Source organism: Methylocystis sp. MJC1 (genome assembly GCF_026427715.1).
In the GTDB taxonomy this organism is placed as follows: domain Bacteria; phylum Pseudomonadota; class Alphaproteobacteria; order Rhizobiales; family Beijerinckiaceae; genus Methylocystis.
Map to the genome: position 1 here is coordinate 3,286,377 of NZ_CP107558.1, position 111,587 is coordinate 3,397,963.

Sequence of the window (111,587 nt, forward strand, 5' to 3'; positions counted from 1 at the left end):
CGACGCCGCGGATCGGAGTGAGGGGGAGTGCGTCAGCGCGCTTGGCGATGCAATAGCTTCTCTCGCATCGAATGAGGAGAAGCGTCTTGATTTGGCAAATGGCGCAATTCAGCGCTACCAGCGTTATAAGTGGCCCTCTGTTACGGCGGCTATCTACGCCGAGATCGAGAAACGTTTCCCAACCCAGAATCTCGAGAGTCGCACAGTCGAGCGGAGCCTTTCCGTTTGAAGCTGCGGGATATCGTCGAAGCGCGCGCTTCCTAGCGATCATAGCCGGGAACGCGCGCGCGACGACGTCCAACTTTTCTAGAGTGATTTTTATCTGGTCTCGGCGAAATTGGGTGCTGATCGTTGCTGGCGGCTTTTCTTCCCCGACTCCTGCGAAACGCCGATGGCTCTCTCGTAGATCTGCATCAGTGAATTATGATTCGCCTTCTCGGTGAAATTCCCGGCATATGTTTGATAAGCGGCTTGGCGCATATGACTACGCTCGACGTCGTCGGCGACCACGCGCCGCACTTTTTCTGCGAGATCCGACGGATCGCCCGGCCGAAATAACAAGCCGGTTACGCCATTTTCTAGTATCCCTCCGGCGGCGGCCGCCTGGCGTTGATTGCGGTTTTTGAGATAGCTGCCTGACGGGTGGCGCGATGATCGTGTCCACTTCTATTACAAGCGGACACTATCGCCGATGTCGCGCAACGATGACGATCCGCCGGCTCTCCGGCGCCGACGCCGATCCTGGTCTCTCGAAGAGAAGCGCCGGATCGTCGAGGAGAGCCTTGAGGACGGAGCTTCGATCGCCGAGGTTGCGCGACGGCACGACCTCAACACCAACCAGCTCTTCACCTGGCGCCGGCAGTTCGGCGTCGATCTGGCTGCGCCGCAGGACCTCGCGCCGATCCTGCCCGTGACGATCACGCCGGACACAGTGGGGGAGCATTCCGCTCCGGGGCCGACCGGCCAGATGGAGATCGTCCTCGCCGAGGGTGACCGGATCCTCGTGTGGTCCGATGTCGAGGCAGCCGCGCTGTCGCGGGTCGTGAAGGCGCTGCGGCGATGATCCCGTTGCCGGCGGGCTGCCGCGTCTGGATCGCCACCGGCCACACCGACATGCGACGCGGCATGCAGGGCCTCGCCCTTCAGGTGCAGGAGCAGTTGAAGCGCGACCCGCACGCCGGCGATCTCTACATTTTCCGCGGGCGCAGGGGCGACCTCGCAAAAATTCTCTGGCATGATGGCGTCGGACTGTCGCTGTATGCAAAACGCCTCGATCGCGGAAAGTTCATATGGCCCTCGGCGACGGCGGGCGCGGTGTCGATCTCGGCGGCGCAGATGGCCTATATGCTCGAAGGGATAGATTGGCGAAATCCGCAAATGACCTTTCGGCCGCAAAGCGCGGGGTGAATCGCAAAAAATCCAGGGCGGAGGCATTTTGGGGCGCCACAAATCGCAAGATATGTGATTCACTTCGCCTATGGACGCTGCTGCCCAGGCCCTTCTCGACGAAAATGCTGCGCTGAAAGCAGAGTTGGCCGTCGCACGGGCGAAGGCGTCGGAAGACACGGCGCTGATCGCCGCGCAAAAGCTTCAGATCGCCAAGTTGCAGCGGCAGATCTACGGGCAAAAGTCGGAGCGCGCTGCGCGGCTGATCGATCAGTTGTCGCTCGAGCTCGAAGAGCTGGAAGCGAGCGCGACGGAAGATGAGCTCGCGGCGGAGCAGGCGGTCACGAAAACCACGCTGGTCGCGGGCTTCACGCGCAAACGGTCCGAGCGCCACACATTCCCGGAACATCTACCGCGCGAGCGCGTCGTAATCGAGGCGCCGACGAGCTGCGCTTGCTGCGGCGGATCGCGGCTGCGGAAGCTCGGCGAAGACGTGACGCAGACGCTGGAGACGACGCCGCGTCAGTGGAAAGTGATCGAGACCGTGCGAGAGAAATTCTCCTGTCGGGACTGCGAGAAGATCACACAGGCGCCGGCGCCGTTCCATGCCGTTCCGCGCGGCTGGGCGGGGCCAAGCCTTCTGGCGATGATCGCCTTCGAGAAGTTCGGCCAACATCAGCCGCTGAACCGTCAGGCGGAGCGCTATGCGTTGGAAGGCGCGCCGATCTCCTTGTCGACCATGGCCGACGCCGTCGGCTCCATCTGTGCGGCGCTGGATCCGCTGCGGCGTCTCATCGAGGCGCATGTCCTGGCCGCCGAGCGCCTACACGGCGACGACACCACGGTTCCCGTGCTGGCGAAGGGCAAAACCGACACGGGTCGGTGCTGGGTTTATGTCCGCGACGACGCGCCCTTCGGCGGCGCCGGGCCGCCGGCGGCCATCTTTTATTACTCACGCGACCGCAAAGGCGAACATCCGCAGGCGCATCTGGCGGGATATGCTGGCATCCTGCAGGCCGACGCCTATGACGGCTACAACAGGCTCTACCTAGCGGACCGCAAGCCGGGCCCGATCCGCGAGGCGGCGTGCTGGGTCCATGCGCGACGCCCCTTCTTCGCCATGGCTGATCTGGATGAGAACGCGCGACGCAAGGCTGCTGGCAAGAAGGAAATCCCTTTGTCGCCCATCGCGATCGAGGTGGTGCGTCGCATCGACGCGCTGTTCGAAATCGAGCGGTCCATCAATGGAAAGAGCGCGGAAGAACGCCTGTCGGTCCGCCAGATGCTGAGCCGTCCATTGGTCGATGATCTGCGGATCTATATGCGCGAGCAGGCGGCCAGGCTCTCGCGCGGGCACGACCTGGTCAAGGCTATCAGTTACATGCTCAAGCGCTGGGCCGCGTTCACGCTTTTCCTTGAAGACGGACGCGTGTGCTTGTCCAACAACGCTGCAGAACGAGGGCTAAGAGGCATCGCGCTGGGAAGAAAATCGTGGCTGTTCTGCGGGTCCGATCGCGGAGGGCAGCGCGCTGCGGCCATGTATAGTCTCATTGTCACGGCCAAAATGAATGGCGTCGATCCGCAGGCATGGCTCGCAGACGTTTTGTCCTGTATCGCCGCCCATCCCGCACATCGGCTTGAAGAGTTGCTGCCCTGGAACTGGGCGATACAAGGTCCGGTAATCTCCGCTCGTGCAGCTTGATCATGCACGTCAACAAAGTCTCTCACGTCACGACAATCAATCGGGTCGCCTCGGACCTCGGCGAAAACGAGGATTGGCTGTTCGACGTCGCCGCCGAGATGGAGCCCGAGGACGGGCTCATATGGGTGTCGGGGATCGGCGACGACGCCGTGATGGCCTTCACCGACTTCGGCGTCGAGAATTTAATCGAACTAATCAAAATGCATAAAAACGATCCGACGCTCCTCAGGCGCTGAAACAGCCCGACTGCATCGCCTGCGGCCTACGCCGGATGGCTACATTTTCTATGATCTCGCCCATCGGCCCGAGGTCTGGCGCAATGACCGGCGTCCCTTTGCCAAACGCTTCGACGATAACGCGCGGAAAATTCTCATAGCACCGCGACGATACGACAAGCGCTTCTGCGTTTCCGATAAGCTCGTAGACGTTTTCCATATCGACCTGTCCGAGCCATTCGATAGCAGGCTGTTCCTTAGAAGCTTGCTTGACGCGCCCGGCCAGTGGACCGTCGCCGATAATCTTGAGGGGAACCGCGCAACCAAGCGCACGCCACGCTTCGAGTAGAACGTCGATACCTTTTTCGCTCGAAAGGCGCCCAACATAGATAACATAGCCGCCGCGCCCCGAGCCTGGTTGGGCGTCACGGGCGAGGAAGTTTGGCTTCACCAAAATTTTACCGGCTGGGAGGCCGCCGGCTATGAGCTTGCGACGGCCGAACTCGCTTAAGGTGATGTACATATCGAGGGCGTCGCGCCATGTCCCGAGGGCTCGGTGGACGCTGAGCATTGCGGCGACAACCGCGGTCGCAGCATGGCTTTCACGGTAACATTTATTTGCGATCGCGGGCCAAGGGAGTTGTTTGCCGAGGCAATCTTCACATACCGCGCCTTGACGAAAGAAAAGCCCGTTGGGGCAGAGAAGGCGGTAGTTATGCAGCGTCTGAACGACCGCCGCCCCTTCGCTCTTTGCGGCATAATAGGCAGAGGGCGAGATCAGCGGGAGTGTGTTGTGAAAATGTACGACTTGCGGACGCCTGTCACGCACAATCGCGCCTAGATCATTGAATGTTTGCCTGCTCCAGATGGTTTTGGCGGCGAGCGTAAGCGGCGCCATCCCACTGAGAGCATCGTTATGCACAAAATATTCGGTCACGTTGTGGCCATGTGACCTCAGCATTTTCACTTCGTCCTCGACACACTGGTCCTCTCCGCCTCGTAACTGATAAAAGTCATGCGCGACAACGATATCCATCGGAGAGCCCTCATTGGCTTAGGAAGGAAGATGTGCTCGCGTCAGCTCCTCTCTTCTGCGCATAGTTGCCCGTTTGTGAGTGAGTGAGCGCTTTTCGCCAAGTCGCCGAGAAGCGCGAGAATGCATTCCAAGCGATCCCACTGATCGTTGTCCTGAAGCTCCCAAGAATGGCCCCATAGGTGAAATACGCCCCCTCGGGTGGTGGCCTCGCAAGCAAGCGAGCGCGCCAATACCGGCCAATCACGCGATCGGCCGTGGGTGATGAAGCGCCAGATGCCTCTGAGCGCGGCTCTTTTTAGCGTGTTTCTTGCGTATGCCATTGCATCGTGGGAGTGGGCTTGAATAGTTGTCGGCATCAGCATGATGCCGCCCACGCGTTGCGGTAGATCGAGAGACAGGAGCGCGACGCTGCGAAACCCGACATAGCCCGCTTTCTCCGCCATAAGGATATGCTGGCGGCCGTATTTTCCTTGAGGCGGGCAAAACATTCTGCAACTGGCGCCGGTGACATGCTCGACCCAGGATTTCGATCCCAAAATCTCCGCCTCTGCGCGTGCAAGGGGAACCTCGGTCAGAACTTGGTGCCCCAGCGTATGGGCGCCGATCTCGTATGCGGCGCTCAACTCACGAATTTCGCAGTCGGTAAGAGTGGGTTTCTCGTTGGCGCGAGGGATGTAGAACGTGCCGGATAAATCGAATTTCGCGAGAAGGTCCGCGACTCGCAGATCCAGCGGATGTCCGTCGTCCCAACTGGTCGTAATGTAGGTTTTGGAGGCCACGGATTCGGTTCTCCCTGAAAAGTTGCAAAGGCGGCTTTCTAAGCGAGAGAGCGCAGCAAACTCCCAAACGAGCACTAGCGCTCGAGCGCGCATCTTTGAATTGATCAAAGGTAGCGGCGTCCAGGTTGCGCCCTCGAAGTCGTGGTAATCCGCAAGCCCCCACGGGAGACGCGCCGCGTGATGATTTGCGTCCGGATCGGGCGCTTTCCTCAGCCGGGCTGGCTGACCCGGCGATTATGAAGACGGCGTTCCCAATCGAGCGCCTGATGCACGATCAATTCGAGATTGTCGTATCGCGGCGTCCAGCCGAGCTCAGATTTTATGCGTTCGTTCGACGCAATGACGGCTGTGGGGTCGCCCGGCCGTCGCGCCGTGAGCTGCGTCGGGAAATCAACACCAGACGCCTTCTTGACCGTTTCGATCACGTCCAGAACCGAGAAGCCATGCCCATAGCCGCAATTGCAGGTTAGACTTCGCCCGCCGGCGCGCAAATGCTGCAATCCGTCCATATGCGCCCAAACCAGATCGTTGACTTGGATATAGTCACGCAAACAAGTGCCATCCGGCGTGGGGTAATCGGCGCCGAAGATTTGAAGGCGCGGTCGGACGCCGAGAGCCGCCTGAACGGCGGCTTTGATCAGATGTGAAGCGTTCGACGTCGATTGACCGGATCGTCCTCTCGAGTCGGCGCCTGCGACGTTGAAGTAACGAAAAATGACATAAGAAAGACCGTGAGCCTTGGCCGTATCCTCGAGCATCCATTCGACCATTAATTTCGAACGCCCGTAGGGGGAGAGCGGCGTGAGTGTTGCAGTTTCCGCGACGGGGTTGGATTCGGGATCGCCATAAACCGCCGCGGTTGACGAAAAGATGAAGCGCCGGACGCCTCCGGCTACGGCGCAGGCGAGCAGCGTCCGGGCCTTGGCCGTATTGCTGAGATAATAGTCCAGCGGGGCGGCGACAGAATCGGGAACCACGGTCTTAGCCGCAAAATGGATAATCTCGTCAATCTCATAGCGTTCGAGAACGTCTCTCAGCAGCTTCTCGTCGCCAAAGTCTCCGACGACCAGCGGCACGCCCTCGGGAACGGCCCACCGGAATCCTGTCGATAGATCGTCGAGAACAACGACCTTTTCGCCCAAATCTTGAAGCTCGAGAACCATATGGCTGCCGATGAAGCCGGCGCCGCCCGTGACGAGAACTGTCATTATCGCCTCACGTCAATGAATGCCCAAGCTCAGGCATAAGGTGGAAGCTCAGGCATGATGTGGAAGTGATTTATCGTGACGTGAAGAACGATAGAGACGCAGCGCCGCCAACGCCCAGCGAACATGCGGCGTACCTCGGAAGACGCAACCGCTCAGCGCGTTTCTATGCGTACTTGATCTTTGCAATCGGCTCGAACTTAACCGTAGTTTTTGTGGTTAGAATGCAACAGTCTGCAAAATGTGCCGTACGTACGTAAGATTCTCGATTGCGAAGATCGCTATATGCATGAGACTTTCACACGGGACTATCTAAAGCGTAACGCATCTTATCGTCGCGTAGCTCAACGAAAAGGATTATCAAATCCATGCGAGGCTTGATCCCCTTCACGGGCCTGCTGTTGCTGCCGCTCGCCCTCGAGGGATGTTTCACGCCCGGCTCTGGACCGCAGATCGAGGCAGTCTACGCAAATGCGGTAACCCAAGAGGGCGAGGTAATCCGCCCGAATTACGAGCTGATAGAATACTCTAGCCCGATCCTGGAGATCCTGCGGCGCCGGTCCAGCGAGTCCCTCTTTGGCCACTTTGGCGGCGGCCGCCTGGGTCCTTCGCAGGTCACAATCGGCGTCGGCGACGTCATCGGGCTTTCGGTCTACGAAGCCTCCGCGGGAGGGCTTTTCACGCCGGCCGCGACGGATACGATCCGGCAAGGCAATTACGTGAACTTCCCGCAGCAGGTCGTCGAGCAAGACGGAACCGTGAGCGTTCCTTACGCCGGTCGAATCATGGCGAAGGGAAAGACCACCCGGCAGCTCGAGCAGGAAATCGTCAATCAGCTGAAGACCCGGGCCGTCGAGCCGCAAATCGTCGTCAGCCTCATCGATTCGCGTTCGAGCCTCTTTTCGGTTCTCGGCGAAGCGCAGAGGCCTGGCAGCTTCCCCATCAACTGGTCGGGGGAACGGCTGCTGGCGGGCCTCGCTCTCGCGGGCGGCCCGAAATGGGCCGATTACGAGACCTCCATCACGATCAATCGTGGCGGCAAGACTGCGACGGCAATGCTGCAAAATGTCATTGCCAATCCCAGAGAAAATATCTTCCTTCGTCCCGGGGATTCGGTCTTTTTGCGGCGCGAGCCGAGATTCTACACAGCGCTCGGGGCAGCAGGCAAAAGCGGCCATTATCCGATCGATGTGCCCAAGATCACCCTCGCCGAGGCGGTGGGCCGCGCTTCGGGCCTTCTCGATACGCAAGCGGATCCGACAGGCGTGTTCCTGTTGCGCTGGGAGAGAAAACAAGCGCTCGAGAGAGTCGGGCGTCAGGTGGCGAGCTATGTCACGCCGACTGTCCCAACCATTTATCATTTTGATCTGAGAGACCCCAATCACCTGCTGGCTTCCCAGCAGATCGACGTCATCAACAGCGACGTCATCTACATCAGCAATGCGCCAACCGTCGAGCTGCGCAAAACGCTTCAGGTTTTCGCGGACCTCTCCTACATAACGCTGAACGCCGCCCAAACCGGTTTCGCATTGAGCCACTAACTCGATCGCCGATCAGCTTCTGTTTTGCGCGTAGCGGGAATGGCTCCATTTGGCGTGGACTTTTTGCTTGAGCGCACGAATGCGCGCTTCATGCCACGCCCAGAAGCTTTCGGAGCTTCTGACCCGCTTCGGCGATTGCGTCCGGATAAGAGGTTTGCCCGAGAGCAGCGCTCCGACCGAGACATTCAAGGTCGGGGCAATGGCGCTGGATCCGGAATTCGCATTCGACGCGACGCGCGACGCGGCTGCGTCCTCGAGCTTGAAAGGCGAGTTGATCTGCGCAAGATACAGCTTCGCTCGTCGGCAGTAATCGATCGAACGGGCTGTCATGCGCTCCTCTCCAAGGCCGGCCCGGTATTTCATCAATGCGCGGCAGACATCGCCATTCGAGAGACGCCAGGCTTTCGCGAGATAACTGACTCCATAGTAGATATTCGTTCGAGGGATCGAGAGATCGCTCAGGACGCCCTTGAACCCCATCATGGCGGCGGTGCTGGGGAGCACTTGCATCAACCCGATTTCCCCTACTGCGCCCCTCGCTTCAGGGTCATAAGCGCTTTCGATATAAGCGACAGCCTGGGCGAGATCTTCTGGAACGCTCCTTATCTTTGCCTCAGCGCGGACCATGTCGATCAGCAGGACCCGAGATGTCGCATCCGGAGTAACCGAGGGGAGAGGACCATAGGCAACGCGCGCGGCTTGCACGGGCAATTGCTGTCCCACTGTCGTCGCCGCGTCGATCTCGGGAACCGCCTCATGCGCCGACATGGCGGCCTCTGTGACAGCCGGCATTTGTGGTTGATGGCAAATATCCGAAGCGAGTGCGCCCGATAGCAGGCAAATCCCGAAGGACGTGCGCGCCGGACGGAACAACGCCGACAATCGCTGGCTCTCATCACGCTGCATTGGATGCTCGCATGTCAGCACAAGTCTTGTTTATTGGGTCACGGCGCCCTCGGGCGGCTCCGCCCATAGCGCCCCGCGCCGAGCGTTGGTCGGCGTTTCAACGACAGCGCCCGGGCCACCGCTGGTGTCGTGAAACGAGATCCGCTTGATTGGTTTGGCGCCATTCAACTAGCGCCTTTGTGGCTCCGTATTCCTGGTCGGGCTTTCAGCCCGCCGGGGACACCCCCCCCAAGGCGAGCTGTTCAAACGGAAATGGTATGAGACGCAAAAGGCCTAAACCCTTTCCTTTGGCGCCCTGTCTGTTTGCTGAGGCTGGATTTCCGCTTCGCCCTTGGCGCCGTGCGCCGCCAAGACCTCGGCGACACAGCTTGCCAGCTCCTCGGCGTAAGGCGCCGTGATCCTCACATGCGTCGGCAGTGTGAGAATGGAGCGCACGAAGGCGTAGATATTGCTGGAGCGCCCGGGAATGGGCGCGTTGGCGGCAAGTTCGTGCACGTTAGGATACAGCACGAGGCCGATATCATATCCACGCCGCAGCACTTCCCGATAAACGCGCTCCCGGTTCTCTTTTCCGACGACGATCGGATAGCTGAACCAGGACGACGACGCCCGCGCTTCCTCATCCGTTTCCGCAGCCGCCGAAATGTCCCGGAATTTCTTGTCGTAGATCGCGGCGATCATCCGCCGATGCGCGATGATGCGTTCGACATCGCTGGATTTACGATTCCATTCCGCAAAGGCGCTCAAGTACGGGCGCGTCGTGATCGTCTCATCCAGGGTTGGCGTTTCGATCAGAACCCGTGGAATGAGATCGGCGATCTTCCCCTGCTGCACGCTCAGTCTTCGCGCCCGAAAGGCGAAGGGAAACGCCTGCGGACTAGTAAGAAGAGCATAGCGCAGCATCGTCTTCGCCATTCCGAGATATTGTCGCGGGCGCAGGCGCGGCCAGGCCGCCACTTCCCTGGAGAGCGCGTCGAAAAGCTCGGCGTCTCTCGTGGCGATATAGCCGCCCCAGATGAAGTTTTGAATCTTGAAACCCGAAAGGCTGAAGACGCTGGCATCTCCGAAGACGCCTACCGGCTGGCCGTCGAGCGTCGCCCCGAGAGCGACGGCGCAATCCTCGAAGACTTTCACGCCCTGGCGATGGCACAAGGCGACGATTTCCTGCGTCTGGTTCTGGGTGACGCAATAATGTGTGAGCAGAACACAAGCGACGCCGTCGTCGATGAGAGAACGCAAATGGCCGACGTCCACATTTGTGGAATTGGGAAGGCAATCGACGAACACCGGCTCGCCGCCTGCGAACCTCACCATGTTGACGACATCCGCAATCGTCATAGGCGACATCACCACTCGGCGCCGCGCGCCCGTCAGAGCGCTTTTGACGAGAAGGTAAAGCCCCGCCCGCGCGCGACCGAGTGGGATGATATGGGCGCCGCCCAGCCTCTCCGAGCTTTGCGCGATAAAGGTTGTTTCTGATTGCGCGTTCCCGAAAAGCCAGGATGTTAGATACCGCATCGGGTAAACGATCTGCCTCGGCTGGACCATTCGGAAAACTCCCCATTTACTTCAGGCGCGCTGACAGGACCGAACGTGGTCAAGACGCACGAAGCGCGTCATTCGCTGTCGCTGGTTTCGTAGCAATGCCGGCGCTCGAGCCGCGCTCCAGAATGGTCCCGATATGGTCGGCAAGCCGAAGCGCCAGGGCCACAATGGTCGTTGTCGGAAAATCGCCGCCCGCAGTCGGGAAGACCGAGCTGCCGGCGACATACATGTTCGTGGTTTCGTGAATGCGGCAGTTCGCATCGACGACGCCGAGCTTGGGCGACTCATGCATGCGCGTCGTTCCCATGTGGTGCCAGCACCCCTCTTGCGAAAAGCTGTCCGGCCAGCCGTTTTCGACGATCGACGGGTCGAGCGTTACGTCGGCGATTCCAGCACGGCCCAGTTCCGCCGCGATGAGGGAGACCGTGCGGTCAATGGTCCTCTTGGTTTGGTCGCCGAGGCGCCAATCGACTTTCACCCTGTTCAAGCCGAGCTGGTCCCTCGCCATGGAGAGCGTGACGCGGCTATCGGGATTGGGGGCCGGTTCGCAGATGACCTGAAGCCGTGTGTGGTCGATGAGCGACCTCATCTGCAGCGAACCCATCTGCAGATAACGCGCGGCGATGAAGCCCAGCGTATTGAGCGGCTGCGCCGCCAGAGTCAGAAACTCACGCAGCAGCGGGCGCTGCACCTCTTGAACGCCTTCGAGCCGACGCTTGAGGCGGACAAGCGCGTCTTTGACGCCTGTATGTTCGCCGGGGAATATCGGCACGAAAGTGATGTTCGTGTTCAAAAGCCTCTCCCGCTCCCGCGCGCGCGGACTCAAGGAGAGATGCCCGGCGATGCAGGTCCCATGGGCGGCGACCGCATCATTGCGGTAGTGGAACTTGGCGTCATAGAGCATGTTGTCGGACCATCCGTCGCGAAAGCGAACGGTTCCCGTCGTCAGACAGGGGTGATCCATGAAAAAGCGCCCGACCAGATCATGATGATTGCCGAGCCCCTGCGGCCGATCCTTATTGGCCAAGAGAAGCAGGCGGGCGTTCTCTATGCCCCCGGTCGCCAGGATGAAGATCTTCGCCGAGACAGTCGCCGAGCGCCCGTTCAACATTTTCAATCGCGCAGAGCGAACCGACTCTCCGCCTTCCGTCGAGATGTCCGTGACATTCGCATTGAGGAAGACTTTGACGTGTCGAGCTTGCGTCAATTGCGACCGGTAGAGCTGCCCAAATCGAACCGGCGGGCTAAACTGAGAAATGACGTCGACAACATCGTCGCCGACATAGGCGTGCCGCCGAACATTGCGGCGTCCGATCGCATCCACCCAGAAAGCCGCGTCGAAATTGGTCGGCCCAAGCTGCAGAATAGAATGGGTTCGCTCATAATAAGGCTCGAGCTCTGATTTCTCGAAGGGCCAGCCGCTATACGGAACCCAATGACGCGCGACAAAGTCGTCTTCCTCGAAGGGTCGGCACCAGCCGCCCCAGCAATTGCTGCTTCCGCCGAGGTAGCGGCTACGACAGCCGTCAGCGAAACGATAGGGAAGCCCAACGCTCTCGCCACGATAGAGATCACGGTTGGCCTCCGCGCTCAGGAATCCGCCGCTCTCGATAAGACAAGCCTCTATGCCGCGCTTTTCGAACTCGAGCGCGAGGGTGATCCCCGCGACGCCTCCGCCTATGATGCAGATTTCGGATTCTATCTTGTATTCATCGTCCAAACCTAACGCGTCGATGAACATGATCCGTTTTTCCTTGAATAATTTCGGATCAAGCAGACCACGGCAGCAATATTATATCAATAACGAGGAGTGTTGAATTCTGGATATGCTTGGTAGCAAAAGGGCCTAAGCCGAATGGGCTAGCTATGAATTTCTAAAGACTAGCGTAATCAATTGGGCTTTATGTGCTGACGCGCGATTGCATACGAACGGTCGCCCCAGCGGCAAGACGCCTTATCGGAGCCCGGGCGCCGCCGGGTGACGAATACTTAGGCGTCACCGGGGCAGGCCGCTTTTTGCTTCTTCTGAAATTAGTTCTTTGGATAGCCGCATTGGCGGCGATCAGAGATAGGGAATCTCCAGCGTGACGGGCTGGTCGCGAGATAGGCGGCGCGTATTCAAAAGAAGCGCCACAATACAAACCGTCATTGCGAGCGAAGCGAAGCAATCCAGAGCAGCGATGCGGCCCTGGATTGCTTCGTCGCTTACGCTCCTCCCAATGACGGCATCCCTTTGGAGTCCGGTCGCCGGCGTCACGACGGCCAGCCGCTATTAGCGCTAACATCGCAAGGCGGGCATGGCTCGTAAAGGAAAGCGCGCCACCGTCCGGGCGCTCGGCAAGAGCGCGCCTCGGCATCAAAGCGCGACAAAACGCCGGAGTCAGCCGTCTGCTGGCTCCGGCGAAATTCAGGAGACAGGAAGAAGCGGCTGCTGTCAGCCGATCAGCCCCGTGATGTTGTGGAGCACGATAATGAATCCCGCTGCGATTGCGGCGACGACAACGAGGGCCCTGAATAGCTCTTTGCTGTTGTGGGCTGTCTGCATGATTTGTTTCCTCCAGCAGTTCCCTTATCGGGCTTTGCAAGGAAAGGTTAGGACTGGCGCTAAATTATCTCAATGAATATTACATGCGACAAATATACGCATCTGATTTATTTTAATAGTTCTATATTATAATACTTCTAATCTCATCTTTTTCTACAGTCTCTTCCATGCAACACCATTCCAGCTTTCCGTGTGTTGTCGCGCGCGGCCGCCCTGGCGCGAACCAGAGAGTTGTTCATACGGAATTCGCCTGATTGGTTCGTTGTCATTCCCGAGTTCGCGAAGCGACCTATCGGGAATTCAGAGCAAAATCACTGGTTATTTTGGCTTCTGGATTCCGGTCGGTATTTCAGCCCGACGGGAATGACGCGCCCAATGCGAGTTGCACAAACGAAAACGTTATCAGATATCGAAAAAGAGCGCTTCGGCGTTGTTTTTCGCCCGGTCGCCCATTTCTTGAAGAGAACAATTGTCGAGCACGTTCGACAACGCTTCCTGGGCCCGCTGCATGATCCTGCGCACGGCGCAGGTGTTTTCGTCGAAGCAATCTTCACAGCGCCGATAGCGCGTCTTGCTTGCGCAAGGAACGGGCGCCAAAGGCCCGTCGATCGCGCGCACGAGCTCGCCGACGGTAATCTCGCTTGCCGGGCGCGATAAAGCGTAGCCGCCGCCCTTCCCCATCTTCGAATGGACGAATCCCGCGTTTCGCAGCTCGCAAAGGATAGCGTCGAGGAATTTTTTCGGAATTTTTTGCTTTTCGGAAATCTCCAGCACCGGGACCGGGCGGCCGGGCTCCGACTGCGCCAGATGCACCATGGCCTTGAGGCCATATTTTCCTTTTTTCGTCAGCACGCGGCGATAGTCCTGAAAACAGCTTTCCGCTGTTAGCGCCGCGCGGCCATTTAGTCAACTATTTCGATAGATTATAGCGGCTACCGTCGGCGGCGCTCTCCCAAAAAGCGGGGTTTCGCAGCGAGCCCACAGCAAAAAGACTCGGCAAAGGGAGGCCGCCCGCCCGGCGAATGTGGGCGGCGCTCATAGCGCCGTTGAAGCTGCCGCCGATAATGGCGATCGTCGCGTCCGCGGTCCTTCTCCGAGAGCGCGACCGCCAGGGCTCAAAAGCCGCCGCGCCCCGCCTGCAGCTTCAACAGCGCCGCTACAAGCGCATCGACGTCCGCGCAGGTATTGTAGAAGGCGAGCGAAGGCCGCACCGTCGCCTCCAAGCCGAAACGGCGCAGGATGGGCTGGGCGCAATGGTGGCCCGCGCGCACCGCGATGCCTTCCCGGTCGAGCGCCATACCGACCTCCTGCGTGTTGTGGCCGTCGAGCACGAAGGACAGCACGGAGGCCTTTTCAGCCGCTGTGCCAATGAAGGTCAGTCCCGGCACCAGGCGCATTTTCTCGGTCGCATAGACGAGAAGATCATGCTCGTAACGGGCGATGACCTCCATGCCGATGCTCTCGACATAATCGAGCGCGGCGCCGAGACCCACTGCGTCGGCGATATTGCCCGTGCCCGCTTCGAAGCGCTCCGGCGCGCCCTGATAGATCGTCTTCTCGAAAGTGACGTCGGCGATCATATTGCCGCCGCCCTGCCAGGGCGGCATGTTTTCGAGCACCGAGTCCTTGCCGTAGACGACGCCGATGCCGGTCGGCCCGAAAACTTTGTGGCCCGAGAAGATGAAGAAGTCGCAGTCGATCGACTGCACGTCGACCGGCATATGCGAGACGGATTGCGCGCCGTCGATCAGCACGCAGGCCCCGTGGCGATGCGCCATGGCGGTGATCTCGCGCACCGGCGTCACCGTGCCGAGCGCATTGGAGACCTGCGTCACGGCGACGATGCGCGTCTTCGGATTGAGCAGCTTCTCATATTCTTCCAGAATGATCTGGCCACGATCGTCGACCGGCGCGACGCGCAGCCGCGCGCCTTTCTCGGCGCAGAGCATCTGCCAGGGAACGATATTGGCGTGATGCTCCAGCCAGGAGACGACGATCTCGTCGCCCTCGCGCACATTGCGGCGGCCCCATGCCTGGGCGACGAGATTGATGCCCTCCGTCGCCCCGCGCACGAAGATAATGTCCTTGACGTTGGGCGCATTCAGGAAGCGGCGGACTTTCTCGCGCGCGGCCTCATAGGCGTCGGTCGAGCGCGCCGCCAGCGCATGGGCGGCGCGGTGGATGTTGGAGTTTTCATATTCGTAGAAGTGCGCCAGGCGGTCGATGACCGATTGCGGCTTCTGCGTGGTCGCCGCATTGTCGAGCCAGATAAGCGGCTTGCCATGAACCTGCTGCTGCAGGATCGGGAAGTCGCGCTTCACCCGATAGGGATCGAAGACCTGCCGCGTCTCCGAAGAACTGGGCGAGAGCTGCGGCGCGAAGCCCTGCGGCTCAGCGGTGGGCTGCGCCGGTGCGGCGGCGGGATGGCCGCCGGTATGGCTCACGAAGTAAAGCGCGTCGCTTGCGGCGGGGCCGGATTGGCCGGGCGTCGGGAAGCTCTCGAAGCCACTCGAAAATTGCTCGCCGCCGACGGGCGGCGTGACCAACGAAGCGGAATCCGAGAGACGATGCGGATCTGCTTCCGACGGCCCCGAGATGGCGACGCGCTCCGGTGCGGCGGGAGCCCTGGCCTCGGCCTCCGCCGGCGCGCTCGGCGCGGAAACCGGAATGTTCGGCTGTCCGAGCTCGGGCTGCGGCGCGACCGCCGGCGTATGCGGCGGGAGATAGGACGGCGCGGGCGCGGCCGGCGCGCTCGCTGGGACCGCGCGCTCATGCAGGAAATAGAGATTATCGACCCCAGGGCTCGCGCCCATCCCGGCGGGGCCGATAGCTTCCGGCGCGTCGGCATGGCTTTGCGGCACGAGCGACATGTCGGCGGCGAGAAGCCGCGGAATGAGGCTGTAATCGACGTCCGAGGGAATAGCGGAGGGCGTGGAGCTTCCCAGCGATGCGCCGGGTTGCGGAATCTGGTCGAGGCCGAGCGGTCGCGTCGGCGACTGCAGTCCGGTCGGCGCGGCAGGCGCGGGGAAATTCGGCGTGGGGATGACGGAGAGGATTGTCGTTGGCGGCACGTCGGGCGGTCCCATTTGGGCGCGGGCGGGGGCGAGCGGCGCGATCGTCGTCACGACGGAAGGCGCCGGCGCGTCGGGCAGGCTCGGCGTCAGCGCGGGCGGACCGAAGGGCAGCGCGGAATTGGCCAGCGGAACCGGCGGCTGCTGGAAAAAAGCGTTGGCCAACCGCGCGATCATATTCGGGTCGATCGTCGGCGCGGCGTGATGGCCCGCGTCCTGAGCGGGGAGATTGTCGAGCGGCAAATCGGCGGAAGCGGGAATGGCGGGCTTCGCAGGCGACATGAAGGCGGCTTCCTCGGCGTGAAAGAGAGCCGGCGACGCTGGGCCGCCGGCGTTGTTGCGATCAGACGCGCTTGTCGTCGTATTCGTGGAACTTGCTCACATCGACGTCTTCGAGCACGCCGAGGGCGTCATGCGTCAGCACTGCGGCCGAGCAATAGAGCGAGATCAGATAGGAGGCGATCGCCTTGCGGTTGATGCCCATGAAGCGAACCGACAGGCTCGGCGCCACCTCGCCCGGAACGCCGGGCTGGAACAGGCCGATGACGCCTTGTTTCTTCTCGCCGGTGCGCAGCAGAAGAATATTCGTCTTGCCGTTCTCGTCGATGTAGAGCTTGTCGCTCGGCACCAACGGCAGGCCGCGCCAGGTGATGAAGGGCGAGCCGAACAGCGTGACGGTTGGCGGCGGCACGCCGCGGCGGGTGCACTCGCGCCCAAAAGCCGCGATGGCGCGCGGATGCGCCAGGAAGAACGCCGGCTCCTTCCACACCTTGGAGATCAGCTCGTCGAGATCGTCCGGTGTCGGCGCCCCCTTGCGGGTTTTGATCTTCATCGACGGATGCGCATTGGCGAGGAAGCCATATTCCGCATTGTTGATGAGCTCGGCCTCCTGCCTCTCCTTCACCTTCTCGGTGAGGAGACGGACCTGCTCCTGAATCTGATCATAGGGATGGTTGTAGAGATCCGACACGCGGGTCTGAACGTCGAGGATCGTCGTCACCGCATTCATCGAGTATTCGCGCGGCGCGTCTTCGTAATCGACGAAGGTCTCGGGCAGATCCGCGTCGCGATCGCGCGCCGGGCTGCACTGCACGACGGCGTCGCTCAACGCCGACGATTCCTTGACGCGGTTCAGGCGGTAGATGCCGGCTTCGACCGGCACCCAAGGCAGGAAGGACACGAGCCAGCGCGGCGTGATGCCCGACCATTGCGGGCGGGTTTTCGTTGCGTTCGCGAGCTGGCGCGCCGCCGCCTCGCTCAACGTTCGGCGGACTTCGGGTTCTGCGGTCATGCAATCGTCCTAGAAGGGTCGACGGGAACAGACGGGCACCGCGCGGGAGGGCGCACCGTCTTTTCAAATACAAGAGATCGCTAACATGTTGCTTGCGACAGCGCGAACTCTACACGTTATCTCCCTGGATTCAACCGTATTTCAAAGAATAAAAACATTCGTAATTTCTACTATATTTGAAAATATATACAAATACGACCAGCCTTCCGCGTTGCTGGAGGGGGCGGTGTTGATGACAGGGCGCATTTTGCGCCTGTTGCCTTCCCTGTCGATATAGTCTATTATTTTTATCGATTAATTGCGCGCTGCCCGAAGGCCTGTTGATGACGCAAGAATTCGAGACAATCGTGCTGGAATCCGAGACCTTCGACGTCGCGGAAATCGTCAAGGCCCTCGCCGCGTTGCGACGAACGTCACAGACAAACCGCTACGGGACCGGACGGCTTCCCGAATTGCCCTCGCGCGCGGCGATACTCGACACCGTCGAGGACCTGACCGCCGTTCTCTATCCGCGCCACTTCGGCCCTTATGAGCTGACGCCGGAAACAACCGACGTTTTCCTGGCCAGGACTCTCAACCGCGCGCTACGGACGCTGCGGGAGCAAATCCGCCGCGAGCTGAAGCTCTTCGCCCCCGAAGCGGCGGAAGATGCGCTCGCGAGCCGCGCAAGGTTGATCGCGGAAGAATTCGCGCAGGCGCTGCCGGACGTGCGCGCGCTTCTCGATACGGATATCCGCGCGGCCTTCGCGGGCGACCCTGCGGCCAAGAGTCTCGACGAGATCGTCTTCTGCTATCCGGGCGTCTCCGCCGTCATCCGCCATCGTCTCGCGCATCGGCTTTATTTGCTCGGAGCGACGATGATCGCCCGCATCGTCGCCGAGATCGCGCATTCGCAGACCGGCATCGATATTCACCCTGGCGCCACGATCGGCGAAAGCTTCTTCATCGATCACGGGACCGGCGTCGTCATCGGCGAGACCGCGATCATCGGCAAGCGCGTGCGCCTCTATCAGGCCGTCACACTCGGGGCCAAGCGTTTCGACGTCGACGAGAATGGCGCGCTCGAGAAGGGCAAGCCGCGTCATCCGGTCGTCGAGGACGACGTGGTGATCTATGCAGGCGCCACTGTGCTCGGCCGCATCACCATTGGCCGCGGCTCCGCCATCGGCGGCAATGTCTGGCTCACCCAGAGCGTGCCGCCCGGCAGCAATATCTCCCAGGCGAAGGCGCGCGTCGACGTCTTCGACCATGGGGCAGGCATATGATTTTCGACCGGCGGACCCCAGGCGCTTCGAGAGACAGGGAGAGGAAAAGCAGATGACGATTCACAGCGTGAATTTCACCCCGGCGGCGCGTCCAGGACGCGGCCGGATCTACAGCTCGATCACCCAAACCATCGGCGACACGCCGATCGTGCGGCTCGATCGCATCGCGCGCGACAAGGGCGTGAAGGCGAATATTCTCGGCAAGCTCGAATTCTTCAACCCGATCTCCAGCGTGAAGGATCGCATCGGCGTCGCAATGATCGAGACGCTCGAGAAAGAAGGGCGCATCGCGCCAGGCAAGACGGTTTTGATCGAGCCGACATCCGGCAACACCGGAATCGCCCTCGCCTTCGTCGCCGCCGCGCGCGGCTACCGGCTCATTTTGGTAATGCCGGAATCGATGTCGCTCGAACGGCGCAAGATGCTTGCTCTGCTCGGCGCGGAGCTCGTGCTCACCGCCGCCTCGCAAGGAATGAAAGGCGCGCTCGCCAAGGCCAATGAGCTTCTTGCGCAATATCCCGACGCAATCATTCCGCAGCAGTTCGAGAACCCCGCCAATCCCGAAATCCATCGCGCGACGACCGCGGAAGAAATCTGGAACGATACGAACGGCGAGGTCGATTACTTCATTTCAGGCGTCGGCACGGGCGGCACCATCACCGGCGTCGGACAGGTGCTGAAACGGCGCAACCAAAATCTGCGCGTGGTCGCCGTGGAGCCGGAAGATTCAGCCGTGCTCTCCGGTCGTCCGCCGGGACCGCATAAGATCCAGGGCATTGGCGCGGGCTTCGTGCCGCCGATCCTCGACCGCGGCGTGATCGATGAAATCGTCACCATCGGCAATCAAACGGCGCTCGACACGGCGCGTCTCGTCGCACGGACGGAAGGCGTTCCGGTCGGCATTTCCTCTGGCGCCGCGCTCGCGGCGGCTTTGGAGATTGGCGCCCGCCCGGAGGCCGAAGGGAAGAATATTGTCGTGATCGTTCCGTCCTTCGCGGAACGCTACCTCTCCACGGCGCTTTTCGAAGGGTTGTGACTAAGCCTTCCGCCTGTCATCCCCGGCGGGCTGAAAGCCCGACCAGGGATCCAGAGCCTCAACGGCCGGTTTTGCGCTGGATTCCCGATCGCTCGCTTCGCGAGCGTCGGGAATGACACGACGCGAACGCCCGTCGCCTCAGCAATAGGATTTTTCCTCGACCAGCGACGAGCCGCAGAGTTGGTTCAGTCGATATTTCAGCGCGGAGCGCCTGTCGTTCTGAAGATAAACGCTGCGCGCAAGCTCGATAAAGCGCGATCCAAAATCGCCCCTGCGCTCGCATTCGCGGATTTCGTCTTCGATCGCCCAAAGAGCCGCGTTCACCTCCGCCAGCTCGCGCCGCACCGAGGCGAGATCGGACGTCGCCAGGCGAAGCCGGCATTCCGTTTCGCGCAAAAGCTTCAGCTCCTGGCGAACATTTGACAGCTTCTTCACATCAGCGATGTGATGCTCCTTGAGCTCCAATATCGAGATGCGATCGAAAAGCTCTCCGATCGAAGCCGGAAGCATCAAGGGCTCATTGTTCCCAGAGATCGACTGCCTGTTTGTCATAGCTTCGCTCGCAACGCCTCCGTCATATCGGCGAACACGCTGTCCCAGTCGCTGGGCGCCCGCTGACGAAAAAGCCGCGCGGTCGGATACCAGGGGCTATCGTCGCGCTGCAGCAGCCAACGCCACTCGGGCACATATTTGAGGGCGATCCACGTCGGACGACCGAGCGCGCCAGCAAGATGGGCGAGCGAAGTGTCAATCGTTACGACGAGATCCATCGCTTCCATCGCCGCGGCCGTGTCGAGAAAGGCATCCGGCCCGGCGTCGAAATCCGGCCCCAGCTCCTCGACGCGGAACAACGCCTTCGCCCCGGCGATCTCCTGCACGCCCTCGTTCTTCTGCAAGCTGATCAGCCGAACGCCTGGAAGCTCGGCGAGCGGCGCAAAGGCGCCGAGCGGCGCGCTGCGCGTATCGTCCGAGTGGGCGGTCGAGCTGCCGCGCCAGGAGACGCCGATCTTGAACCCCTGGGTCCCGATCCGCTCCCGCCAGAAGTCGCGCCGCCCGGAATCGGCCGCCAAATAATGCCCGGGCGCAGGGATGGCGCCAACGCTCGTCCCCAAGACGAGCGGCAGACTGCAAAGCGGCGTGAACAGGTCGAACGCGTCGGGCCGCACGTCCGTAACCAGCTCGATCGGCGGGTCGAGCGTCTCGATCAGGGCGCGCATGCTTGCGCGACAACCGAAGGCGACTCGGCTCGGTTTCCCGCGCCCAGCAAAAGGCTCCCGTGTCAGCAAGGGAAAATAGCGGCAATATTGGATAACGTCGCCCAAACCGGCTTCGTCCAGCACCAGCAGGCGCTTGCCGGTCAAATCTTCGCCCCGCCATTCAGGCCAGGGCCATTTTGCATCCAGTCGAAGATTCTCGTTATGCGCGCGCCGATATTCGAAGAACGGGAGGCCTTCCGGATAGCGGCCAAGGAGCAACAAAAGCGCGCCCTTGTTGCTTTTCGCGTCGTCATGTTCGGAATCAAGGGCCAACGCCGCATCGAAGTTGCGCATGGCGGCGTCGAAATCGCCGAGCTCTTTTTGGGTGATGGCCTGGCCGCATAGCGCTTCCGCGTCATGGGGGGAAGGGCCGAGCGCATGGACAAAGGCATCCAGCGCCGTCTCATACAGGCCGAGCTTCAAAGCGACATTGCCATAGGCGCGCCATGCCAGCGGCTCCTTGTTATCGCAAGCAAGGGCCTGTTTGGCGCTTTCGAATGCTTCGTCGCGCCGATTGAGCGAGAGAAGCGCCGTGGTCCGGTTAATAAGCAGCTCGACATTACGCGACGCGTGTCGCAGCGCAATGTCATAAACTTTGAGCGCCTCGCCGAAATTCTTCCCCGCGAGCAGCGCATCGGCCTTGAGCCGCAAAACGCGCTGGTTGCGAGGATCCTTCTCGAGCAGGCGATCGCAATAGGTGACCGCCTCGAAAAAGCGCCCGCGCTTGCTCTCCGCGAAAGCCGCAGATTCGGCGGCCGCGGCATAACTGGGATTAATATCCAAAGCGCGGGCGAAAGCGAGAAGCGCGTCGTCGACGGCGTCGAGTCCTAAGAGCGAGACGCCGAAATTGTGCCAGAGATCTTCATCTCGCGGCGCGAGCGCAAGAGCGGCGTCGTAATCGAACAGGGCCTCTTGATCGCGACCCAATTCATGTAATGCAAGCGCGCGCCCTCTCAGCGCGTCGATACAGTCTTTGTTGAATTTGAGCGCCTCCGTATAGGCGGCGTAAGCGGGCGCAGGGCGCCGCGCTAAAAGATCGGTCGCGCCTTTCGCGACGAAATACTCCGCGCCTGCTGGAAGAGCGAGGGAGCGGGGAGCATGTCGAACTGTTTGACGTCGAGACCGAGCCATAAGCAAAGGTGAGCCTGGGAAAGGAAGTCGCCAGCAGAAAGCCTATGAAGACAAGCTTTCCGCAAGCTGACTGCCTCGACCGGTTCAATTTGCGCCAGGTATGCGTACGGTCAGTGCGGCGCCTGCGTAGCCTGCCCCGCAAAGGCGCCGTCGACCCACACGCCTTCCTTCAAAATCTTGCCCGACTTGTCGGTGAGCACGCCGCGCCCACTCGGCTTGTCGTTCTTGAATTCGCCCGACCATTTGTTCCCGTTCCGGCTCGTATAGACGCCTGCGCCCTCGCGGCGGTCATTCACGAAGCCGCCGGTATATTGCTGCCCGTCCGGATAAACGATCGCGCCTGCGCCATGCCTTTTGTCGTCCTTGAAGGCGCCGACATATTTCGACCAATCGTCATAAGTGTAAGCGCCTTCGCAATCGGTCCACACGACCTTTCGGCTCACCGGGCAAGGCGGGAGCTTGCCGGACGCCATGGCCGATTGCGGCGCCGATATCGACAGCGGGAGCAGCGTCAAAAGCAGAAAACGCGACAAGTGACTCCTCCTTGGTTCTCAATGCGCAAGCGGCGATGGGCGAAGCTGGAAATTTACGACAAGCGGAGCCGAATAGGTTTCCGGCGTTTTACCAGGCACGCCCGGCGCGGGCGCGTCGATCGCCTCGATATGGAAGGGCGTGCGATTGCCGGAAGTCGTCCAAAGGCCGCGCCCTTTCCAGCCGGCTGACGGATCATCGATGCGCCCGTCGACGCCCTTTGCATAGAACCCCATCGGATAAGGCACGCGCAACTCCACGATCTGTCCGTTCACCAGCGCATGCAGCGAGTCGGATTGATTGCCGGTGGCGAAGGGCGTGTTGGCGCCGAGCCCAAGAATATCATGCTGATCCACCCAGGCGTAATAGGGCGTCTCCGCCGCGCCCGGCGCGCCGGCGAAACCCGGGCCCGGCAGCGGATAGAAGCTCCATCCCTCGGGGCATTTCTCGCCCTTTTCGGCGCCGGGCCCATTGAGCGGCCCCTTGCATTTGCGGCGGTCGAAGCTCGCCAGATGCCCGCTGCCGAGCGCCGCCCAGAAGACGCCGTTGCGATCCACGTCAGCGCCGCGAACGCCATAGCCCGGCTCCGGCACTTTGTAGATTTCGGTGAGCGCCGTCTCCGGCGGATTGGCGCCGAGCGCGATGCGCACCGCATAGCCGGGGAAAGTCAGATTGGAACCCCACACGGAACCGTCGAGCGGGCTCGAGGCGACGCTATAGAGCCCATAGGGCACGCGCGTGTCTTTCGTCGCATCGATCGGCTTGCCCGGCTGGTTGTAATTCTCCGAGCGCTTGCCGTCGCCATTGGTGTCGACGACGAGCGCCGTCCAGCCCTGCGATTGCGCGCTGTCGCCGGTCTCCCAGAATTTCCGGGTGTTGACCCAGCCGAGGACGGCAAGCTCCCCCTGCCCCACATTGTTGAGGAAGAGCGTGTCGTTCTTGTCCTCGGCAAAATTCAGATGATGCGAGCCGAAGCAGGTGTCGATGAAGGCCCATTTCTTCGTCTTCGGATCATAGACCGAAACCTGGCGCGCATTGCCGACGAAGCCTTCGGGTTTTGCTGGCAAGGGATATAGCTGCGCGGAACGCAGTGGGGAATTCTTCGTGCAATAATCTGGCGTGTTTTTTGGCGCGCGGATTTGCGCGGCGAAATAGATGCGGCCTTGCGAGTCCATCGTCGGCGTATGGGCGTTGAACTTGCTGTTCCACAATGCCTCGCCTCCGAAATAAGGCGAGGGCGCGATCACCGGATTGGCGAGGAGCGAGCTTGGCGCGTCGGCGTCGCGCAATTGCGCGGGAAGAAGCGTTTTCGTGTTCTTGATCGGATCGAGAACGGGAATGTCGTCGCTGCCAAGCTCTGTCGCGCCATAGATCAGGCCATAGGGATTGACGGTCGGCTTGCGCTTGTCGGTCAGAGCGAGGTCATGGAGATAATGCCTGGCGTCGGCATAATCGCGCACGGTGACGACGATGTTGCGCTCGACGCCGGAGGGGCGCGGCGGCGTCTCGTGCGGCAGCTCGCCGGCGGCGATGCGGTCGGTCCAATCGGCGAAAAGCGCCAGCTGCCCGCCATCCGCGGAATCGAGACGGGCAATGCCATTAATCATCGCCGTGCCGCCCTGCCCCGATTGCAGGCGCCGGCGCCAGGCCTCAACCGATGAATCGAAGTGTCCCAGCGAAGCGGGAATGGCGCGGGTCGCCAGATTGCCGAGCTGGTGGCAAGGGCCACAGCCGTTGGTCTTCACAAGATCGAGCCACTGCTCCTGCGATTTGAAATTCTCTGGCACGCCATTGCCGCTCGCGCCCGTGCCGGGAAATTTCTCGCGGCCCGGAATCTTGAGCAGAGAAAGCCAATAGATTGGCGGATAATATTGCGCAGCGGCCGAGAGGCTCGGCGCAACGACCGCCTGCAAATCGATCTTCTGCCCGGGCTCCGCCGCGGCCTTGGGCGAGTCGACGAGTCCATAGCCGCGCACCCAGAGCCGATAATGCCCCTTGGGCAGATCCGGGATCACATAGCGCCCCTCCTCGTCCGTCACGGCGATCTTGGCGAAGCGCGTCCCAAGTTCTGTCGTCTCCGCGATCACCCACACTCCCGCCTCGGGGCCCACGTGGCTCGTCACGAGCCCGCCGATGTCGTCCGCATCGAGCGCAAACGGGGTTTCGGCGGCCGCTCCCGTCGTGGCCGTCAGCAGGAGAGTCACAGCAATGACGATAGGCGATTTCATAAGCGCTTCCTTCGAGGCGACGCCTTCGACGCGGCGGCGGGAGCCATGCCGCAAATTACCATGTAATTACCTATCCACAAGAAGGATATTCTGTTTTGCCGGCGCCAACCAATGCCCCTATATACCAGCACTTGCTTTTATATAACCAAACGCCCCTCGACGCGCCGGAGCGTATTGCATACTAAAACGGTATAGTTATAATCCGCCTCAGTTCCAGGCGATCGAGGGTAAACTCATGGCTCATTCGGCGGTTCGCGCGCTCGTTCAGAACCAACGTCGGAAACAGCGGTTCCTCGCCCTGACGGGCGCCGCTTTCTTTTTCTTCGCAATGCGCGCGGCGCTCCCCGCCCACGCCGAACCAAGCGTCTACCCCACCGGAACGACGATCTACGATCCGGCCAAGGCCTATAATTCCTACGTGCTCTTTCCGGGCGGCGACGACGTTTCCCGCTTGATCGACCTCACCGGGAGGGCCGTGCACGAATGGAAATATACAGGGCAGCCTGTCGCCTTTATCGATCCGGCGCTTGTCGGCGGCGAGCGCGGCCATGTCTTCGTCACGCTGGAAACGGAGGAAGGCAAAGGCACGGATCTCGTGCCGGGCCGCACCCTGACGCGAATCCGCAAGAGCGTCGGCGAGGTTGACTGGAACGGCGCCAAGCTTTGGGAATTCGGCGCCAGCGCGCCCGGCGGCCGCGCTCAGCAACATCACGACATTGCGCGGCTCCCCAATGGCAATACGCTCGTGCTCTCGAATATCGTCTATCCGCTGCCGGGCTTCGCGACGCCGCAAGTTCTCGACGACGTCGCCTATGAAGTGAATTCGGAAGGCGACATCGTCTGGACATGGGCCGCGTCCGACCATCTCGACGAAATCGGATTCACGACGGAGGAGCTGAGGCTCATCAGAAATTCGAAAAACGCCGATTATCTTCACGTCAACAATCTGAAGCCCATCGGCCCCAATCATTGGTTCGACGAAGGCGACCAGCGTTTCGCGCCGGACAATCTCATCTTCGATTCACGTTCAGCAAATTTCATCGCCATCATCGATCGAAAGACGCGCAAGATCGCTTGGACCTTGGGGCCGCATTATTCCCCGGTCTCGGAAGACGGGAGCACGACCTCACGCAAGGTTCCGCGCCCGGTAGATCAGATTTCCGGCCAGCACGACGCGCATATCATCCCCAAAGGCTTGCCCGGCGCGGGCAATCTGCTCGTCTTCGACAATCAGGGCGAGGCCGGCTATCCGCATGCCGCCGTCTCCATCACCGGCGGCTCGCGCGTGCTCGAGATCAATCCGGTGACAAAGGAAATTGTCTGGCAATATACGGGCGCAAGCTCGGGCCAGCAGGGTTGGGCGTTCCGAAGCACGCATATCAGCAATGCGCGCCGGCTGCCGAACGGCAACACCTTCATCGACGAAGGCCAGATCGGCCGCTTCTTCCAGGTGACGCCGGCCGGGGAAATCGTCTGGGAATATATCAATCCCTATCCGCGCCGCGCCAAAGATCCCGAGACCGGCCGCCCAACCATGAGTTACGCGGTCTATCGGGCGCAGCCGGTCCCTTACGAGTGGGCGCCGGAGGGCACGCCGCATAGTGAGGAAAGCGTTACGCCGCCGGAAAACGCCAGCTTTCATATTTCGGCCAAAGCAAAGTAGGCGCGGCGCATCGAGCGAGGCCAGCCATGTTTCACGTCTATTTGATCAAGATCGGCGCCGACCCCGTCGGCGTCGTCGCGGACGCACCCGAGGGCTACCGCTTCTACGCGATCGAAGACTCCTTTCGAGAACTCGAAACCCTTGTGTTCGACCGCGCCGAGGATGCGAGAAGCGCTGCGGTTATATTGTCGGATAATCGGTAAGCCCGCTCGAACAGGGAGCGCAATGGACATGAGTAAATTACTGAACGCGTCGATTGGCGTGGGTCTCGTCATAGGCCTTGCTGGCGCGCTCGAGATCGCACTTCCAAGCCGGGCGGGCGCGGAGAACGGCTTCATCCGCCTTCTGCCCGAGCAGGCGCCGTTCAAATCGCCTCTTGGCGCTGGGCCGTCCCAAGCGATCATCTATGGCGATCCTTCCAAGCCGGGCATTTATGTCGTTCGCAACCGCTTCCCGCCCGGCGCGCATTCCAACCCGCATTTCCATTCGCAGGATCGGCACGCCACGGTCATCAAGGGCGTCTGGTATACGGGCGTTGGCGAGAAGATCGACTTCAACGCCGCCGTGCCCCTGAAGGAAGGCTCCTACATGCTGCATCCGGCCAATGGCGTACATTGGGACGGCGCCGGCGAGGAGGAAGTCGTCGTGCAGATCATCGGCGTCGGACCGGTGACGACGACGCAAGTCGGCGCGACGGACGCGCAAAACAGCAACTGGCCAAAACCGAAGTGAGAAGAGGTTCGCTTTGATTGGCTCGCTGTCATTCCCGACGCTCGCTTTTAAGCGAGCGATCGGGAGTCCAGAGCAGAACCGGCGCTTGTGTGTGGCTCTGGATTCCCGGTCGGGCTTTCAGCCCGCCGGGAATGACAACCCCCAACGCAAGCTGTTCAAGCGATAACTTTTGAGTTAGCGCAAAATCTGCGACTCTCGATTGCCGCGGTTGCGCAGGGATGCGATGCTGGTGCGATCGAGAATGAGCGCGATGGAATCGCGCACGTCCAGCATGATGTCGCGGATCGCGCAGGCGTCTTCGTCGGGGCAGTCGGCGCAGCGCTGATAGGCCGTGCGGCTGGCGCAGGCGATCGGCGCGAGCGGCCCGTCGAGGATCCGGATGATCTGGCCGACGGTGATCTTCTCCGCCGGCCGGGCCAGGTGATAGCCGCCGCCCTTGCCCTTTCGGCTATTGAGGATGCCGGCGTTGCGCAGCTCGACCAGGATCGCGTCCAGGAATTTTCGGGGGATGTTATTGGCTGTCGCTATGTCGCCAGCCAAACATTTATCCTCCGCCTTGGCGAGATGGATGAGCGCCTTAAGCCCGTATTTCGCTTTATTCGAGAGCATTCTTCTTATCGAGGCCGGAAACGGCCTGCCTGCGCGCTTGCGAGGCCCTGATGCGGACCTGCCTAATGAACGCTAGCTATCATATAGGAACATCGGGGGAAAGTAGAAGAAACTAATTTGACGGCGCCTATGGGCCTTCCTGCGCCTGTCAGCCATCTAATGCACTTGAAGAAAAACGACGTCCCGGGCTCGGGGAGAAAGTGGGCGCTTCGAGGACGGCGAAGCGCCTGAAGGACCGAACCCGGGACGTTTCGCGCGCCTATTGCGCCGCCGAAGCGGCTTTGGCGCCCGATGCCCCGCCCTCGGAAACGAGGGCGACCTTCACATAGCCGGCGGCGTTGATCACGCCCATTGCCTCGGCGACCTTGCCATAGGCGACCGCCTTGTCGGCGCGCAGATGGATGCGCCGGTCCTTGTTGTTGTCGCTGTTCTCCTTGAGCACGGCGAGCAGGCCTTCGACGCCGGTCGCCTCTTTCTTGTCGACGAAATAGGAGCCATTGGCGTCGACGCTGATGACGATCGGCGGCTGCTGGTCGTTGAGCTGCTTGGCCGCCGTCTTGGGGAGATCGACAGGCACGCCAGAGGTCATCAGAGGCGCCGCCACCATGAAGACGATGAGCAGCACCAGCATGACGTCGACGAGCGGCGTGACATTGATGTCGGCGATGGGCGGCGTGTCGAATTCCGAATCGTGCTTACGCAACGCGAAGGCCATTGCGCTCTCCTCTCTTTGACAGCTGACGGGATAGTTCGACCTCGAAGACGCCTATGAAGGCAGTCAGACGCTTGCCATAGGCGCTGATGTCGCCGCTGATGCGGTTGTAGAAGATGACGGCGGGAATGGCGGCGACGAGGCCCAGCGCCGTCGCGAAGAGCGCTTCGGCGATGCCGGGCGCCACGACTGCGAGGCTGGTGTTGTTGGACGCTGCGATGCCCTGGAACGAGTTCATGATGCCCCAGACCGTGCCGAAGAGGCCGACGAAGGGCGCCACGGCGCCGATGGTGGCGAGGAACGGCAGCCGCGACTGGAGCTGATCGAGCGCGCTGGAGCTCGCAAGCTGGGCGACGCGGTGAACGCGGTCTTGCAGCGAGTCGCGCTGCGCCTCCGTGTAGACGAGATCGGCCGAGCGCGTCTGCTCATCGACCATCGCCCGATAGACCTGAACGAGCGGATCGCCCTCGGAGGCCTCGGCAAAGCTCTCGGCAACGGCCGCAACCGGCAGGCCGCCCTGAATGCTGGCGATCAGCTTATCGGCGCGCTTATGCAGAATGCGCAGGCGAATGAGCTTTTCCGCAATCACCGCCCAGCCCCAGGCGGAAGCGATAATGAGCAGGATGATGACGCTCTTCACGATGGCGTCGGCTTGCAGGAACAGCTCGATGGGCGTCAGCGTATGCGCCAGCGCCGCCGAGGCCGTGTTGGTGACGGGGTCTGCCATTTATCTGCCTTTCGTTTGCAAGGATCACGGGCTGAAGGTGAAGGAGCCGGAGAGCGACACCGGTTTTCCGGGCGCGGCCGCGGAGCCGCAGCGGCCGCCGAGCCGGTTGGCGACTGCATCGAAGGCGCCGTTGCCGGAGGGCGTGATCGAGAAGGAAGTCATCGATCCTGTGGCGCTGAACGTCGCGCGGTAGCCGATATGCGCGGTGCGCGGCGCCTGCGAATCGGGATAGGCGTTGGCGGCGGCGCGTTGCATGCAAGCATGGAACTGGTTCGCGATCGCCGAGGTCGTGGCGCCGGCCGGCGCCGCGGGCGCGCGTACCGCGGGCGCATCTGTCCTCGCCGCTGCCGGCGCGCGGGGCGTGGTCGGCTTGGCGTTCGTGGCGGGCTTCACTGGAGGCTTTTCGAGCTTGGGCTTCTGGACTGGCTTCTCGATCAGCTTGGGCGGCTCGACCGGCGCAATCGGGTCCATGACCGGCGGGGGCGGCGGCGGCTCATCAGGAAGCACGAGCTCTTCCGGAGGCGGCGGCGTGTCCTCCGGCGGGGGCGGCTCCTCGGCCGGCACAGGCGCCAGCTCGATCACTTGCTGCTCTTCGACAGGCGCCTCCGCCGTTTTGAAAGACAGGGTGACGATCACGCCGAGCAGAAGAGCGTAAAGGGCGGCCGCGCCCAACTGGGCGGGATAGTTCGGCCGTAGTCCGCCGGGCTGAAGCAACCCCTGCACCCCATGCGGATCAGCGAGGAAATCATCGCCGGGGTCGGCGGAATCGAAATTCGGCGCGGCGGCTGTCGCCATCATGTCGCCCTTTCTCATGAAAACCAGACAGGGAGATGACTAGCGTATATTTCCTATAGACGCAATAGAGTTATATTTGCGTTGCACAGTTTTTCGGATTCGGCTTGCCACGGCTGCAAAAACAACGGCCCAATGAAAAGGGCCCGGGACACGCCCCGAGCCCAATCATCCCATCAAATCCACGCGATCTATTTGACGATCGGCGGCGCCGCGAGCGGCCCCGCTGAGAAATGGTAATTTACGCCGGCGCGCACCACATGCCCGGCGCTCGAGACATTGGCGTTGTAGACGCCTCGGTTTGTGTTGTAGGCGACGCCAGTATCCGCGAGCCAAGCGTAGAGATATTCGCCTTTGACCGAAATTTGATCGTTCCAGGCATATTCGAAGCCAGCGCCGGCGGTCCAACCGGGACGCAGCGTCGGCCCCGAGCTCAGCTGCCCATAGGTGAAAGGCGGAAGGCTCGAGAAGTTATTGGAGACGAAGTTCGTTCCAAAAGCGAGACCCGCGCTGATAAAAGCGAGCCAGCGCGGCGCGAAGGCGTAGCCCACTCGGCCGCGGAATGTTCCGAGCACGCCGGAGTTCGTCCTGCCCGGATAGCCCCAACCAGCGCGGCCGGACTGGATGCTCCCGCGATAGCCAAAGTCGGCCTCGGCACCCAGAACGATCTTATCAGTCCACTGCCAATTATAACCAATCGTTCCGCCTCCCACGAAAGCGGAGCCGCGCAAAGGAGTCTGATTGACGAGCGTGAACGTTCCCTCTCCAAGAATCGCGCCCGCGTAAACGCCGGCATAGCCCCCCTGCCAGCTAAAGACCGGTGGCGGCGGCGGAGGCGGCGGCTCCTTGGTTTTCGGAAGGTCGGCCGCCGTCGCCGCCGTTGCGATCACGGAAGCGGTCGCAAGGACCAGATAGGAAGCAATGTTCTTTTTCATCCCAACACTCCTCAATTTGTAGCAGCGCAAAGCCGTTTCTCAATAGAGCTTGATGCGCAGAGTCGCGCCGAAGGTGCGCGGGTTGTAGGCGTCGAAGGTGACGGTGGAGGGCGTCGGCGTGAGGCCCGTAGAAGCGATCGTTTGTGCGACGATGATGCGCTCGTTGAGGAGATTGCGGACCCAGAGATTGAAGCTGTAAACGTCGTCGTCGGTCTTCAGACCGACGCCCGCGTTCCAGACCGCGTAAGCCGGCATGAACAGCGGATAGACGGAAAGCGGATTGGAAAGTTGCGTCCGCGCCCGCCAGGCGGCATTGGAATAGCTGAAGAGCGTCACCGGCCCCGCGTATCCGGCGTCGCGGAAGATCGAGCCAAGCGGATATTCGTGATTGAAGCCGAGGTTGAAGGAGAACGGCGCAACAGGATTGTTGCCCGAAACGCCGCCGGTGATGCTGTGTCCCGAGAGGCTCATATAGGCCGGCGCCGCCACGCCGCCGATATTGCTCGAGACCGGCCACAGGAATTCCGGCGACGGCGACGCCTTGGGGTAATCGACATATTGGGCGTTGGTATAGGCGCCCGAGAAGGTCAACCATAGGCGATCGATCGGGCTCCAGCGGCCGTCGATTTCGAAACCGCGCAGACGCACATGGCCGATGTTGCCGAGATAGTTCTTGCGAATGGGCACGCCGGAGACGTCGGTGTAGTCCGTATTCACGAGCACCGATTGGAAGTTGTAAATATCATTCCAATAGGCGTTAGCGTTGAGGATGAGTCGGTTGTCGAACCAGTTTGTCTTGACGCCGATTTCATAGTCCCATGAGACTTCCGGCTTGGTGATGACGGGCTGCCACGCCTGGAAAACGCCTGTGCTGTTGAGAATCGGCAAGGCCTGGGTGTTGACCGCGCCGGATTTTTCGCCGCGCGCCACCGAGCCATAGGTCATGACGTTTTCGTTGAGGCGATAGGAGGGATTGATGAGTCCCGAGATCGAATTGACGCGTTTCTGCTGTCCGCCCGTGTCAAAGAACGACGTGCCGCCGGTCGCCTGCCTGACTGCGGCGAGCTGCGTCAGGCTGGAAAGACCCTGAATCCAGCCGAAATCAGATCCTTCACGTATCTCGTAAGTGTCGCGCAACCCGGCCGTCAGCGCCCATTTTTCGTCGATGTGCCAAGTGCCTTGGCCGAACGCCGCCGTGCTGAAGGTGCGCGCGACGCCGTCGTTGCGATAGGAGAGGCCCCAGAGATTATAGGGGTTGGCGTTGAAGTTATTTGCAAACCACTGGCTCGCCTGTGAACCGAAGTCGACGTGGTTATACGACCAGACATGTTCGTAGAGATTATAATTGCCGATCGTCCATTCGAATTCCTGGCCCTGCGGCGAAGCGAGTCGCGTTTCATGCGAGAACTGATCGACTTTCACGTCAAAGGCGTTGCTGCTGATGTCGGTCAGATTGTTGCCGGTCGAGTTGTTGGGATGCAGAATGAATTGGCGCCAGGCGGAGACGCCAGTCAGCGTATTCTCGCCAAGGGTGTAGTTGAATTCGTTCGAAACGCCGGTCGTGCGCTGATCGAGCTTGCCCTGTCGCGTGAGATAAGGCTGGTAGGGATTAAACGTGAGGATCGGCGTGTGCAGGCGCGTCCACAGGTTTTGCGCATAGGTCTTCGCCAGAGCGCCGTTCGCCCATAGCGGGAAGGAGTTTCCGGCGACACCACTGTAGTTGTTGTATTCATCGGAGCGCAGCCGATCGAAAATCAGGCGGTCGGTAAAGTTCTCGCCGACATAGAGCAGCTGCCCGCGAATGCCCCAGCGATTGTTGTCCAGGAGCTTCTGGCTGTTGAACTGATTGTTGATCCAGCCGTCGCCCCGATCGTAATAGAGCGTCACGCGATAAGCGAGCTTATCGTCGATGATGGGACCGGTGATATTGAGCTTCTGCGTCACGCGATTATAGGCGCCGATGGTCGTTTCGGACGTCGCCGAGCGCGCGAAGGATGGCAATTGCGTGCGGATGACGACGGCGCCGACCGTGGTGTTTTTGCCGAGCAGAGTGCCTTGCGGGCCGCGCGCAACCTCGAGCGACTGGAGATCGACGAAATCGGCCCATTGGAAGCCGACGTGGGTATAAAAGACATTATCGACGATGAGGCCCACCGCCGACTCGGACCCGTCGGCGCCCCCGGAGATGCCGGAAATGCCGCGAATGGACATGGCCGAAGTGCGCGGATTGTTGATCGAGGGCACGAAATTCGGGACTTTCTGAGCGAAGTCCTGCAAGCGCTCGAGACGCTCTCTCTCCTGCGTCTTGGCGCCCACCACGCTAACGGGCAGCGGCACGTCCTGCGCCTTTTCCTCGCGCTGGCGCGCCGTGACCTTTACCTCCTCGACTTGCGCATCCTCGGCTCGGGCGCCGTCGGCGGGAAGGAGCGCTGCGAAGGCGCCAAGTGACAGCGGCGCCAGCGCGGCGCTGGAGAGAAGCATCTTACGAAACGCTGAGCCGTTACGGCGCATTGTGACACCCACCCGTTTTTAATTAGTATATCTACTAACTAAGTATACTTCTCTGAGGCGGTCAAGCTGACAATCGCTCGCCAGCCGCTTCTCTGCGCCGGCGCGCGGCCAATATCGCTGGATGTTGCAAAACGGCAACAAAGCATTGGCTAAAGCAAATATGGCCGCGATCCTCGAAGGGATCGCGGCCATGTCAGCCACGCAGGAGAACGCGAGAGAACCTGCCTAGCTAATCCCTTGTTTGTGACTGTGGTTAAAGGTCAGAAAGCGGCAACGTCGAGCTGCGCCGAGGGCGCAAAGTGAAGGCCGATCGCGAGCGTCGCGACGATCGCTATGAAAAGGAGAAAGGCGACCGCCCCGCGAGACGATCTCAGCGTTTCCTCGGCCGGAACCAAATGGCTCGGTTTATGTCCCGTCACCATGGCGCGAATAATCGGCTCCCGCATCACGACGACATGCGCGAGGACTGCGGTGACATGCACGATAACCGCTGCGACAAGGACATAGAAAAGCTTGCGATGAAGCGACGTCAGTAGAAGGCTCGCCTCCTTGCTCACAAAAGGCGCGAGCGGACCGGCATTGTATATTTCGTCGTCGCCGAAGAGGCCAAAGGCCGCCTGTGCGCCGAGCGACGCAAGCAGGGCCAGCACCATCAACGCGCCGAGCGGATTATGGCCCACATAACGGGTATGCCGCCCGCTCCCAACCGCGCTCACATAGTGCAACACCGCGCGCGGCCCTTTCAGAAAATTGGCGAAACGCGCATGTCTGGGGCCGATGAAGCCCCAAACAATGCGGAACGTCACCAAGACGATGACGGCGTAGCCAAAAAACAAATGCAGCGAGAAATAATCGGCGCCGAGCTTATTCGACACATAGGCGCCGATGAAGGCGGCGACGAGGCTCCAATGGAAGAACCGTGTCGGCCAGTCCCAAACCTTACGATAAGTTCGCGTCTCGCTATAGGACTCGACAGAAGAGAGACGGTCATTTTCGATGGTGGTCATGTTGGCCTCGTCGCCGCTCGAGTTTTATTTGGCCTTATAGGTCTCGTGGCAGCCCTTGCAGTCTCCCGCGAGCGCCGCAACGGCGGCCTTGAAAGCGTCGGTGGCGCCTTTCTCTTTCGCATTGACTTCAACGAGCGCCTGGGCGTGCGTCTGGAAATCTTTCAGCTTCTTGTCGAAATCGGCGCGATTGCTCCAGACGTCGGCCTTGGCCTTGGATTCCGGCTCGCCAGGGTTCGAGCCTTCGGGAAAACCGTCTTCGACAATCGTCGAGAGGAAAGCGATTCTCGCGGCGCGTTTTGTCGCCTCGGCTTCGTCATAGGCGGCGGCGCCCTTCGAAACAGCCCCGAAATAGCGGAAGTTATTGCCGATCAAGAGGAAGCCGGCCTTGCGGTTCTCGACGGCCTGCTTGCCCGGCGCGGGCGCGTTCTGCGCCTGAGCGCCAGCCACAATGGCGACGCTCACGAGAGCAACGACGCCGGCGATCGTGAGCGGCGCAGCGCGGTGAGATAGACGAGACATATGCAACGAACTCCATTTGCGATGGGAAACAGTGGTGGAAACAGCCGGCTTATGGCTTGTGTTCTTCACGCCATTTGCGAACGAACTCGAGCGTGCTCTCGACATGCCGGCTCGGGTTGGAGTCGGTCAGCGAGAAAGCGACTTTTCCGTCGGGCAGGATCACATAAGAGATTCGATCGGCGACCGTATCTCCCGAGGCGCTCGGCTTGAGGCGCTTGGCGTCATAGGCGTTGATCACCTTGAAGGCCGGGTCCGCCGCAACGGGAAATTTGTCGCGACACTCTTTCGTCGAGAACTCGCGCTGGGTCTCGATCGTGTCGCTCGATACGCCGATGAGAGACGCGCCGGCAGCGGCAAAACTGTCGTAGCTCTCGGCGAATTCATGCGCTTCGATCGTGCAGCCGCGCGTGAATGATTTTGGATAGAAGTAGAGGACGACGGGCCCCTTCTTCAGCGCCTCCGTGAGAGAGAAGTTGAAATCCTTGCCGCCGATCGCCGCTTGCGCGGCGAAGTCCGGCGCCGCGTCGCCAGGCCTTAGCGAGGCGTTGGCCGCGCTGGCCGACAAGGCGAGAAACAGCGAAATGATGACGCTCTTGATGCTCATTTCGACCAGCCTCTTTCCTATTTTGCCTGTTGCGCGGGTGCCGCCGTAGCCGTTTGCGTGGCGCTGGGCGCGGCTGCGCTCTGCGCGGGCGGCGCGATCTTCAAGAGGGAGCCGCCCTCATCTTCGTAATCGCGCACGCCAATGGCGCCGACAACGTGGAACCCATAAGACGAAAGGAGGTCGCCCACAGCGCCGGCGCGATGCGCGCGGTTTGAAACGACGACGATCAAGCGATCGCGGGGAATATAGGCGAGGCTATTCTGCACTTCTTTGGTCTGAATGCTGAGATAGACAGGAAAGCCCCCCACTTTCGTAAGCTCATCGGGCCGGCGCACATCGAGCACAAGAAATTGCTCGGGGCGCGAAGCGAGGGAATCGAATGCCGCGCGGTTGAGGCGTAGCGTCTTATAGGTATAGGCAGGGTCGTTTGCGGGCGTAACAGGCGCAGGGCTCGCTGCTGCGGGTTGCGACGCGGCCGCTGGGGCTGGAGGAGTATCCGCGGCCAAAGCCGTGGTTGCCGCCAACAGTGAAGCAAGAAAAAGCAGTGTCTTCATGACTTGTTTCCTTCGGAAGCTCTGTCAGCCGCGCAGATGGGCGTTGAAGAAATCGATGGTGCGTCCCCAGGCGAGTTTCGCCGCAGCCTCGTCGTAGCGAGGCGTCGTGTCATTGTTGAAGCCGTGCTGCACGCCGGGATAGATGAAGGCCTCATAGGAGATCTTCGCGTCTTTCAGCGCCGCCTCATATGCGGGCCAGCCAGCGTTGATGCGATCGTCATTGCCGGCGTAATGGAGCAGCAGAGGCGCCTTGATGTTCTTGACGTCCTCCGCCTTCGGCTGTCCGCCGTAGAAAGGCACGGCCGCGGCAAGGTAGGGAGTTTTTGTCGCCAGGAAATTGGAGACGCCGCCGCCGTAGCAGAAGCCTACGACGCCGACCTTGCCATTGCCGTCCGGCAGCTCCTTGAGCGCCGAAACCGCTGCAATGAAATCCTTGCGGGTCTTTTCCTGATCGAGTTTTTGGAAGAGCTCACGCGCTTTATCTTCATCGCCGGGGTAGCCGCCGAGCGGCGCGAGCCCGTCGGGCGCAAAGGCGATGAAATTGGCAAGCGCCAGGCGGCGCGCAATATCTTCGATGTGCGGATTAAGCCCGCGGTTCTCGTGCACGACGAGAACAACAGGGAGCTTGCCCGTAGATTTCGCCGGCTTTACGAGATAGCCCTTCACCGTCCCGTTGCCTTCCGGAGAAGGATATTCGACCGTCTGCCCCACGATGCGGGAGTCGTCCTTCTTGACCTGTTCGGCTTCGGCGAAGCGTGGGCTCAAAGCGTCGAGCGTCGCCGCTGCGCCAGCGGCTCCAAGGCCCAGCCTGCCGACGCGGTCGAGGAAACCGCGTCGATCGATGTCGCCGTGGACGTAAAGATCGAATGACTTCAGGACCTCGGGACTGAAGTCCTTTGCCGTCTTGCGAGTCATATTGTTCCCTTTGGCGTTGGGTGAAAATTCAGCGCGCCAGGCGCGGCTTGTAGATATCGTGACAGGATTTGCAGAGATCGGGGGCGCCGCGCGCAGCGGCGGCCGCCGCATCAAAGTCGTTGCCGTCGACGCTCGCGATCACGTCGCTAATCAGCTTCACGCCTTTGCGCGAAATCTCGACCGCATCGGCGGCGTCCTTTTTCTTGAAATAGGACTCGGTATATTTGAAGCCGTCGAGCAGCACCTGCGCGTCTTCTTTCGCCGCATCGGCGTTCTTGGCAGTGATGTCGGGCTCGAAATATTTGACCGTCTTTTCCAGATCGCGCATCAAATCATTGTCGTAATCGCGCAGATCGATTGCCGCGATGACAGGCGCGCTGAAGAGAACAGCGACGCAGGCAATCATAAGGTCGACGCGCAGGGTTTTCAGAAACTCGATCATTTTGCCACCGTGATTTTCCCTCTCATGCCCGAGTGCAGGTCGCAGAAATAAACGGCATCACCCGGGGTCGAGAGCACGACCGCAAAGGTCTCACCCTCGTCGAGCTGTTCCCTGGAACGAAAGGTCTCGCCATTCGGCGCTTCGAGGACAACCGAATGCGGAATCTGGTCGTTGTTGGTGAATTCGATCCGGTCTCCTGCTTTCACGCTGATCGTCGGCGGATCGAATGCATAATGTTCGATAGCGATCTTTGTCGGAGCGCCTTGCGCCCCGGCTGCGGAAGGACTGGCGGCGACCGCCAGTCCCATGATGAGGAAAAAAAATCCGCGACCTGGCAGCATAAAGCGACGCCTAGGTGAGGATGTCTTTGACGACCTTGCCGTAAACGACCGTTGGCCTTTCGGCGCGGCCGGCGCGCAAGTAGATCGTCTTCAGGTGATCGAGACCGAGAAGCTGGAGCACTGTCGCGTGGACGTCATAGGTGTCCACCGGATTCTCAACCGTCTTCAAACCAATCTCGTCGGTCTGGCCATAGGTGAAGCCATGCTTCAGGCCGCCGCCAGCGAGCCATTGCGTATAGCCCCACGGATTATGGTCGCGCCCGTCGCCGCTCTGGCCATAGGAGGTGCGGCCGAATTCCGACGTCCAGATGACGAGCGTCTGATCCAGCAGGCCGCGCGACTCAAGATCGGCCAAGAGCGCGCCGATCGGCTTGTCCACTGCTCTGACATGCAGGCTGTGGTTCTTTTCGAGTTGGCGATGCGCGTCCCAGTTCGAGTCGTCGCCGACGCCCGAGCCTTCGATCGGCCCCGACACAACCTGGATGAAGCGCACGCCGCGCTCGACGAGGCGACGCGCGCGCAGAAGCACGGTGCCATAGTCCTTCGTGGCGTCTTCATTGAGGCCGTAAGCCGCTTTGGTGGCGTCGGTCTCCTTGGAGAGATCCACAGCCTCCGGCGCCGTCGCTTCCATGCGATAAGCGAGATCATAGGAGCGCGTGCGCGCCTCGAGCTCGGTGTCCTCTGGACGCGAGGCCCCGCGCAGATCGTTGAGCTTCTTCAGCAGATCGAGGCTTTCGCGCTGCTGCTGCAAGCCGATGAGATCCGGCGGCGCCTGATGCAGGATGGGTTGCGCGCCGGGACGGAAGGCCGTGCCCTGATAGATCGCCGGAAGGAAGCCGGAACTCCAGTTCACGGAGCCCGCACGCGGCTCGCGCTTGCCGCTGTAAAGCACGACATAGGGCGGAAGATCGGGATTGGCGGAGCCGAGCGCATAGGTGACCCAGGCGCCGAGCGACGGACGGCCCGGCGAGAGATCGCCCGTGTTCAGCTTCAGGATCGAGATGTCATGCGTTGCGCCGACGGTGACGCTGGATTTGATGAAGGTAAGCTTATCGGCATGCTGCGCGATATTGGGGACCCAGTCTGAGAACCAGGCGCCGCTCTGGCCATATTGCTTCCAGCTGCGGTTGGTGGCGAAGAGCTTGCCGACGCCGCCCTGGGTCGAGGTCTTGATGCCCTTGAGGAAGGATTCCGGCACTTCTTGCCCCGCGAGGCGCACGAGCTCCGGCTTGTAGTCGAAGAGATCGAGCGTCGACGGCGCGCCGTCCATGTGAAGCCAGATGACCGATTTCACTTTCGGCTCGAAATGCGGGGCCTTCGGCGCCAGCGGGTCGACGAAACTGGCGGCGTTGGCGTCGGGGACGCCGAACCAGCCGCCGCCCGGCATCATGCCGCTGACGGCGTAGCCACCCAGACCATAAGCGGCGCTGCGCAGCCAGTCGCGACGAGAGGTCTTGATCAACATGACGAAGTTCCTTTCGAAGGATCAGAAACGATAGACAAAATCGTTGGAGTTCATGACCGTGTGCACGAGGTCGACGAAGGCCGAGGCGCGCAACGGATCGGCGGGCTTTTCCTTCGCGCCGATCGGCAGAGCGATGGCGAGCTTTCCGTCTTCCGCCTTTTGCGCGATGGTCTTCTGGTGCTGGTCAAGGAAGGCGTGCAACGCCTCCTTCTCGGAGTCGGTGGCCCTGCGCGAGAAGAGGATCTGATAGAGCCGGTCGATGCGCGCGGTTTCATCGGGACCAGCTTCATTGATCACGCGTCCCGCGAGCGCCTGCGACCATTGGAAGAACTGATCGCTGTTGTAGAGCGTCAGCGCCTGCAACGGCGTCGTCGTCACATCTCGCTTGCTGTGAATCTGCTGCGCATTCGCCATGTCGAAGGTTTCGAGCAGCGGATAGGGCAGACTGCGGCGCGTGAAGATATAGAGGCTGCGACGCGTATGGTCCTTCGGATCTTTCGACGTCGTCCAGGCGGGATCGGCGTTGAAGTTGTTGCCGCCGCTGACATTGGCGGGAAGCGGCGGGAAGACGCTGGGTCCGCCGACCTCCTCATTCAGCCTGCCCGAGGCGACGAGAACCGAGTCGCGAATCTCTTCGGCCTCGAGGCGCTTGCGCGGAAAGGCGGCGAGGAGCTTGTTCTCCGGATCGACCTTGGCGACGTCCTCGCGATAATCGGAGGATTGACGATAAGTCGACGAGAGCAGGATGTCGCGATGGAGTTTTTTGACGCTCCAGCCATCCTTCACGAAACGATCGGCGAGATAGTCCAGCAGCTCCGGATTGGTCGGCTTGTCGCCCGCCTTGCCGAAGTCCGAGACCGTCACGACAATGCCCTTGCCGAAATACTGGTTCCAGATGCGATTGACGAAGACGCGCGCGGTGAGCGGGTTCGTCGCGCTCGTCAGCCAGTTCGCCAGAGCCGTGCGACGGCCGGAGGATGTCTCCGTCGGCTTGATGTCGGGCTTCTCGCCCGTCATCGCCTCGGGGAAAGCGGGCTGTACTTCCTCTAGCGGCCTTTCGTGATTGCCGCCGAAGAAAACATAGGTTGGCGGGGCGTCGGGATGGCCGAGCTCGGTCGCCGTCGTGAAGGTATTGGCGCCGCGCGACGGCTTTTTGTCCACGAATTTTTGAAGCTCGCGCTGGAGTTTCTGATACTCCTCGAACTTCTGCACGGCCTCCGGGCTGTGCTCGGGCGCCGATTTATCCTCGGCGGCGTAACGCAGGAAGGCGGCGAGCTGCGGCTGGTCGGTCACCGCGTTGAGACGGTGATTGACCCAGCGGTCGAGCGCGTTCCATTGATCTTTCGGCTTGAAGATGGAGTCGCGGCTGTCGGTGAGATAACGCTCCTTGTGATATTTGAGCGCAGCGTCATAGACCGTGTCGATGATGGCCTTCTGCCTGGCGCGAATATCCTTCGTCGCCTCATCGTAAATCGCCTGGGCCTTTTCGTATGCGAGCTCCTGCTCGCCCTTCTTGGCGGGGGCCTTCTCTTGGAAGGCCGTATTGGCGAAGAAGGCCTGCAGCGAGAAATAGTCTTTCTGGGTGAACTTGTCGCTCTTGTGATTATGGCAACGGGCGCAGCCGACCGTCGTGCCGAGAACGGCCTGGCCAATCGTGTCGACGATATCCGTGGAGATCTGATACTTGCGTTGGACGAGGTCGCGCGAATTGCTGTTGTCGGGATAGCCGGCAAGAAAACCGGTCGCGACGAGGATGTCCTGATCGTTGGGCGCAATCTCGTCGCCGGCGATCTGCTCCTGAATGAAGCTCGAATAAGGCTTGTCCTCGTTGAACGCCTTGATGACGTAATCGCGGTAGCGGAACAAATTCGGCCGCGTATTGTCATTCTGGAAGCCGGTCGAATCCGCATAACGCGCGAGATCGAGCCAGAGGCGCGCCTGACGCTCGCCGTAGCGCGGCGAGGCGAGAAGACGGTCGACGAGCTTCTCATAGGCGTTGGGCGCGGAATCATTCACAAAGGCGTCGACGTCCTCAGGCGTCGGCACAATGCCCCAGGCGTCGAGCGTGGCGCGCCGGATGAAGGTGGCGCGGTCGGCGTCCTTGGACGGCGAAAGATTCTTGCCTTCGATTTTGGCGAGCACAAAGGCGTCGAGCGGCGAGCGCACCCACTCCTTCTGCTTCACATTAGGAAGGAACTGCGCCTGCACCGGCTGCCACGCCCAATGCGGCTTCGACGACGGGCTTGCGGCCTTCGGGGCGTCGGGCGTCGCCGTGGCGGATTCATTCGGCTTCACCTCGGCGGCGACGGCGAGCGCGCCGATGGATACGCTCATGAGCATCGCAAGGTAGGCTTTTTTTGCTGTCGTCTTCATTTCTTCGGCCTCGATCCAATGGCTCTCTGCGGATTGGCTTTTGGGATGGGCGGTCCCGAATGAAGGAAAGCTATCCCACTTAAACTATGAAGTCTACCTATATTGTATGTTTTAAATCCAGATTCTTCGGCGCGGAGGAGAAGCCGTTTTTCCGGCCTAACTTACGGATTCAGCTAGCACTTCGCGCAGACGCGAAGCTCCGGTACATGAGATCGCGTCCGCTTGAAGGGAGTCGCGTCTCTTTCCGGGCGGGCTGAAAGCCCTACGGGGAAATTAGAGGAAAAATAGCGCTGGTGTTCGCCCGGGATTCCCGATCCTTCGCTTGGCGAGTGTCGGGAATAACGACGCAGCGACCGAGCCCATTCGTGTGAAAGTGCGACCGGAACTTAAACTGGCAGAGTCGCCTCAGACCGCTCCGTCGCAAGGGCAGAATTCATAGGACATCACTAGATAAAGCGTCGCAGGGGCCGCGCCGAGATTTCGATAGAGGTGCGGCACGTCCGCCAGGAAATCGATGGCGTCGCCTTCCTGCAGAATCTGCGGGCTCTCGCGGCCCACGGCGATCTCGATTGTCCCCTTTGCGACCACCAGATTTTCCTTCGTCCCGGGCGCATGCGCCTCGACATGCTGGCAATGATGGGGCGCGAGCACGATCTCGTAGAATTCGGCCATGCGCGCCCCGTCATAGGGAAAGAGAGGCCGCGTGCTGAATTTCCCATCCTGCGACGTGACGCTTTGGCGCGCGTTGTTGCGCAAAACCTGGACGCCGCGGCGCGCCGACGAGGCGACGAGACGGCCGAAGGGCACGCCCAGCGCGTTGGCGATGCGCCAGAGGTGGTTGATCGTCGGCGCCACCGCGCCGGCTTCGATCCGCAGAAGCTCGGAAGGGTCTATGCCGCTCAGCTTTGCGAGCCTCTCGAACGAGCGCCCCTCGAGAGCGATGAGCTGCTTCAGACGATCGGCGACAAGCGCGGCAAGCGTGTTTTCCACGGCGGCGTCGCGCTTCGGGGAATGCTTTTCCATCTCTATAGACCCTATCATCTAAGCATTTATGTCCTTAGACCAGCCGCGGTCAAGGGCGTTTTGGCGGCCTCAATCCCCCATACCGACAAGCGATTTGACGTAGCCTGCGTGATTTTCCTCCGCTGCTTGACGGATTAAAATACATAATCCTAGTATGAATATGCTCGCCGACCCTGTCGGCCTCAGTTTGGAGCTGAATGTATGACGTTCCGTCTTGCCAACCTCGTCGTCGCCGCGACGACCGCCACAACGCTTGGCGCGTCCCTCGCGCAGCCGGCGCACGCCGAGCTTCTCTCGCTCAAGGCGCTTTCGACGCCCATCGCCTTGAGCATTGCCCAGACCGCTTATGATTCTTGCTTGCAGCAGGGCTATCATGTGTCGGTGACCGTCGTCGGTCTCGAAGGCCAGCCGCTGATCTCGCTTCGCGGCGACAGTACCTCGCCTCACACCATCGAGAATAGTCTCCGCAAGGCCTATACCTCGCGCACCTTCCGCATCCCCTCCGGCGAGTTTGCGCAACGCGTGAAGGACAATCCGACATCGGGGCAGGTGCATCTCGCCAATGTTGTCGCCGCCCAGGGCGCCCTGCCGATCAAGACCGGCGATACGGTGATCGGCGCCGTTGGCGTATCGGGCGCCCCGGGAGGGGAGAAGGACGAAGCCTGCGCCAAGGCGGCGATCGACAAGGTTTCGGATCAACTGAAGTAATTTGAGGCCATGCATTATTCTTAAGGAAACGAGGCCGCGCACGCGCGTCCTCTAAAATTAGGCAATTTGCCCGACCTCGAGTCGCGCGGGCCAAAAGCGCGATGCTCATATTGCGTCCGGTCAAATTACTGATCTAATGGGCCCTCTCCCTCGTGCTGCGATCCGAACATGAGCGCTGTGAGAATTCTTCTCGTCGACGACCATCCTGTTGTTCGGGAGGGCTATCGCCGTCTCCTCGAGCGCCACGCAGGCTTCTCGGTGGTCGCGGAAGCGGAGGACGCCATCGCCGCCTATCGCCTCTATCGCGAAACATCGCCCGATGTCGTCATCATGGATCTGTCGCTCCCTGGCGCGGGCGGCATAGAGGCGGTGCGCCATATCCGGCAATGGGACAAGCAGGCGCGCATCCTCGTTTTCACCATGCATAGCGCCGCCGCTTTCGCGCTCAAGGCATTTGAAGCGGGCGCCGCCGGCTATATCACCAAGAGCAGCGACGCCGCCGAGCTGTTGCGGGCCGTGTCGACCGTGGCCCATGGCGGGCGCGCCCTCAGCGACGACATTGCGCGCGAAATCGCCGCCGAGCGCCTCGCCGAAGGCCGCTCGCTCGCAGACGAGCTCGGCCCGCGCGAAACGGAAATCCTGCGTCTCGTGGCGTCGGGACGAACGAGCGAAGAAATTGCCGCGCTGCTCAATCTCAGTTGCAAGACGGTTCAGAATTATCACTATCAGATCAAATCCAAGATCGGCGCCAAGACCGATGCGCATCTCGTCTGGCTGGCGATCGGCGCAGGGCTCGTCGGCGACGCCGACGTGAGGTCTTGAGCCGCAGGAATTTTGCCCGGGCTGCGCCGGGAAGGACGCCGAGGCCGGCGGCAAAGGCCCTCTCCTAGAATAGCGACGCAAACGCAAAGTTTTTGCACCTATTCAGGAGACGCCGATGCGCAGCCGCGCTTTCAAAATGGCCTCGCTGGCCAGAATTTTCGCCTTTGGCTTGTTTCATTGGGCCTTGCTCGCGCCCTCGGTGGGGCGCGCCGAAACCCCGCGCCCGATCAAGCTTGCCGTATTCGATATGGAGCTGGACGATTTCAGCGCCGGCGGCCCGCTCGCGGGCGAAAGTCCCGCGGAGACCGAACGGCTCCAGCGCATGAACCGTTTGGTGCGCGACTTATTGGCCCGCTCCGGCCTGTTCGAGATCATCGACGCAAGCGGCTCGAGTCACCCGATGGCGAAAGACCATTGGCTGCGAAAATGCAACGGATGCGAAGCGGACGCTGCCCGCGAGCTTGGAGCCGACATGTCGTTCATCGGCTTCTTCCGCAAGATCAGCGTCATGGAGCAAAATCTGGAGTTTCGAATTCGCGACGCCAAAACCGGCGCGCTCGTCAATGTCTCGCAAACTGACTTGCGCAACGAAACCGACGAATCCTGGAGCCGGGCGCTGAAATTTCTGATCCGCTACAGTCTCGTGGAACCGGAGCTCGCCAACAGAAAGAACGAGCGCTGACGGCCCCTGATTCAAACGCGCAACGGGAGCAGAATCGCCGCCAGCATTGGTGGCGAACGCCTGTCGTCTTACCGCACGATCCTTGAAGAGATGGTGCCCAGGAGAGGACTCGAACCTCCACGGCTTTCACCACTGGTACCTGAAACCAGCGCGTCTACCAATTCCGCCACCTGGGCACGTGGGACGCTCTCTTAGGGGCGCCGCATGGCGTCTGTCAATGCGGCTCTGTGGGAAAATACGCCACGGAGCGGAAAAAGAGCGTCGCCGGGGCGGCCAACGCCTCGCGGCGCATTTCCTTCCCTTGCGAATTTCGCTAGAGCACGGGCGACGAATTTTCCAGCCGGCGACGCCGGCGCGGCGAACGGAGCAAGAAAGCGATGAGCGGCGTGAACGTTGGCGCGGGACGCGTTGTGACGGTATTTGGCGGTTCGGGCTTCGTCGGGCGCTATGTCGTGCGGGCGCTGGCGCGCGACGGCTGGCGCGTGCGCATCGCCTGCCGCCGCCCCGACCTCGCCTTTCATCTGCAGCCACAGGGCCGCGTCGGCCAGGTGATGGCGGTGCAGGCCAATGTCCGCCATCCCGAATCGGTCGCGGCTGCGCTGCACGGCGCTTCGGCGGTGGTGAATCTCGTCGGCATTCTGGCCGAGAGCGGAGCCCAGAAATTCTCCAAGGTGCAGGCCGAGGGCGCCAAGACCATCGCCGAGGCCGCCAAGGCCGCCGGCATCGACACTCTCGTGCATATTTCGGCGATCGGCGCGGACGCCACTTCGGCCTCGCAATATGCCCGCAGCAAGGCCGCTGGCGAAGCCGCGGTGCATGCCGCGGTTCCGACCGCCGTCATTCTCCGCCCCTCGGTGATCTTCGGCATCGAGGACCAGTTCTTCAACCGCTTCGCCACCATGGCGCGCTATTTCCCGGCGATCCCGGTCGTCGGCGCGGAGACGAGGTTCCAGCCGGTCTATGTCGGCGACGTGGCCGAGGCGGTCGCCGGCGCCATCGCCGGCCGCGCCAAGGCGGGAGCGGTCTATGAGCTCGGCGGCCCGGAGGTGCGGAGCTTCGCTGCGCTGATCGACTTCGTCCTGAAGGTCACCGAGCGCGAGCGGCATGTCGCCAAGCTCTCCTTCGCAACCGGCAAGCTCGTCGCCTCGATCACCAGCCTCTTCACCAAATTGTCGCTCGGGCTGTTCCCGACGCTGCTGCGCATGACCGCCGATCAGGTGGAGCTGCTGCAGCACGACAATGTGGTGAGCGCCGAGGCGATCAAGGAAGGCCGCACGCTGCAGGGGCTCGGCGTCGAACCGCAGTCCTTCGAGGCGATCGCCCCGACCTATCTCTATCGCTACCGCAAGACCGGCCAGTACCAGGCGCAGCGCCTGGAGGCGTAAGGCGCGGGCGCGGTCATCCCCGTTGGGCCAAGGGCCCGGCTGGGACTCCCGAGCGCCCACGTCATTGCGAGGAACAAAGCGACGAGGCAATCCAGAGCCACGTCGCGGCCCTGGATTGCTTCGCTTCGCTCGCAGTGACGGCGCCTTTGGATCCGGCGAGGTTACCGCCCTGCCCAACGCGCCTGCCGCTCCGGCGACAGCATTTTGTGGATGCGCGACATGAAGGCGACGCCGAAGAGCGGCGTCAGCACATTGAGGCCCGGCGTCACGACGAAGGCGGCCATGAAAAGGCCGGCGAGAAAGAGCTGCGGCGCGTAGCGCCGGCGCAGCTCCGTCGCCTCCTCGACCGAGCGGAAGCGCGTCGCCGCGAAGAGGAAATATTCGCGCCCGAGCAGATAGGCGTTGGCGAGCAGAAAGGCCACGGCGTTGACGCCCGGCAGAAGCAGCAGCAGCAGCGCGAGAAAATTCACGCCCGCCGAGACGGCCGCAAATTTCACGCCCATCATGACCGCCTGGGAGACGGGGATGGCCGTACCCCGTTCGCCGGGCGGATAGAGATCGGCCTCAACGACATCGGCGAGATCATCGAGAAAAAGCCCCGTGACCAACACTGATATCGGGCCGATCAGGAAAGCCAGGAAGACAAACAGCCCGACGCCCGTCGCATAGGCGAGCACAACCTGCAGCCAGGAATGGTCGACGGAGATATAGGACAGCGCAAGCTTGTCGAGCCCGACCCACGCCAGCGCCAGCAGCAGGAAGGTCATCCCCAAGCTCTTGAAGAGCACATTGCGGAACGGCGGCGAGAGGATCTCGCGCAGGGAGGCGAGGGCGGCGTCGAACATGAAGGTCATGCGTGGCCTCTTCTTGGAAGCGCGCCTTTGATGAAAACCGGCGATCGTTGTGCGCTCCGGCAGCCGCCCGCGCGGCGACCGCCCAGCAAATGGCGACGGAGCCACACGGACGCAAGGGGGCTTGCATCCAGCGTTTCATTACATGGGCCCGCGGTGGGGGGCGATGCAGCCAAGGCAACCTCTCTCCAGCAAATTCACCGACGCCGAACGCCCCGCCGTCTCTCGACGCGAGTCGTAAGGGAAGTCCGGAACGCCCCGGCCCCGTTCGGCCGAGATGTATTTTGTTTATGCGCACCGGAGCTAAAGCGTCCCGGACACGGTCTTTATACACGCGCACCTTTTCCCGACGGAGTGACCTCGCTCCCGGACACGGCCCCTGACAGGACCGCTTCTTTCCCGCCTGACGCAAAACGCCTGACGGGCGCGCGCTCGAACGCCGCGGGCAATGTCATTCCCGCAGTCTTCCAATGCCGTCTTCCTTGGGGCGCGGGCTCCCTTTTCAGGAGTGGCCGCGGCGCAGCCCGAAAGAATATTGAGGCCCAGCCTTTTGCGCGTGAGCGTTCACGCGCCCCCCGCCAAGGGGAAGCCCGACCGACGACCCGCCCACATCCGCCGAAAGGCCCGGCGGACGCTTGACCGGCCCCGCCGCGCCGCCGACCTTGACGACGCCCCTTAGGTGGCGAGGCGGGGGTAGCGTAAGGGCGAGCGAGGGGGGTGGGGATAGATTTATTTGACGAAGGCCCGCGCGCGCTGCTCTCCCCCCTCTTGGGCAGGGCGGGAGGGTCACATTCGTGAGGGGTTTTGAGAGATAAGTGGCCACACCGCCCACGCGTGTGTGCTGGTGCTGACACCTATGATCTGGAGTCATTCCGGCAGGAGGCTCGCTTGATAAGCTCGGAACAAGAAAAGGAACAGTAAAGCTAGCAGACTCGCCACAAGAGCAAAAATTTGCTGTTTGGCCGCTGCCTGCTGATGACCTTCAACCGCCTCGTCTGGTCTGCTCTCCGGATAGGTCAGTATAACGGCTTCGCCCAGTGCGGGTTGCACACGGCGCATGGTTCGCCGTTGGTAGAGCTTGCCGTCCACTTCATATTCTACCTTACATCGAGTGACCCACCGCGAACCATTATCGTCCTGCTCGAGGAAGGGCTCGACTTCCGAAATCCTTCCCGCGACTTCCCGCCTCGCGCCCAGAAAAAAGCGCAGCTGTCGGCGAATCGAAAATCCAAAAACGACGATCACAATCGCGGCGACAAGAAGAAATTCCCACATAACACACCCTTTTTGGGGCAGCCTTCGGCGCGAAAGCGACCTGCCTCCACTTCGATCAGCCGTGATGATCATCGGGTCGGTCTTCGGCATCTATTGAGACGCATTCTTGAAAACGGCATCTCATAAGGTCTGTAGGTGGCCGTGTTCCCGGTAGGGACGCTCATTGCTGAGCGCCCCCCGGACAGATCCGTACGAGCGGAATTCCCGCATACGGCTCCTACCTCGGGTGTCTGGCGGCGAAGCGCGCGCTCGGCCAGGGATGAAGGATTCTCGGCTTGGGGAGAAATTCGTCGGCCAGTTTCCCCATCCGTTCCCACGGCACGTGCGCCCGCTGGCTGCGGCGCGAAAGCTGCCGACGCCAGAGCGCGGTGACGTGATAGCGGAACGCCGTCAGCGCCAACCCGTTGGTCGGCACGGCGTGATAGGCGAAATAGCCCGAGACGACGCTTGCAAGCCATTTACCCGTTTCCGAGATCGGCCTGTTGGTGCGCCGTCGCAACGCCTCCTTGATGTCTCGAAGCTTCGTCCGCATGCGGTCACCCCGCGACTTCCTTCTGACACGAAAGTCGCCGCGGCGGGTTTGGTCGCATATCAGCACGAAACCCAAGAACTTGAAGGTCTCCGGCTTGGAGCGCCCACGCTTCTTGCAGTTCTGCGCCGCAAAGCGCCCGAACTCGATCAGCCGGGTCTTGTCCGGATGCAGCGATAACGAAAACTCCGCCAACCTGTCGCGCATCGCGTTCCAGAATCTCCGGGCGTCGCTCTCATGCTGGAAGCCGACGACGATGTCGTCGGCATACCGAACCATGATCATGTCGCCCGTAGCCTCGCGCCGTCGCCAGCGTTCGGCCCAAAGATCGAAGACGTAGTGGAGGTAGACGTTGGAGAGCAGCGGCGAAATCACCGAGCCCTGACCCGTCCCCTTTTCCTCAACCGTCACGATCCCATCTTCGAGAACTCCAGCGCGCAGCCATTTCTGGACGAGCCGGATGATGCGCGGATCGCCGATCCGATGCTCCAGGAAGCGGACGACCCATTGCTGGGAAACTTCCGTAAAGAACGATCGGATGTCGGCGTCGAGAATGAAGTTCACCTTCTTGCTGCTGATCCCGACAATCAGCGCGTCCAGCGCATCGTGCTGGCCGCGATCCGGCCGGAATCCATACGAGAACCCGAGGAAGTCTTCCTCGTAAATCTCGCTCAGCACTGCGGCGACGGCTTTCTGTACGATCTTGTCCTCGAGAGCCGCAACTGCAAGCGGGCGCTTGCTCCCGTCGTCCTTCGGAATGTAGCTCCGACGCGACGGCTGCGCCCGATACGCCCCGCCGTGAACCCGCGCATGCAAATCCTCGATCCTGCGATCGAGGTCCTGCTCGTAGGTCCTCCACGTCATGCCGTCCACGCCGGGCGCGGCGGACCGCTTCAGCGCATGAAACGCCGTTTCCAGCATGGCGATGTCAACATGGTGCAGGAGCGCCGTGAACTTCTCCTTCTTCCTTTCCCCTGCGACTTTCCGCACGCGGTCCAGCGCCTGTGACACGCTTCCCCGGTTCTGAGCCCGGCGAGTGCTTTGCTGGTCCGCGTTCCCCTCGGTCTCCGCCCTTGGCTCCGCCGGCTCCGCAGCGGATCGCTCCGCTTTGTTCGCCAGCTTCGCAGCTACTACGGCGGAGTCAGACTTCTCGGGCTCGTCCGTCATCGGCTACGACTCCTCGTCTTCCCGATGCGGGCCTGCGGCGTCCATCCGTAGGCCGAACCCGAGACCTCCCGGTTCCCGTTCAAGGAGCTTCCGCACATGCCAGGTTCTCCGACCACGCCGGGCCGGACGAAGGCTCGCATAACGCCTCCGTTCGTGTCGCCTTCCGTGATTTTGACCACGTCGGCGCCCGGGACTATCAAGCTTTCGCGGCTCCATGGCTGGCCTATGCGCTCCCCTGCCGACGCTTCGCCGAAGCCCTCGCGGACGCCGACGCACGGCTCGGGGCCAATGCGGATTGCTACTCCTTCATTGCAGCGGACTTCCACCGCCTACTCCTTGCCGGTCTCCCGGCGCACCAAATATCAAGACTTTTGCAACGCGGGCGGCCCCCCTTGCTTCTCATGCCTTTCCGACGCGCAGAAGTCTGTCGCGAAACCCGAACTTCCCCTCTCCCCGCGCGCGGGGAGAGGCTGGGTGAGGGGCTTGGGTGATTGGCCGGAATTTTCGACCAAGACCGCAAGAATCGCTTCCGCCACGGCATCCGCATTCTCGTAAAGTTGCTGGTTGGTGAAGCGCATCACCGCGTAACCTTGCGCGTTCAGAAAAGCCGTTCGTCGGGCGTCCGCAGCAAGTTCCTCGTCTGTCGAATGCGTCTCGCCGTCGAGTTCGATAACAAGTTTTCGTTCGCGACAGGCAAAGTCGGCGATGAAAGGGCCGATTGGCTCCTGGCGGACAAATTTGAAACCGCCAAGGCCCCTGTTTCTCATCGAGCCCATAAGGTTTTTTCAGCAGGGGTCGCGTTTCGACGCAATTCACGCGCGCGCCGGGTCTCGATGAAGCGAAGGCCGCGCAATATATGAAAGGCTCCAAATAATCCCCCGGCCCCTCACCCAACCTCTCCCCGCTAGCGGGGAGAGGAGTCAGGCGCGCCCAATTACGCCTTTGCCGGCTCCCGCTGCGCATAGCCGAGCCGGATGTTCAGCTCATGCAGCAGCTTCTCGGCCGCGGCGGGAATATTCGTGCCGGGCGGGAAGATCGCCGCGGCGCCGAAGTCGTAGAGGGCCTGGAAATCATCCGGCGGGATGACGCCGCCGACGACCATCATAATGTCCTGGCGGCCCACTCCCGCCAGCGCGTCGCGCAGCTCGGGGGTCAGCGTCAAATGGCCGGCCGTCATGGTCGACACGCCGACAATATGGACGTCGGCTTCCTTGGCCTTCTGCGCCACTTCGTTCGGCGTCGCGAAGAGATCGCCGATGACGACGTCGAAGCCCATGTCGGCGAAGGCGGAGGCGATGACCTTCTGGCCGCGGTCGTGACCGTCCTGGCCCATCTTCGCGACGAGAATGCGCGGCTTGCGGCCGGTGTTTTCCTCGAAGTCACGGGTCATGCCGACGATGCGGCCGACCTGGGCGCTGTCCTTGCCGGCCTCCTTCGCATAGACGCCCGAAATGACATTGGCCTTGGGCTTGTGACGCGTGAAGACCTTTTCGAGCGCAAAGGAAATCTCGCCGACGCTCGCCTTGGCGCGCGCCGCCTTCACCGCGAGGTCGAGCAGATTGGCTCCCGAGGTCGCGCCCTCGGTCAGCGCATTCAGCGCGGCCTGGGTCGTCGGCTCGTCACGCTCACCGCGCAGGCGCTTCAGCTTGTCGAGCTGCGCGGCGCGCACGGCGGCATTGTCGACCTTGAGCACATTCGGCTTGGCGTCGTTCTCGGGCTGATATTTATTGACGCCCACGACGATCTGCGTCCCGCTGTCGATGCGCGCCTGCGTCTTGGCGGCGGCCTCCTCGATGCGCTGCTTGGGCACGCCCGCCGCAATGGCCTTGGCCATGCCCCCTAACGCCTCGATCTCCTCGATATGCGCCCAGGCCTTTTTGGCGAGCTCCGCCGTGAGGCGCTCGACATAATAGGAGCCGCCCCAGGGGTCGATCACGCGCGTCGTGCCGCTCTCCTGCTGCAACACGATCTGCGTGTTGCGGGCGATGCGGGCGGAGAAGTCGGTGGGGAGCGCCAGCGCCTCGTCCAGCGCATTGGTGTGCAGCGACTGGGTGTGGCCCTGCGTCGCCGCCATGGCCTCGACGCAAGTGCGGATCGAATTGACGTAGACGTCCTGCGCCGTGAGCGACCAGCCGGAGGTCTGGCAGTGCGTGCGCAGCGTCAGGCTCTTCTCGGATTTGGCGCCGAGGTCCTTCATGAGCCGCGCCCAGAGCAGGCGCGCAGCGCGCAGCTTGGCGACCTCCATGAAGAAGTTCATGCCGATGGCGAAGAAGAAGGAGAGACGCGGCGCGAAGGCGTCGATGTCGAGGCCCGCCGCGACGCCGGCGCGCACATATTCCACGCCGTCCGCGAGCGTGTAACCGAGCTCCAGATCGGCCGAGGCGCCGGCCTCCTGCATGTGATAGCCGGAGATCGAGATCGAGTTGAACTTCGGCATGTTCTGCGAGGTATAGGCAAAGATATCCGACACGATCCGCATCGAGGGGTCCGGCGGATAAATGTAAGTGTTGCGGACCATGAACTCTTTGAGAATATCGTTCTGGATGGTGCCGGTGAGCTTGTCGGCCGACACGCCCTGCTCTTCCGCCGCGACAATGAAGAGCGCGAGCACCGGCAGTACCGCGCCGTTCATGGTCATCGACACGGACATCTGATCGAGCGGAATGCCGTCGAAGAGCGTGCGCATGTCGTAGATCGAGTCGATCGCGACGCCCGCCATGCCGACGTCGCCCATGACGCGCGGATGGTCGGAGTCATAGCCGCGGTGGGTCGCGAGGTCGAAGGCGACGGAGAGGCCCTTCTGGCCGGCGGCGAGATTGCGGCGATAGAAGGCGTTGGAATCCTCGGCCGTGGAGAAGCCGGCGTATTGGCGGATCGTCCAGGGCTGGGCGACATACATGGTGGAATAAGGCCCGCGCACGAAAGGCGCGACGCCGGGGAAGCCGTCGATGAAGGAAAGCCCCTCGACATCCCCCGGCCCATAGCCGCTTTTCACCTCTATGCCCTCGGGCGTCAGCCAGCTGCGCGGCGGCGCCTCCTGCGCGACTTTGGTGGCGGCGAAGGGGATTTTGGTGAAATCGGGGATGGCGGACATCGTTTCCTCGGCTGCTTTCGGGGCGTTTTAGACCAGCCCAAGGGGAAGCGCAAAGTCCGCTTGGAAACGCTCGGCGCGGGATTCGAGGCCTATCGCTGGATCGACGCCAGATAAGCCAGCAGCGCCTCGATCTGCTTGGCGTCGAACTGAAACTGCGGCATTTCCGGCCCTTCATGGCCGACGAGTATGCCCTCGCCCAGCGCCTCCTCCAGATTGGAGAGCGGGTATTTGCGGGCAAGGTAACGGAAGGGTGGGGATTTGGGGTTCGCGCTCGCGCCTGTGCGGCCGACGGCATGGCAGCGGCTGCAGTTGGACTTGGCGATGCTGGCCCCAAGCCCCAGAAGCCCCCTCTCCGCCGCGCCGGCGGGCGCCGAGCCGCATGTGGCCGCAATAACGAAAAGGAGGGCGCCGGGGAGCGCGATTCGAACCAAGTTCGTCAATCTAGCCGCCGCTCCGGCGCCCGCCATCCGCGCCTATTGCCGCACCACCAGCACCGAGCATTTGGCGTGGCGCACGATCGTCTTGGCGTTGGAGCCCAGGAGATAGGTCGCCATGGTCGGGCGATGCGAGCCCACGACAATGAGATCGGCGCCCCAGTCTTCAGCCTCTGCGAGAACCTCGGGATAGACAGCGCCGAAACGCACCGTGGACGAGACGCGCCCGGCCGGCAGATCGACCTTGCCGGCGACATCCGACAAATCCTTCTCCGCTGCGACGCGCATCTCTTCGTCGAAATTCGGGGGGATATAGTCGACGAAAGCCACCGGCACGAGCGGCTGGACGTTCACGAGACGCAGCTGCGCCTCGCCGCCGGCCTTTGCCAGAGACAAGGCGGCGTCGAGCGCGATCCTGGTCATGTCGGACTCGCCCAGATCCACGGGCACGAGAATCTTCTTGTACATCGCCGCCTCCCTCTATGGTTTTGTCTCAAATCTTCCAGCCGTAATATAGGGGCTCGGCGATCCGCGCGCGAGCGGGCGGGTCGCCGCATCTCACAAAGATCTCTATTGCTTGCGGGTCAGGCGGCCGACCGCCGCTTTCGTCGCAAGTATGGTCTCGAGCGATTGCGCGCGCTTGGAGGTGGCCTGCGCCACAGCGGCTTTCACGTCCTCGACCGAATAAGGCTTCGGTATCACCAGAACCGGCTCGAGGTCGCCTGTCTGAAGCCATTGGGGAACGGCCGTCACGAAGACCACGGCGGCGTCTATGCTCTTCAGCATCTCGTTCACCGCGACGATTCCCGAGCTTCCATCGGCGAGCCTCACATCGGCGACCACAACCGCCGGCCGGGCTTTGAGGGCGAGCGACAGCGCCTCTTCCTGGGTGCGGGCGGGACCGATCACACGGTGCCCGAGGTCGCTGATGATCAGCTCTATGTCCTTGGCGATGATCGACTCATCCTCGACGACAAGCACGTCGAGGGCGCGTTGCTGGCGTTTCATTCGGGGGCGTGGCGCTGACTCGGGCGCCTGCGCTTCATCCAGGGGCAAATTCACAGCGGAGCCTCTCTCGTCGCAGCAATCCTGCGGTTGCGGACGCCAATCTCCCGAGTAGAAGCGCGTCGAGTAACGACAAGCGCTCGCGCGCGGCTCAAGCAATGGATCGTTAACGCGCGTAAATGCCGAGCGTTCCGAGGCGCTCGCCGCTTTCGCTCAGCGCTCCAGCTTGCGGCATTTTGTCCATTGTTGCGTTATCCGCCCAAAATGGGCGCGGCTTCGTTGAAGCAAGGGAAGCCTCCCAATAGATTTACAAACAGTCAGCTAACCTTCCTGCTGATCTTGCCCTTTTGGGCGTTCTCCCCCGACTTGGGCTGCTGGCGACGGCAGCCCATTTTTCTTGCGGGGTCAGATATAGGGCGCGAGCGCGCGCACCAGCTTCACGAGGCGGCGCATTTCCCGCTGCCAGAACTGCTCATAGTCCGCCCGGATGATCGGCTGCTGGTTGCGCAACGCCACCTGCCATTTGTCCTGCTCCACCTTTTCCAAAAGGCCGCGCTTCTGCAAGGCGAGCAGCTTTCGGCGTACCGTCTCGCGCGGGATTCCAGTAAGCTCCGATATTCGTGAGAGCGTCGGCGGCACGGCGCCAAGAACGTCCTGGTCCTGCTCCTGCTGGCGGCCCCGTTCTTCCCGCAGATAATAGCGGGAGATGAAAATGAAGATCAGCAGCTCGTCCAAATCGCCGTTGAAAATCTTGCGAAAGTCGATCAGCTGGGCGACCAGGAACTCGATGAATTCATGCTGAAACGTCACGTAATTTTCTTGGACGATCGTCTCGGGAAAATTCCTTTCATCGTCTGACATGGAAAGCATCCAGTTTGGCGGATTTGCGCGGAAAACAACGCGAATGGTCGGAGCGGATCGCCCATGCCCGCGAGGCAGACATCCTTATTTCCCCGCCAGGCGCGACGGCAAACGCCAGCGATATTTGTTCGATCATGATAAAAAGCGTCCCTCAAGTGAGGTCGAGGGACGCTCGCTGTTAGTGTCAGACCGCCTGCATCGCTTCGGGCTTGGAGCGACCGCGCTTCACCATCAACTTATTGAGCGCCGAGACATAGGCGCGCGCCGAGGCGACGAGCGTGTCGGGATCGGCGCCGCGGCCAGTGACGGACTTGCCCTCCTCGGAGAGGCGCACCGACACCTCCGCCTGCGCATCCGTCCCCTCGGTGACGGCGTGGACCTGATACAGCTCCAGCGTCGCCTCATGCGGCGCGAGGGCCTTTATGGCGTTGAAGATCGCGTCCACCGGGCCGTTGCCCGTCGCTTGGTGCGTCACCTTGTCGCCGTCGATATCGAGCGTCAGCGCCGCCGACTGCGGACCATGCGTGCCGGCCATGACCATCAAAGCGAGCACCTTGATGTGATCATGCGCCGAAACGATTTCATCGTCGACCAAAGCGACGAGATCTTCGTCGTAGACGAACTTCTTGCGATCGGCGAGATCCTTGAAGCGGTTGAAGGCGTCCTGCAGCGCATTCTCGCCGAGATCGTAGCCCAGCTCTTTCAGCTTTTCGCGGAAGGCGTGGCGGCCGGAATGCTTGCCCATGACGAGCGAGGTCTTGGTGACGCCGACGCTCTCGGGCGTCATGATCTCGTAAGTATGCGCGTTTTTGAGCATGCCATCCTGATGGATGCCGCTCTCATGCGCGAAGGCGTTACGACCGACGATCGCCTTGTTGTATTGCACCGGGAATGACGTCACCGCCGAGACGAGCTTGGAGGCGCGCGTCAGGAGCTTCGCGTCGATGTTGGTGTAATAGGGCAGAACGTCGTGACGCGTCTTCAGCGCCATGACAATCTCTTCCATGGCGGCGTTGCCCGCGCGTTCGCCGAGACCATTGATCGTGCACTCCACCTGCCGCGCGCCGCCGCGCACGCCGGCGAGCGAATTGGCGACAGCGAGACCCAGATCGTCGTGGCAGTGGACGGAGAAAACCGCCTTATCGGAGTTGGGCACGCGCTCGCGCACGGTGCGGAAGAGCCGCTCATATTCCTGCGGCGTCGTATAGCCGACGGTGTCGGGGATATTGATCGTCGTCGCGCCGGCGTTAATTGCGGTTTCGACGCAGCGGCACAGGAAATCGATCTCGGTGCGCGTGCCGTCCTCCGCCGACCATTCGACGTCGGCGACATGATTGCGCGCGCGCGTCACCGACGAGGCAATCAGCTCCAGAACCCGCTCCGGCTCCATTTGGAGCTTGTATTTCATGTGAACCGGCGAGGTGGAAATGAAAGTATGGATACGCGCCCTCTTCGCCTCGCGCAGCGCCTCGGCGCAGCGGTCGATGTCCTTCTCAGATGCGCGCGCCAGGCCGGCGACCGTCGCATTCTTCACGCGCCGCGCGACCTCACAGACGCTCTCAAAATCGCCAGGGCTCGCAATGGGAAAGCCCGCCTCGATGATGTCGACGCCCAATTGGTCGAGCAGATCGGCGACTTCCAGCTTTTCTTCCAGTGTCATGGAGGCGCCTGGCGATTGCTCGCCGTCGCGCAGGGTCGTGTCGAAAATGACGACGCGCTCGCCGTCCTGGGAGCTATTTGCGATATTGGTCATGATGAAACTTTCTGAAGCTGCTGCGCCCTATGTCGGGGCTTGTCCGGGTTTCGTCGAGCCCCTGATCGCCTGGGCGCAAGCCCTGCGGGCGTCAGGGGCGACGAAGAAGCAGCAGACCGGCGCGCGCAAAAGTTGCGCGAGAGCTGAGCCCCCACGCCATTTTGCCTTCATATGTGGCGGTATCGGCAGCCACCTTCCGACGTCCTCGCTTCGACGGCCTTCTCAAGGCCGCAATCGGCCAAGGATAAGCAAATACGCTCCGGCAGGCAAGCGACCGCCCGCGCGTTCGGCGTAAATCGAGGCTATCAAAAGTCTATCCGGAGCGCATTTGTTTTTTTACGCTTTCCGCCTTTCAGGCCTCTTGCCCAAAGGCCGATATGAGCCCTAACATCCTGCTATGGTCAAAACCGCCTTCTCGATCCGCCACGCACGCCCCGGCGACGCCGAGGAAATCGCACGCGTTCATGATGCTTCCTGGCGCGACGCGTATCGCGGCGTCATTCCTGGCGTGGAGCTCGAACGCATGATTGCGCGGCGCGGGCCAGCTTGGTGGCATTCGGCGATCGTTCGTGGCACCGGCCTGCTCGTGCTGGATTTCGACAAGCAGATCGCCGGCTATTCGACCTATGGCCGCAACCGCGTCCCGTCGATGCCCTATTCGGGCGAAATCTTCGAGCTGTATCTGGCGCCGCAGCATCAGGGGCTCGGCTTGGGCCGGCGCCTGTTCAACGCGGCGCGGCGCGAGCTTGCCGAGCACGGCTATCTCTCGACGATCGTCTGGGCGCTCGCCGATAATGAGAAGGCTCTGTCTTTCTACCGTAGCCTCGGCGGCCAGACCGTGCGTCGCGCGGAAGAACGCTTCGGCTCCGATATGCTAACCCGCGTCGCCTTCGGTTTCGTCTCCGCGCCCGTGCGCTGACCACCCCGTCATTGCGAGCGTAGCGAAGCAATCCAGAGCCATATTGACGCTCCCGGATCGCTTTGTCGCTCAGCGCCTCACGATGACGGGCCGGCGCTCAACGTTCTCTCAACCTCACAAGGATTTCCTTTGTCGCGAAGCCGTCCGCGGGCTGTATCCCCTCCGCGATCTGAAAGGCATGGATGGCGTTGCGGCTCGTGCGGCCCAATTTCCCGTCGATCGTCCCGCGATAATAGCCCTTGGCTGTCAGCAGCTGCTGCATCGCCTTGACGTCGTTGGTGGGAAGCGGCGCGACGCGCGGCCACGCGGCTAAGGGCGTCTCCCGTCCGGCGATGCGATCCGCGAGAATAGCAACCGACATCGCATAGGCGTCCGAAGTATTATATTGCCGTATGACCTCGAAATTATCCGAGATCAGAAAGGCTGGCCCGTTCGCGCCAGCCGGCAAGTAAAGGCTTGCCGCGCCTCCCGGGGGGAGCGCCTCGCCGTCCGCCCGCTGAACGCCCAGCGACCGCCAACGGCCGAAATCGAGATCGAATGTTGCGAAATCGAACCCGTCGGGCAGCCGGACCTCGACGACCGCCGGAAGGCCGGCGGCCCACCCCGACTTCTCGAGGAAATTTCCGATCGAGGCGACAGCGTCCGCGTGGGAGCGCCATATGTCCGGCGCGCCGGCGCCGTCGTCGCTTTCGGCATATTTGAGATAGGCCGACGGCATGAACTGCGGCTGGCCCATGGCGCCGGCCCAGGAACCGCGCAATTGGGCGCGCGTCGCATAGCCCTTTTCCAGCATCATCAAGGCGCTGACGAACTCCTCGATGAACGTCTCGGCGCGGTGGCCCTTCCAGGCAAGCGTCGCCAGCACCCTCAGCGCATCTGCGCCGCCGGTCGCCGTCCCGAAATTGCTTTCGACGCCCAGAATGGCGGTAATGATCTCGCCTGGAACGCCGTGCCGCGCGGTCGCGCGGCGCAAGGGGCCGGCGAGCTCCGCCGCGACGGATTGGCCGCGCGCGACGCGGCTGCTCGTCACCGTTCCAGCGAGATAGGCAGGGATGGAAATGGTGAATTCCGCCTGCGCCTTAGGCTTGGCGAGGACGCCTGGCTCCGGCGCGAGGCCCGAGATCGCGGCCTCGAAAGTGGCGCGCGAAACGCCGGCCGCCTGGGCTTGCGGCCAGAGGTTTTGCAGGAATTGCGTAAAATCCTCGGCGCGGGCCGGAAGGGCGAGCGTCGCCAAGCTCAGAGCCAAACCCTGCAGCGCGCGGCGGCGATCGAGGAAGCCAAAGCGGCTTTTGCTGTGTCTCATGACCTCCTCAGGCCTTGCTTGTTTGGAAATCTTTCATATTGCAGCATTTGACAGGCCGGCTGCGCTGCCGTCTACTGAGGACAACAGAGTTTCGAGGGGCGAGATTGCTCGCTGGCGGTCCTTAAAATGACGCATCAAGCTGTACCCAGAAGCTTCAACGACGCCCGCCGCCTGCGCGAGCAGCCCGCAGGCGTGCCGCTGGATCCGAAGACCAAGCTCCGCAACGCCGGCCTTCGCCCGACCGTGCAGCGCCTGGCGCTCAGCAAGCTTCTCTTCGGCAAGGGCGATCGCCATGTCAGCGCTGAGGCGCTTCATGCCGAGGCGCGCGAAGCCGGCCTCACAATGTCGTTGTCGACTGTCTACAACACGCTGAACCAATTCGCGCAAGCGGGCCTTCTGCGCGAGATCGCGGTCCAGGGGCCGCGCACCTATTTCCACACCCGCACCTCGCCGCACCACCATTTCATGGATGAGGCAACTGGCCGCATGTTCGACGCGGCGGATGGCTCGGTGGAGTTCTCCCGCCTGCCGGCGCCGCCTGAGGGCATGGAGATTGTTGGCTGCGACGTGATCATCCGCATTCGCCCGAAGAAGGGCTGAGCGGTCCCGGATGCGCGCCTGAAGGCGCGCGGTCCAGGCGCGCCACCATTGGACCGCGAGCCTTCAGGCTCGCCTTGATCATCAGCCCAGAAGCTTTTTCAGCTCCGCCCTCAGCCCGTCCGCCACATCCGCCCGCGCGAGGCCGAAAGCGACATTCGCCGCGAGGAAGCCGAGCTTCGAGCCCGTGTCATAGGTGCGGCCGTCGAAGCGCACGCCATGGAACGGGCGCTCCTTGGCGAGATGGATCATGGCGTCGGTCAGCTGGATCTCCCCGCCCGCGCCCTTCTCGCCCTTCTCGAGCAGCGCGAAAATCTCCGGCTCGAGAATGTAACGCCCAGAGATGATCAAATTGCTGGGCGCCGTGCCCTGTGGCGGCTTCTCCACCATGCCGGTGATCTCGAAAGTTTCGCCGAAATCCTTACCCTTGGCGACGATGCCATATTGGTGCGTCTCCTCGGGCTTCACCTCCTCGACGGCAATGATGTTGCCGCCGTGCTTCTCATAGGCCTCGACAGCCTGCGCCATGCAGCGCGAGGTCTTGCCGGCAGCCGGGAGGGTGATCATGTCGGGGAGCAGCACCGCGAAGGGCTCGTCGCCGATGATCTCGCGCGCGCACCAGACGGCGTGGCCGAGACCCAGCGGCGCTTGCTGGCGCGTAAAGCTCGTGGCCCCCGCCTTCGGCAGATCAGCCATCAGACTTTCGTATTCTTTTGTCTTATTGCGGCGCTTGAGGGTGTCCTCAAGTTCATAGCCCATGTCGAAATGATCTTCGATCGTTCCCTTGCCGCGTCCCGTGACAAAAACGAAATGCTCGATGCCGGCCTCGCGCGCCTCGTCGACGACGTGCTGGACTACAGGGCGATCGACGACCGTCAGCATTTCCTTCGGCACCGCCTTGGTTGCCGGCAAGAAGCGCGTGCCGAGGCCCGCCACGGGTAAAACAGCCTTGCGAATGCGTCTGGTCATGTGGGTCCGACTTCGAGTGGGTTAGGTTACGAGAAAGCCAATCTCGCGTAAAAGAATGTCAAATTCTTACGCGCTTGGCCTCGATTTTAAGTTCGCGGCGTTAATTTGGGATGAGGAACGAGGGAACGGCAAGATGGCGGTTTTGGTCACAGGCGGCGCCGGCTACATTGGCAGTCATACGGTTCTCGAACTCCTCGACGCAGGCCAAAAACCGGTCGTGCTGGACGATCTCTCCACTGGCTTCCGCTGGGCGGTGCCCGAAGGGACGTCGCTGATCGTCGGCGACGACGGCGATGGAGATCTCGTCGCAGGGCAGATCCGCGACCATAAAGTCGACGCCGTCATTCATTTCGCCGCCAAGATCGTGGTCCCCGAGTCGGTCGCCGATCCTCTGGGCTACTATCTTAACAATACGGCGAAAGCGCGCTCGCTGATCGCGACCGCGGTCCACTGCGGCGTGAAGCATTTCATCTTCTCCTCGACCGCCGCCGTCTATGGCGACCCCGAACATCTGCCCGTGACCGAAGACGAGCCCTTGAAGCCCGTCTCCCCCTATGGCCGCTCCAAGCTCATGGTCGAATGGATGCTGGAGGATACGGCGCGGGCGCATGATTTCGCTTATGTAGCGCTACGTTATTTCAACGTCGCTGGAGCCGACCCCAAAGGGCGCTCCGGCCAATCCACGCCCAACGCCACCCATCTCATCAAGGTCGCGGCGCAGGCGGCGCTCGGCAAGCGGCCGAAAATGCAGGTCTTCGGCACGGATTACCCTACTCCCGACGGCACCTGCGTTCGCGATTATATCCAGGTCACCGACCTCGCCCGCGCCCATCTCGACGCTTTGCGCTATCTGCGGGAGGGCGGGAAGAGCCTCGTCGCCAATTGCGGTTATGCGCATGGCTTTTCGGTGCTCGAGGTCATCGAGGCGGTCAAGCGCATATCGGGCGTGGATTTCCCGGTCGAATACGCCCCGCGCCGCCCGGGCGATCCGGCGGCCATCGTCGCCGCCAACGAGCGGGCGCGCAATGTGCTCGGCTGGACTCCGGAGCACGACAACCTCGACGAGATCGTGCGGCAGGCGCTCGATTGGGAGAAGAAGCTCGGCTGAGCCTTGTTAGAGTCGTCCCGTCCGTGCGGGCATTACGCTTCCAGCCGTTCGACGATGGTTCGCAGCACCTTGAGCCGAGCGAACTTCTTGTCATTGGCCTCAACCAGCGTCCAGGGCGCGAGCCGCGAGCTGGTACGGTCGACCATGTCGGTCATGGCCTGTTCGTAAAGGCCCCATTTCTCGCGGTTGCGCCAATCGTCGGGGGTCAACTTGTAGCGCTTGAACGCCTTGGCCTCCCGATCCTCGAAACGGCGTAGCTGCTCCTCTTGCGAGATGGCGAGCCAGAATTTCACGACAAGATAGCCAGTCTCGCTGAGCTGGCGTTCGAAATCATTGATCTCCTGATAGGCGCGCATCCAGTCCTGCGAGGCGGCGAAGCCCTCGACGCGCTCGACGAGCACGCGCCCGTACCAGCTGCGGTCGAAGATGGCGACGTCCCCCCTGCGGGGTAGATTGCGCCAGAAACGCCAGAGATAAGGCCTTGCAAGCTCTTCGTCGCTGGGCGCGGCGACGCCATGGACGCGGAAGCGGCGCGGATCGAGCGCCTCGCGCACGCGGCGGATCGCCCCGCCCTTCCCTGCTGCGTCATTACCCTCGAAGAGGAGCACGAGACCCTTGTTGCGGAAGCTCTTCGCGGTCGTGGCCTCGGTAAGGCCCTGCTGCAAATCCCGCAGCTCCTGGCTGTAGGTCTCCCGGTCGGCCGTTTTCGTCAGGTCCAGCGTGGAAACGAGGCTCGGCCGCGGCAAAGCGCTCTCCGGCGTGGCGACGGCCTGCGTGTTCGGCGCGGCTGGCGCCCCCTCGACGGCGCTTTTCAAGGTCTGCAACAAGAGATCGCCCACGGCGGCGTCGCGGTAATGCGGGTCGGACGCCGGCACCACGGCCCAGGGCGCATTGCCGGTGGAAGTCTTCTCGATCATCTCGAGCGCCGCGTCAGTGAGACGGGACCGAGCCTTGCCGCCGTCGATCTCGTCCCATTCGATGACAGCGGGGCGGCGTAGCGCACCATGCGCCTCGCGCAGCTTCTCGAGCCGTTTCTGCGCCTCGCGATCGTCCATATGGAGCCAAATCTTCAGGAGATGCACGCCCTCGCGGCGCAGCATCTCCTCGGAGCGGATCATGTCCTCCAGGGCGTTATCGTAAGCGTTTTTATCCAGCCGCCCCAACGCACGGTTGCGCAACAGGCGGTGATGCCAGGACCCGAGCACGAGCGCGATTCGTCCCTTGGACGGCATGTCGCGCCAATAGCGCCACGAGCCCGGGCGCGCCCGCTCTTCGTCCGTGGGCTTGCCGTAGGAAAGCGTCTCGACGAGGTGGTCGTCCAGCCAATCATAGAGCCGGTTGACGACCTCGCCTTTGCCGGCGCCGTCCGAGCCATTGATGAGCACCATAATCGCGGCGCGCTTCTGCTCCGCGACCTCGAATTGCGCATCGAGCAAAAGCTCGCGCAGCCGCGTCTCGGCGGCCTCGAATTCGTCCTTGGTCATGACATGCGGCAGGTTGGCGGATTCGAACATGGGTCTCTTTCCGGCAAAGGCAACTTTTCAAACGGGCGAGCTGTGGTAGATGTAGCGGCGAGCGGGTCCCGTAGCTCAGCAGGATAGAGCAGCGGTTTCCTAAACCGAAGGTCACAGGTTCGAATCCTGTCGGGACCGCCATAAGCTCCAAAGAAAATCGGCGTCCGGCAATAATCTTTGACGACCGCTCGCAAAAAGAAAAGGCCCGGCGCGAACCGGGCCCTCCCTTGACGAAACCGGCCGGATTTCGCTCGATCAAAAACTCGCGAGGACCGGCGCCGAACCCCAGTTGAAATGGTAGTTCAGGCCAGCGCGCACGATATTACCGCGAATGGGCGCGGAGACCACAGGCGTTGTCGCCGCGAAGCTCCAAGCCGGAACGGGGGTGAAATTGATGCCCGCGCCGCCAAAAGTGTGGATCGTGCCGAGGTCGTAATAGAGATATTCGACCTTCGCGGACCAGTTGGGCATGAACATCCATTCGAGGCCGCCGCCCGCCGTCCAGCCCGTCGCCGTGTCGGAGAAGCTCGAGAATCCGGCCCCGAACAGGCCGGTCGGGTTGAGGATTTGAAGCGTGCTCGCGTTGAGGGTCACGCCGCCATAGGCGAAGCCGCCCGTGCCATAGAGCAAGAGAGTCGGCATGAAGAGCCAGCCCAAGCGGCCACGAACCGTGCCGAGATAGTCGAGGCTGCCTGAAAGCCGCGTGAACTGGCTGACGCTGAAGCCCGAGGGGAGCGGCAGAACGCCAAAAAGAGTGGTGTCGCCGCCGCTGCTGGCGACGCCCTGGATGTCCGCTTCCAGGCCGACGAGGAAGTTCTGGTAGAACTGGTAATTATAGCCGACCTGGCCGCCGCCGATGAAGCCGGAGCGGTTGCCAATCCCGGCGAATCCCTGGCCGCCGCTGAACCAGGCCCACTGGCCGGGCGCAGGCTGGACGCCGCCCAACTGCTTGGGCGCAGACGTCACGAGGACGCCGTCGAACTGGGTGAGCGTCGCCGTCCTGTCGGAGGCCCATGTGCCGCCGGCGTTCACGCCAGCATAGAAACCTGTCCAGGTCGGCAAGGGCGCCGCCGCCGGCGGAAGGGCAGGCGGAGCCTTACGGGACGGAAGGTCCGCCGCAAAGGCGGAGCCCGCCATCAGCGCCGAAGCCGCAACCGAAAGACAGAATTTTTTCATAATGATCATCCTCCTCGAGTCATCCCTCTAGTGACCGCGGGGAATAGATCGCACGCATAGTTTTATGAGAAGATGGATATTACGGTAGAGAGGTTCTTTATTCGCATATGTATCAAATCTGCAACAAATACTGTAGATAATACACTCAAGACACGGGTAACTTCGGCAGTTTTACTTAAGATAATCTACGTACGTGTAGCTACGTACAGGACGATATGCTTTGCTGTGCGCCGATGGCAGGGATGGCCGCGCGGCCATGTATGCGAGGATGCCCACGATGACATCGCGTCGGAGCCATCCTGGCGCCTCTTTTCACAGGGAGGCTTTCACCGAACGATGAGCTGTGGCAACGATGCCTGCCGTACGCTCTCGCCCCTTTTGATGGATTTTCGGATATGCGCCGCCGCCCAACAGCTTTCCTTGCCGCTGCGATCATCATGCTCGCTGCGGGGTGGGCCCATGCGCAAGATCGACCCTCCCACGCAAGGAAATCCAGCGCCGAAAAGCGACAGACGCCGCCCGTGAGCGAGCCGGCGCCCTGCCCCCGCGCCACATGGAAGGACGACCCCGTCTGCTTCGGAGAAGGAGACCGAGACGCTTTGCCGGTCCCTTCCGCCACGTCGATCCAACACGAGCGGACCGCCGACGGCATCGAGATCAAGCCGACGGCGAAGCTCAACCCCCGCCCGACCGGCCCCGGCGGCAGCGCCTATCAATCGGAAAACACCTACCAATCGAACGGAAACTCGGTTACGTCGAATTACGGCGGCGGCCTCAGCCTGCATCTTCCCTTCTGAAACTGGCGTCGGAGACGCGCCCGCCGGCTTAACAGCCGATTATTCCGGAGCCTGATCATGGCCGATGAAGCCCGCCCGCCGCTGCCGCCCTTCACCGATGAAACAGCGCGGCAGAAAGTAAGGCTTGCCGAAGACGCCTGGAACAGCAGGGACCCGGCGCGAGTCGCCCTGGCCTATACCTCGGACAGCCAGTGGCGGAATCGGTCCCGATTCATTTTTGGCCGCGCCGAAATCATCGCCTTTCTCGAAGAAAAATGGGCGGCCGAACAAGACTATCGGTTGATCAAGGAGATTTGGGCGCATCAGGGCAATCGCATCGCCGTGCGCTTCGCTTATGAATATCGCAATGCTTCCGGCGAGTGGTTTCGCGCCTATGGCAACGAGAATTGGGAATTTGCCGAAAACGGCCTCATGCGGCGGCGCATCGCCAGCATCAACGATCTGGCCATCGACGAAAATGCGCGCAAGCTGACGTTCCCGCAAGGGCGTCGTCCCGACGATTTCCCCGGCCTCACCGAGCTCGGTCTCTGATCGGAAGCTTCCCCTTCATACAGGGAAGCAGGACGACGCGCGGATGCTGAGGCTCGGCAGATTGAAATAGGGCGCGAAATTCGGAAATGCGTAGCTCGCCGAGACGAGATTGCCGCAGGACGATTGGCTGAACGAGAAGGTCGAGGCAGGCACGTTCAGACCAAAAGCCTGATTGACCGCGAACTGCTGGATGGCAGCGGGTGAGCTGCAGACCACCGTATTGATCGTCGCGCAGCGGTCGCCACAACGGCGGTCGCCGAGGCGCAACCGCAATAGAGCTGCGGCTGCGGAGAGGCGCTGACGCCTGAATAGGTCGTGGCGCTGAGAATGGCGTTTGTCGTTCCATTCTGCGACGGATAAGTCCGCACTTTACTTTTACGATGAAGACGACGCCGATGATTGCACCAACGGGGAAGACGACTCGACAGGGCAAAAGCTTCCCCCTCGCACCGCGAGAGTGGGATAAGCAGCGTCATTATTTCCCGCCGCCGACAGCCTCGTGATAGTTTTCGATGTTCGTCTGAAAATCAGCGATGCATTTCGGCGGAATTTTATCAGCAATCGCCGGCCGCTTGTCGGAGCAGCGTCCGAGCATGTCCGGTCCGGGTTTGAAGCCCTTGCAGAGTTCGGCGTAGATATCGTTGCACTCGTTCGACAGCTTTTCCTCGGCCGCAGCGCCGGCGCCGAGAACGCCGTCGATGAGCTTGCGCGCTTCCTCATTGGTCGCCGCTGAGCCAATGAAGGCCGGTTCGCCGCGCAGATCAAACACGAAGAGCGCCGAGCCAGAGGCGCCAGGCTTATCCGTGCGCTGATAGGAGACGCGCACGATCAATCCCCCCCGCCTTACCATTGGCGTCAAGCCGCCACTCGGCTTGTTGCGCTCCCGAGACATTGGCAAACTCTCCGAGCTTGAAATCGGAGACCAACGGTTTTTCCAGGGAGAAAAGCTTTCCGCCTCGCCCCAGAACCAGAAAGCTGCGCGGATCGTCCTCGATCACATAGACAGAATAGTTGTCGATCCCCTTGCAATGAAAAACGCCCGTGCCGGCGCCTTTTTCCAGTGTGCGTCCCGGCAGCTTCAGGCGTTCGAGCGTCTCGCAATTTTGGAGAGAGCTATATTGCGATTTGAGCGCTTCGGCGCCTGCTACGTTAGAAGCGAAAATCCAGGAAGCGAAAATCCAGGCGGAAAACATGAGCCCACGCGCAAAACTTCTGTCGATTGCCAAGTTTGCTTCCTTTCAATGAAAACCCAGGCTTCCACTAACTATGCGCCAGAGCGTCGCGCATCTCGACGATGGGCGCGGGATCGACAGTGACGCCGCCGCGGAACGGATTATCGAGCGCTGCGATCAGAAAAATGACGGCGCCGAGGAAGAGCGCGGTGGTCGCCCCAAGCAGGAGATGCACATGCATCTCCATGTCGAAGAGGCACATAAGCAGCATGTAGAGAAAGGCGCCGAGATAGACCACGGCCCACATCGGGGCCGGAATGCCATTACCCTCGCTCGACAACAGCTGGCGGCGCTGCTCGATAAGCGTGTTGATCTGGCGGAAGGCCTCGCCGTAAACGAGCTCCTCGCTCTTGGTCGAGGGCTGGAAGGCGAAAAGCTTTCTGAGCATGCGGCGCAAGGTCGGCGAAGGGCCGGTCGGCGTCGGCGCGCTCACATCCTTGGGCCAATGGGTCTCGAGCGCCTCGACGGTGTAATCCTGCAAATCCTGCTGCAGCTGCGCGCTCAAGGGCGCGGGCAGGCCATCGAGATCATGGCGCAGCGTCGCGAGCGTCAGCGCCTTTTTGGAGACGGCGTCCTTGACGCTGGAGAAATCCTGATAGGCCTCGACGGCGAGCAGGCCGAGCAGAATGCCATAAAGCGCCGCGAAGCTTTGAAGCGAGAAGCCGATCATGTCATTGGCGTTGCGCCTCCCATGAATCCATCGCAGCGAGTAAGGACGGCAGACGAAGATTCCGGCGATGGCGACCGCCGCGAACCCGGCGCAAAAAACCAGAGCCAATTGCATTGTCGAAAGGCCTTTGAACAAATCGAGCATTGCCGTCCCCCGTGCGATCATTTGGCGACGGGAGCGGCGCTTTGTCAAAAGGCGCGGCTCTATCGGCTGAAAAGCCAGAAGATCACGCTCAATAAGACGCTCAGCAGCAGCGACGTTGCAAGCGGAACATAGACGCGCAGATTGCCGCGCTCGAAGACGATATCGCCCGGCAGGCGTCCGAGGCCGAGACGCTCGGCCGCAAGCCACGCCAGGCCGAGCCCAATGAGCGCGATCCCCACCAAAATCAACAATCTAGGCATCTATCTCCCCTCCTCCGCGCGTGGCCCCCACGAGGCGACATATTGTCGCGAAAGGCCAAATCGCGAGCCCCTTCGCTTGCAAAAGAGCGGGCGCGCCGATACGTCGCCTGTCGGGTTTCGAGCAGCGAAGGAGCGCGCCAAAGCGCGACGAAATCGCTCAGCCGAATGAAGGCGCCGTGGCGCGTCTTTCGCAAGGGCCCGTCGAGACGCGGACGCCCTGAACCCGAAGAACAAAACGTCTCTTCTTCACTACTAGCGAAGGCGCGGGCGCCATGCGCTCTATCGAAAAAGGCAAAGTAAAATGATGAGGCCGGATCATCTCTTTATCGCAATGACCATGGTGAAGCACGGCACGCTCGCCGGCGCGTGCATCTTCGCATTCAAGATCCTGCGCTTCGCTTTGGTCCACTGACGCGATTTCCGCATGAACGGCTGGCACTGGGGTTGCCATGCGGGGCGGGCCGGACACCCGAGGCCAAAATAGCCTGATTCAACTCTGGGCCCCCTCGCTCGCGTCGCAAACGCCGGGGTAACGATCCAACCCTTCAAGCGGGTGTCGCGTGGCGCCCGCTGACCTCGCGCGCCGGCGCCGATTTCTTGGGCGTCGTCGCCTCTTGACCTCGGCGCGCGAACCCGTGACAGCTAATCTGTCAAAAAAGGGGAGCGCGACAAATGGCTGCGGCGATCGACGGTCCGAGAGTTGGGGCGAAATCGGGCAAGGCCCGCCAGCTTGTCGTTTTCCTGCACGGCTTTGGCGCTGATGGCGCCGATCTCATCGAGGTCGGGCGCCAATGGCGCGCCTTCCTGCCCGACGCCGATTTCATCGCGCCCCATGGGCCGGAGCGCTGCGCGATGTCGCCCATGGGGCGGCAATGGTTCCCGCTCACCATGCGCGATCCGGATGAGCGCTGGCGCGGCGTGATCTCCGCCCGCCCGACGCTCGACGCCTTTCTCGACGCAGAGCTCGAAAAGCGCGGCTTCGATGAACGCTCGCTGGCGCTGGTCGGATTCAGCCAGGGCACGATGATGGCCCTGCATACGGGCCTGCGCCGCAACGTCGCGCCGCGCGCTATCCTCGGCTATTCCGGCATTCTGGTGCTGGGCCCCAATCAGCCGGGGGCCGAACGGCCGCCGCAGAACCCGCCGCCTTCCGTGCTGCTCGTACACGGCGAGGAGGATGACCTCATCCCCATAGACGCCATGATGCTCTCGGCCAATTCGCTTGCCGACATGAGCGTGCCGGCGCAATGGCATATGTCCGCCGGGCTCGGACACGGCATCGATAACGCCGGGCTGATCCATGGGGCGCTGTTTCTGGCGCAGGCTTTTGGGGTGAAGGTGGAATACGGGCGGCGGTAGGGCGCGGTCCCTCACGCCGGCTCTGCCCCATCCGGCTCCAGCGCCGGGTCGAGCACCGGCTCGACGAACCGCGGAATCCGCCGCACGGCGCGGCGGACGATCGGGCGGTAGAGCTGCTTCGTCGCCTCCACCACATGCACGCCGCCGCCCGGCAGCGAGAAGCGCCCCGCGATGCGCTCGAAGGCCGGAGCCGAGCGCAGTAGCGTCACGCGCTGGAAGGGCGGCACGTAAAGCGCCTCGCCCCAGAAAACCGGCAGGAATTGCGCCTCCTGCAACAGCGTCTGCAGCTGACCGCGCGAATAGGGATGTCCATGGCCGAAAGGCGTGGTGTCGAGGCGCGCCCAGAGGCCGGTGCGGCTCGGCGCGACGATCACCACCCGCCCGCCCGGCGCCAGAATGCGCCAGACCTCATCCAACAAATCCTGCGGATGCTCCTCGACCTCCAGCGCATGCACGAGCAAGATGCGGTCGATGCTGGCGTCGGGCAGCGGCGTCATCGAGGCCTCGACCAGCGCCGTGGCCGAGCGGCCGTCGAGCGGCCAATGCATCACGCCCTGGGTCGCCGGCATGAAGGCTAGCACGCGCTGGGCTTTTTCGCGGAAATTGTCGAGATAGGGCGGGGCATAGCCCATGCCGAGCATGCGCAGGCCGGCATGGTCATCCCAGCGCGCGCGCAGCAGACGCCCGACGACGCGGCGGGCAACCTCGCCCAAAGCGGTTTCGTAAAAGGCCCGCAGCTCGACCACGTCCAACGCCATGGCCGGATCATCCCCTTATTCGCGCGGAGGTGCAAGGGAGCCGCCGGTCGCATTTTTGCATTGGGAAGCTATGATGTCCGCGACAGGCGCGCTTTCCGACCGCATGGAAACCGCTCACGGAGAGAGAGCTCATGTCCATAGAGGTCGCCCAGTTCATTTGCCTCACCGACAATTTCGGCCTGCTGATCCACGACCGCGAGACCGGCGCGACGGCCAGCATCGACGCGCCCGAGGGCGAGGCCATTGCGGCTGAGGCCGAGCGTCGCGGCTGGCCGCTCACCCATCTGCTCATCACCCATCACCATCTCGACCATATCGAGGGCTGGGAGGTGCTGAAAAAGCGTTTCCCCGGCATGAAGATCGTCGGCTCCGCCAAGGACGCCCATCGCCTGCCGCCGCTCGACCAAGCGGTTTCGGACGGCGACGAGGCGCTCCTCGGCGCCTCCCGCGCGCTTGTCATCGCCACGCCCGGCCATACGGCGGGGCATGTCTGTTATTATTTCCCGGACGACGCGGCGGTCTTCGTCGGCGACACGCTGTTTTCCTTGGGCTGCGGGCGCGTTTTCGACGGCACGATGGAGCAAATGCGCCACTCGCTCGAAAGGATCGCCAATCTGCCGCGCGAGACCCGCGTTTATTGCGGCCACGAATATACCCAGGCGAACGGCCGCTTCGCCGTCACGGTCGATCCGCAGAACCCCGCCTTGCGGGAGCGGATCGAGGAGGTCGCGCAATTGCGCGCGGCGGGCCAGTTCACCCTGCCCTCGACGGTGGCTCTCGAAAACGCGACCAATCCCTTCCTGCGCGCCCAAGACCCGAAGGTGAAGGAGGCGATGGGCATGGCCGGCGCCGATCCCTTCGCAGTCTTCGCCACGATGCGCGAACGCAAGAACAGCTTCGCCGGATGAGCGCGCTCAATCGCCTCTCCGCAGAAGAGGTCGCGCGGCTGCTCCACCTCGCCCCGCATCCGGAAGGCGGCTTCTACCGCGAGACCTTTCGCGATCCGCGCCTCATCGCCGGCCGGTCGGCGTCGACCGCGATTTACTATCTGCTGCCGGCCGGGCAAATCTCGGCCTGGCACCGGGTCGACGCCGCCGAGATCTGGCACTGGCACGCCGGCGCGCCCTTGGCGCTCTCTCTGTTCGAAAACGGCCGCCGCACCGACATCCGGCTCGGCGCCGATCTTATCGGCGGCGACCGCCCGCAGGGGATCGTGCCCGCCGGGGTCTGGCAATCGGCCGAGAGCCTCGGCGCCTGGACGCTTGTCGGCTGCACCGTCGCGCCGGGCTTCGAGTTCGCCCATTTCGAGATCGCCGAGCCGGGCCTGATCCCGCTCGCTTGAGGCGAGTCGGAGAGCGGGGCTTTTTGCAGGCCTCGGGATAGTGTATCGGGGCGCATAACAACATTTCACGAGGAAACCGCGCCCATGTGCTGGAGTGGGGAAGCTTCTACTGTCTTGGCGGCGACTGGCATCGCCGGCGCGGCCTATTCCGCGCTCAAAAAGAATCCCGAGCCGCTCGCGCTATGGGTATGCCTTCTCTATTTCGCGAGCATGGAGTCGCTGCAGGCGGTCGCCTATTCGGTGCTCAACCAATGCGACTCGCCATTAAATCAGGTGATGACCCTATTCGGTTATCTGCACATCACTTTTCAGCCCTTCTTCATCAACGCCGTGGCGCTGTATTTCATGCCGAAGGACAGCGCCCGGATGGTCGCGCCCTGGGCCTATTTCGGCTGTTTCGTCGCGGCGATCCTCATGCTGATCCAGCTTTATCCCTTCGCCTGGGCGGGCCATTGCGCCATCGGCCGTCCGCTCTGTGGCGACGTGCTCTGCACGGTGAGGGGCGAATGGCACATCGCCTGGCTGCTGCCGACGAACGGCATCGGCAATTCCATGGCCGATAACGCCTGGCTCGGCCGCGGCTTTATCGGCTATCCGATGATGGCCTTCTTCATCCCCACGCTCTACGGCAGCTGGCGCTTCATCCTGTTCTCCTGGCTGGCTGGCCCGTTCCTGGCGGGGCTCACGACGAGCAATATCAATGAATGGCCGGCGGTCTGGTGCCTGTTCTCGATCGGCCTGGTGCTCGCCATCATCAAGACGCCGCTGCGCTACCATCTGCATGTCGGCGATCCCTGGTGGATGATGCTGTGGAAATGGCGGAAGGCGCGCAAGACGGCGCAGACGCCCGTCGTGGCGGCGCCGGAGGCGAGCTTCGTCAAGGAGCCGGCGGAGTAACACCCGCCGTCATTGCGAGGAGCAAAGCGACGAAGCAATCCAGGGCAGCTATAGCGGCTCTGGATTGCTTCGCTTCGCTCGCAATGACGGCATGGCTTCCCCGCAGACTTCTTATCACCCCCTCGCGCTCACGACCCCGCCGATCAAATTCACGGCAAGCAGCTTCTCTGTAGAGACCTCGGCGGCGACGGGCGTCAAAACGGCCCCCGCCGCCAATTTGTTTTTCAGCGCCGCCCGCGCCGCAACAGCCTCCGCCCACCCCACCTTCCTGAACCGCAAGGTCTCCCCGGGGCGCAATTGCGCGAGCCGCCCGAGGTCGGCGCCGATTGCCGTCGCAATCTTCGGGTAGCCGCCGGTCGGCTGACGGTCGGCCATCAGCACAAAAGGCGCGCCGGAACCTGGGACCTGGATGGCGCCGATGGCGGCGCCGTCGGATACGATGTCATGGCCGCGCGAATGGGTAAGTTTCGGCCCCTCCAGCGCATAGGCCATGCGGTCGCTGCGCGCGCCGACCCGCCACTCCGACGAGAGAAAAGCCTCGATGGCCTCGGGCGCGAAATAATCGTCCTGCGGCCCAAGCATCACGCGAATCGGCGCGTCGTCGCGCGCGAGCCAAGGCGCGTCGATCGCTTGCGCGCCATCCGGCGTAGGCGCCACGTCGAGAAGCTCGAGGGCCTCGCCGGCCGCAAGCGGCTTGGGGCCGATACCCGAGCGGGCGTGGGTCGAAAGCGAACCGAGCGCCAAGGGCAGATCGAAGCGCGCGCCAATCGCGACATAGCACCAGGCGCCGAAAACACCCGCGCGTATCGTAAGCCGAGCGCCGGGCGTCAGCGCAATGATGCAGGCGGGCGGGAGTTTCTGCTCATCAAGCCGGGGGTCGAAGGCACCGCCCGCGATGGCGACCGCGAGCGAGGCGCCTTCGCTCTCCAGGGTGACGCCGCCGAGCGACACTTCGATCGCCGCAGCGGCGCCGACGGCGCGGGTCGCCGTATGGAAGGCCGGTGCGTCCATCGGCCCCGCGGGCGTGACGCCGAAGCGCGAATAGCCGAAGCGGCCGGCGTCTTGCACGGTGACGCCCGGCCCCGCGGCGCATATGTGCAACCGCGCGCTCACGCCCTCGCCTCGCGCCGCGCGAGGATTTCGCCCTGCGCCGCGCGGGCGTCGAGCGCCGCGAAAGTCGCGGCGTCGATGGGTTCGAAACGCAGCGCCTCGCCGGGCGCGATGAGGAAAGGCGGGTCGCGGGTGAGCGAAAACAGCCGTTCCGGCGTGCGGCCGATGACATACCAGCCGGTCGGCATCGGGTTGGTCGCGATAAGCGACAACCCGCCGCCGATCAGCACGGCGCCCTCGGGCGTCGGGCCGCGCGGCGCCAGGCGACGCGGGACAGCGAGCGCCTCTGGCAGGCCGCCGAGATAGCACCAGCCCGGCGCGAAGCCATACATGAAGGCGCGGTAGTCCGCCGCGGCGTGTTTTTCGGCGAGCGAGCGAGCGGAAAGATCGACGAGAGACGCCGCCTCTTCAATGTCCTCCGCGATGGCGGGATCGTAGCAACAAGGGATGACCCATGCCCTGCCGTCATTGCGAGGAGCGTCAGCGACGACGCAATCCAGCGCTCCCGCAGCGGCTCTGGATTGCTTCGCTTCGCTCGCGATGACGGGAAAGCGCTGCTCGATCCAGCCGATGAGCGCCTGGCGCGAGATCTCCAACGGCTCGTAATGCACGAGCAGCGAACGGTAAGTCGGCGTGGTTTCCCGCACGCCCTGCAAACGCTCCCGGAGAAAAGCGTCGTCGAGCGCGAGAACCAGCGCATTGAGCTCGGCGTCGACGGCGTCGCCGAACTCCACTGTTAGCGCCGCTTCGCCCTGGTCGAGAAAGCGCGGACGATCGTAGCGCATGTCAGCCCTCGACGAAGGGACGCAGCCGGTACCCGTCTTGCGCCAGCGCCGCGCGCAGGCGCTGCGCCATCTCCACCGCATGGGCCGTATCGCCATGCACGCAGATAGAGTCGATCTTCGTCGGCAGGCGCTTGTCGGTGACCGTGACGAGAGCGCCCTCGCTCAGCATCTCGCGCAGGCGCGCAATGGCCGCGTCGCAATCGGTGATCACCGCGCCGGGTTCCGCGCGCGGTTGCAGCCTCGCGTCGTCGAGATAGGCGCGGTCGGCGAATATCTCATGGGCGATTTGCAAGCCGGCCCGTTCGCCCGCCCGAGTCTGTTCGGAAAGCGCGATCGCGAGGAGAATAAGAGAGGGATCGACCGCGCGCGTCGCGCGCGCCAGAGCGTCGGCGACGTCCGCGTCCTTCTCCGCGATATTGGCCAGCGCGCCATGCGCCTTCACATAAGCGATGCGATGGCCCGCATAAGCGGCGAGCGCCTGCGCGGCGCCGATCTGATAGGCGACAGCATGCTCGATCTCCCTCGGCGTCATCGTCATCGGGCGGCGTCCGAAGCCGGCGAGATCCGGAAAGCCCACATGGGCGCCGATCGCGACGCCTTTCTCCCGGGCGAGCGCGAAGGTTCTGGCCATAATGTCGGGATCGCCCGCGTGAAAGCCGCAGGCGACATTGGCGCTGGTCACGGCATCGAGCATCGTGGCGTCGTCGCCCATGCGCCAAGGGCCGAAGCCTTCGCCAAGGTCTGCGTTGAGATCGATTCGCTGGGGCGTCGTGGCCATCGGTGCGATCTTAACGCGCAGCGCCGCGGCGCGACAGCGTCACCTCGCGCATTTGCGAGCGCGCCTCAATTGTGCTCGGCTCAGCTCGCGCCCGCTCCAGGGCGTAGGGAGAACGAACATGCGCATACCAGCAATGGCCTTCGCGGCCGTCCTTGCTTTCGCTCCTGCCGCCTTGGCGGGCGACCCGGTTGGCAAATATGCCGCTGAGGGAACCAATCCCGACGGCAAGTCGGCCTATTCGGGGACAGTTACGGTGGAAAAGACCGGCGACACCTACAAGGTCACCTGGAACGTTGGCGGGACGATCTACGTCGGCACGGGATTGGGCGACAAGAACTTCCTCGCGGTGAGCTACAAATCCGGCAGCGACACCGGCCTCGCGCTCTACGGCGAAGATGGGGACAATTGGGCCGGCATCTGGACCTATCACAACGGCAAGAAGGTCGGCGCGGAGAAGTGGACGCGGAAGTAAATCCGCGCGGTGGGCGGACCAGCCACGGTCAATTGACAGAAAAGGCGCTCGCCGAGCTCACGGCGAGCGCCTCAATTTTCCTCAAGCCAGGCGCACGCGTGCGCCGGGCGGCATTACGCCAGGATCGTCTTCAGCTCGGCGACGATGGCGTCGCCCATCTGGGCGGTCGAGATGGAGGTCGGCGCGTCGCCCTTGATGTCGATGGTGCGCAGGCCCTTGGCCAGCACGCCGGCGATGGCGTTGTCGATCGCGTCCGCCGCCTTGGCGTTGTCGAAGGAATAGCGCAGCGCCATGCCGAGCGAGCCGATCATGGCGATCGGATTGGCGATGCCCTTGCCGGCGATGTCCGGCGCCGAGCCGTGGCAGGGCTCATACATGGCGTGCCGCTTGCCGTTGGCGTCGGCGGCGCCCAGCGAAGCGGACGGCAGCATGCCGAGCGAGCCGGTGAGCATGGAGGCGACGTCCGACAGCATGTCGCCGAAGAGATTGTCGGTGCAGATGACGTCGAACTGCTTGGGCCAGCGCACCAGCTGCATGCCGAGCGCGTCGGCGAGCATGTGCTCGAGCTTCACGTCCGGATATTCGCGCTTGTGCAGCGCGGTGATGACTTCGCGCCACAAATGGCCCGACTTCATCACATTCGCCTTTTCGGACGAGGTGACCTTGTTGTTGCGCTTGCGGGCGAGCTCGAAGGCGACGCGGCCGATGCGCTCGATCTCGTGGGTCGTGTAGACCTGCGTGTCGACGGCGCGCTTCTCGCCGTTTTCGAGGGTGACGACCTCCTTCGGCTCGCCGAAATAGACGCCGCCGGTGAGTTCGCGCACGATCATGATGTCGAGGCCGTCGACCAGCTCGCGCTTGAGCGACGAGGCGTCGGCGAGCGCCGGATAGCAGATCGCCGGGCGCAGATTAGCGAAGAGGGCGAGATCCTTGCGCAGGCGCAGGAGGCCCGCTTCCGGGCGCACGTCATAGGGCACGCCGTCCCATTTCGGCCCGCCGACGGCGGCCAGCAGCACGGCGTCGGCGGCCTGCGCCAGCGCCATGTCGCCTTCGCTGATCGCGACGCCATGAGCGTCATAGGCGGAGCCGCCCACGAGGCCGCGCTCGATCTCGAATGACGCAACGCCCGCCTGCCCCAGGAAGTCGATCACCTTCTCGGCCTCGGCGGAGATTTCGGGGCCGATCCCGTCGCCGGGCAGGAGCAGGAGCTTATAGGCGGACATGAAACCCTCTTCTTTGCGTTCGAGAAGCCTGCGCCGCTCAATAGAGCGGCGGGGCGAGCGGCGCAACATGGCGACGCGCCCGGCTTTCCGTGCGACAATTCGCGCGGGCGCGCCGCTCTTGCCGGAAAGGGCGAAGCCGTGCAGCTTGAAAAATGTCAAAAGCGTTGCGGTTCGAAGTCGACGCCATTTCCAATGCGCGAATTTTGCTGGGCAATTCCGCCCGAGCCGAAAGCGCGCTAAACGAGCGTCGATCGTTCGCAACGCCGAGGGCGGAACGAGGGAGACGCTACTCATGAAGCTTATCAAGATTGTCGCGCTGGCGGCGTTCGCAGCCTTTGCCGGGGCCATGCCCGCCAAAGCTTTCTGCCTGTTCAACTGCGAGCCAAAGCCCGAGGATGCGCGCAAGGTTTTCGAAAATCTGATCAAGAAGAGGTTCGACCCGGACGCGACCATCGAGAAGTTCGACGTCACCCGGTACTGGCCGCTCGACGTCGAGGGCGCGGGTCACAAGGGCTACGAGTTTTATTTCACCGCGAATGTGCGCTTCCCCAAGGGCGCCAATCTGGAATGCAAACCCGACAGCGCCGGCCACGTGAAGGAAGGCTGCTCCGCGAGCACCTATTATTCGACCACCGTCCAGAACCAGATGGTCAAGGAAAAGCAGTATATCGAGCCCGGCAAGGTCGTCGAGTTCAAGGACGAGACCCGCTTCGACCAGAGCGGCGGCAAGTGGAAAGGCCAGGACGGCAATCTCTACTGAGCCGGAGCGCCGGAGAAATCGAGAAGCGGGCCCGAGCGGCCCGCTTTTTTGTTGGGCGATGCGATTGCAGATTCCGCGGCGTTCGCCTAACTTTAGCTAAGTTAGCTAAGGAGAGGTTCCTTGCTGGTCAATATCCACAAAGCGAAAACGCAGCTTTCGAAATTGATCGAGGCAGCGCTCGCCGGCGAGGACGTGGTCATCGCCAGGGGCGACAAGCCGGTCGTTCGGCTCGTCGCGGTTGAGCAAGGCGCATTCAAGATCGGCGTGCTGAAGGACAAAAAGCTCGGGTCCGGGCCGGATTTTCTCCAGCCGCTCGATGAGGATGAGCTTGGTCTTTGGGAGGGCGGCGGGCCGTCGCAAGCGTTCTGAGCGCTCTCCTGCTCGATACGCATGCGTGGGCATGGAGCCTGACGGACGATCCGCGACTCTCCGAAGCGGCCCGTCGTGCGATCGGATCGGCGGGCGTGGTCTATGTGAGCCCGATCACCTTCTATGAGATCGCCCAAAAGGTGCGTCTCGGCAAATGGCCCGAGATGGCACCACATATCGAGGCTCTGCCTGATCTGCTCCTACAGCAGGGTGGGCACGCGGCGCGGTTTGATCCCGCTGTCTGCACTTTGGCGGGCGCGATGGATTGGGCGCATCGCGATCCTTTCGACCGTCTGATCGCGGCGACAGCGATCCTCGACAGGCTGACGCTCGTTTCCACCGATCCGGCGTTCGACGGCGTTTTACGGCGGCTCTGGTAAAAAAGCCGGCGAAACAGGCCCCTTCCTTGCGCCTTCCGCATAGTGTAGAAGCCGCCCAGGGATTAGGCGTCGAGCCCGGCCAAGCCGGGGCTCCGCTTGGGAAGAAGGTCGAAAATGCAGCAGGTCATTATCGCGATCCACCTGATGGTGGTGACGGCGCTCGTTATCCTCGTTCTTTATCAAAAGTCGGAGGGCGGCGCGCTCGGCATGGGCGGCAGCGGCGTCTTTACGGGGCGCGGCCAGGCCAATGCGCTCACCCGCGCGACCGGCATTCTCGCGACGATCTTCTTCCTCACCAGCATCGCGCTCACCGTGCTGCCGGCCTGGGAGCGCCGCGCCGCGGGCGGCGACGACTGGACCAAGGCGATCGACCAGGGCGACATCAAGCTCAAGGAAGTGAAGCCCGGCGAGAAGGCGCCGGAGGCCGGGAAAGACTCGGTCTTCGAGCAGCTGCAGCGCGCCCAGCAGAAGCGCCAGCAGAGCACGCCGGTCGCTCCGGTCGAGGAAACGCCGGCCCTCCGCCCGTCGCAGGAACCGCCGAAGGCCGAGGCCCCGAAATCCGAGCCGGTGACGGAAGCCCCCAAGGCTGAGGCGCCGAAGAGCGAAACGCCGGCCGCGGAGGCGCCGAAAGCCCCGGTGGCCGCCGAGCCGCCGAAGGCTGAAACGCCCAAGCCGGAAACCGCCGCCCCTGAGGCGCCGAAGGCCGAGGCGCCCGCCGACAAGCCGGCGGCTCCGACGCAGTGGAAGTCGCCCACGCAATAAGCGCGCGGCTCCTTCACTAAGCACATAAGAAAATCCGCTGGGGAAGACTGCTTCCCCGGCGCATTTATGCGCTACCAAAATCCAGCGAAAGGCGTTAGGCGTTAGGCCCCATGGCGCGCTACATCTTCATCACCGGCGGCGTGGTTTCCTCCCTCGGCAAGGGTCTCGCGTCGGCGGTTCTCGGCGCGCTCTTGCAGGCGCGCGGCTACACCGTCCGGCTCCGCAAGCTCGACCCCTATCTCAACATTGATCCGGGGACCATGTCCCCCTATCAGCACGGCGAAGTCTTCGTCACCGACGACGGCGCCGAGACCGATCTCGACCTTGGGCATTATGAACGCTTCACCGGCCGCCCGGCCACGAAGCAGGACAATGTCACCACGGGTCGCATCTATCAGGACATCATCAACAAGGAGCGGCGCGGCGACTATCTCGGCGCGACGATCCAGGTCATCCCGCATGTCACCAACGCCATCAAGGAGTTCGTCCTCGACGGCAATGACAATGTCGATTTCGCGCTGATCGAGATCGGCGGCACGGTGGGCGACATCGAGGGCCTGCCCTTCTTCGAGGCGATCCGCCAGCTCAAGAACGACCTGCCGCCGCATCACTGCATCTATGTGCATCTGACGCTGCTGCCCTTCATTCCGAGCGCCGGCGAGCTAAAGACCAAGCCGACGCAACATTCGGTGAAGGAGCTGCGCTCGATCGGCATCCAGCCGGACATTCTCCTCTGCCGCACCGACCGCGAGATTCCGCGCGAGGAGCGCCGCAAGCTCGGCCTCTTCTGCAACGTCCGCGAACAGGCGGTGATCGAGGCGCGCGACGCGGCCAATATCTACGACGTGCCCCGCGCCTATCACGCCGCGGGCCTCGACGCGCAGGTGCTGGCGGCCTTCGGCATCGAGCCGGCGCCCAAGCCCGACATGAGCCGCTGGAGCGCAGTGACGCAGCGGATCATGAATCCCGAGGGTGAGGTCACCATCGCCGTCGTCGGCAAATATACAGAGATGAAGGACGCCTATAAGAGCCTCATCGAGGCCCTTGCCCATGGCGGCCTGGCGAATCGCGTGAAGGTCAACCTCGACTGGATCGAATCAGAGGTCTTCGAAGAGGGCGATCCGGCCGCCTATCTCGAACATGTGCACGGCATTCTCGTGCCCGGCGGCTTCGGCCAGCGCGGCGCCGAGGGCAAGATTCTCGCGGCGCGCTTCGCCCGTGAGCGCAAGGTGCCCTATTTCGGCATCTGCTTCGGTATGCAGATGGCGGTGATCGAGGCGGCGCGGGCGCTTGCCGGCATAGAGAAGGCGAACTCCACCGAATTCGGCCCCTGCGAGGAGCCGGTCGTCGGCCTGATGACCGAATGGCTCAAGGGCAATGAGCTTGAAAAGCGTAGGGCAGGCGGCGATCTGGGCGGCACCATGCGGCTCGGCGCCTTCCCGGCGCTGCTGAAGCCCGGTTCGCGCATCGCGGAGATCTACGGCAAGACCCAGATCTCCGAGCGCCATCGCCACCGCTATGAGGTGAACTTCGGATATCGCGAGCGGCTGGAGTCCTGCGGGCTCTTGTTCGCCGGCTCCTCGCCGGATGGCCTGTTGCCAGAGACGGTGGAAATCCCTGACCATCCCTGGTTTGTGGGCGTGCAATATCACCCCGAGCTGAAGTCGCGGCCCTTCGAACCGCATCCACTGTTTGCGAGCTTTATTGCGGCGGCGAAGGCGCAGAGCCGGTTGGTGTAATGCCCATAATTGGGGACTTCAGGGACTTGCTCGGGAGAAAACCCTCAGGGAGAACTAACGCAGTTGCTTTTCCTCGTTCACTAGCCCGCTTGGTAGCGGATCGTTGGTATAACCTCGTGAGCGGCGACTATGAGCATCCTCCTTGTCCGCCGCTTCGTTTACTTATTAGACTATTTGAAGCTTGCTATATCGCCTCAACTCTGACTGAAGAAGGGCGGTATATTCCATTCAACGTTGTAATGCACCGTCGTGGGGATGAGCCTGCTGAGCGGTCAGTACGGTTCCGCCAAACAAGGCTTTTGAACACTCAAGAACTAAGGCGGCTAGCGCCGACGGTTGACTTAAGGAAAAGTGCAATACTCGTTGAATGGGCAGAATCTGAACTCGCAATTTCAGGATTAATTGATATTGGGACCTCTTGGTACAGAGCAAGAGCGGGCCTTTCCCTCAAATTCGAGAGCCCGAATGCGCTGATAGCTCAGATTGAACGGCCGGGGAGAATAGCAGTTTATTAAGGCGTATACAGAATCGCCGCTCTTTCGGACGGTACTCTGGAACAACCTTTTGGTAGAGATATCGATTTATTTCTGCACAAAATCTGCAGCCACGGAATGCGGGCCGTCCATAGCGAAATAGATTATCCAGAGTATGAGCCTGAATATGAGTCCAGCTCTTTTCAGTTTATCTGCTTATGGAACACCTACGCTGCAATTGCAAACGCGATCAGCGCGAATGGTCATGGTGGTATGTTAATAATACTGCCGGATACAGTCGTGGACTCCGAACTTGTCAGGTGTAAATACACTTGCTGCTCTAACATATTGAGGGATGCGTTCACTCGCTTCATGAACGCACGTCATCTTGTTGGCGATTATACAGAACTAACAGAAGATGGATTTAACATACCCGAGCAATTCAAAATACGTGCCGAATGGAACATGGTAGAATATTATGACGCGCTTGTAGAGGCGACACGGTTTGTTGCTGGCCTTTCGGGATGCGACGGCGCACTCGTCTTGTCTAGCGATCTGCGCTTGCTCGGATTTGGAGGCGAAATTCGGGCTGAGTTGCTAGCAGACATAAATGTCTCTGAGGTAAAGAACGAAGCGAGGCGCGAATACTCCGAGTGTGACATAGAGCAATTTGGTATGAGGCACCGTTCAGCGATCAAGCTTGCCAGTAAAAGTCGAGAAAGTCTCGTGCTAGCCATTTCGCAAGATGGCCCGATAAGCGCCGTTTGGTGGCAGGACGACAGGGTGCTAGTCAAGAAAAACGTAAGGTTGACCAATCTAAACATGCCTTACGCCTAACGGCAGGGCACCATTGCGGATGGGTAATTTTTAAGTTATATATACATATAATTCTTTGGGACATCATCATGCACACAACCTCTCTTCGCAAAGTCGGCGGCTCCGTCATGCTTGCCGTCCCGCCCGCGATCCTCGACCTTCTCGATCTGAAGGCGGGCGCGACGGTCGGCGTCTCGGTCGAAGACGGCAAGCTCGTCATCGCTCCCACGACGAAATCCCGCTACAAGCTCGCCGAACTTCTCGCGCAATGCGACGCCTCGGCGGAGCCGTCCGAGGAGGATCGCGCGTGGCTCGGCGACAAGCCGCAAGGCTCGGAGCTGCTCTGACATGGAGCGCGGCGACATCTATCTCGTCTCGCTCGACCCGACCTCGGGGCACGAGCAGCGAGGCGCGCGGCCGGTGCTCATCGTCTCGGCGACGGCCTTCAACAAGATAACGAAAACGCCCATCGTCCTGCCGATCACGAGCGGCGGCAATTTCGCGCGCACGGCCGGCTTTGCGGTGTCTCTCATGGGCGCTGGCACGCAGACGACGGGCGTCATCCGTTGCGACCAGCCGCGCGCCCTCGACCTCGGCGCACGCCACGCCCGCAAGCTCGAATGCGCGCCGCCGGAGATCGTCGACGAAGCGCTCGCCAAGCTCGCCGCCATCTTCGAATAGCGCCGCCACGTGCTCGAGCGCCAAGTCTCAGTCGGCGGACGACTGGCCCTCCATCGCCCGCTCCAGCACGAACACACGCAGCGCGGACGACAGATTCGCCTCCCCGCGCTCGGCGTCCACACGGGCAACCAGCCCGGCGAGCGAGACGCCATCCTTCGTCGCAATGTCTTTCAATGCGCGCCAGAAGGCGTCTTCCAGCGAGACGCTGGTGCGGTGGCCCGCGATGACGATGGAATGTTTGACAACCCGGATGCTGGACTTGCGGCCTTCCGGCTGCGGACCTTCACCGAAGCCATCCGCGTGCGCGCCTGAAGGCGCGCGGTCCGTGCTCATGGGGTTTCTTCGCGCTTATGCGCGTCGAGCTTTGCGGCCTCTAACCGCTTTTGCGCGTCTGTCAGCTCCCGTTCCGCTTTCGTGCGGCCGAAAGCGACGCGATTCTCCTGGGCCTGCGCCTCTTTCTCGCGCTTCGCGCGGTCCTTGCGGGCGCGGCGGAGATTGACGACCTCGGCCATCAGGTCTTTTTGCGGAATGCGTCGATGGAGACGACCTTGGCGTCGCCTTCGCCTTCCGCAGCTTCGGCGGCCGCAGGCTTGGGCCTATCCGCCTTCTCCAGCTTTTGGGGCTCTGGCTTTGCCTCGGCCTTCTCCTCGGCCGGGCGCGCGGCGACGAGACTCGGGCGCGCCGGCGAGACCTCTTCCTCCTCTTCTTCCTCCTCCATATCTGCCGCCTCGAAGCGCAGGCCGAACTCGACCGACGGATCGTAGAAGCCGGTGATCGAGGCGTAGGGGACGTAGAGACGCTCAGGGATCGAGCGGAAGGACAGGGTGACGCCGAAGCCCTCGTCGTCGACCTCGAGGTTCGTATATTGATGCTGCAGGATGATCGTCAGCTCCTGCGGCCATTGTTCGGCCAGACGCCGCGAGATTTTCACGCCGGGCGCGTCGGTTTTGAAGCTTATGGTGAAGTGATGGTCGCCAGGGAGATAGCCGCTCGCCGCCACATCTCCCAAAACCTTGCGCACCACGCTGCGCATCGCATCCTGAACGAGTAGATCGTAACGAATAAGATCAGTGGCCATGCGCTTTTCCCCGGCGCATGGTCTCGTCCCAAAAGGGGCGCCACGATCACGCGCCTGCGCCCGACCTTCCGGCCAGCGCGAATAATGAAGTGGAGGCTTCTGTTGCCAGGCGCCTCCGAGCCCCGCCTAGAAGTGCTAACCCCTAGGGCTTTGATCCCAGTTTGAGCGCCGCATTACGCGGCGACGGCCACCGGAGCATAGTTGTCGTTGGCAACTATAAGGTTTGACCCGATAACGGCGGTATCATGCCGAGCGAAAAAGCACCCTTTACGCCCCCGTCGATCCTATTTCGCCCCCGCCGCAGCCCGCCGTGACGCGCTGTGGTGGAGGCGCCGGGTACCGCCCCCGGGTCCGGATGGTTTATTTCGATGTTCGTTTATCGCCATAGCCGGCGTGAACCGGCAGAACGAATATAGGGGTTTGGACGCGTTTGTGAAAGGGGAGCGACGAACTCCGTCGGATTATCCTCTTCTAATAGAAGCCGAGCCGGGGCGAGAGCGCCTGCCGCATGGGCTCGGCCTCCCCCTGCGCCAAAATTAATCTCGACAGCCCGCCAAGTGGGCGCTTTCCGCCTTGTATGCGGGCGATCTTCCCAATAGTTTGGCGACCGCGAAAAATCGCGGCGCGAGAGCCCGGCTCCCCTTCGGGAGGCGGCGGCTCGCGCTTTCCGCGCCGCCCGTTCTCTTTAGGAATCGCTGCATGTCCGTGCTGATCGACAAGAACACCAAAGTCATCACTCAAGGGTTCACCGGGAAGACCGCCACTTTCCATTCGGAACAGGCGATCGCCTATGGAACCAAGATGGTCGGCGGCGTGTCTCCGGGCAAAGGCGGCTCCACCCATCTGGGCCTCCCCGTCTTCGACACGGTCGTGGAAGCGCGCGAGAAGACCGGCGCCGAAGCCTCGGTCATCTATGTCCCGCCGCCCGGCGCGGCCGACGCCATTTGCGAGGCGATCGACGCGGAAATCCCGCTGATCGTCTGCATCACCGAGGGCGTGCCGGTGCAGGACATGATCCGCGTCAAGCGCTCGCTTTCGGGCTCCAAGTCCCGCCTCATCGGGCCGAACTGCCCGGGCGTCGTCACCGCGGGCGAGAGCAAGATCGGCATCATGCCCGGCAATATCTTCTCGAAGGGCTCGGTCGGCGTCGTGTCCCGCTCCGGAACTCTTACTTATGAAGCCGTCTTCCAGACCAGCCGCGAGGGCCTCGGCCAGACGAGCGCCGTCGGCATCGGCGGCGACCCGGTCAAGGGCTCCGACTTCATCGAGATCCTGGAGCTCTTCCTCGCCGACGAGGCGACGAAGTCGATCATCATGATCGGCGAGATCGGCGGCTCGGCCGAAGAGGAAGCGGCCCAATTCTTGAAGGACGAAGCCAAGCGCGGTCGCAAGAAACCCATGGTGGGCTTCATAGCCGGCCGCACGGCCCCTCCCGGCCGTCGCATGGGCCATGCCGGCGCGATTATTTCAGGCGGCAAGGGCGACGCCGAGAGCAAAATCGCGGCGATGGAGTCGGCCGGCATTCGCGTGTCGCCGTCCCCTGCCCGTCTGGGCAAGACTTTGGTCGAGGTGCTCAAAGGTTAGGCGCAGCCGCGCCTCTTCTTATACCGCCTCGAGGAACTTAAATTAGAGGCGACGCCGCAAGTCGGCGGCGCCTCGAAATCAGCCTTCGGCGGCGGGTTGCATGCTCGCAGACGCGCCCTCGTCGGCTCCAAGAGAAGCGAGACAATGGCGCGTCTTGAAACTGATGGCGTGGCCGGACCGGCGGCTCCCGGCGGCCCGCGTTCTTCACAAAATAATAGTTTTGCAGCCACCTCATTTCTACAGGGCGCCAATGCGGCCTATATCGAGGGCCTGCTCGACGCCTATGAGGCCGACCCTTCCTCGGTCAGCCCGGAATGGGCGAAGTTTTTCAGGGAAATGGGCGTAGCGCCAGACACGGCCCTGCCTCCTGCCTCCCCCTCTTGGGCGCGTCGTGACTGGCCGCCCGCCGCGAACGGCGAATGGGTGAGCGCGCTCACCGGCGAATATCCCGCTCCCGCGCAAAAGCCCGCCGCCAAAGGCGCTCCCGTTACGCCGCCCGCGGCCACGACGGCAGAGGACATCCAGCGCGCCACGCGCGACTCTGTGCGTGCATTGATGATGATCCGTGCCTATCGCATGCGCGGCCATCTCCACGCCAATCTCGATCCCTTGGGCCTCGAGCAGCGTCCCGACCATGGCGAACTGCATCCCGAGACATACGGCTTCAAAGACGAGGACTACGACCGCAAGATTTTCATCGACGGCGTTTTAGGGCTGCAATACGCCAGCGTCTTCGAGATGGTCACGATCCTGCGCCGCACTTATTGCGGCTCGATCGGCTTTGAATTCATGCATATCTCCAATCCGGAGGAGAAAGCCTGGCTGCAGGCGCGCATCGAAGGCCCCAAAAAGGAAATCGTCTTCACCGACGAGGGCAAGCGCGCGATCTACAACAAGCTCGTCGAGGCCGAAGGCTTCGAGAAGTTCCTCGACGTGAAATATACGGGCACCAAGCGCTTCGGCCTCGACGGCGCGGAGGCGATGGTCCCGGCCCTCGAGCAGATCATCAAGCGCGGCGGCGCACTCGGCGTGCAGGAGATCGTCCTCGGCATGGCGCATCGCGGCCGTCTGAATGTTCTCTGCCAGGTGATGGGCAAGCCGCACCGCGCCCTCTTCCATGAATTCAAGGGCGGCTCCTTCCTGCCCGACGAGGTGGAAGGCTCCGGGGACGTCAAATATCACCTCGGCGCCTCGTCCGATCGCGAGTTCGATAACAACAGGGTCCATCTCTCGCTCACGGCGAATCCGTCGCATCTCGAAATCGTCGACCCGGTGGTGCTCGGGAAAGTCCGCGCCAAGCAGGATCAGCATGGCGGCGACCGCCGAACGGTGCTGCCGCTGCTCATCCATGGCGACGCGGCATTCGCCGGCCAGGGCGTGGTGGCGGAATGTTTCGGCCTCTCTGGGCTCAAGGGCCATCGCACCGGCGGCTCGGTGCATTTCATCATCAACAATCAGATCGGCTTCACCACCTATCCACGCTTCTCGCGTTCTTCGCCCTACCCTTCAGATGTCGCGAAAATGGTCGAAGCGCCGATCTTCCACGTCAATGGCGACGACCCCGAGGCCGTTGTCTTCGCCGCGCGCGTCGCCACCGAATTTAGGCAGCAGTTCCAGAAGCCGGTCGTCATCGACATGTGGTGCTATCGCCGCTTCGGCCACAATGAAGGCGACGAACCCGGCTTCACCCAGCCGCTGATGTACAAGAAGATCCGCGCGCATCGCACGGCGCTCGACCTCTATGGCGAGAAGCTCGTCAACGAAGGCCAGCTTACAAAGGCCGATGCGGACAGGATGAAGGAAGACTGGCGCGCGCGGCTCGAGGTCGAGTTCGAAGCGAGCGGGACCTATAAGCCCAACAAGGCGGATTGGCTCGACGGGCGCTGGGCGGGCTTGAAGCCCGGCTATCAGGCGTCCGAGGACGAACGCCGGGGCAAGACCGGCGCGCCGCTCGAAACCCTGCGCGACATCGGCGCGAAGCTCACGACGATCCCCCCGGATTTCAAGGCGCATCGCACCATCCAGCGTTTCCTCGACAATCGCCGCAACGCAATCGAGGAAGGGACGTCGATCGACTGGGCGACGGCGGAGGCGCTAGCTTTCGGCGCGCTGCTGATCGAGGGCTATGACGTGCGCCTCTCCGGCCAGGACAGCGAGCGCGGCACCTTCTCGCAGCGCCACAGCGTGCTCATCGATCAGGAAACGGAAGCGCGCTACATTCCGCTCGATCATATCGCATCGAACCAGGGCCGGTTCGAGGTCATCAATTCGATGCTCTCGGAAGAAGCGGTGCTCGGCTTCGAATATGGCTATTCGCTCGCCGAACCGAACGCGCTCGTGCTGTGGGAGGCGCAATTTGGCGACTTCGCCAATGGCGCGCAGGTGGTCTTCGACCAGTTCCTGTCCGCCGGTGAGCGCAAGTGGCTGCGCATGTCCGGCCTCGTCTGCCTGCTGCCGCATGGCTATGAGGGACAGGGGCCCGAGCATTCCTCGGCGCGTCTCGAGCGGTATCTGCAGCTGTGCGCCGAAGACAATATGCAGGTGGCGAACTGCTCGACGCCCGCCAATTACTTCCACATCCTGCGTCGCCAGCTGCATCGCAACATGCGCAAGCCGCTCATCCTCATGGCGCCGAAGTCGCTGCTGCGCCACAAGCGCTGCGTCTCGCGTCTCGGCGAGATGGGCATGGCGTCGAGCTTCCAGCGCATCTTGCTCGACGACGGCGAGACGCATGAGACAGCGCTGCTGAAACCAGACGAGCAGATCCGCCGCGTCGTGCTGTGCGGCGGCAAGGTCTATTACGATCTGCTCGAAGACCGCGAGAAGCGCGGGATCGACGACGTTTATCTGCTGCGCGTCGAGCAGCTTTATCCTTTCCCGCTGAAAAGTCTCGTCACGGCCATGTCGCGCTTCAAAAACGCCGATGTTGTCTGGTGCCAGGAGGAGCCAAAGAACATGGGCGCCTGGTTCTTCGTCGAGCCTTATCTGGAATGGGTGCTCGCTCAGGTGGGCGGCAAAGCGAAACGCGCGCGCTATGTCGGACGGCCCGCCTCGGCCTCGACCGCCGCCGGCGCCATGTCGAAGCATCTCGCGCAGCTCAGGGCTTTCTTGGATGACGCTTTTGCGGCTTAGCGCCGGCCGCCGTTCGAGACAGGCCGTCGTGTGCGCCCCCTCCCTGACCCTCCCCCGCTTCGCGGGAGAGGGGACGCTCGCGATCGGCATTGCCGATGAAGGCCGCAATCTGCCCCCTCTCCCGCGCAGCGGGGGAGGGTTGGGGAGGGGGCCGCGCGAGCACGCTTAGAAAATTACCAACTCGGCTGAGCCATACGAGGAATTATCGATGACTGAAATTCGTGTCCCGACCCTCGGCGAATCCGTCACCGAGGCGACAATCGGCCGCTGGTTCAAAAAGGCGGGCGACACGGTGCGCGCCGACGAAACGCTCGCCGAGCTCGAGACCGACAAGGTGACACTCGAAGTCAACGCCCCGGCGGCGGGCGTCCTCGCCGAAGTTCTGGTCAAGGAAGGCGAGACGGTGCAGCCGGGCGCGCTGCTGGGGCAGATCGTCGCCGGGGGCGCGGCTGTTGCGCCGGCCCCCGCCGCAAAACCCTCTCCGGCGCCTGCCGCCGCTGCGCCCGCTCCCGCCGCGCCAAGCCAGCCGCCCACGGCCATGCCGCCCTCGCCCGCCGCCGCCAAGATTGCCGCCGAAAAGGGCATCGACGTCTCGCAGGTTGCGGGCTCCGGCAAGCGCGGCCAGGCGCTGAAGTCCGATGTGATCGACTTCGCCGCCCGGGCCCCCGCGGCGCCGGCGCCAATCGTCGAAGCGCCGCCGCCCCCCATCCCGCGCGCCCCTGCCCCCCAGGAAGACGCCTCGCGCGAGGAACGCGTGAAGATGTCGCGCCTGCGCCAGACCATCGCCCGGCGCCTGAAGGAAGCGCAGAGCGTCGCGGCGATGCTCACGACCTTCAATGAGGTCGACATGTCGGCGCTCATCGCCCAGCGCAACAAATACAAGGATCTCTTCGAGAAGAAGCACGGCGTGAAGCTCGGCTTCATGTCCTATTTCGTGAAGGCTTGCTGCCAGGCCCTGGAGGAAATCCCAGCCGTCAACGCCGAGATCGACGGGACCGATATCATCTACAAGCGCTTCTGCCACATTGGCGTGGCAGTGGGCACGGATAAGGGCCTCGTCGTGCCGGTTGTGCGCGACGCCGACCGCATGTCTCTGGCCGAGATCGAGAAAAGCATCGCCGCGCTTGGCAAGAAGGCGCGCGAAGGGGCGCTCGACATCGCCGATCTGCAGGGCGGCACCTTCACCATCTCGAACGGCGGGGTCTATGGTTCGCTGATGTCGACGCCGATATTGAACGCGCCGCAATCCGGTATTCTGGGCATGCACAAGATCCAGGAGCGTCCAGTGGCGGTCGAGGGCAAGATCGAAATCCGCCCGATGATGTATCTGGCGCTCTCTTACGACCATCGCATCGTCGATGGGAAAGAGGCGGTAACCTTCCTGGTGCGCGTCAAGGAGACGCTGGAGGATCCTGGCCGTCTGGCGCTCGCGCTGTGATCGAAGGGCGCGCCCGCTCGCCAGGCCTCACGGCTTTCGCGCGAGCGGGCGCCGCCCCAAGCCTCGGTCACGCTGCCCAGCAAAACCTCGGCCGCAGAATCGGGCGCTCCACCCTCTTTAAAACCGCTCCAAAGCGCCACACATCTAGCTGCAAGACGCGCTGCGCGGCAGGCGTCGACGGGCGGGTCGCAACGGACGCCGAGGAGGAGCAAATGCAAGAAAAAATCGTTATCGAGCGCAGGGAGCCGCTCCTGACGCCGGAACAATTCGCCAATCTGGGCGACGGCATGATTGCCTATGTGAGGGCCATGCGCTCGGAAGACGTGAACCGCCTCTATCCGCAGGCGCCCGAAATACAGCCGGGGCTCACAATTTTCGCCCTCATCGGCGCTGACGGAGCGCCGATCGTTCTCGCAGACTCGGAAGAGGGCGCCATTGGCAACGCCCGCGAAAACGATCTGACCATGGTCAGCCTGCACTGATGTCGCGCAGCATACCCGGCCCGCCGCGGGCCGGGGCGCGCCCTCGCCTTTCCTAGAAGGCCGCCGTTTTCCCTCCCGGCGGGAGGAAAGGCAGGGTTTTTGCTTCCATCTCGAAAAGGGGCCGCCAGCCCCGCCATGGAGGCATTCATGCCGGCAACCGAGTTATTTGCTGTCTGTCACGTCAATGACGTCGCCAAGCGCGGCGCAGTCGGCTTCGTTCTGGCGCGCCGCGAGGGCGACAAGACCGTGGCTTTCCCGATTTTCGTCGTGCGGCAAGGGAAGGCTTATCACGCTTACGCCAACCGCTGCCCGCACCAGGGCGCGAGGATCGACTTCCAGCCAGGCCATTTCCTCGACCAAGGCCACCGCGCCATCGTCTGCGGCAAGCATGGCGCGCTCTTTGATCCAGTGACAGGCAATTGTTACGACGGCCCTTGCGCGGGCGCCGCGCTGGAGAAGATCGAGGTCGTCGTCGACGGTGAGGACGTCTGCATAACAGGGTTAGAGCTCGCCGAGGAGGATGGGCTCGATCGTCCGGAAAACGACGAAATGCCGCCGGTCATGGTGACGTCGGATTAAATGGCCCCCTCCCCTTGAGGCGTCCGTCCAAGGGGAGGGTGTAAATTCGCTTACCCCCCGAAGAGCTGCTCGAAGATATTCTTCTCCGCCGCCGCTGGCGCACGCCCGCGCCTTGGATTTGGCGGCGGGACAGCGCCAGCGTCGGGAATGTCTTCGGGCGGCAGCAGGCCCTCGATATCGCGCGGACGGCTTGCGCGTCCACGCGGCGGGGGTGGTATCGTGGCCGTCTCGTCCGGCGCCAACGGCCTTTCCTCGGCGGCGCGATTTTCCGGCGGGAGCGGAGCCACTTGTTTTTGCGGTCTCGGCGGCGGCGCGGGCGCGGCCTGGTGGTCGGCGCCGGTGAAGATGCCGATCAGCTCGTCCAGAGGCTTGGCGATCACCTCCTCCGCGTCCGAGCGCCAGGAGCCCGTCGGAAGGCCCGCGACCGGCGCGCCCCGCAGAGCGATGCTCATATAGCGGCTCCAGATTTCCACCGGCAAATTGCCGCCCGAGGCCTTCTTGGTCGGTGAGCTGTCGTCATTGCCAAGCCACACGCCGGTGACGAGGCGGCTCGTATAGCCGATGAACCAGGCGTCGCGGAAATCCTGACTGGTGCCCGTTTTGCCGGCGGCCTGCCAACCCGGCAGCTCCGCCTTGCGCGCCGTGCCGGTCAGCAGGGTCTCCTGCATCATCGTGTTCATCATCGCCACATAATGCGGCTCGATCACGCGGCCGAAGGTGGAGCCCTTGCGCTGATAGAGCGTCTTGCCGCTCGCCGTCATCACGCGCGTGATGATATGCGGCTGCACGCCGACCCCGCCGTTCGCGAAGGGCGCATAGGCGGCGACAAGCTCCAGCGGCGTCACTTCCGACGTGCCGAGCGCGATGGAGGCATTGGGCTGAAGGTCGGATTGGATGCCGAGCCGATGCGCCGTCTTCACAACGGCCTTCGGCCCAACTTCCAGGCCGACGCGCACCGCGACCGTATTGAGCGAGAGCGCCAGCGCCTTGGTGAGAGTGACGGGGCCGAAATATTGGTGGCTGTAGTTCTCAGGCGTCCAGCCCTTGATGTTGAGCGGGCCGTCCTCGCGCACGGACTCCGGCGTCATGCCGTGTTCGAGACCCGCGAGATAGACAAAGGGCTTGAAGGCGGAGCCCGGCTGGCGCTTGGCGGAAACAGCGCGGTTGAACTGGCTTTCGGAATAATCGCGGCCGCCGACCAGCGCGCGGATCGCGCCATTGGGGTCGATCGACACGATGGCGCCTTGAGACACGCCATATTTCGCGCCCTTCTTGTCGAGCTCCTCCTTCAGCGCGCCTTCGGCGACGGCCTGCAGGCGCGGGTCGATGGTTGTGGTGACGACAAGGTCCTGGTCGATGGCGCCGATCGTGTCGTCGAGCATGTCCATGACGTAGTCTGCCGCGTAATTGGCCGAGCCCGCGCCCAGGCCTTTGGCTGCTTGCGCCGGATGAGCGAGCGCCGCCTTGGCCATCGCCTCGCTGATATGGCCTTCCTGCGCCATGGCCGTGATGACCTGCGCGGCGCGCTCGGTCGCGCCTTCGGGATTGCGATCGGGGGCGAGCTTGCTCGGCGCCTTCATCAACCCCGCGAGCACGGCGGATTCGGAAAGCGTCGCGGTCCGCGCGCTATGGCCGAAATAACGCTGCGTCGCCGCCTCCACGCCATAGGCGCCGGAGCCGAAATAGACGCGGTTGAGATAAAGCTCGAGGATCTGGTCCTTCGAATATTTGTGTTCCAGCCAAAGCGCCAGGATGGCCTCCTGGATCTTGCGCGAGATTGTGCGCTCCTGCGTCAGGAACAGGTTTTTCGCGAGCTGCTGGGTGAGCGTCGAGCCGCCCTGCATGCCGCCATGGCCGGTGACATTGCGCAGCAAGGCGCGGGCGATGCCCTGCGGATCGACGCCCCAGTGCGAATAGAAACGCCGGTCCTCGATCGCGATGAAGGCCTTGGGCAGATAGGGCGGCAGGTCCAAGATGCGGATCGCCGCGCCGCCCGTGTCGCCGCGATTGGCGAGCAGCTCGCCGTCCGAGCCCATGATCGCGATATTGGGCGGGCGCTTGGGCACCGCGAGCTGGTCGATCGGCGGCAATTGCGAGCCGTAATAGACCGCGATCGCCCCGGCGCCCACCACGCCCCAAATGGAAAGGGTGAAGGCCCAGTAAAAGAGCGCGCCGATCATCGAACCGGACCGCCGTCGCTTCGGTTTGGCAGTTGCTTCAGCCTCGAAATCGTCCGGCTCCTCCGCGTCTCGCGCCTGACGGGCGCGGGGCGAAGGCCGTCTCTCGGCCCGCAATTCCCAGTCGTCGTCTTCGCCGTCGTCGAACCTTGGTTCCTGACGTTTGCCGCCGCGCGCCATTTGCTCCGTCCAGAGGCTCTCCGCCCGCCGCCTCTCGCCATGGATTCAACTTAAGGAAGGCGCTTTAAGGGCTAGTTAAGAAATCGCGCGAGCGAGGGCTATTAATCCTTGTGATTATTTGAGAGCATTGCCGCATGCGCACGATGACGATCTCTCTTTCCGACCAACAAGCCCAGCGTATCCAGCTCGCGGTCGAAACCGGCGCCTATGCCTCGAATAGCGAGGTGCTCCGCGAAGCGCTGCGCCTTTGGGAGCAACGCGAGGAACTCCGGGCGCTCGAACTCCAACGACTCAAGCAGGCCTATGAGAACGGCCTGGCGAGCGGCCCTGGGCGCGAGGTGGAAGCAGATGCGCTGCTCGCCGAGTTCAAAAGGAAAGCCGGCCTGGGTGGCTAGGGTCGCCCTTACGCCGGCTGCGGAATCTGCGCTTTTCGATATATGGGCGACGGTGGCGCTCGATAATGTTCGAGCGGCCGACGGCCTTTTTCAGCGCATAATGAAGAAAGCGCGACTTGCCGCGGAAAATCCGCTGATGGGCGCGCCACGACCCGAGCTGGGCCCTAACGCCCGCATCCTCATCGAGGGGCGCTACCTGATAATTTACGAGCCTGCGGAGGACGGCGTCACAATCATCGCCATTGTTCATGGCGCAAGGGCCCCCGAAAGCTGGCTCGCAAGCTGAATTCTCCACACCCCCGACGCGCCACCCCTTGCGCTTCGTTCTCCAGCTTGCCAAAGTCTCCGCCCCCGGCGCGTCGCGCCCAATAAACGAGACGGTTCCCAAGGCGATGAAGGTCACGATCGAGAGAGCGGCGCTGCTGCGGGCGCTCGGCCATGTTCATCGGGTGGTTGAACGGCGCACCACGATCCCCATTCTCGCCAATGTGCTGATCGACGCCAGGGACGGAACGCTGACGCTGAAAGCGACCGACCTCGATCTCGAGATCACCGAAAAGGCGCCGGCCGAGGTCGAGCAGCCCGGCGGCACGACGCTTCCCGCGCATACGCTCTACGACATCGTCCGCAAGCTGCCCGAAGGCGCGCAAGTGTCGCTCGACGGCTCCGGCGAGGCCGGCCAGCTCACGCTGCGCTCGGGGCGTTCGCGCTTCAACCTGTCGACCCTGCCGGAAAGCGACTTCCCCGATGTGACCTCCGGCGAGTTCAGCCATAGCTTCTCGCTTGCGCCCGCCGATCTCAAGCGGCTCATCGAGAAGACGCAGTTCGCCATCTCCAGCGAAGAAACACGCTATTATCTCAACGGCATCTACATCCACGCGATGGAGGTCGAGGGCCAGTTGATGCTGCGCGCGGTGGCGACCGACGGCCACCGCCTCGCCCGTCTCGAACTGCCGGCGCCGGAAGGCTGCGCGGGCATGCCGGGCGTCATTCTGCCCCGCAAAGCGGTGCAGGAGGTTCAGCGCCTCATCGAAGATGCGCAGGGCGAGGTGCTCGTCGAGCTCTCGACGAACAAGATGCGCTTCTCCTTCGGCGACGCGCTGCTGACGACGAAGCTCATCGACGGCACCTTCCCCGATTACGCCCGCGTCATACCGGCGGGCAACGACAAGCGCCTGACGGTAGAGCGCGACGTGTTCGCCAAGGCCGTCGACCGCGTCTCCACCATTTCGTCCGAGCGCGGCCGCGCGGTGAAACTCGCTCTGACGGAAGGCAAGCTCGTGCTTTCCGTCACCAACCCCGATCAGGGCTCGGCGGTCGAGGAAATCGAAGCCGATTACGACGGCGCGCCGCTCGACGTCGGCTTCAACGCCAGATATCTCCTCGACATCACCCAGCAGCTTGACAGCGACACGGCGCTCTTCAAGCTCGCCGATCCGGGGTCGCCCACGCTGATTCAGGACCGCGACGGCGCGAGCGCGCTTTACGTGCTGATGCCGATGCGGGTCTAAAGACGTTTGGCGTCGACGGTAGGGTAAGGCCAGTTTACGCTGCATGCGAAACCGAGCGCGGCGTCACGTCCGGCAGCGCTTGCGAGCAGTGGGGCGGCGCCTCATTGTGAAATAGCCGCGTTCGTAAGGGACAAAGGCTTCCATGCTGGATTTCTACGTCCATCTCTGGCCCTGGCTTGCCGCCTGCCTTGCCGTAGGCGCGGCGACGGGCGCGCTCACGCCGGGACAGACGAGAGGCAAGGGACCTGCGCGCTGGCTGATATGGGTTGGCCTTGCGTCGCTTGCTGGCGCCGCCGCAATTGCGCTCGGCGCCGTCGAGGGGGCCGTCTCCAGCCAGATCGAACTCGGGCTCGCTTGCATCGTCAGCCTCATGCTAGGCGCCGGCGCCACTGCGCTCATCTTCCAGCGCACGCTCACAGGGCATGAGGCCTGGGCGCTGGGGCTCATCCCGGCCATGCTCCTGTGGTCGGGCGCCTCTCAGATCGCCGCGCCCGCCTATGAGGCGGATTTGCAAAAGCGCATCGCCGCGCTCGCGCAGGCGGCGGGCGCCGATCCTGCCAGCCTCGCGCTTTCCGGGCGCGACATTACGGCGCCCCCAGCGGTCGCCGCGAACAAAGAACTCATCGCACAGATCGCAGCCACTCCCGGCGTTGGGCGCGTGATCTCGGCAAGTGCGCCAGCGCCGGTCGAGAACGATAAGAAGCCCGAACAGACAGCGGCAATCCAGCCGGCTCCACTACCGCCTCCCAGCGCCCCTACCCCTGAGGCACAGTCGTCTGGCGAATTTGACCTGGCCGCCTGCCAGCACGCGCTGGACGCTGTCGTCGCGTCGGACCCTGTCGCTTTCCGCGAAGCGCGCGCCACCGTCAACCGCCGCACCGCGCTTGCGCTCGATAAAGCGGCGGAAGTCATCCGTCAGTGTCCAGACACGACGATAGAAGTTCGCGGCCATGGCGACGCGGGCGTCGAGGATGATGTATTGTCGCGCCGCCGTGCGCTGGCCGCAGCGCATTATTTGCGCCTCGAAGGCGTTTCCGGCCACAAGCTCGTGGCCGTCGGCTGCTGCGAAAAGGCGAAAGACGAACGTCGCCCCGGAGCGATCGATTACATCGCGCGCTGAGCGGCCTGTTTGTCGCGCAGGTAGCGTGGAGCCGCGCCCGATAAAAGCCCGCTGGCCGAGCGGCACAGCTTTTGTTTTCACGAAAAGGAACGGCTCCCGATGAGCCGAGCGGAGCCGTTCCGAGGAGAGAAAGACCGTCTTGAACGCCACCACCCCGCCCGATCACGCCGCAACCGTCGCCGCGATGAAGGAAGAGGTGCTGCATCGCCTCACCTTCACGGTGTGCAAGGACGCTGCGGCCGCCAGCCCCCGCGACTGGTTCGTGGCCACCGCGCTCGCGGCGCGCGACCGAGCGGCCGGAGCCTGGCTCGTCTCCACCAAGCGTAACTATCGCGAGGATCGTCGCCGCGTTTATTACCTCTCGCTGGAATTCCTCATCGGCCGGCTTCTCATCGATACCCTGACCAATCTCGATCTCACCGGCGCCATGCGCGAGGCGCTGGCCGAACTCGGCGTCGACCTGGACAAACTGCGCGAAATCGAGCCGGACGCGGCGCTCGGCAATGGCGGGTTGGGGCGTCTTGCCGCCTGCTTCATGGATAGCATGGCCACGCTGGAAATCGCCGCCTGCGGCTATGGCATACGCTACGACCACGGCCTTTTCCGACAGACGATCAAAGACGGCTGGCAGCAGGAATATCCCGAGGACTGGTTGTCATTCGGAAACCCTTGGGAGTTTCCCCGCCCGGAAATCACCTATGACATCGGCTTCGGCGGCCATGTGGAGACGACGCGGCTGCCCGATGGCGCGGCGGCGCATGTGTGGCGACCGGGCGAGACGATCGTCGCCGTCGCTTATGACACGCCGGTGGTCGGCTGGCGCGGCAAGCATGTGAATACGCTGCGCCTATGGTCAGCGCGCGCCCTAGACCCGCTGCGCCTCGACGCCTTCAACCAGGGCGACCATCTGGGCGCGCTCACAGAACAGGTGCGCGCCGAGGCGATTTCCAAGGTTCTCTATCCGAGCGACTCGACGCCCGCCGGCCAGGAGCTGCGGCTGCGGCAGGAATATTTCTTCGTCTCGGCGTCGCTGCAGGATCTCATCCGCCGCCATATGAAACAGACTGGCGACATACAGAAGCTCGCCGAAAAAACCGCGATCCAGCTCAACGACACTCATCCCGCGATCGGCGTCGCCGAGCTGATGCGCCTTCTCGTCGATGTCCACGGCGTCGAATGGAAGGAAGCCTGGAAGATCACTCAGGCAACCTTCGCCTATACCAATCACACGCTGCTGCCCGAGGCGCTCGAGACCTGGCCGGTGTGGCTGATGGAGAAGCTGCTGCCGCGCCACATGCAGATCATCTATCTCATCAACGCCATGCATCTCGACGGCTTACGCGAGAAGGGCGTCACGGATTTGGGCGTTCTCTCTTCCGTCTCGCTCATCGACGAGCACAATGGACGCCATGTCCGCATGGGTCATCTCGCCTTTCTGGGCTCGCACAAGGTGAATGGCGTTTCCGCCTTGCATAGCGAATTGGTGAAGGAAACCGTCTTCAAGGATTTCCACCGCCTTTACCCTGATCGCATCGTCAACAAGACCAATGGCGTGACCTTCCGGCGCTGGCTGCTGGAGGCCAATCCGCCGCTGTCGCGCCTGCTCGCAGAGACGATCGGAACCGGCGTCTTCGACGACGCCGCAAAGCTTGCCGAGCTCGAAGCCATCGCAGACGATCCCTATTTCCAGAGCCGCTTCGCCGCCGCCAAGCGCGAGAACAAGGAGCGGCTCGCCGCCAAGATCTTTGACAGCGTCGGCGTCAGGGTGGACCCAGATGCGCTTTTCGACGCGCAGATCAAGCGCATCCACGAATATAAGCGCCAGCTTCTCAATGTGCTGGAGGCTGTCGCTCTCTATCTCGACATCAAATCGCAGCCGAGCCGGGATTTTGTCCCTCGCGTGAAGATCTTCGCCGGCAAGGCCGCGGCGAGCTATCATCAGGCGAAGCGCATCATAAAGCTCGCGAACGATGTGGCGAGCGTTGTGAACGCCGACGCCGCGACACGCGACCTGCTCAAGATTGTCTTCCTGCCAAACTACAATGTGAGCCTTGCTGAAGCGATCATCCCCGCCGCCGATCTCTCCGAGCAGATTTCGACCGCCGGCATGGAGGCGTCAGGCACGGGCAATATGAAATTCGCTCTCAATGGCGCGCTCACGATCGGCACGCTCGACGGCGCCAATGTCGAAATCAAGGAGCACGTTGGCGACGACAACATCTTCATCTTCGGCCTGACCGCGCAGCAGGTGGCGGAAAGCCGTGCGCGCGGGATAGACGCGCGCGAGACGATCGCCGCGAGCCCACGTCTCGCCGAGGCGCTGCAGGCTGTGGCAGGTGGCATGTTCTCGCCCGACGATCCGCATCGCTACGCGCAACTCGTCGACGCGCTGACCTATTCCGACCACTTCCTGGTGACGAAGGATTTCGACAGCTATTGCGATACGCAGCGCAGGGTCGACGCGCGCTGGCGCGACCAGAAGGCGTGGCGGCGCGCGTCGATTCTCAACACTGCGCGAGTCGCGTGGTTTTCGTCCGACCGCACAATTCGCGAATATGCGGAAGAGATTTGGAAGGTCGAAGTTTAACTCTCCGCTTGGGCGCGTGCGCTCTCTCTGCAATCCAAGGGGCATTGCCGACGCTTGCGTGAGCGAGCGACCGGGAATATCGGCTGTCTTGGCTCTGGATTCCCGATCGGGCCTTCGGCCCGTCGGGAATGACACCGGCCCAAGTACGTGACTATCGATAGCCTCGATCACCCAACCGAGCGGCGCGGCGCGCGCAGCGGCGTGCGGAGTTGAAGCTTGGTTACCCTGCGCAGCTCGGGCGGCGGCTCGTTCATGACAGGTGTTTCGTCGAACTCTATGATTGCGGCCCTCTTCTCCGAAAGCTCCTCGACAACACGGCGTCCGCTCTCGGTCTCCGCCACATGGGCCGCGCCGTTCAGCACGCCGCCACGCGTCACCTCGATGGCGCCGCAGTCCCATTTGCCTTCGACGCGACCCATGGCGCGCACGGCAAGGAGATCTCTCGCTGCGATCTCGGCGTTGACGTAGCCGGATATGTCCGCGGTAGACACTTCGATCTTGCCTTTGACGACGCCTGTCGGCCCGACGAGAAGGTGTCGGCAGTCGATCTCGCCATCGAATGAACCGTCGATTACGATGCTGCCGCGCGCCTTGATCGCGCCCGTTAGTTCGGCTCCTTGTCCGATATAGACGGAATCTTCCTCTTCCGGCCTGAACGTCGCCATGTCGGTCCCCTCTCTTCGCGCGATTGCCAGCTCGCTGGAGCGATTCGCCGCGGCAGCTAGCTTAATCCGTTTCGCGCTTTCGCGGGGCGGTTTCATTTTCTTTTCTCAACACTTGTGTGGATAAACGACGTTCATTTTGTGTCGAAGCTCGAGCGGCCGCGGCTTCGATCAGTGCTGATGAATATATCTGCCAGGCGCGGGTTCAAGCGGCACGAAGCCTTTCTCCGGCGCGCCCATCTGGGGCGGCGCGGCGCGCTCTTTGCCGCTCTGACGCTCCAGCCATGACGCCCAGGCCGGCCACCATGAGCCTTCGAAGAGCTTGGCGCGTTCGCGCCAATGGTCAGCGCTGACGTAGCGGTCGTTTCGTGCGCGCACGGCGAGATGATAGCGCCGGCCCTCGTGACCGGGCTCCGAAACAATGCCGGCATTGTGTCCGCCATTGGTGAGCGCGAAAGTGAGGTCGTTATCGGTGAAGAGATGAATCTTATAGACCGAGCGCCATGGGGAGATGTGGTCGGTTTCAGTGCCGACAACGAACATGGGAACCGAAATATCCTTCAGGGCGATCACATCGTCATTGACCGCATAGCGCCCGGCGGTCAGCCTGTTTTCCAGAAAGAGACCGCGCAGATATTGCGAATGCATGAGGTAGGGCATGCGCGTCTGATCCGCGCTCCAGGCCATCAGATCCGTGGCGTGCTCTCTCTCGCCTAAAAAATACTCCTGTATCGCCCGCGCCCAGAAGAGTTCGTTGGAGCGCAGCGCCATGAAGACGCCCGACATTTGATAGGTGTCGAGATAGCCTTGATCCCACATCATGTCTTCGAGAAAGGCGACCTGCGCCGCATCGACGAAGAGCATGAGATCGCCGGGCTCGCTGAAGTCCGTCTGGGAGGCGAGGAGCGTCACCGAGGCGAGCCGATCGTCGCCATCGCGCGCCATCGTCGCCGCAGCGATCGAGAGGAGCGTTCCGCCGAGGCAATAGCCTGCTGCATGGATCTTACGTTCGGGCAAGACGGCGTTGACGATTTCGATCGCTTCCATGACGCCGAAGGTGCGATAGTCGTCGAGTTCGATATCGCGATCCTTTGCCGTCGGATTGCGCCAGGAGATCATGAATACGGTGAATCCGCGCTCGACCAGATAGCGCACAAGCGAATGATGCGCGGCAAGGTCGAGCACATAATATTTCATGATCCAGGCGGGAACGATCAGGATAGGCTCGGCCGCAACATTTTCGGTAGCAGGCTGATATTGGATCAGCTCCATAAGATGGTTGCGGAAGATCACCTCGCCCGGCGTCGCCGCGACATCCTTGCCGATTTCATAGCCATTATCGCCATCGCCGGATTGGGTCGCAACGTCGAGAAAATCCTGGACGAAATATTCAAGGCCGCGCAGCAAATTCGCGCCGCCTTCCCGCTGCGTCAGATCCATGACGAGGGGATTGAGCCATGGGAAGTTCGAGGGCGAAAAGACGTCGAGATATTTGGTCGCGAGAAAAGAGACGCGCGCGGCGTTGTTCGGCCGCATGCCGCGCAGCTCCCGCGTCGCCTTCCGCCACCATTGCTGCTGCGACAGAAACGCCTGCTCGAAGAAGAGATAAGGAAAAGCCGACCAGGCGGGATCGTTGAAGCGCCTGTCGGAAGGCTCGGGCGCAAAGGGCCGCTCCGCCTTGTCGCTGACGAGATTATGCATGCCGAAATGAGCAAGCCGCGCAGCCGAAGAAAAGGCCTCCATCGTCAGCTCGAGCTGGCGCCCCGGCGATTGTGTGAGATGCGCCGCCCAATCTATCCAGGCCGATATTTGGGCGTGCGGCGAAATGCCCTGGGTGAATCGCGCGACCGTCGCCTGCGCGACGCGGTCGACGGTCTCGAAGGATTGCGGCCGCATCAACGACGTGAGCGGCGGCGGCGCGCGGCGTTCGAGAGCGCGAGGGACGTCCACACTGTGCTTTTTGACAGGCTGGTTCATGGCTGGCCCTTTATGTCCACCCTACTCTGACGCTGCATTATAGCAAATCCGTGAAGGTCAGGCTGTAGGGCCTTCGGCCAGCAACTCGGTGATCGAGCCGTTTTCGTGACGCCGCCTGATCGCTTGCGCGAACAGACCGGCAATCGGAACGATCATCAGGCGCTCGCCTAGCGCTTGGGCCGTGGCATCGCCTTCGCGCAAAGGAACGGCGTCGGTGATCACAAGCCCGTCGATCGGCGCGTCCCGCAGCGTTTCGGCCGCGGCCTTGGCGAAGACGCCATGAGTCGCTGCGACAAAAACCCGCGCCGCGCCATGCACGCGACACGCCGCCGCTGCCCGCGCCGCCGTTCCGCCCCCCGCGATCAGATCGTCCAGTATGATGGCCACGCGGCCGTCGACGTCGCCCGCGAAAATCTCTCCCGTTACCTTTCCTTCGCTACGCGTCTTGTCCATGAAGGCCTTGGCGACTGGACGCCGCAACATGCGCTCCAGCCGCTGGCGAAACAATTCCGCGCGCTTTTCTCCGCCGAGATCGGGCGAGACGACAGCGGCCGGAGCATCGCCGATCAAAGGCTCGAAGTGGCACGCGAAAAGCGCATGGGCGTCGAGTGGAATTGTCTCGCAACGAAAGGCGTTTTCAAAAGCCGCGATGTTGTGGACGTCGACCGTCATCACCCCGTCTGTCCGCATCGCCTCGAAGAGCTGCGCCACATATCGCGTCGTAATGGGATCGCGCGGCTTGGTGCGACGGTCCTTGCGTGAGAAGCAGAGATAAGGCGCAACCACCGTCACCCGCGCCGCCCCGGAATCCTTCATTGCGCCGACGAAGAACAGAAGCTTTAGGAGCTTATCGGCGCTGCTCGCGCCTGCTTCGCCATGCAGGCTGAAGAGCGCAAAGGCGTCGTGGCCGCGCACGCTCGTGAGCGGGCGCAACTTATATTCCCCGTCTTCGAAAGAGCGGTCTTCGAGCGGCGCGAGAGCGACGCCAAGCGTTCTCGCGACCGCCTCGCCGAAAGCGCGGCTGGAGCCCAGCGCAAAGAGAGAAAGATTGGCCATGACGACGCCTATTCCTCCACGAGCCAGGAGGCGATGCGCGGCCATTCATTGACGATCGTGCTGCGCCCCATAAAGAGCGCAAGATGGCCGCATGGCGCGATCGCCGTTTTCACCGCGCCGGCGACAAGATCCGCCCCCGCCAAAGCCTGCCCCGGCGGCGCGATTGTGTCATGCTCGCCGACGAGCAAAAATAGCGGCTTGTCGAGCGCGCAAATATTCACCGCTTTTCCCAAGGCCGGAAAGGCGCCCCGCGCCAGCAGATTCTCACGGAATAAGCGGCAAAACACTTCGCGGTAGTAGGGCCCCGGCAGATCGACGACGCGCTTGTCCCAATGCTGAAAGGCGACGACGGCGGCCTGTTCGGGAGGCGACGACCAAGGCGGCGCGAGCTGCAGCGAGTCGACAAGCCGCCTCTCCTCGCAATCCTCTCGAGGCCAGAGCGGCGCCATCTGCTCGCCTCTCACAATGCCGCCGCCGCTCTCGATCAGCCGATCTATCACATGGTTGGTCGTTTTTTCGACAGGCTCGGACAGAGCCGAGCATGCGGCCTGCAAATCGATCGGCGCGCCCGCGACCACGATGCGGCGGACTTTATGGGGAAAGCGTGCAGCATAGACGAGGGAAAACCAGCCGCCCTGACACGGGCCGATGAGATCGACTGGCGCGCCGATGTCGTCGACCGCGACATTCAGCGCCGCAAGCTGCGCGTCGATGCCGACGAGCCGCGTTTCGGAAGTGGCCGACTTCCATTCGGCGAGATATAGCCTTTCGCAGCCATTTTGCAGCAAAGCTTGAACAATGCTGTGTCCCGGCGCGAGATCCGCAAGCTGGGCGTCATGAAGCGCATAAGGCGCGACGATAAGAACGGGCGCGCCTGCGTCCGAGATCGAAAAATCCCACAGACGAAGCCCGTTGAGCTCGAGCAAAAGCCTGTTGGGCGTGCACCATTCGGGTCCCACGCCCTCCGCCGGCGCCGGAAAAGCGGCCGCTTCCAGCGCGCGGCGCCATATCTCCATCGTCAAGAGCGGCCAAGCGAAAGGATTTCGCGTCCATATGTCCCAGGCCATAGCCTTTTCCATCATGATCGAAGGCGGCCTATCATATGTGATGGGACGGCAGGAATGCGATGGCTGAAAAACAGCTCGAGCAAAGCGGTTGGGACGGCGTCATTTCGACGCGTGACAAGCTGCGCTTTCTCTGCGCGCCATCCGCCTATCCGCACAAGCCGGCCATCGTCGAGCTCGTCGAAACCCATATGTCTTACGTCTTCCTCGCCGGCGAGCGGGCGTACAAGCTGAAGAAACCGGTGCGATATCCCTTTCTCGACTTCTCGACGATCGAGGCGCGCGAGCGCGATTGCCGCGAGGAGCTGCGCCTCAACCGGCGATTGTCGAAGGACGTCTATCTCGGCGTGACGCCGCTTACGGCGATCGGCGATCGCCTGTCGCTGAGCGAAACAGGCGAAATCGTGGAATGGCTCGTTGAAATGCGTCGCCTGCCGGGCGAGCTCATGCTCGATGCTCTGCTCTGGACCAGGGGCGTGCGCGATTCACAGATCACGGCCGTCTGCGAAACGCTCGCGCAATTCTACCGGCGGGCAGAGCGCTCTAAAATTCGGCCTGAGCAATATACTGCGCGCCTCGCCGCCGAGCAGAAGGTCAATCGCGCCATGCTCACGCATCCCGGAATCGATGGCGCCCCCCAAATCTTAGAGCGTCTCGATGCGCGCCTTGTGGCTCAGCGCCCGCAACTCGAAGCGCGCGTAGCGGCGGGGCGCATCGTCGATGGCCATGGCGATCTGCGTCCCGAACATATTTGTCTCACCGAGCCTGTCGTTATCTTCGATTGTCTCGAATTCAACGCCGAACTGCGTCAGGTCGATCCCTTCGACGAGGTGGCGTTTCTCGGCGTCGAATGCGCGCAACTCGGCGCGCCACACCTCTTGCGCCGCTTCATCGAAGAGCTTGCTTTGCATTTGGAAGAGGCGGTCCCGTCTTGGGACTTGATCTGGCTTTACGCCGCATGGCGCGCAGCGCTGCGCGCCCGTCTCTCCATCGCTCATCTCTTGGATCCGTCGCCGCGTCACCCCGACAAATGGGCTCCTCTCGCAAATCGCTATCTCGATCTGGCCGCCCGCGCGCTCGACGGCGCGTTTTGAAGAAGGGAGGACGATTTGCCGTTCCAGGATCGTCAAGAAGCCGGTCGGCGGCTCGCCGGAGCGCTCGAGCGCTTCAAGGGTCCGGACACTGTCGTCTTCGCTTTGCCGCGCGGCGGCGTTCCTGTCGCCGCTCAAATCGCCAAGACGCTCGGCGCGCCGCTCGACCTCGTGCTGGTGCGCAAGATCGGCGTTCCCTTTCAGCCCGAGCTTGCGATGGGCGCTATTGCAGATGGCGGCGAGTTGGTCGTCGCTCGCAACGAGGACGTCATCGCGCTCGCGGGCGTGACCGAAACGCAGTTTCACCGTGCCGTCTCGCATGAGACAGCGGAAATCGAGCGACGCCGGCGTCTTTATCTCGGCGGGCGCGACCGCGTCGATGCGAAAGGACGCACCGCGATCGTCGTCGATGACGGCGTCGCGACCGGCGCAACGACGCGCGCGGCGCTCCGGGCGGTCCGCGCCCGCGCACCGAAAAAGCTGATTCTCGCCGTGCCGGTAGCGCCGACAGAGAGTCTCGACGAGCTGCGTGCGGAGGCCGATGAGATAATCTGCCTCGAGTCGCACGAGTATTTTCTGGGGGTCGGCTGCTACTACGCCGATTTCAGCCAGACCGAGGACAACGAAGTCATCGACCTCCTCGATCGCTACGGCGGAGGGCCTGCGCGCGATTGAATGTTAAGGCCGCAGTAGACTCCATGTCGCAAAATCGACACGCAATCCGACTGACATAAGGCGCGCAAAGCGCGCCAATGAGAGGGAAGGAAGACATGCAGCCGTCCAGAGATACGCGCTCGCCGAGGAACGCCAAAGCAGGCCGTTATGTCCGTTTCTTTTCGCAGATCGGCATCGCCGACGTGCCGCTCGTTGGCGGCAAGAATGCTTCGCTCGGCGAGATGTACCGCGAGCTGACGGCCAAGGGCCTTTTAATTCCCAATGGTTTCGCCGTCACGGCCGAAGCCTATCGTCACGCGCTCGACTACGCCGACGCGTGGCCAGCGCTGAAGGAGTCGCTGCAAGGCTTGAATCCTGACGATGTCGACGACCTCGCCCGCCGCGCCGCTCGTGCCCGGGAGATCGTCTATGGCGCCGGCCTGCCGGCGGAGGTCGAAGCGGATATTCGCGCAGCGCTCGCGCAGCTGACCGAAGAATATGGCGCGGAGCTGACCGTCGCGGTTCGATCATCTGCGACGGCCGAAGACTTGCCGAGCGCGAGTTTCGCCGGCCAGCACGACACCTATCTCAACATTCGCGGCGAGGCGGCGATGCTCGACTCCGTGCGCCATTGCTTTGCAAGTCTCTTCACCGACCGGGCCATCCATTATCGGGTCGACAATGGATTCGATCATTTCAAAGTCTTCAACTCTGTCGCGGTCATGAAGATGGTGCGCTCGGACCTTGCGGCGTCCGGCGTAATTTTCACCATCGATACGGAAACGGGCTTCAAGGATGTCGTGTTCATCACCGGCTCCTATGGGCTCGGCGAGAATGTCGTGCAGGGCGCGGTAGACCCCGACGAGTTCTATGTCTTCAAGCCGACCTATGAGCAGGGCAAGCGCGGCGTGCTGAAGCGGGCCTTGGGTCCCAAAAAGATCAAGATGATCTTTTCCAGCGGCCGCACAACCACGCGCAACATTCCCACCGACCGCAAGGAGCGGGAGAGATTCTGTATCAGTGATGACGAGGTTTTGACCCTCGCGGGCCAGGCGATCGAGATCGAAAAACATTACAGCGCCAAGGCGGGCGAACATCGCCCGATGGACATCGAATGGGCGAAGGACGGCGTCGACGGCAAGCTCTACATCGTGCAGGCCCGGCCTGAAACCGTCGCATCTCGACGTGACCGCAATGTCGTCGAGGAATATAAGGTCAAGAAACACGGAGCGGTGATCGTCGAAGGCCGTGCGGTCGGTGCCAAGATTGCGTATGGCAAGGCCCGCGTCATCGAGCATTCGACCGAGCTATCGAGCTTCGTTCCAGGCGAGATTCTCGTTGCCGATACCACGTCGCCTGATTGGGGCACGGTGATGAAATCGGCCGCCGCCATCGTCACCAATCGCGGCGGACGCACCTGCCATGCGGCGATCGTCGCGCGCGAGCTAGGCATTCCAGCCATTGTCGGCACGGATCAAGCGACGCATGTCATCCGCACCGGCAACCTCATCGCGGTGAGCTGCGCCGAGGGAGATGTCGGCAAAGTGTATGAGGGCGCGATCGATTTCAACGTCGTCAAGACCGATATCGCCAATCTTGCAAGGCCCGCGACGCATCTGATGATGAATGTCGGCAATCCCGATATCGCTTTCGGCGTTTCGGCGCTGCCCAATGATGGCGTCGGTCTGGCGCGCATGGAGTTCATCATCGCCGAGTCGATCAAGGCGCACCCGATGGCGCTCGTTCATCCCGAACGCCTGGACGCGAAAGAGCGCGAAGAAATCGAGCGACTGACGTCGCAATATACAAGCCCGAGCGCTTTTTTCGTCGAGCGCCTATCCGAAGGCGTCGCGACCATCGCCGCAGCTTTCTACCCCAAGCCCGTCGTCGTGCGCATGTCGGACTTCAAGAGCAATGAATATGCGTCGCTGCTGGGCGGGCGCATTTTCGAGTATCGCGAGGAAAACCCGATGATCGGTTTTCGCGGCGCATCGCGCTACGCTCATCCCAATTATCGGGAAGGCTTTGCGTTGGAATGCGCGGCGATGAAGCGCGTGCGCGACGATCTCGGCCTGACGAACGTCAAATTGATGATCCCCTTCTGCCGGCGCATCGACGAAGCCAATAAGGTCATCTCGCTCATGGGCGAACTGGGCCTCGAGCGCGGCAAAGACGGACTCGAGATTTACGTCATGTGCGAAATTCCAAATAATGTGATGCTGATCGACCAGTTCTCGAAATACTTTGACGGTTTCTCCATCGGCTCGAATGACCTCACCCAGCTTACGCTCGGCGTCGATCGCGATTCAGAGATTGTGGCCTTTGATTTCGACGAGCGCGACGAGGGGGTCAAAGCGATGATTCGCATGGCGGTCGAGGGCGCGCAGCGCAACGGGCGTCATTGCGGCATCTGCGGACAGGCGCCGTCGGACTATCCGGAGATTGCGGAGTTTCTGGTGCGCCTCGGCATCGATTCGATCAGCCTGAACCCCGACACAATATTGCGCACAACAACACGCATTCTGGAGCTCGAAAAGACGCTCGGACGCACGCCAAAAGCGCGCTAGGGCTTGAAAGACAGGCCGATAGCGACAGGTTCCGTTCGTCGCCTTCGTCGAACGCGACGCTCGTATTCGGCGCTTGAAAGCTGCGGCGTCATTATGAGCGAAACGAAGCTATCCAGAGCAGCCTTGCGTTTTGGGTGGCGTCGTTTGCCAGGCTCGAAACAATGACGCGTTCAGCCGTGTAGCCGCAGCCTTGTAGGAAGGATGTCTGGCATGAACACTGTCAAATTCGCTCTCGCGGCGGCCTTCGCTTGCGGCGTGGCCTCGGTGGCGCCGAGCGCGGCGTCAGCCATGCCGATCGCCAATGTCGTTCTCGCGCCGGCGCCGCAAATTGAAGATGCGGCCGCTGTGCGCGTGTGTAATCGCTGGGGCCATTGCTGGTGGAGGGCTACCGGTCCTGCTTACTACGGCTATGCGTGGCGGCGCCCCTATTATCACGGCGCCTATCGTTATGGCTGGCGGCGACCTTATTACGGCTATCACTACGGATGGCGCCATCCCAACTACCACCGTTACGGCTACGGGTGGCATGGGCGGTTCGGCTATGGCGGCGGCTGGCACAGGGGTTTTGGCGGACGCGGCCACTGGCGCTGACAACGCGAAAAACGGCCCGGCGGTACCTTCGCGCTCGGGCCGTTTTTCTCCAGCGGATCAAGCCGCCGGCGCATTGAAGAGTTACGGCCGCATCAGGCGATTACAAGGCGGGCCGTTGGCGGATTGGCGGCGATAGCCTTTTTCCACCATCGGCCCAGCGCCGCTCGTGCGATCATGCGAAATATGCGGACGCTCTCAGGCCGGCTACTTGCAGTAGAAGGCTCTGATCAATCCCGACGACGCCGTCCGAGGCGCCGAGCAGGATCGCATTAGCCGCGCTCGATCCCGTGGAGGAGGAACTCGTCGAGTTGTTGCTGTTGACGTCATACATGGCCGCGAAGCGGGAGATGAAGGCGTCGAGCTTCTTGGGATCCTGGAAATCCTTGACGTTCAGTTTTTGGCTCAAGAGCCGATACTGCGTGTCCACCGGCTGCGCGCGCGTGAGCGGCGAAATGCCAAGAGCGGTTTGCACCACTGTCAAAAGATTCTTATCGGCGAGTATCCCATAGACGCTGGTGACGCTAGAGGCTTTTTGCTTGAAATAGAGCGCCAGCTGGACGCCCGGATTCTGCTGGCCCTGATCCGTTTCCAGAGCGTTTTCCGTATAGCGGCTCACGACATTGGAAACGAGTGCGGACGACGACGTCGTGCTCGCTCCGTTGTCGACGAAGTCGAAAGCCTTGGCAAAAGCCTGGATATTGGGATCATTGAGCTTGTTCGCTAGCGCCTTGCTGCTCGTCACCCCCTGCTGCAAGACCTGCTTCATGAGGCCTTTGGCGTAGGTCCGGTCGCCGAGCCCAAAGGCTGTCATGGCGTAGTTGAAAAGACGCGGATTGTTGATCAAATCCTGCGCGCTTTTCACCTTGCCTATATTGTCCTGAAAGTATTTCGTCGCGACGGACACTTCGGGCTTCTTGGCCTCTATTGCCTGCCACTTGCTCAAATTGCTTGAAATCTGCCGATAGGTGGAAATCGTCGACACTGTGCGGCTCCGATGACGAAGGGGCGATCGGGGTCAGAAATCATCTCCGCAGCGCGCCGATCCTATCGAATCAGCTTAAGTCGCAAGCCTTGCCAAAATCTTAGCGCCCTCCTGCGGAATGTATCGGTCGCAAGCCTGGCGTCAGGCATTTCCCGCAAACATCGGAAGCGTCGCCTCGGGGCGATGCTCGAAGGAGGAACCCATGGTTCACGGTGTTTACGGCGTCGGCGGGAGCTATGCGCCGCAGATGATGTCCGGCGCGAGCATGAGAATGCCGCCCGCGCAGAAAATGACTAACCTGTTCAACCAGATCGACGTCTCGGGAACAGGTTCGATCAGCAAGAGCCAGTTCGTGCAGGCTTTCCAGACCATGAAGACGCCGGCCGTGTTCAAGGCGGCGGGCGCAGACGCGGTCTTTGCGGCGCTCGACCCGGCGAATTCCGGCTCCGTCTCCAAGCAGAATTTCGTCCAGGGCATGACGAAGCTCATGACCCAGCTTCGTTCGGCGTCAGACGTGTAATCGGCGCAGCCTCCGAAGCGATCAGGGCGGAACCCTCGAGGCCGCCCGATGGATCGACACAGATAAAGGGGAGCGACGCCCCCTTTAGCCATACCGCTCCTTCGACGCCGTTCAACATTGCAATGGTCGCCGTGAGACCGGCGGCCTGGCAGCTCGGCGCGGCGACCGTGACCGACGACAGCCCCTCGACCGGCCAGCCGCTGCGCGGATCGAGGATATGGCCGTATCGCTTGCCCTCGAGCCGCCAGAACCGCTCGTAATTCCCGCTCGTCGCGACGCCGCCGCGCTCGATGAACAGAGTGGCGACCGCCCTTTCGGGCTGCTCGGGATCGCGAATGCCGATGCGCCAGGGCGCGCCGTCCGGATGCGGTCCGATCACAAAGAGGTCGCCGCCCAGATCGACGACGCCGCCAACAATCCCCTGAGCGCGGCATTCCCACGCCGCGCGGTCGGCGGCATATTCCTTCCCAATCCCGCCAAAGTCGATCTGCATCCCGCGCCGCCGGAAGCGAAGCTTCGGCCGGCGCCATTCGATCTTATCCAGCCCGACGCGGGCGAGAACCTCGGCGAAAGTAGCCTGCGACGGAATGCTTTCGCGCTCGTCGTTCCAGATTTCCCGCAAGACGCCAGAGGTGATGTCGAACAAGCCGTCGGAGTGGCGATAGGCTTCGAACGCGGCATCGAGAAGGTCCGCCGTTTCGTCGTCGACAAGGATGTCGCCGCCGGCTTCCCCTGCCGCATTGATCGCGTGAACGATGCTATCGTCCCGATAACGGGAGAAAGCCGCTTCGATCCGCCGAACTTCCCTGACTGCGGCCCCCGCCGCGGCCGCCGCGCTGTCGCGGCCGTGCGCATAAAGGCGTGCTTCGCAGGGCGATCCCATCGCCTCGAAATGGAAAGCGAAGAGTTCAGGGATGGGACCAGTCAATCGCCTGCGCCCCCAAGACGCCGACCAGAGACGCGCTGTCAATGGAGTATTTTTCCGCCTCCTGTTCAATTTCCTCACAGGATGGATGGGTTCTCACCGGAAGCTCGTCGCAGCTCAATGCAAGCACCCGGAAAAGGATGTGCTGGCGA

114 protein-coding genes, 2 tRNA genes and 1 other RNA gene (2 of these 117 cut by a window edge) are annotated in these 111,587 nt (G+C 62.3%); 50 read left to right on the forward strand and 67 right to left on the reverse strand.

Annotated features, from left to right (window positions below):
• Positions 1-229 carry the 3' portion of a glycosyltransferase family 4 protein gene (locus OGR47_RS15760; protein WP_206527516.1) on the forward strand. It extends 992 nt beyond the left edge of the window, so only the last 229 of its 1,221 coding nucleotides appear in the window; its start codon lies off the left edge, out of view; its stop codon occupies positions 227-229.
• 89 nt (positions 230-318) lie between these two features.
• On the opposite strand, the gene OGR47_RS15765 is transcribed toward OGR47_RS15760, so the two are convergent.
• Positions 319-561 (reverse strand): glycosyltransferase, encoded by a 243-nt coding sequence (locus tag OGR47_RS15765; RefSeq protein WP_216697927.1) that lies wholly within the window; start codon positions 559-561, stop codon positions 319-321.
• Positions 562-691: 130 nt separating this feature from the next.
• Between OGR47_RS15765 and tnpA the strand changes: the two genes are divergently transcribed.
• The 4 genes from tnpA to OGR47_RS15785 all read left to right on the forward strand — a co-directional run bounded on the left by tnpA (position 692) and on the right by OGR47_RS15785 (position 3,324).
• On the forward strand, positions 692-1,063 hold the full coding sequence (gene tnpA / locus OGR47_RS21940) for an IS66-like element accessory protein TnpA (RefSeq protein WP_165056339.1): 372 nt from the start codon (positions 692-694) through the stop codon (positions 1,061-1,063).
• Positions 1,060-1,407, forward strand: coding sequence for an IS66 family insertion sequence element accessory protein TnpB (gene tnpB, locus OGR47_RS15775; RefSeq protein ID WP_165056340.1), 348 nt, complete (start codon positions 1,060-1,062; stop codon positions 1,405-1,407). The genes tnpA and tnpB overlap by 4 nt, the downstream gene beginning before the upstream one ends.
• 70 nt (positions 1,408-1,477) lie before the next feature.
• Entirely contained in the window at positions 1,478-3,088 is a 1,611-nt protein-coding gene (gene tnpC / locus OGR47_RS15780) for an IS66 family transposase (RefSeq protein WP_165056342.1), read from the forward strand.
• A gap of 2 nt (positions 3,089-3,090) precedes the next feature.
• The gene (locus tag OGR47_RS15785) at positions 3,091-3,324 is read left to right on the forward strand and encodes a hypothetical protein (protein WP_165056343.1); all 234 of its coding nucleotides are present in this window, start codon (positions 3,091-3,093) and stop codon (positions 3,322-3,324) included.
• Here the strand turns inward: OGR47_RS15785 and OGR47_RS15790 are convergent.
• The 3 genes from OGR47_RS15790 to galE (OGR47_RS15800) all read right to left on the reverse strand — a co-directional run bounded on the left by OGR47_RS15790 (position 3,314) and on the right by galE (OGR47_RS15800) (position 6,326).
• Positions 3,314-4,339, reverse strand: a complete 1,026-nt coding sequence (locus tag OGR47_RS15790; protein WP_165055729.1) for a glycosyltransferase — start codon at positions 4,337-4,339, stop codon at positions 3,314-3,316. The two genes, OGR47_RS15785 and OGR47_RS15790, sit on opposite strands and share 11 nt — an antisense overlap.
• A 41-nt stretch (positions 4,340-4,380) precedes the next feature.
• Positions 4,381-5,118, reverse strand: coding sequence for a polysaccharide deacetylase family protein (locus tag OGR47_RS15795; protein WP_165055730.1), 738 nt, complete (start codon positions 5,116-5,118; stop codon positions 4,381-4,383).
• 209 nt (positions 5,119-5,327) lie between these two features.
• Positions 5,328-6,326, reverse strand: coding sequence for a UDP-glucose 4-epimerase GalE (gene galE, locus OGR47_RS15800; protein WP_165055732.1), 999 nt, complete (start codon positions 6,324-6,326; stop codon positions 5,328-5,330).
• 365 nt (positions 6,327-6,691) lie between these two features.
• On the opposite strand from galE (OGR47_RS15800), the gene OGR47_RS15805 reads away from it, so the two are divergent.
• Positions 6,692-7,864: a polysaccharide biosynthesis/export family protein gene (locus OGR47_RS15805; protein WP_165055733.1), complete on the forward strand. Its 1,173-nt coding sequence runs from the start codon at positions 6,692-6,694 to the stop codon at positions 7,862-7,864.
• A gap of 12 nt (positions 7,865-7,876) precedes the next feature.
• Here OGR47_RS15805 and OGR47_RS15810 read toward each other — a convergent pair whose 3' ends face one another.
• The 6 genes from OGR47_RS15810 to OGR47_RS15835 form a co-directional block, all read right to left on the reverse strand.
• Positions 7,877-8,656, reverse strand: coding sequence for a lytic transglycosylase domain-containing protein (locus OGR47_RS15810; protein ID WP_165055784.1), 780 nt, complete (start codon positions 8,654-8,656; stop codon positions 7,877-7,879).
• A 387-nt stretch (positions 8,657-9,043) separates the two neighbouring features.
• A complete protein-coding gene (locus tag OGR47_RS15815) occupies positions 9,044-10,318 on the reverse strand; it encodes a DegT/DnrJ/EryC1/StrS family aminotransferase (protein ID WP_165055735.1) in 1,275 nt (424 codons plus the stop codon).
• A 49-nt stretch (positions 10,319-10,367) separates the two neighbouring features.
• A complete protein-coding gene (locus tag OGR47_RS15820; protein WP_165055737.1) occupies positions 10,368-12,056 on the reverse strand; it encodes an FAD-dependent oxidoreductase in 1,689 nt (562 codons plus the stop codon).
• Between the two features lie 1,206 nt (positions 12,057-13,262).
• On the reverse strand, positions 13,263-13,712 hold the full coding sequence (locus OGR47_RS15825) for an RrF2 family transcriptional regulator (protein ID WP_165055739.1): 450 nt from the start codon (positions 13,710-13,712) through the stop codon (positions 13,263-13,265).
• Positions 13,713-13,975: 263 nt separating this feature from the next.
• Complete coding sequence (locus OGR47_RS15830; RefSeq protein WP_165055741.1) at positions 13,976-16,213, reverse strand: family 2A encapsulin nanocompartment cargo protein cysteine desulfurase; 2,238 nt, start codon at positions 16,211-16,213, stop codon at positions 13,976-13,978.
• Positions 16,214-16,274: 61 nt separating this feature from the next.
• Positions 16,275-17,222 carry a family 2A encapsulin nanocompartment shell protein gene (locus tag OGR47_RS15835; RefSeq protein WP_165055743.1) on the reverse strand — a complete coding sequence of 316 codons (948 nt, stop codon included), beginning with the start codon at positions 17,220-17,222 and terminating at the stop codon, positions 16,275-16,277.
• Between the two features lie 323 nt (positions 17,223-17,545).
• On the opposite strand from OGR47_RS15835, the gene epsC reads away from it, so the two are divergent.
• Both epsC and cysK read left to right on the forward strand, forming a co-directional pair.
• Complete coding sequence (gene epsC, locus OGR47_RS15840) at positions 17,546-18,487, forward strand: serine O-acetyltransferase EpsC (protein WP_165055745.1); 942 nt, start codon at positions 17,546-17,548, stop codon at positions 18,485-18,487.
• A 52-nt stretch (positions 18,488-18,539) separates the two neighbouring features.
• On the forward strand, positions 18,540-19,523 hold the full coding sequence (gene cysK / locus OGR47_RS15845) for a cysteine synthase A (protein ID WP_165055747.1): 984 nt from the start codon (positions 18,540-18,542) through the stop codon (positions 19,521-19,523).
• A 138-nt stretch (positions 19,524-19,661) separates the two neighbouring features.
• Here cysK and OGR47_RS15850 read toward each other — a convergent pair whose 3' ends face one another.
• From OGR47_RS15850 to OGR47_RS15865, 4 genes are all read right to left on the reverse strand, one after another.
• Positions 19,662-20,033 (reverse strand): DUF6165 family protein, encoded by a 372-nt coding sequence (locus OGR47_RS15850; protein ID WP_165055786.1) that lies wholly within the window; start codon positions 20,031-20,033, stop codon positions 19,662-19,664.
• Positions 20,034-20,071: 38 nt separating this feature from the next.
• A complete protein-coding gene (locus tag OGR47_RS15855) occupies positions 20,072-21,910 on the reverse strand; it encodes a tetratricopeptide repeat protein (RefSeq protein ID WP_165055749.1) in 1,839 nt (612 codons plus the stop codon).
• A gap of 110 nt (positions 21,911-22,020) precedes the next feature.
• Positions 22,021-22,443: a hypothetical protein gene (locus tag OGR47_RS15860; RefSeq protein ID WP_165055751.1), complete on the reverse strand. Its 423-nt coding sequence runs from the start codon at positions 22,441-22,443 to the stop codon at positions 22,021-22,023.
• Positions 22,444-22,461: 18 nt separating this feature from the next.
• A complete protein-coding gene (locus OGR47_RS15865) occupies positions 22,462-24,669 on the reverse strand; it encodes a carboxypeptidase-like regulatory domain-containing protein (RefSeq protein WP_165055753.1) in 2,208 nt (735 codons plus the stop codon).
• Between the two features lie 235 nt (positions 24,670-24,904).
• On the opposite strand from OGR47_RS15865, the gene OGR47_RS15870 reads away from it, so the two are divergent.
• Genes OGR47_RS15870 through OGR47_RS15880 form a run of 3 tightly spaced genes read left to right on the forward strand, consistent with a single transcriptional unit; the run spans position 24,905 to position 27,064 of the window.
• Entirely contained in the window at positions 24,905-26,332 is a 1,428-nt protein-coding gene (locus tag OGR47_RS15870; RefSeq protein WP_246729862.1) for an aryl-sulfate sulfotransferase, read from the forward strand.
• Positions 26,333-26,358: 26 nt separating this feature from the next.
• The gene (locus tag OGR47_RS15875) at positions 26,359-26,535 is read left to right on the forward strand and encodes a hypothetical protein (RefSeq protein ID WP_165055755.1); all 177 of its coding nucleotides are present in this window, start codon (positions 26,359-26,361) and stop codon (positions 26,533-26,535) included.
• Between the two features lie 28 nt (positions 26,536-26,563).
• A complete protein-coding gene (locus OGR47_RS15880; protein ID WP_165055757.1) occupies positions 26,564-27,064 on the forward strand; it encodes a cupin domain-containing protein in 501 nt (166 codons plus the stop codon).
• A 174-nt stretch (positions 27,065-27,238) separates the two neighbouring features.
• On the opposite strand, the gene OGR47_RS15885 is transcribed toward OGR47_RS15880, so the two are convergent.
• From OGR47_RS15885 to OGR47_RS15960, 16 genes are all read right to left on the reverse strand, one after another.
• Entirely contained in the window at positions 27,239-27,673 is a 435-nt protein-coding gene (locus OGR47_RS15885) for an RrF2 family transcriptional regulator (RefSeq protein WP_165055759.1), read from the reverse strand.
• A gap of 259 nt (positions 27,674-27,932) precedes the next feature.
• Positions 27,933-28,388, reverse strand: coding sequence for a protein TolR (tolR, locus tag OGR47_RS15890; protein WP_165055761.1), 456 nt, complete (start codon positions 28,386-28,388; stop codon positions 27,933-27,935).
• Positions 28,369-29,112, reverse strand: a complete 744-nt coding sequence (locus OGR47_RS15895; protein WP_165055763.1) for a MotA/TolQ/ExbB proton channel family protein — start codon at positions 29,110-29,112, stop codon at positions 28,369-28,371. Before OGR47_RS15895 ends, tolR begins: the two co-directional genes overlap by 20 nt.
• Positions 29,113-29,136: 24 nt before the next feature.
• Positions 29,137-29,910 (reverse strand): hypothetical protein, encoded by a 774-nt coding sequence (locus tag OGR47_RS15900; protein WP_206527502.1) that lies wholly within the window; start codon positions 29,908-29,910, stop codon positions 29,137-29,139.
• Positions 29,911-30,095: 185 nt separating this feature from the next.
• Positions 30,096-30,839 (reverse strand): outer membrane protein, encoded by a 744-nt coding sequence (locus tag OGR47_RS15905; RefSeq protein ID WP_165055765.1) that lies wholly within the window; start codon positions 30,837-30,839, stop codon positions 30,096-30,098.
• Positions 30,840-30,878: 39 nt separating this feature from the next.
• The gene (locus OGR47_RS15910) at positions 30,879-33,350 is read right to left on the reverse strand and encodes a TonB-dependent receptor (RefSeq protein ID WP_246729863.1); all 2,472 of its coding nucleotides are present in this window, start codon (positions 33,348-33,350) and stop codon (positions 30,879-30,881) included.
• Positions 33,351-33,610: 260 nt separating this feature from the next.
• Positions 33,611-34,357, reverse strand: coding sequence for a cytochrome b/b6 domain-containing protein (locus OGR47_RS15915; protein ID WP_165055767.1), 747 nt, complete (start codon positions 34,355-34,357; stop codon positions 33,611-33,613).
• A gap of 24 nt (positions 34,358-34,381) precedes the next feature.
• Complete coding sequence (locus tag OGR47_RS15920; protein ID WP_165055769.1) at positions 34,382-34,876, reverse strand: c-type cytochrome; 495 nt, start codon at positions 34,874-34,876, stop codon at positions 34,382-34,384.
• A gap of 49 nt (positions 34,877-34,925) precedes the next feature.
• Positions 34,926-35,480: a peroxiredoxin gene (locus OGR47_RS15925; protein WP_165055771.1), complete on the reverse strand. Its 555-nt coding sequence runs from the start codon at positions 35,478-35,480 to the stop codon at positions 34,926-34,928.
• 17 nt (positions 35,481-35,497) lie between these two features.
• The gene (locus tag OGR47_RS15930; RefSeq protein ID WP_165055772.1) at positions 35,498-36,034 is read right to left on the reverse strand and encodes a rhodanese-like domain-containing protein; all 537 of its coding nucleotides are present in this window, start codon (positions 36,032-36,034) and stop codon (positions 35,498-35,500) included.
• Between the two features lie 24 nt (positions 36,035-36,058).
• Positions 36,059-36,949 carry a dienelactone hydrolase family protein gene (locus tag OGR47_RS15935; RefSeq protein ID WP_165055774.1) on the reverse strand — a complete coding sequence of 297 codons (891 nt, stop codon included), beginning with the start codon at positions 36,947-36,949 and terminating at the stop codon, positions 36,059-36,061.
• A 28-nt stretch (positions 36,950-36,977) separates the two neighbouring features.
• Complete coding sequence (locus tag OGR47_RS15940) at positions 36,978-37,391, reverse strand: hypothetical protein (protein ID WP_165055775.1); 414 nt, start codon at positions 37,389-37,391, stop codon at positions 36,978-36,980.
• Positions 37,388-37,732, reverse strand: coding sequence for a cupredoxin domain-containing protein (locus OGR47_RS15945; RefSeq protein ID WP_165055776.1), 345 nt, complete (start codon positions 37,730-37,732; stop codon positions 37,388-37,390). Before OGR47_RS15945 ends, OGR47_RS15940 begins: the two co-directional genes overlap by 4 nt.
• Positions 37,733-37,742: 10 nt before the next feature.
• Positions 37,743-39,197 carry a DUF1501 domain-containing protein gene (locus OGR47_RS15950; RefSeq protein ID WP_206527503.1) on the reverse strand — a complete coding sequence of 485 codons (1,455 nt, stop codon included), beginning with the start codon at positions 39,195-39,197 and terminating at the stop codon, positions 37,743-37,745.
• A gap of 21 nt (positions 39,198-39,218) precedes the next feature.
• Positions 39,219-41,570 carry a DUF1549 and DUF1553 domain-containing protein gene (locus tag OGR47_RS15955; RefSeq protein WP_165055777.1) on the reverse strand — a complete coding sequence of 784 codons (2,352 nt, stop codon included), beginning with the start codon at positions 41,568-41,570 and terminating at the stop codon, positions 39,219-39,221.
• A gap of 405 nt (positions 41,571-41,975) precedes the next feature.
• The gene (locus OGR47_RS15960) at positions 41,976-42,593 is read right to left on the reverse strand and encodes a helix-turn-helix domain-containing protein (protein ID WP_165055778.1); all 618 of its coding nucleotides are present in this window, start codon (positions 42,591-42,593) and stop codon (positions 41,976-41,978) included.
• A 201-nt stretch (positions 42,594-42,794) separates the two neighbouring features.
• On the opposite strand from OGR47_RS15960, the gene OGR47_RS15965 reads away from it, so the two are divergent.
• The 3 genes from OGR47_RS15965 (at position 42,795) to OGR47_RS15975 (ending at position 44,805) form a co-directional block, all read left to right on the forward strand.
• Entirely contained in the window at positions 42,795-43,301 is a 507-nt protein-coding gene (locus OGR47_RS15965; protein ID WP_165055779.1) for a GlcG/HbpS family heme-binding protein, read from the forward strand.
• A gap of 168 nt (positions 43,302-43,469) precedes the next feature.
• Positions 43,470-44,123 (forward strand): response regulator transcription factor, encoded by a 654-nt coding sequence (locus OGR47_RS15970; protein WP_165055780.1) that lies wholly within the window; start codon positions 43,470-43,472, stop codon positions 44,121-44,123.
• A 115-nt stretch (positions 44,124-44,238) separates the two neighbouring features.
• Positions 44,239-44,805 carry a DUF3280 domain-containing protein gene (locus OGR47_RS15975; RefSeq protein ID WP_246729864.1) on the forward strand — a complete coding sequence of 189 codons (567 nt, stop codon included), beginning with the start codon at positions 44,239-44,241 and terminating at the stop codon, positions 44,803-44,805.
• Between the two features lie 91 nt (positions 44,806-44,896).
• Here the strand turns inward: OGR47_RS15975 and OGR47_RS15980 are convergent.
• Positions 44,897-44,981: transfer RNA gene (locus tag OGR47_RS15980), tRNA-Leu, on the reverse strand.
• A 201-nt stretch (positions 44,982-45,182) separates the two neighbouring features.
• Here OGR47_RS15980 and OGR47_RS15985 point away from each other — a divergent pair.
• Entirely contained in the window at positions 45,183-46,190 is a 1,008-nt protein-coding gene (locus tag OGR47_RS15985; RefSeq protein WP_165055781.1) for a complex I NDUFA9 subunit family protein, read from the forward strand.
• A gap of 161 nt (positions 46,191-46,351) precedes the next feature.
• Here the strand turns inward: OGR47_RS15985 and OGR47_RS15990 are convergent, their stop codons facing one another.
• The 10 genes from OGR47_RS15990 to OGR47_RS16035 form a co-directional block, all read right to left on the reverse strand.
• Positions 46,352-47,044 carry a sulfate transporter family protein gene (locus OGR47_RS15990; protein WP_165055782.1) on the reverse strand — a complete coding sequence of 231 codons (693 nt, stop codon included), beginning with the start codon at positions 47,042-47,044 and terminating at the stop codon, positions 46,352-46,354.
• Between the two features lie 864 nt (positions 47,045-47,908).
• Positions 47,909-48,316 carry a DUF3592 domain-containing protein gene (locus OGR47_RS15995; protein WP_165055783.1) on the reverse strand — a complete coding sequence of 136 codons (408 nt, stop codon included), beginning with the start codon at positions 48,314-48,316 and terminating at the stop codon, positions 47,909-47,911.
• Positions 48,317-48,533: 217 nt separating this feature from the next.
• Positions 48,534-50,012 carry a group II intron reverse transcriptase/maturase gene (gene ltrA / locus OGR47_RS16000; RefSeq protein ID WP_165056356.1) on the reverse strand — a complete coding sequence of 493 codons (1,479 nt, stop codon included), beginning with the start codon at positions 50,010-50,012 and terminating at the stop codon, positions 48,534-48,536.
• 362 nt (positions 50,013-50,374) lie between these two features.
• Complete coding sequence (locus OGR47_RS16005; RefSeq protein WP_323809328.1) at positions 50,375-50,788, reverse strand: endonuclease domain-containing protein; 414 nt, start codon at positions 50,786-50,788, stop codon at positions 50,375-50,377.
• A gap of 158 nt (positions 50,789-50,946) precedes the next feature.
• Positions 50,947-53,106 carry a methylmalonyl-CoA mutase gene (gene scpA / locus OGR47_RS16010; protein ID WP_165055152.1) on the reverse strand — a complete coding sequence of 720 codons (2,160 nt, stop codon included), beginning with the start codon at positions 53,104-53,106 and terminating at the stop codon, positions 50,947-50,949.
• Between the two features lie 89 nt (positions 53,107-53,195).
• Positions 53,196-53,546: a c-type cytochrome gene (locus tag OGR47_RS16015; RefSeq protein ID WP_246729812.1), complete on the reverse strand. Its 351-nt coding sequence runs from the start codon at positions 53,544-53,546 to the stop codon at positions 53,196-53,198.
• A gap of 33 nt (positions 53,547-53,579) precedes the next feature.
• Complete coding sequence (locus OGR47_RS16020; RefSeq protein ID WP_165055149.1) at positions 53,580-54,008, reverse strand: universal stress protein; 429 nt, start codon at positions 54,006-54,008, stop codon at positions 53,580-53,582.
• A gap of 102 nt (positions 54,009-54,110) precedes the next feature.
• Positions 54,111-54,548 carry a response regulator gene (locus OGR47_RS16025; RefSeq protein ID WP_165055147.1) on the reverse strand — a complete coding sequence of 146 codons (438 nt, stop codon included), beginning with the start codon at positions 54,546-54,548 and terminating at the stop codon, positions 54,111-54,113.
• Positions 54,549-54,950: 402 nt separating this feature from the next.
• The gene (locus OGR47_RS16030; RefSeq protein WP_165055145.1) at positions 54,951-55,406 is read right to left on the reverse strand and encodes a helix-turn-helix domain-containing protein; all 456 of its coding nucleotides are present in this window, start codon (positions 55,404-55,406) and stop codon (positions 54,951-54,953) included.
• 184 nt (positions 55,407-55,590) lie between these two features.
• Positions 55,591-57,159 (reverse strand): 2-isopropylmalate synthase, encoded by a 1,569-nt coding sequence (locus OGR47_RS16035; RefSeq protein ID WP_165055143.1) that lies wholly within the window; start codon positions 57,157-57,159, stop codon positions 55,591-55,593.
• Positions 57,160-57,556: 397 nt separating this feature from the next.
• On the opposite strand from OGR47_RS16035, the gene OGR47_RS16040 reads away from it, so the two are divergent.
• Positions 57,557-58,078 (forward strand): GNAT family N-acetyltransferase, encoded by a 522-nt coding sequence (locus OGR47_RS16040; protein ID WP_165055142.1) that lies wholly within the window; start codon positions 57,557-57,559, stop codon positions 58,076-58,078.
• Positions 58,079-58,175: 97 nt separating this feature from the next.
• Here OGR47_RS16040 and OGR47_RS16045 read toward each other — a convergent pair whose 3' ends face one another.
• Complete coding sequence (locus tag OGR47_RS16045; RefSeq protein ID WP_165055141.1) at positions 58,176-59,381, reverse strand: lytic murein transglycosylase; 1,206 nt, start codon at positions 59,379-59,381, stop codon at positions 58,176-58,178.
• Positions 59,382-59,507: 126 nt separating this feature from the next.
• Here OGR47_RS16045 and irrA point away from each other — a divergent pair, with 126 nt between their 5' ends.
• On the forward strand, positions 59,508-59,981 hold the full coding sequence (gene irrA, locus OGR47_RS16050; protein ID WP_165055140.1) for an iron response transcriptional regulator IrrA: 474 nt from the start codon (positions 59,508-59,510) through the stop codon (positions 59,979-59,981).
• 81 nt (positions 59,982-60,062) lie between these two features.
• On the opposite strand, the gene galU is transcribed toward irrA, so the two are convergent.
• The gene (galU, locus tag OGR47_RS16055) at positions 60,063-60,947 is read right to left on the reverse strand and encodes a UTP--glucose-1-phosphate uridylyltransferase GalU (protein ID WP_165055139.1); all 885 of its coding nucleotides are present in this window, start codon (positions 60,945-60,947) and stop codon (positions 60,063-60,065) included.
• Positions 60,948-61,080: 133 nt separating this feature from the next.
• Between galU and galE (OGR47_RS16060) the strand changes: the two genes are divergently transcribed.
• On the forward strand, positions 61,081-62,055 hold the full coding sequence (gene galE, locus OGR47_RS16060; RefSeq protein ID WP_165055138.1) for a UDP-glucose 4-epimerase GalE: 975 nt from the start codon (positions 61,081-61,083) through the stop codon (positions 62,053-62,055).
• Between the two features lie 32 nt (positions 62,056-62,087).
• Here galE (OGR47_RS16060) and pap read toward each other — a convergent pair whose 3' ends face one another.
• Complete coding sequence (pap, locus tag OGR47_RS16065; protein ID WP_165055137.1) at positions 62,088-63,569, reverse strand: polyphosphate:AMP phosphotransferase; 1,482 nt, start codon at positions 63,567-63,569, stop codon at positions 62,088-62,090.
• A gap of 64 nt (positions 63,570-63,633) precedes the next feature.
• On the opposite strand from pap, the gene OGR47_RS16070 reads away from it, so the two are divergent.
• Positions 63,634-63,710, forward strand: a tRNA-Arg gene (locus tag OGR47_RS16070).
• A gap of 114 nt (positions 63,711-63,824) precedes the next feature.
• Here OGR47_RS16070 and OGR47_RS16075 read toward each other — a convergent pair.
• On the reverse strand, positions 63,825-64,745 hold the full coding sequence (locus OGR47_RS16075; protein ID WP_165055136.1) for an outer membrane protein: 921 nt from the start codon (positions 64,743-64,745) through the stop codon (positions 63,825-63,827).
• Between the two features lie 395 nt (positions 64,746-65,140).
• Between OGR47_RS16075 and OGR47_RS16080 the strand changes: the two genes are divergently transcribed.
• Positions 65,141-65,542: a hypothetical protein gene (locus OGR47_RS16080; RefSeq protein ID WP_165055135.1), complete on the forward strand. Its 402-nt coding sequence runs from the start codon at positions 65,141-65,143 to the stop codon at positions 65,540-65,542.
• Positions 65,543-65,599: 57 nt separating this feature from the next.
• Positions 65,600-66,073, forward strand: coding sequence for a DUF1348 family protein (locus tag OGR47_RS16085; protein ID WP_165055134.1), 474 nt, complete (start codon positions 65,600-65,602; stop codon positions 66,071-66,073).
• A 15-nt stretch (positions 66,074-66,088) separates the two neighbouring features.
• Here the strand turns inward: OGR47_RS16085 and OGR47_RS16090 are convergent, their stop codons facing one another.
• The 5 genes from OGR47_RS16090 to OGR47_RS16110 form a co-directional block, all read right to left on the reverse strand.
• A complete protein-coding gene (locus OGR47_RS16090; protein WP_165055132.1) occupies positions 66,089-66,340 on the reverse strand; it encodes a hypothetical protein in 252 nt (83 codons plus the stop codon).
• A 208-nt stretch (positions 66,341-66,548) separates the two neighbouring features.
• A complete protein-coding gene (locus OGR47_RS16095) occupies positions 66,549-66,905 on the reverse strand; it encodes a hypothetical protein (RefSeq protein WP_165055131.1) in 357 nt (118 codons plus the stop codon).
• Entirely contained in the window at positions 66,871-67,299 is a 429-nt protein-coding gene (locus OGR47_RS16100; RefSeq protein WP_165055129.1) for a hypothetical protein, read from the reverse strand. The genes OGR47_RS16095 and OGR47_RS16100 overlap by 35 nt, the downstream gene beginning before the upstream one ends.
• Before the next feature lie 34 nt (positions 67,300-67,333).
• Positions 67,334-68,119 (reverse strand): DUF4239 domain-containing protein, encoded by a 786-nt coding sequence (locus OGR47_RS16105; RefSeq protein WP_246729811.1) that lies wholly within the window; start codon positions 68,117-68,119, stop codon positions 67,334-67,336.
• 59 nt (positions 68,120-68,178) lie between these two features.
• On the reverse strand, positions 68,179-68,379 hold the full coding sequence (locus tag OGR47_RS16110; RefSeq protein ID WP_165055127.1) for a DUF2905 domain-containing protein: 201 nt from the start codon (positions 68,377-68,379) through the stop codon (positions 68,179-68,181).
• A gap of 672 nt (positions 68,380-69,051) precedes the next feature.
• Here OGR47_RS16110 and OGR47_RS16115 point away from each other — a divergent pair.
• A complete protein-coding gene (locus OGR47_RS16115; RefSeq protein ID WP_165055125.1) occupies positions 69,052-69,738 on the forward strand; it encodes an alpha/beta hydrolase in 687 nt (228 codons plus the stop codon).
• An 11-nt stretch (positions 69,739-69,749) separates the two neighbouring features.
• Here the strand turns inward: OGR47_RS16115 and OGR47_RS16120 are convergent, their stop codons facing one another.
• Positions 69,750-70,496, reverse strand: coding sequence for a class I SAM-dependent methyltransferase (locus OGR47_RS16120; RefSeq protein ID WP_165055123.1), 747 nt, complete (start codon positions 70,494-70,496; stop codon positions 69,750-69,752).
• A 131-nt stretch (positions 70,497-70,627) separates the two neighbouring features.
• Between OGR47_RS16120 and gloB the strand changes: the two genes are divergently transcribed.
• The 3 genes from gloB to OGR47_RS16135 all read left to right on the forward strand — a co-directional run bounded on the left by gloB (position 70,628) and on the right by OGR47_RS16135 (position 72,735).
• Positions 70,628-71,404 carry a hydroxyacylglutathione hydrolase gene (gene gloB / locus OGR47_RS16125; RefSeq protein WP_165055121.1) on the forward strand — a complete coding sequence of 259 codons (777 nt, stop codon included), beginning with the start codon at positions 70,628-70,630 and terminating at the stop codon, positions 71,402-71,404.
• Positions 71,401-71,838: a cupin domain-containing protein gene (locus OGR47_RS16130; protein WP_165055119.1), complete on the forward strand. Its 438-nt coding sequence runs from the start codon at positions 71,401-71,403 to the stop codon at positions 71,836-71,838. Before gloB ends, OGR47_RS16130 begins: the two co-directional genes overlap by 4 nt.
• A 114-nt stretch (positions 71,839-71,952) precedes the next feature.
• Positions 71,953-72,735 carry a DUF5765 domain-containing protein gene (locus OGR47_RS16135; protein ID WP_267270090.1) on the forward strand — a complete coding sequence of 261 codons (783 nt, stop codon included), beginning with the start codon at positions 71,953-71,955 and terminating at the stop codon, positions 72,733-72,735.
• Positions 72,736-72,849: 114 nt separating this feature from the next.
• Here the strand turns inward: OGR47_RS16135 and OGR47_RS16140 are convergent, their stop codons facing one another.
• From OGR47_RS16140 to OGR47_RS16150, 3 genes are read right to left on the reverse strand one after another with little or no spacing between them, the layout of a single operon-like run.
• Positions 72,850-73,848, reverse strand: a complete 999-nt coding sequence (locus tag OGR47_RS16140; protein WP_165055117.1) for a biotin-dependent carboxyltransferase family protein — start codon at positions 73,846-73,848, stop codon at positions 72,850-72,852.
• Positions 73,845-74,630 carry a 5-oxoprolinase subunit B family protein gene (locus tag OGR47_RS16145; RefSeq protein WP_165055115.1) on the reverse strand — a complete coding sequence of 262 codons (786 nt, stop codon included), beginning with the start codon at positions 74,628-74,630 and terminating at the stop codon, positions 73,845-73,847. Before OGR47_RS16145 ends, OGR47_RS16140 begins: the two co-directional genes overlap by 4 nt.
• Before the next feature lies 1 nt (position 74,631).
• Positions 74,632-75,408, reverse strand: coding sequence for a LamB/YcsF family protein (locus OGR47_RS16150; RefSeq protein WP_165055114.1), 777 nt, complete (start codon positions 75,406-75,408; stop codon positions 74,632-74,634).
• Positions 75,409-75,526: 118 nt separating this feature from the next.
• Here OGR47_RS16150 and OGR47_RS16155 point away from each other — a divergent pair, with 118 nt between their 5' ends.
• Positions 75,527-75,880 (forward strand): hypothetical protein, encoded by a 354-nt coding sequence (locus OGR47_RS16155; RefSeq protein ID WP_165055112.1) that lies wholly within the window; start codon positions 75,527-75,529, stop codon positions 75,878-75,880.
• Positions 75,881-75,993: 113 nt separating this feature from the next.
• On the opposite strand, the gene leuB is transcribed toward OGR47_RS16155, so the two are convergent.
• Positions 75,994-77,103, reverse strand: coding sequence for a 3-isopropylmalate dehydrogenase (leuB, locus tag OGR47_RS16160; RefSeq protein WP_165055169.1), 1,110 nt, complete (start codon positions 77,101-77,103; stop codon positions 75,994-75,996).
• 292 nt (positions 77,104-77,395) lie between these two features.
• On the opposite strand from leuB, the gene OGR47_RS16165 reads away from it, so the two are divergent.
• From OGR47_RS16165 to OGR47_RS16200, 9 genes are all read left to right on the forward strand, one after another.
• Entirely contained in the window at positions 77,396-77,863 is a 468-nt protein-coding gene (locus OGR47_RS16165; protein ID WP_165055111.1) for a hypothetical protein, read from the forward strand.
• A 120-nt stretch (positions 77,864-77,983) separates the two neighbouring features.
• The gene (locus tag OGR47_RS16170) at positions 77,984-78,232 is read left to right on the forward strand and encodes a type II toxin-antitoxin system Phd/YefM family antitoxin (protein WP_165055109.1); all 249 of its coding nucleotides are present in this window, start codon (positions 77,984-77,986) and stop codon (positions 78,230-78,232) included.
• On the forward strand, positions 78,199-78,612 hold the full coding sequence (locus OGR47_RS16175) for a type II toxin-antitoxin system VapC family toxin (protein ID WP_246729810.1): 414 nt from the start codon (positions 78,199-78,201) through the stop codon (positions 78,610-78,612). The genes OGR47_RS16170 and OGR47_RS16175 overlap by 34 nt, the downstream gene beginning before the upstream one ends.
• Before the next feature lie 114 nt (positions 78,613-78,726).
• Positions 78,727-79,374 (forward strand): preprotein translocase subunit SecG, encoded by a 648-nt coding sequence (gene secG, locus OGR47_RS16180; RefSeq protein ID WP_165055108.1) that lies wholly within the window; start codon positions 78,727-78,729, stop codon positions 79,372-79,374.
• A gap of 110 nt (positions 79,375-79,484) precedes the next feature.
• Positions 79,485-81,113, forward strand: a complete 1,629-nt coding sequence (locus tag OGR47_RS16185; RefSeq protein ID WP_165055106.1) for a CTP synthase — start codon at positions 79,485-79,487, stop codon at positions 81,111-81,113.
• Positions 81,113-81,628 carry a putative sensor domain DACNV-containing protein gene (locus OGR47_RS21945; protein WP_368856441.1) on the forward strand — a complete coding sequence of 172 codons (516 nt, stop codon included), beginning with the start codon at positions 81,113-81,115 and terminating at the stop codon, positions 81,626-81,628. The genes OGR47_RS16185 and OGR47_RS21945 overlap by 1 nt, the downstream gene beginning before the upstream one ends.
• Before the next feature lie 330 nt (positions 81,629-81,958).
• On the forward strand, positions 81,959-82,423 hold the full coding sequence (locus OGR47_RS16190; RefSeq protein WP_165055105.1) for a diadenylate cyclase: 465 nt from the start codon (positions 81,959-81,961) through the stop codon (positions 82,421-82,423).
• A 68-nt stretch (positions 82,424-82,491) separates the two neighbouring features.
• Complete coding sequence (locus OGR47_RS16195) at positions 82,492-82,749, forward strand: AbrB/MazE/SpoVT family DNA-binding domain-containing protein (RefSeq protein WP_165055104.1); 258 nt, start codon at positions 82,492-82,494, stop codon at positions 82,747-82,749.
• A gap of 1 nt (position 82,750) precedes the next feature.
• Positions 82,751-83,083, forward strand: a complete 333-nt coding sequence (locus tag OGR47_RS16200; RefSeq protein ID WP_165055102.1) for a type II toxin-antitoxin system PemK/MazF family toxin — start codon at positions 82,751-82,753, stop codon at positions 83,081-83,083.
• A gap of 27 nt (positions 83,084-83,110) precedes the next feature.
• Here the strand turns inward: OGR47_RS16200 and OGR47_RS16205 are convergent, their stop codons facing one another.
• From OGR47_RS16205 to ssrA, 4 genes are all read right to left on the reverse strand, one after another.
• Complete coding sequence (locus tag OGR47_RS16205) at positions 83,111-83,416, reverse strand: ribbon-helix-helix domain-containing protein (RefSeq protein ID WP_165055101.1); 306 nt, start codon at positions 83,414-83,416, stop codon at positions 83,111-83,113.
• Positions 83,413-83,595 (reverse strand): DUF4169 family protein, encoded by a 183-nt coding sequence (locus OGR47_RS16210; protein WP_165055099.1) that lies wholly within the window; start codon positions 83,593-83,595, stop codon positions 83,413-83,415. Before OGR47_RS16210 ends, OGR47_RS16205 begins: the two co-directional genes overlap by 4 nt.
• The gene (locus tag OGR47_RS16215; protein WP_165055097.1) at positions 83,595-84,161 is read right to left on the reverse strand and encodes an SspB family protein; all 567 of its coding nucleotides are present in this window, start codon (positions 84,159-84,161) and stop codon (positions 83,595-83,597) included. The genes OGR47_RS16210 and OGR47_RS16215 overlap by 1 nt, the downstream gene beginning before the upstream one ends.
• Before the next feature lie 88 nt (positions 84,162-84,249).
• Positions 84,250-84,603: a transfer-messenger RNA gene (ssrA, locus tag OGR47_RS16220) on the reverse strand.
• A gap of 257 nt (positions 84,604-84,860) precedes the next feature.
• Between ssrA and sucD the strand changes: the two genes are divergently transcribed.
• The 5 genes from sucD (at position 84,861) to OGR47_RS16245 (ending at position 91,376) form a co-directional block, all read left to right on the forward strand.
• Positions 84,861-85,745: a succinate--CoA ligase subunit alpha gene (gene sucD, locus OGR47_RS16225; protein WP_165055096.1), complete on the forward strand. Its 885-nt coding sequence runs from the start codon at positions 84,861-84,863 to the stop codon at positions 85,743-85,745.
• A 144-nt stretch (positions 85,746-85,889) separates the two neighbouring features.
• Positions 85,890-88,877: a 2-oxoglutarate dehydrogenase E1 component gene (locus OGR47_RS16230; protein WP_165055094.1), complete on the forward strand. Its 2,988-nt coding sequence runs from the start codon at positions 85,890-85,892 to the stop codon at positions 88,875-88,877.
• A gap of 208 nt (positions 88,878-89,085) precedes the next feature.
• Complete coding sequence (gene odhB, locus OGR47_RS16235) at positions 89,086-90,315, forward strand: 2-oxoglutarate dehydrogenase complex dihydrolipoyllysine-residue succinyltransferase (RefSeq protein WP_165055093.1); 1,230 nt, start codon at positions 89,086-89,088, stop codon at positions 90,313-90,315.
• A 212-nt stretch (positions 90,316-90,527) separates the two neighbouring features.
• The gene (locus OGR47_RS16240; protein WP_165055091.1) at positions 90,528-90,797 is read left to right on the forward strand and encodes a DUF1150 family protein; all 270 of its coding nucleotides are present in this window, start codon (positions 90,528-90,530) and stop codon (positions 90,795-90,797) included.
• Positions 90,798-90,944: 147 nt separating this feature from the next.
• Positions 90,945-91,376 (forward strand): Rieske (2Fe-2S) protein, encoded by a 432-nt coding sequence (locus tag OGR47_RS16245; protein WP_165055090.1) that lies wholly within the window; start codon positions 90,945-90,947, stop codon positions 91,374-91,376.
• A gap of 50 nt (positions 91,377-91,426) precedes the next feature.
• Here OGR47_RS16245 and OGR47_RS16250 read toward each other — a convergent pair whose 3' ends face one another.
• The gene (locus OGR47_RS16250; RefSeq protein ID WP_165055088.1) at positions 91,427-93,733 is read right to left on the reverse strand and encodes a transglycosylase domain-containing protein; all 2,307 of its coding nucleotides are present in this window, start codon (positions 93,731-93,733) and stop codon (positions 91,427-91,429) included.
• Positions 93,734-93,867: 134 nt separating this feature from the next.
• On the opposite strand from OGR47_RS16250, the gene OGR47_RS16255 reads away from it, so the two are divergent.
• The 5 genes from OGR47_RS16255 (at position 93,868) to OGR47_RS16275 (ending at position 99,346) form a co-directional block, all read left to right on the forward strand.
• A complete protein-coding gene (locus OGR47_RS16255; protein WP_165055087.1) occupies positions 93,868-94,128 on the forward strand; it encodes a type II toxin-antitoxin system ParD family antitoxin in 261 nt (86 codons plus the stop codon).
• A complete protein-coding gene (locus tag OGR47_RS16260; protein WP_246729809.1) occupies positions 94,121-94,414 on the forward strand; it encodes a type II toxin-antitoxin system RelE/ParE family toxin in 294 nt (97 codons plus the stop codon). Before OGR47_RS16255 ends, OGR47_RS16260 begins: the two co-directional genes overlap by 8 nt.
• Before the next feature lie 106 nt (positions 94,415-94,520).
• Entirely contained in the window at positions 94,521-95,639 is a 1,119-nt protein-coding gene (gene dnaN, locus OGR47_RS16265; protein ID WP_165055166.1) for a DNA polymerase III subunit beta, read from the forward strand.
• Positions 95,640-95,781: 142 nt separating this feature from the next.
• Positions 95,782-96,759: an OmpA family protein gene (locus tag OGR47_RS16270; RefSeq protein WP_165055083.1), complete on the forward strand. Its 978-nt coding sequence runs from the start codon at positions 95,782-95,784 to the stop codon at positions 96,757-96,759.
• A 184-nt stretch (positions 96,760-96,943) separates the two neighbouring features.
• Positions 96,944-99,346 carry a glycogen/starch/alpha-glucan phosphorylase gene (locus OGR47_RS16275; RefSeq protein ID WP_165055164.1) on the forward strand — a complete coding sequence of 801 codons (2,403 nt, stop codon included), beginning with the start codon at positions 96,944-96,946 and terminating at the stop codon, positions 99,344-99,346.
• Between the two features lie 167 nt (positions 99,347-99,513).
• Here the strand turns inward: OGR47_RS16275 and OGR47_RS16280 are convergent, their stop codons facing one another.
• The 4 genes from OGR47_RS16280 to OGR47_RS16295 all read right to left on the reverse strand — a co-directional run bounded on the left by OGR47_RS16280 (position 99,514) and on the right by OGR47_RS16295 (position 104,108).
• The gene (locus OGR47_RS16280) at positions 99,514-100,011 is read right to left on the reverse strand and encodes a bactofilin family protein (RefSeq protein WP_165055081.1); all 498 of its coding nucleotides are present in this window, start codon (positions 100,009-100,011) and stop codon (positions 99,514-99,516) included.
• Positions 100,012-100,179: 168 nt separating this feature from the next.
• Positions 100,180-101,985 (reverse strand): PHA/PHB synthase family protein, encoded by a 1,806-nt coding sequence (locus OGR47_RS16285; protein WP_165055079.1) that lies wholly within the window; start codon positions 101,983-101,985, stop codon positions 100,180-100,182.
• A gap of 57 nt (positions 101,986-102,042) precedes the next feature.
• Entirely contained in the window at positions 102,043-103,041 is a 999-nt protein-coding gene (locus tag OGR47_RS16290) for a ribose-phosphate diphosphokinase (RefSeq protein WP_165055077.1), read from the reverse strand.
• 8 nt (positions 103,042-103,049) lie between these two features.
• Positions 103,050-104,108 carry an alpha/beta fold hydrolase gene (locus OGR47_RS16295; RefSeq protein ID WP_165055075.1) on the reverse strand — a complete coding sequence of 353 codons (1,059 nt, stop codon included), beginning with the start codon at positions 104,106-104,108 and terminating at the stop codon, positions 103,050-103,052.
• A gap of 59 nt (positions 104,109-104,167) precedes the next feature.
• Here OGR47_RS16295 and OGR47_RS16300 point away from each other — a divergent pair, with 59 nt between their 5' ends.
• The 4 genes from OGR47_RS16300 to OGR47_RS16315 all read left to right on the forward strand — a co-directional run bounded on the left by OGR47_RS16300 (position 104,168) and on the right by OGR47_RS16315 (position 109,008).
• On the forward strand, positions 104,168-105,199 hold the full coding sequence (locus tag OGR47_RS16300) for a hypothetical protein (protein WP_246729808.1): 1,032 nt from the start codon (positions 104,168-104,170) through the stop codon (positions 105,197-105,199).
• A gap of 15 nt (positions 105,200-105,214) precedes the next feature.
• Positions 105,215-105,871: a phosphoribosyltransferase gene (locus OGR47_RS16305; protein ID WP_165055073.1), complete on the forward strand. Its 657-nt coding sequence runs from the start codon at positions 105,215-105,217 to the stop codon at positions 105,869-105,871.
• A gap of 95 nt (positions 105,872-105,966) precedes the next feature.
• On the forward strand, positions 105,967-108,417 hold the full coding sequence (gene ppsA / locus OGR47_RS16310) for a phosphoenolpyruvate synthase (RefSeq protein WP_165055071.1): 2,451 nt from the start codon (positions 105,967-105,969) through the stop codon (positions 108,415-108,417).
• 210 nt (positions 108,418-108,627) lie between these two features.
• The gene (locus OGR47_RS16315) at positions 108,628-109,008 is read left to right on the forward strand and encodes a hypothetical protein (RefSeq protein ID WP_165055069.1); all 381 of its coding nucleotides are present in this window, start codon (positions 108,628-108,630) and stop codon (positions 109,006-109,008) included.
• A 172-nt stretch (positions 109,009-109,180) separates the two neighbouring features.
• On the opposite strand, the gene OGR47_RS16320 is transcribed toward OGR47_RS16315, so the two are convergent.
• Entirely contained in the window at positions 109,181-109,990 is an 810-nt protein-coding gene (locus OGR47_RS16320; RefSeq protein ID WP_165055067.1) for a DUF1217 domain-containing protein, read from the reverse strand.
• A 202-nt stretch (positions 109,991-110,192) separates the two neighbouring features.
• Between OGR47_RS16320 and OGR47_RS16325 the strand changes: the two genes are divergently transcribed.
• Positions 110,193-110,510, forward strand: coding sequence for an EF-hand domain-containing protein (locus OGR47_RS16325; protein ID WP_165055065.1), 318 nt, complete (start codon positions 110,193-110,195; stop codon positions 110,508-110,510).
• On the opposite strand, the gene OGR47_RS16330 is transcribed toward OGR47_RS16325, so the two are convergent.
• Together OGR47_RS16330 and OGR47_RS16335 are read right to left on the reverse strand one after the other, a co-directional pair.
• Positions 110,476-111,438, reverse strand: a complete 963-nt coding sequence (locus OGR47_RS16330; RefSeq protein WP_206527483.1) for an FAD:protein FMN transferase — start codon at positions 111,436-111,438, stop codon at positions 110,476-110,478. The two genes, OGR47_RS16325 and OGR47_RS16330, sit on opposite strands and share 35 nt — an antisense overlap.
• Positions 111,419-111,587, reverse strand: partial view of a YbhB/YbcL family Raf kinase inhibitor-like protein gene (locus OGR47_RS16335; RefSeq protein ID WP_165055062.1) — the 3' end only. The gene runs 314 nt beyond the window's last position; only the last 169 of its 483 coding nucleotides appear in the window; its start codon lies off the right edge, out of view; the stop codon is at positions 111,419-111,421. The genes OGR47_RS16330 and OGR47_RS16335 overlap by 20 nt, the downstream gene beginning before the upstream one ends.

Coding starts and splice junctions, on each gene's coding strand:
- tnpA (WP_165056339.1), top strand. CDS start 692: ATGTCGCGCAACGATGACGATCCGCCGGCTCTCCGGCGCCGACGCCGA.
- tnpB (WP_165056340.1), top strand. CDS start 1,060: ATGATCCCGTTGCCGGCGGGCTGCCGCGTCTGGATCGCCACCGGCCAC.
- tnpC (WP_165056342.1), top strand. CDS start 1,478: ATGGACGCTGCTGCCCAGGCCCTTCTCGACGAAAATGCTGCGCTGAAA.
- OGR47_RS15785 (WP_165056343.1), top strand. CDS start 3,091: ATGCACGTCAACAAAGTCTCTCACGTCACGACAATCAATCGGGTCGCC.
- OGR47_RS15790 (WP_165055729.1), bottom strand. CDS start 4,339: ATGGATATCGTTGTCGCGCATGACTTTTATCAGTTACGAGGCGGAGAG.
- galE (WP_165055732.1), bottom strand. CDS start 6,326: ATGACAGTTCTCGTCACGGGCGGCGCCGGCTTCATCGGCAGCCATATG.
- OGR47_RS15805 (WP_165055733.1), top strand. CDS start 6,692: ATGCGAGGCTTGATCCCCTTCACGGGCCTGCTGTTGCTGCCGCTCGCC.
- OGR47_RS15810 (WP_165055784.1), bottom strand. CDS start 8,656: ATGCCGGCTGTCACAGAGGCCGCCATGTCGGCGCATGAGGCGGTTCCC.
- OGR47_RS15815 (WP_165055735.1), bottom strand. CDS start 10,318: ATGGTCCAGCCGAGGCAGATCGTTTACCCGATGCGGTATCTAACATCC.
- OGR47_RS15820 (WP_165055737.1), bottom strand. CDS start 12,056: ATGTTCATCGACGCGTTAGGTTTGGACGATGAATACAAGATAGAATCC.
- OGR47_RS15830 (WP_165055741.1), bottom strand. CDS start 16,213: ATGTCGCCTGCGAAGCCCGCCATTCCCGCTTCCGCCGATTTGCCGCTC.
- OGR47_RS15835 (WP_165055743.1), bottom strand. CDS start 17,222: ATGACCGCAGAACCCGAAGTCCGCCGAACGTTGAGCGAGGCGGCGGCG.
- epsC (WP_165055745.1), top strand. CDS start 17,546: ATGACGCAAGAATTCGAGACAATCGTGCTGGAATCCGAGACCTTCGAC.
- cysK (WP_165055747.1), top strand. CDS start 18,540: ATGACGATTCACAGCGTGAATTTCACCCCGGCGGCGCGTCCAGGACGC.
- OGR47_RS15850 (WP_165055786.1), bottom strand. CDS start 20,033: ATGCTTCCGGCTTCGATCGGAGAGCTTTTCGATCGCATCTCGATATTG.
- OGR47_RS15855 (WP_165055749.1), bottom strand. CDS start 21,910: ATGGCTCGGTCTCGACGTCAAACAGTTCGACATGCTCCCCGCTCCCTC.
- OGR47_RS15865 (WP_165055753.1), bottom strand. CDS start 24,669: ATGAAATCGCCTATCGTCATTGCTGTGACTCTCCTGCTGACGGCCACG.
- OGR47_RS15870 (WP_246729862.1), top strand. CDS start 24,905: ATGGCTCATTCGGCGGTTCGCGCGCTCGTTCAGAACCAACGTCGGAAA.
- OGR47_RS15875 (WP_165055755.1), top strand. CDS start 26,359: ATGTTTCACGTCTATTTGATCAAGATCGGCGCCGACCCCGTCGGCGTC.
- OGR47_RS15880 (WP_165055757.1), top strand. CDS start 26,564: ATGAGTAAATTACTGAACGCGTCGATTGGCGTGGGTCTCGTCATAGGC.
- OGR47_RS15885 (WP_165055759.1), bottom strand. CDS start 27,673: ATGCTCTCGAATAAAGCGAAATACGGGCTTAAGGCGCTCATCCATCTC.
- tolR (WP_165055761.1), bottom strand. CDS start 28,388: ATGGCCTTCGCGTTGCGTAAGCACGATTCGGAATTCGACACGCCGCCC.
- OGR47_RS15895 (WP_165055763.1), bottom strand. CDS start 29,112: ATGGCAGACCCCGTCACCAACACGGCCTCGGCGGCGCTGGCGCATACG.
- OGR47_RS15900 (WP_206527502.1), bottom strand. CDS start 29,910: ATGATGGCGACAGCCGCCGCGCCGAATTTCGATTCCGCCGACCCCGGC.
- OGR47_RS15905 (WP_165055765.1), bottom strand. CDS start 30,839: ATGAAAAAGAACATTGCTTCCTATCTGGTCCTTGCGACCGCTTCCGTG.
- OGR47_RS15910 (WP_246729863.1), bottom strand. CDS start 33,350: ATGCGCCGTAACGGCTCAGCGTTTCGTAAGATGCTTCTCTCCAGCGCC.
- OGR47_RS15915 (WP_165055767.1), bottom strand. CDS start 34,357: ATGACCACCATCGAAAATGACCGTCTCTCTTCTGTCGAGTCCTATAGC.
- OGR47_RS15920 (WP_165055769.1), bottom strand. CDS start 34,876: ATGTCTCGTCTATCTCACCGCGCTGCGCCGCTCACGATCGCCGGCGTC.
- OGR47_RS15925 (WP_165055771.1), bottom strand. CDS start 35,480: ATGAGCATCAAGAGCGTCATCATTTCGCTGTTTCTCGCCTTGTCGGCC.
- OGR47_RS15930 (WP_165055772.1), bottom strand. CDS start 36,034: ATGAAGACACTGCTTTTTCTTGCTTCACTGTTGGCGGCAACCACGGCT.
- OGR47_RS15935 (WP_165055774.1), bottom strand. CDS start 36,949: ATGACTCGCAAGACGGCAAAGGACTTCAGTCCCGAGGTCCTGAAGTCA.
- OGR47_RS15940 (WP_165055775.1), bottom strand. CDS start 37,391: ATGATCGAGTTTCTGAAAACCCTGCGCGTCGACCTTATGATTGCCTGC.
- OGR47_RS15945 (WP_165055776.1), bottom strand. CDS start 37,732: ATGCTGCCAGGTCGCGGATTTTTTTTCCTCATCATGGGACTGGCGGTC.
- OGR47_RS15950 (WP_206527503.1), bottom strand. CDS start 39,197: ATGTTGATCAAGACCTCTCGTCGCGACTGGCTGCGCAGCGCCGCTTAT.
- OGR47_RS15955 (WP_165055777.1), bottom strand. CDS start 41,570: ATGAAGACGACAGCAAAAAAAGCCTACCTTGCGATGCTCATGAGCGTA.
- OGR47_RS15960 (WP_165055778.1), bottom strand. CDS start 42,593: ATGGAAAAGCATTCCCCGAAGCGCGACGCCGCCGTGGAAAACACGCTT.
- OGR47_RS15965 (WP_165055779.1), top strand. CDS start 42,795: ATGACGTTCCGTCTTGCCAACCTCGTCGTCGCCGCGACGACCGCCACA.
- OGR47_RS15970 (WP_165055780.1), top strand. CDS start 43,470: ATGAGCGCTGTGAGAATTCTTCTCGTCGACGACCATCCTGTTGTTCGG.
- OGR47_RS15975 (WP_246729864.1), top strand. CDS start 44,239: ATGCGCAGCCGCGCTTTCAAAATGGCCTCGCTGGCCAGAATTTTCGCC.
- OGR47_RS15985 (WP_165055781.1), top strand. CDS start 45,183: ATGAGCGGCGTGAACGTTGGCGCGGGACGCGTTGTGACGGTATTTGGC.
- OGR47_RS15990 (WP_165055782.1), bottom strand. CDS start 47,044: ATGACCTTCATGTTCGACGCCGCCCTCGCCTCCCTGCGCGAGATCCTC.
- OGR47_RS15995 (WP_165055783.1), bottom strand. CDS start 48,316: ATGTGGGAATTTCTTCTTGTCGCCGCGATTGTGATCGTCGTTTTTGGA.
- ltrA (WP_165056356.1), bottom strand. CDS start 50,012: ATGACGGACGAGCCCGAGAAGTCTGACTCCGCCGTAGTAGCTGCGAAG.
- OGR47_RS16005 (WP_323809328.1), bottom strand. CDS start 50,788: ATGGGCTCGATGAGAAACAGGGGCCTTGGCGGTTTCAAATTTGTCCGC.
- scpA (WP_165055152.1), bottom strand. CDS start 53,106: ATGTCCGCCATCCCCGATTTCACCAAAATCCCCTTCGCCGCCACCAAA.
- OGR47_RS16020 (WP_165055149.1), bottom strand. CDS start 54,008: ATGTACAAGAAGATTCTCGTGCCCGTGGATCTGGGCGAGTCCGACATG.
- OGR47_RS16025 (WP_165055147.1), bottom strand. CDS start 54,548: ATGAAACGCCAGCAACGCGCCCTCGACGTGCTTGTCGTCGAGGATGAG.
- OGR47_RS16030 (WP_165055145.1), bottom strand. CDS start 55,406: ATGTCAGACGATGAAAGGAATTTTCCCGAGACGATCGTCCAAGAAAAT.
- OGR47_RS16035 (WP_165055143.1), bottom strand. CDS start 57,159: ATGACCAATATCGCAAATAGCTCCCAGGACGGCGAGCGCGTCGTCATT.
- OGR47_RS16040 (WP_165055142.1), top strand. CDS start 57,557: ATGGTCAAAACCGCCTTCTCGATCCGCCACGCACGCCCCGGCGACGCC.
- OGR47_RS16045 (WP_165055141.1), bottom strand. CDS start 59,381: ATGAGACACAGCAAAAGCCGCTTTGGCTTCCTCGATCGCCGCCGCGCG.
- irrA (WP_165055140.1), top strand. CDS start 59,508: ATGACGCATCAAGCTGTACCCAGAAGCTTCAACGACGCCCGCCGCCTG.
- galU (WP_165055139.1), bottom strand. CDS start 60,947: ATGACCAGACGCATTCGCAAGGCTGTTTTACCCGTGGCGGGCCTCGGC.
- galE (WP_165055138.1), top strand. CDS start 61,081: ATGGCGGTTTTGGTCACAGGCGGCGCCGGCTACATTGGCAGTCATACG.
- pap (WP_165055137.1), bottom strand. CDS start 63,569: ATGTTCGAATCCGCCAACCTGCCGCATGTCATGACCAAGGACGAATTC.
- OGR47_RS16075 (WP_165055136.1), bottom strand. CDS start 64,745: ATGAAAAAATTCTGTCTTTCGGTTGCGGCTTCGGCGCTGATGGCGGGC.
- OGR47_RS16080 (WP_165055135.1), top strand. CDS start 65,141: ATGCGCCGCCGCCCAACAGCTTTCCTTGCCGCTGCGATCATCATGCTC.
- OGR47_RS16085 (WP_165055134.1), top strand. CDS start 65,600: ATGGCCGATGAAGCCCGCCCGCCGCTGCCGCCCTTCACCGATGAAACA.
- OGR47_RS16105 (WP_246729811.1), bottom strand. CDS start 68,119: ATGCTCGATTTGTTCAAAGGCCTTTCGACAATGCAATTGGCTCTGGTT.
- OGR47_RS16110 (WP_165055127.1), bottom strand. CDS start 68,379: ATGCCTAGATTGTTGATTTTGGTGGGGATCGCGCTCATTGGGCTCGGC.
- OGR47_RS16115 (WP_165055125.1), top strand. CDS start 69,052: ATGGCTGCGGCGATCGACGGTCCGAGAGTTGGGGCGAAATCGGGCAAG.
- OGR47_RS16120 (WP_165055123.1), bottom strand. CDS start 70,496: ATGGCGTTGGACGTGGTCGAGCTGCGGGCCTTTTACGAAACCGCTTTG.
- gloB (WP_165055121.1), top strand. CDS start 70,628: ATGTCCATAGAGGTCGCCCAGTTCATTTGCCTCACCGACAATTTCGGC.
- OGR47_RS16130 (WP_165055119.1), top strand. CDS start 71,401: ATGAGCGCGCTCAATCGCCTCTCCGCAGAAGAGGTCGCGCGGCTGCTC.
- OGR47_RS16145 (WP_165055115.1), bottom strand. CDS start 74,630: ATGCGCTACGATCGTCCGCGCTTTCTCGACCAGGGCGAAGCGGCGCTA.
- OGR47_RS16150 (WP_165055114.1), bottom strand. CDS start 75,408: ATGGCCACGACGCCCCAGCGAATCGATCTCAACGCAGACCTTGGCGAA.
- OGR47_RS16155 (WP_165055112.1), top strand. CDS start 75,527: ATGCGCATACCAGCAATGGCCTTCGCGGCCGTCCTTGCTTTCGCTCCT.
- leuB (WP_165055169.1), bottom strand. CDS start 77,103: ATGTCCGCCTATAAGCTCCTGCTCCTGCCCGGCGACGGGATCGGCCCC.
- OGR47_RS16165 (WP_165055111.1), top strand. CDS start 77,396: ATGAAGCTTATCAAGATTGTCGCGCTGGCGGCGTTCGCAGCCTTTGCC.
- secG (WP_165055108.1), top strand. CDS start 78,727: ATGCAGCAGGTCATTATCGCGATCCACCTGATGGTGGTGACGGCGCTC.
- OGR47_RS16185 (WP_165055106.1), top strand. CDS start 79,485: ATGGCGCGCTACATCTTCATCACCGGCGGCGTGGTTTCCTCCCTCGGC.
- OGR47_RS21945 (WP_368856441.1), top strand. CDS start 81,113: ATGCCCATAATTGGGGACTTCAGGGACTTGCTCGGGAGAAAACCCTCA.
- OGR47_RS16190 (WP_165055105.1), top strand. CDS start 81,959: ATGAACGCACGTCATCTTGTTGGCGATTATACAGAACTAACAGAAGAT.
- OGR47_RS16195 (WP_165055104.1), top strand. CDS start 82,492: ATGCACACAACCTCTCTTCGCAAAGTCGGCGGCTCCGTCATGCTTGCC.
- OGR47_RS16200 (WP_165055102.1), top strand. CDS start 82,751: ATGGAGCGCGGCGACATCTATCTCGTCTCGCTCGACCCGACCTCGGGG.
- OGR47_RS16205 (WP_165055101.1), bottom strand. CDS start 83,416: ATGAGCACGGACCGCGCGCCTTCAGGCGCGCACGCGGATGGCTTCGGT.
- OGR47_RS16210 (WP_165055099.1), bottom strand. CDS start 83,595: ATGGCCGAGGTCGTCAATCTCCGCCGCGCCCGCAAGGACCGCGCGAAG.
- OGR47_RS16215 (WP_165055097.1), bottom strand. CDS start 84,161: ATGGCCACTGATCTTATTCGTTACGATCTACTCGTTCAGGATGCGATG.
- sucD (WP_165055096.1), top strand. CDS start 84,861: ATGTCCGTGCTGATCGACAAGAACACCAAAGTCATCACTCAAGGGTTC.
- OGR47_RS16230 (WP_165055094.1), top strand. CDS start 85,890: ATGGCGCGTCTTGAAACTGATGGCGTGGCCGGACCGGCGGCTCCCGGC.
- odhB (WP_165055093.1), top strand. CDS start 89,086: ATGACTGAAATTCGTGTCCCGACCCTCGGCGAATCCGTCACCGAGGCG.
- OGR47_RS16240 (WP_165055091.1), top strand. CDS start 90,528: ATGCAAGAAAAAATCGTTATCGAGCGCAGGGAGCCGCTCCTGACGCCG.
- OGR47_RS16245 (WP_165055090.1), top strand. CDS start 90,945: ATGCCGGCAACCGAGTTATTTGCTGTCTGTCACGTCAATGACGTCGCC.
- OGR47_RS16250 (WP_165055088.1), bottom strand. CDS start 93,733: ATGGCGCGCGGCGGCAAACGTCAGGAACCAAGGTTCGACGACGGCGAA.
- OGR47_RS16255 (WP_165055087.1), top strand. CDS start 93,868: ATGCGCACGATGACGATCTCTCTTTCCGACCAACAAGCCCAGCGTATC.
- dnaN (WP_165055166.1), top strand. CDS start 94,521: ATGAAGGTCACGATCGAGAGAGCGGCGCTGCTGCGGGCGCTCGGCCAT.
- OGR47_RS16270 (WP_165055083.1), top strand. CDS start 95,782: ATGCTGGATTTCTACGTCCATCTCTGGCCCTGGCTTGCCGCCTGCCTT.
- OGR47_RS16275 (WP_165055164.1), top strand. CDS start 96,944: ATGAAGGAAGAGGTGCTGCATCGCCTCACCTTCACGGTGTGCAAGGAC.
- OGR47_RS16280 (WP_165055081.1), bottom strand. CDS start 100,011: ATGGCGACGTTCAGGCCGGAAGAGGAAGATTCCGTCTATATCGGACAA.
- OGR47_RS16285 (WP_165055079.1), bottom strand. CDS start 101,985: ATGAACCAGCCTGTCAAAAAGCACAGTGTGGACGTCCCTCGCGCTCTC.
- OGR47_RS16290 (WP_165055077.1), bottom strand. CDS start 103,041: ATGGCCAATCTTTCTCTCTTTGCGCTGGGCTCCAGCCGCGCTTTCGGC.
- OGR47_RS16295 (WP_165055075.1), bottom strand. CDS start 104,108: ATGGCCTGGGACATATGGACGCGAAATCCTTTCGCTTGGCCGCTCTTG.
- OGR47_RS16300 (WP_246729808.1), top strand. CDS start 104,168: ATGGCTGAAAAACAGCTCGAGCAAAGCGGTTGGGACGGCGTCATTTCG.
- ppsA (WP_165055071.1), top strand. CDS start 105,967: ATGCAGCCGTCCAGAGATACGCGCTCGCCGAGGAACGCCAAAGCAGGC.
- OGR47_RS16315 (WP_165055069.1), top strand. CDS start 108,628: ATGAACACTGTCAAATTCGCTCTCGCGGCGGCCTTCGCTTGCGGCGTG.
- OGR47_RS16325 (WP_165055065.1), top strand. CDS start 110,193: ATGGTTCACGGTGTTTACGGCGTCGGCGGGAGCTATGCGCCGCAGATG.